Origin of the sequence: Marinobacter sp. NP-4(2019), from assembly GCF_003994855.1 — a bacterium.
In the GTDB taxonomy this organism is placed as follows: Bacteria; Pseudomonadota; Gammaproteobacteria; order Pseudomonadales; family Oleiphilaceae; genus Marinobacter.
This window is the reverse complement of sequence record NZ_CP034142.1, coordinates 1,556,449-1,671,791: the sequence shown is the minus strand read 5'-3', so window position 1 is coordinate 1,671,791 and position 115,343 is coordinate 1,556,449. Positions and strand designations below refer to the sequence as shown.

Below are 115,343 nucleotides of genomic sequence, written 5' to 3'. Positions count from 1 at the left end.
GGTTTCCCAGGGTATGGGAGTGGCCCTGGTACCACAAGCACTGGCCGAAACAATGTTCTCCAATATTGTGTTTCGACCACTGGCCAATCTGAACGTCAGGCACCAGTCCCTGTGTATCTGGCCGAGTGATACTCAAAATCCCAACTGCGACCTGTTGATCGGGTGTATCAAAGCCAATCGACCATAAGATCATACTCACCTGCATGTTGGTGAAGTCAATTTGTCCGAACATCTCAATAGTAGTCCCGCCAGATTGTTCAAATCCTGCCCATTGTTCGTTTTAAAACAGCTTCTGCCCATTCTCCACCGATGATTCAGGCGCAACCAGAACCACAGCGCCGGACTCTGCCTGAACACCTGTAACCAGGCATTCGGACCAAAAGGGCCCGATTTTCTTGGGCGGAAAGTTGGTCACGGCAAGTACCTGTTTGCCCACCAACATGTCCTTGCTATAGATGTCGGTAATCTGCGCGCTGGAATTACGTACTCCGATCTCCGGGCCAAAATCCACCTTCAGCTTGTAGGCAGGCTTTCTCGCTTCCGGAAAGTCCGCCACCTCAGTGATGGTACCGACGCGTAATTCAACTTTCTCGAACTCTTCCCAGGTAATCATGGTACTTCTCCAGTTCATTGATTGAGGGAGGGTTTCAGGGTCTCCAGCAACTGGCTACTGTATCCGCAGGCCGGGGTAGGCACTTTCGATTTGCAGAGACGCTATTCCGGTTTTCGGCGAAAATAACGGGGTGATTTACCGAAATGGCGGGCAAAGCGATCACTGAAGGATGACAAAGACGCGTAACCAACCGCATCGGCAATACGCTGTATATTGAGATCGGACTGTTCCAGTAACCGCCAGGATTCCTTCATCCGTAACTCGGTCAGATACTGGTGAGGCGTCATGCCCACCTGGTTGCGAAACAGGTCGTTCAGCTGTCGGGTGCTCAGATGCGCCAGTGCGGAGAGCTCCATGGTGGTGATTTTTCTGTGGAAATTGTCGTCCAGAAACTGCTTTGCGGCTGATACCCGGCGATCCAGGTTCAGCTTTTGCCCATGGCGCTCGTGCAGAAGCTGGATCAGTAGCAGAAGCATCTGGTGCTCGGTGTTTGTCGAGCCGCTTCCATCCTGAAGCTGGCCATGGGGTTAGTACACATCCATCATTAACGGGACCACTCTGATTGCCGTTTTTCGGGCTGGCTTTGAGGATACAACGCCTCAACCATCTGAGTCATTTGGTTAACGCCGGTTGACTGCTCATCTTTGTATTCGGCCAACCGGGGCTCCACAGGTTATGATGCGAGCCCAACCCTTCACCCGGAACCCCAAATGGCCCGCTTCAACGAAATCGGCACCGCTACCATTCCCGGCAACGGAACCCAACTGCGCCTGTTGCAACGCAACGACGAATTCTCCATCAAGATTGCCGGCACCACCGGTGAACTGATGAACAGCCGGTTGCACGGTTCGGAAGACGCCCTGGCAACGCTTGCCTGTGAGCGTATCGCCGGGCAACCGGAGCCCCGCGTGCTGATTGGCGGGCTGGGCATGGGTTTTACACTGGCGGCGGCGCTGTCAGCGCTGAACGACGACGCCCGGGTAATGGTGGCTGAACTGGTGCCCGAAGTGGAAACCTGGAACCGGGGACCATTAGGGGCGGCAGCGGGGTATCCGCTGAACGATCCCAGGGCCAGCGTTCACGTTGGTGACGTCGCAGAGTTGCTAAGGGATGGCGATGGCGACTGGGATGCCATTCTGCTGGATGTGGACAACGGCCCGGAGGGGCTGACCCGTAAGGAAAACAACTGGATTTATTCCCCCGCCGGCATCGCCGCCGCCCAGAAGTCCCTGCGCCCCGACGGTATCCTGGCCTATTGGTCCGCCGGCCCGGAGCACGCCTTTACCGAACGGCTCCGTCGCGCCGGGTTTTCGGTAGAACCAGTCACGGTGCGAGCCCTGCGCCCGGGTAAAGGCGCACGTCATGTTATCTGGCTGGCCTGGTAACCAGGCTCATCATGGTCGCCGCATTGCCAGACGGTCATTCGAAATACAGGTTTATGTGTTGTAGGTTTGTGAGTAAGGGGTAATGCTCCGGCGTGCCCTGTTAATCCACTGCGACACTCAGGAGGTATTCCAATGAAACCTTCAATGAGTCTGACCGGTGAGCATGAAGACCACAAAATAGCCGCAGTCTTTGAGGCGGAAACGGACGCCAGGGGCGTGGCGAAAGCCCTTTGGGAAAACACAAGCCTGACGGACAAACAGGTCATGGTGCTCAGCCCCAATGACCGGCATCACGGAGAGGAGCTGGAACCTGAAGACCAGGGCATCTGGCGCACGCTGGTACGGTCCCATATCGGGCTGGGCATTGCGGGCGCCGTTGCCGGGTTTTTCCTGTTTCTCGTGCTGAACGCCTCTGGCATCGGGCTTATTGCCCAGAATACGGTGGTTGCTGCTTCCGTTTTCACCGCATTCGGAGCAGTATTCGGACTGTAGCTTGCAGGTGCGGTTACGGTCCGCCCGGATCACACGCCCTATCTGATCAAGACGCAATCCGCACTACGCGAGGGCAAGTATGTGGTGGCCGTTCATGCATCCAGCCCGCAGCAACTTCAGGAGGCGAAGTCGTTTCTCCAATCCCGACACGTTAAAACGGTACGAACCCTCTGATTAGCTGCCGATAGCCCTCTATCCGTAAGTGGTCTCAAGCTGTCTCATGGGGCAGCTTCACAATTTCAACAACAGAATCGGCCATCCTCGCACAGCGAACCCCGTCAAAGGGAAATACCGAGTCAAAACCTCCTTTAATCCTCGCCTCCAGTATTCGCTTGAGATGTCGGCGTGCCCGAAATAGCCGGGTTTTGACGGTTACCGCGCTTATCCCCAGGTCTTCAGCGATAGCCGCTACGGACATTCCTTCTGCTTCGCGCAATACGAAGGTAAGCCTCAGGTGACCTGGAAGCTGCGAGACTGCGGACTCCAAAAATTCGCGGAATTGGGCGCGCCCATGTTCACTTTCGGGACTCGATACCCTGGAGCCCGGGAAGGCGACCACCGAAACACCGGGATCCAGTGGTTCATTTACCGAATCATACTCCTCGGTTGGCCGGACTTTCCGTAGTCGCATTTTTGCGGCATTTAACGCGATACGGGTAATCCAGGTCGCCAACTTTGCTTCACCCCGGAACTCATCGATTCGGGTAAACGCAATGAGATACGTCTCCTGAACAACCTCTTCCGCCTCGGAATCGTTATCAACGATGCCTCTGGCAATTCTGAAAAGCCGGGGGTTCATACGCCGGATAATTTCCCTTATGGCGTTCTCATGTCCTTTGCGCGCCAAGTCAACAAGCTGATTTTCCGGGACGTTACTGTCTACGCTGTTGGCGTCTGATTTTTCTGCGGAGATGTTCATGTTTGCCCCCGGACGTTAACCCTACCCTCGGTCAGTATATCCCTGACTGAGGGCAATATGTCTTCAGCCTTTTCTGTTACTCCTCCCGCTTTAATCGCTGTGTCATCCCACCCATCATCGCCCGGTTTTCCGACAACGATACGCCCCACCATAGCCGCGGCTTCGTGCGGCAGGCAGTAAAAATCGTAGACTCCGGGTACTACGAGCGTAAGCTCGAAGCGACCGCGAGGCAGCAAGTAGCCACTATCGAAAGGGGCGGCGCTCTTCGGTATCCGAAGCTCCCGTCCAAATAGCTGCGGATGGTAAGCCGTCACTGTGTGGGAGTTAGTGGGATCCAGGTTTATGAACCGCAGTGTTGTCCCAGGAGAGACCGCAACTCCGAGCGGGTCAAACCAGACCCGCTCTCCTCTCGCTGTACCTCGCATCGCAATCAGCACTTCGTTCCGGCTGGACGCTAACACTGGACATTTGATCGCTACCAGGGCACTGCCTGAAGCAATCAACAGATCCCGCCGGGATAAAGTCATTTAGCCAGCCTTTGCTTCGCATCTTCATCGTGGAAGAGAACCACGTGAGCATGCGGTTCATCAACACCAGGGTGTCCGGCGTTGTAATACACATCCACCGACGTAACGTTGTGTGCGCCTACGCTGAGGTCATCGTAGGCGGTGCCATTTTCCAGCGCCTCCAGAGGGGTCATGAAGATTGTCGCGGACAGCTTCCCGTCGCGGTCATACCCCAGGAATGGACCGGCAGGGAGTGTTTCAGGGTCCACAAACAACGTCCCCAAACCGGAAATGAATTCAGGCAGCGGGAGTACATTACTGACCTGCACATAAGGTTTATCCGGCGGCATTTGATCTACCGCGCTTTCATCATGCGCAAACGCAACAGATACAACAAATAAACCAATAGTGATCGCAATCGTTTTAAACATGTCAGTTCCTCTGGTCGTTATTGGGAATTAATCCCGTGGCTCTCGTTAATACAGATGCATGAGGAACAAAAAGGTTTCTGGTTCTTTTAAACAATCTGACGACCAGGGGATCAGCAGGCTGAACCGGGTCTGGCGCATGTTGCGTGAGGAAGGTGCGCAATCCGTATCGGATATTGCGGCATTCAATGGCTTTTATCATCACAGCCAGTTTTCCGCCGATTATAAGCAGCTGTTTGGCGAGTGCCCGTCTGAGACGTTGGGGTGGTGTTCGGGGGAGGTTGCTTAGAAGAGACCGCGGGCGAAGGGTATCCTCTTCACCCGCGGTCAGGGCTTTTGTCAGAAAATCAGTGAATCGCAGCTGTCATACGTCACTACTTCACTGGTGTTACTGTACGTAATCTCAGCTACATGACCGGTGCCTGTGTCATCCAGATACCTGACCTCAGCAAATGTACCGCCGTCCCCATCTAGCCTGATAATCCCGCTTTGCGGACAACTGTCTCCTGACGCGACATACACCGACTTTTCAGTGGAGATTTCAATATACCCACCAATCGCTGAACCAATGAGCTTGGACGCAAGCGAAATACTCACCCCTGAATTGTCCGCCTCAATCGTGGTCAACGCATTGGCGATGGCGAAATAGTCATTGCCAAGAATGAACTCCAGCGCGTCGGTCTGATAGGTTTCAGTCCGCACGCCGCCACTCTCAGTGATCTCCCACTCATCCAGCCCCTTGGCGACAATGTCCTCGCCACTGGCGATGACGGTCCCGGTCAAATCAAAAACCTGAAAGCCGGCATGGCCATCGCTCAAGACTTCGTTGACGTAGAAATAATCGCCGTTGAGGACAATACGACCAAATGTCGGTGTGTTCAGTTCGCAGTTGTCGAATCGCCAGCGTTCGTCGTCACTGACATCATCGCTGTTCACTGTGATGACGACTTTACCGGTGTTGTCACACTCGTAGGTCAGTTCATTGCCCGAGACATCGGGTGACCGCGAAGTAACCGCAGTATCCACTTCCTCCGCCAACAGGTAGGCGTTTTCCGCGTCGTCGTACAGTATAAGAATTGCGTTCGTATCTTCCTCGCTGGCGATGGTCACCTGTTTCTCTGCGTAACCATCAGGATCAACGGATATGGAAGCACTGGAGGGCTTTTCAGTTGGCGTTTCATCGTTGCTACTACTTCCACCGCCTCCGCCACCACAGGCGCTCAAACCCCACGCGCATACGAATGCCAGAGTTCCGGCAGCTGTTGTTCTGACCACGGCAAATACTCCCTTTTTTAGCGGCCGGCGCGAACAGGTGAACCGTGAGGTTTCACCCGACTTCCTTTCGCGTCTTCCTGATCTCGTTCGCTTACTGGTGGCTAGCCAAAGCGCCACCTGTTACGTAATCGATACACCTGTAACTGAGCGTAGTTCATACGACAAAATTTCGGCAATATTTTGCAAGATTTGACGATTATTCAGTCTGCGGTTTTCAACGCTTCCAGATCCCGTGGGGCAACGCCCAGATCCTGCCAGTTTTCCGGATGGCAGGTGAACAGCAGCACCTGATGCCGGCTGGCGGCGTCAAACAGAATGCGCTTCATCTGATCCAGACGCTGGCGATCGCTGTGCACCAGGGTATCGTCCAGAATGATCAGGGTCGGGCGACCGGCTTCCTTTAGCAGATCCGCGTAGGCCAGGCGGCTGATCAGCCCCATCTGTTCCCGGGCGCCGAAGCTCAGTTCCAGGACATCTCCGGTTTCATTGCCCTGCTGACCGGCACGGGTCAACTGGCCGGGCATCAGGTTGTCGTCCACGTCCAGGCTCGCCTTGGGGAACAGCACGCCAAGGTAGTGGTTCAGGTGTTTTTGCAGCGGCGCCTGGAGACGGCGGGTCAGAGCCTGGCGCTTTTCCTGCAAGAGCGTGAGTAGCAGATCCAGTGCCTGCGCACGGCGATGAAGCTCGGTATAGCGGCGATTTACATGTACAAACCGCGCCGCCAGCTCTTCCCTTTGCTCTTCCAGCCCTTCGGCACCCTGACTTTCCAGCTTGCTTTCAAGGCTGGTCAGCTCCAGCGCTTCCTGCTGGTGACTGCGTTCCAGCTGTTCGGCACTGGCCTTGAAGCGGGCCATGTCCTGTTGCAGCAATTCCGGGCGGGCCTCGTCAATCTGTTCCTGCCGTTTGCTGACGGATTGTTGCAAGCGCGCTTCCCGTTCCCCGGTCTCGGCAATTTGCGTCTGGAGGGATTGCTCGGCCGCCTGGCGCTCCGGGTTCTCCAGTTCGTCCTTCAACTGCCGCCATTCCAACTGGGCATTCTCCAACGCCTGGGTGGCGGCAAACAGTTGCTTGTTGTGTTCCTGCAGGTTGCCATCCGCCTCCCGCAGTTGCTGTTCGGCCAGCTCCAGTGCCGCTTCCGCACTGGTCAGGGACACCGGCTCCCCCGGACTATCCGACAGCGCCTTCTGTTCGGATTGCAGCCGTTCCAGCCGCCCGGCAAGCTCCTGCTGCTGGCTCTCCAACACATCCACCCCTTGGGGGGCGATGGATGCCAATAAGGCCTCCAGTCGCTGGATGGCTTCCTTCCGTTGCGCCTGTTGCTCCGCCAGCTTGCCCGCCTGTTCGGGGGATTCCACTTTCATGGCTTTGAGTTGGCTGTCGTAGCTTTCCTGCAGCCGCTCCAGCTGGCGCTGAACCCGGGCAAGGTCATCGCCGCCGGGGGTGATGGTCAGTTCGCCGATGCCTGGCAATGCCAGGGTGGTGGCTTCCAGTAACAGCGCGTCACCTTCTCCTTTGAGGGATTCGCCGTTCAGCGTCAGTGCCTGGCCACTCTTGAGGGCGTAATGCAACCGGGTAGCGATGGTCTGCGAGCGAACCCGCTCCTGTTCCAACAGGCGCTGGGTGTTACGCAGGGTTTCCAGAGCCTGCAGGTCCAGGGGGTTGGCCTGTTGCTGGTTGCGGGTTTCCTGAAGTTCCACTTGGTAGACACGGGCCTTCTCCAGGTTTTTACCCAAGGTTTCCAGGTGTTGCCGCAACTGCGCAATATCACTTTCAAGGCGGTTGCGTTGTTCCTGTTCCTTCGCCACCCGCACCTGTTGTCGGGCCTTGTCGTAGGCCTTCCGGGCGTGCTGCTGGGCAACGGTCACCTGCTCTTCGCGGGTGTTCAGGGTAGTCACGGTTTCCTTGCAGTGTGCCAGCACCTGCTCACGTTCGGTCAGCTTGCGGGCGGCGAGCTGTGATTGCTGCTGTTGCCGTCGCAGAAGCTTGAGATTCTGCCGGCAGTCGTCCAGCGCCTGCTGCTCCTGCTTCTGCTCCTGTTGCCACTGTTCGATCTCCCGGAAGCGGTTCTCTGCCTTCTGGTAATTCTGGCGCGCTGATTCCCAGGGGCGCTCCTGCTCGTTGCGCTGATAACGCTCGCGCAGCTCCCCCAACCGGTCAACCATGGACTGGTAGTGCACCACCCGCTCGTCCAGTTCCGTCAGTTCGGCCGCCAGTTTACCCTGCTCGTCGCCCAGACGGGCGTAGTCGCCCCGGGGCTTACCGGTGGCTGTCAGCAATTCAGCGCGCTGGGCCTGCACCTGCTGGATAACATCATCCCCGCCGCTGCTGGCCACTTCGCCCAGCAGGCTGTTCAGGGCTGATTTCAGGTGATCGCCGGCGTAGGCAACGGCATCGTGAACATTCTGCCCGCTGCCCTGCTCCACCCATAACAGGCCCGGAATGCCCCAGTGCTTATCCTGGCTGGCGCCCCGGGGGGCGAACTGGAAACCGAGCAGGCCCGCCAGTTTGTCTTCCGCTTCCTCTCCAGAGTAGCTTTCCCCGGCCACCTGCAGGTCACAGCGTTTCTTTTGCAGGAAGCGTTTCCTGAGCTGCCACTGGTCGCCCTGGCATTCGAAGTCCAGCTCCACGGACGGAGCTGCGGACGAATCTCCCCAGGGTCTGAGGTCATCCACACTGCTGGATCGGTGGCGCTCAAAGAAGGCGGCGCGAATGGCTCGCACCAGGGTGCTCTTGCCCGATTCATTGGGGCCATGAACAAGATTGAGGCCGGGCCCCAGATCAGCCAGCTCGATGGGCTGCCGGAACTGTCGCAACTGTTCTATGCGCAGGCGCTGTAGCTTCATGAATGGCCCTCCCCGCCGCTCTCGGACACCGGTTCAATACGATCCCGTAACAGGCTGGTCAGAATTGCCAGGGCGTCCCGTGAGAGGGTGGCCTGATCGTCATCGTCACTTTCCTGTTTTTCTCTGAGCTCACCAATGACTTCGCCCAGATAGCCATCCGCCTTGAGTTCGGCAATGTCGTCGTCGGTGGGTTGCAGCGCCAGTTGGCTGCGGTCGCACTGCACGCTCCGGTGCCGGGCCTCCGCTACGGAAAGGGCACGGAGAAGTTTCTGCTCCCCCGCCAGGTCGACCTCACCGGACAGCCGTATATCAACCACCGCCGGCGCCGGTAACTCCTCGAGCCTCTGCAGCAGTTCGTCCAGATCGGTGGCCACGCTGAGGTGTTCCCGCCACTGCACCCACTCGAACTGACCAATGCGATGACAGCTAACCTCCGGGTCCGCCCCTGGCCCGGCAATGTCTACCACCAGCGCCACGCCGGCCTCGTTGTTGCGGAAACGCTCCGGTTCCGGGGTACCGCTGTACCAGGTACGGGCGTTGATCTGTTTCACGCCGTGCCAGTCACCCAGGGCAAGATAATCCAGGTTTGCCTGCTCGGCCCGGTCGGCGGCAATCGGGTTGGCCGAATCGATATCGTCCGCCAGCACCCCCTGGACACTGCCGTGGGCCAGCCCGACGCGCACCAGTTCCGGGGATGTTTCCAGATGATCAAAGCTCTCGGTCAGGTCACTGTGGGTATGGCGTTGGGTAAGCGGGGCGGCAAGAATGGCCAGTCCTTGCTCTTTCAGCTCAACAACGCCCGGTTCCAGCGCCAGGTGAACATTGTCAGGCACTGCGTTCAGGCGTCGGGCACGGGTCCACACGCTTTCCGCCAGGGCGGCATCGTGGTTGCCGGGCAGCATCACCCAGGGGCCGGAGAAGCCGGACATGGCGTTGAACACTCGCCGAATGGTACGGTCCGCCACCGTCTGGGCATCGAAGACGTCCCCCGCCACCAGAACCGCATCGCATTGCTCATCGCTGGCCAGTCTGGCCACCCGTTCAATGGCGGTATACCGGGCTTCCGCCAGTGCGACCGCATCGTCATTATCAAAGCGGCTGTAGTAGCGGCCCATCTGCCAATCTGCGGTATGAAGAAAACGGGGCATGACATTCCTTTTCAATGGATCAACAAACCAGGCTGCTAACTCTACGTTCAAATGGCGGGTTAGTGAACCGTTCAGCCGCCGGCCTCGATGACTCGATTGGCCCGATTTGTGCAGACATCCAGTCATACGTTCGAATTTTGTCACAGGTCCGTCGTGACGATGGGAGGAAGTCAGCCGTGTCGCTGCTTACATCACTGATCAAAGCCAGCACCCAATTCCAGACCGCGTTGGAAAAGCGCCCTGAGGCAGCCGGTGAGAAACAGGCGGGAAAAACCTCTGGCCCGGCGGCGCCAGAGCAGCCAGCATCGCCAACCGATGATCGGTTTACCCGCTCCGCGCCGGAGAACCCGGACCTGGCCGCACTGAAATCCAGGAAGCTGTCGGTCACCGACTACAAGCAGACCGTGGGGCAGGACCTTGCCTTTGTGCGGGAGACCCTGCGGCACAAACTTGCCGAATATGGCATGCACCCGGCAACGGCCATCAACGTCACCAGGGACGACAGCGGAAATGTTCAGGTAGACGGAAAACTGCCGGAGGCAAAACGCGGGCAGATTGAACAGGATCTGAACCACAACAAGGGCTTTCGCGAAGCCTTCAACCGCCTGAGCGTCAATGAGCCTACCCTGCACTTCGTGGACAATGCGCTCAAACTGAACAAGGCCTACGGCGTCAACAACTCCCTGCTGGATACGCTGGTCAGCGATAACCAGCAGTTCAACGGCCTGCAGGACCTGGTGCACCGCTACGACACCCTGCGTAAATCCGTTGGTGCGGAGCAGGTAGAAGCTGCCGGCCAGCGCAACCACTATGCTTTCAGCTTCAATACCCGCGCCTGAGGTGGCCCCGGAATCAAGCATGGCCGATCGTCCGGCCCTGCTTTGATCAGACCTGGAACGGAGCCGGGTCCCCTTTACCGGTCCGGGTGACCTGCGGCACGTCATCGGTCATATTCACCACCGTAGTCGCCTCAAGGCCACAGAAACCACCGTCAATGATCAGATCCAGTTCATGTTCAAGGGTTTCCCGGATTTCGTAGGGATCCGTCATCGGATCGGTTTCCCCCGGCAGGATCAGGGTGCTGCTCATGATTGGCTCGCCCAGCTCGCCCAGCAATGCCTGTACGATGGGGTTATCCGGCACCCGCAGCCCGATGGTCCGACGCTTGGGATGCAGCAATCGGCGCGGCACTTCGCTGGTGGCATCCAGAATGAACGTATAGGGGCCCGGCGTGAAGGTTTTGAGCAAGCGGTACTGGGTGTTGCCTACCTTGGCATACACACCGATGTCCGACAGATCCCGGCACATCAGGGTGAAATTGTGCTTGTCATCCAGCTTGCGAATACGCTTGATGCGATCTGCCGCCTGCTTGTCCCCGAGGTGACAACCAATGGCATAGGCTGAATCCGTGGGATAGACAATCACGCCCCCACTACGAAGAATGTCCACCGCCTGCTTGATCAGCCGCTTCTGTGGCGTCTCCGGGTGAATCTGGAAAAACTGGCTCATTGATTCTCTCCTGACGTCATGGCCGGATCCTTTTTGGAGCCGCCCATACAATTCGGTGACTCCGGCGCTGACTGGCCGGAATCCACCCACTCCTGGGGAGAGTATAGATGCAGGGCCAGCGCATGAACCTCACCCGCCAGTTCATCCGCCAACACCTTATAGATCGCCTGGTGCCTTTTCACCTTCATCTGTCCATCGAAATCCGCTGACACCAGGGTCACCTTGAAGTGGGTTTCGGAGTTCGGCGGCACACTGTGCTTGTGGCTTTCGTTTTCCACCTGCAGGTGGCTTACCGCAAAAGCCCGGGACAGCTTTTCTTCGATTGCGTTCTGAATCTTCATAACCGTTGTAACTCCTTAACTTTCCATAACCCGAAGCATACTACAGTGGGCAAGAACCTTGACACACCCATGCCAAAAGGCCATCTTCCCCTCCCAATCCGAACGCACCCAACGCCATGCATCTGTACATCGCCGAAAAACCCAGTCTTGGCCGCGCCATCGCTGCCGCCCTACCCGCGCCGCACCAGAAAGGCCCGGGCTGGATTCGCTGTGGCCAGGGCGACGAGGCAGTCACTGTCAGTTGGTGCATTGGCCACCTGTTGGAACCGGCGGAGCCGGCACAGTATGACCCGCGCTGGAAGAAGTGGCGCCAGGAAGACCTGCCCCTGGTCCCCGAGCGCTGGGAAGTCACCCCCAAGGACAGCGTTCGCCAGCAGCTCAAGGTGCTGGAATCCCTGATTCGCCAGGCCGATACGATCATCCATGCCGGTGACCCCGACCGCGAAGGCCAGTTGCTGGTCGACGAGGTCATCCGTTATTTCGGCGCCACCTGCCCGGTCCAGCGCATACTGATCAACGATCTGACGCCCGCAGCCGTTGCCAAAGCCATCCAGACACCGAAAGACAACCGGGAGTATCGCCGGCTGTCGCACTCGGCCCTGGCCAGACAACGGGCCGACTGGCTGTATGGCATCAACCTGACCCGTTTCTACACCCTCAGTTACCAACAGCAGGGGCAGCAAGGTGTTTATTCGGTGGGTCGGGTACAAACGCCGGTACTCGGCCTGGTGGTGGAACGTGATAACACCATCGAGAACTTTGAACCCAAGCCCTACTACCGCATTGAAGCGACCTGTCACGGGCTGGAAGCGGACAGTGATCCGGCACCCTTCACTGCCCGCTGGCTTGCGGACGAGGCTTTTCGTGAACATCTGGACGAAGAAGACCGGTTGCTGGACAAGGCCACAGCAGAACAGATTGCCGCTGCCGTGGAAGGCCGCCCAGGCCGCATTACCGAGTCCCGCTTCCGTGACCGGAACGAAGCGCCCCCACTCCCGTTGTCACTGTCCGCCCTGCAGATTGAGGCCGGCCGGTTGTTTCGCATGGGAGCCAAGGATGTACTCGATACCGCTCAGAACCTGTATGAACGGCATCAACTGATTACCTATCCAAGGTCCGATTGCCGCTACCTCCCGGAGGGCCATTTCGGACAGCGGGAAGGCGTAGTCCGGGCTATCGGCAAGGTGTCACCGGAACTGGCCCCGGCCTGCGAGCAGGCGGACCTGTCCCGGCGCACCGCCGCCTGGAATGACAAGCAGGTCGACGCCCACCACGCCATAATCCCGACCAGCCGATCGGCCGCGAATGGCAAGCTGACGACGGCGGAAGAAAAAATCTACGGGCTGATCAGCCGGTACTACCTGATGCAGTTCAGTGCCGACGCGGTTCACCGGGAAGGCCGGCTGACCGTTACCATTGGCGAACATCGATTCCGCGCCACGGAAACCGCGGTGCTGACGCCCGGCTGGAAAACCCTGGAGATCCGGCTCCGGGAAGGCCGACAGGAACCGCAAAAGGCGCCGCTGCCACGACTGGAGAAAGGCGAGCCGGTACTGTGCGACCGCACTGACATCAAAGAACGGAAAACCCAGCCGCCCCAGCATTTCACCGACGCCACACTGCTGTCCGCGATGACCAATATCGCCCGCTTTGTCACCGGTGCGGAATTACGCAAAACCCTGCGTGAAACCGACGGCCTGGGCACCGAGGCGACGCGTGCGGCCATTATCGATACCCTGTTCAAACGCGACTACCTGTACCGTGACAGCCGCCACATAAAGGCAACGAGCAAGGGCAAGGCGCTGATTGGCGCGCTACCGGAAACGGTCAGTAAACCGGATATGACCGCGGTCTGGGAAGCCACGCTGGAAACCATCCGGCGCGGAGAAGGTGATCCGAGAAAGTTCCTGGAGACGCTAAAAGAACAGATCCGGGGCTTCGTCAATGCGCCCATGGGCACACCGGGAGAACCGGAGACCGATCAACCAGCCCCGCCCCACTGCCCCAAATGCCGCACCGCCATGCGTGAACGGGATGGCAAATTCGGCCGGTTCTGGGCCTGCACCCGCTTTCCGGACTGCAACGGCACGCGCCCGCTGGAAGACCATGCGCCTTCTGACGGTACCAGCCAGAAACCCATTCCCTGCCCCCACTGTTTCTCGCCACTGGTGAGGCGTAAAGGAAAAAAAGGCTGGTTCTGGGGCTGCAGTAATTTTCCTGCCTGCCGACAAACAGTTGACGACGACAATGGAACACCGGCCATTCGTTTACGCAATACTACATAACGATACTGAAGACCAGCCGGCCTTCTGTGATAATAAGCCGGAAATAAAAAACAGACTCAACACAATGGATAGAACAGTCTCTGGAGACGCTTGATGCGCATCGCTCTGCTTGAAGACGAACATGAACAGGCACAGCACATTCAGTCCATTCTTTCAGAGCGTGGGCACTACTGTGACAGTTTTCCATCTGGCCAGTCTTTCCTGAGCGCGGTACTGCACCGCAGCTACGATCTGCTTATTCTCGACTGGCAGATCCCTGATATGACCGGCATCGAAGTGCTTGAGAACGTACGCGCTCAACTGAACTGGCCCATTCCCGTTGTCTTCCTGACCCAACGGGACAGTGAAGCGGACATCGTTCGAGCGTTGGATGCAGGCGCCGACGACTACCTTTCCAAACCAGCCCGGGAAGCGGAACTGGTCGCGCGGATCAATGCCCTGGCCCGCCGCACCAATCCGGACAACGAGAAAGAGGTGCTTCGATACGGCCCGTTCGAGATCAATACCCAGCAGCGCACCATCATCCTGCATGGCGAGCTACTGACCCTCACCGACAAGGATTTTGATCTGACGCTGTTCCTGTTCCAGAACCAGGGGCGCCTGCTGACCCGCGAAATGTTGCTGGAGCGTGTCTGGGGCCTGGCGAGGGACATCAATACCCGTACAGTAGACACCCACATGAGCCGACTTCGCAGGCGACTGGGCCTGAACCCGGAAAATGGCTTCCGGATCAAGACCATTTATCAGCGTGGCTACCGGCTCGAGGCAATGACCGCCAACGCAACCGAAGACGCGGCGCCGGTATCGGATCAGGTCTGATATGAAGTACCGCTTCGCCCGTCTGTTGACAAGGCATACAGCTGTGTCAGCGCTGGCATTTCTGGCGCTGGCCATGCCCGCGCAGGCTGAGCTGTCCATCACTCGCGGCTCCCATGCGTCGGCTGCCCCGGGACAGGAAACCAAGGCCACGCCTGAATGGGTCTATACCCTAAGACCGGGCGAGAGCTTTGGTGAAGTGGCCAAAGCACTGCTGTCCAGGACAGTCCACGCCAATCGCCTGCTCCAGTACAATAACATCGATAACGCCGCAGCCATTGGCGAAGGCGATGCCCTGCGCATTCCTTTGCCCTGGTTACAGCGTCAACCTGACCCTGCCCGGGTTGTGACCCTATCCGGCCAGGTCCAGCATATCTCCGGCAACGACGGCAGGAAGCGTACCCTGACGGCCGACACACTGGTACGGGTGGGCGATGAAATCATCTCCGGCGCTGGCAGTGCCACCGTTGAGCTTGCCGATGGTTCACAGGTGCGCATCTCTCCGAATTCCCGACTGATCTTTAACCGCCTGACCCAGTACGGAAAGTCCGGAATGGTCGACACCCGATTGCGGCTCGATCACGGAGAGGTACACACCAAGGTCAAGCCCGTCATTGAAGGCGGTGCCCGGTTTGAAATTGAAACGCCCTCGGCAGTCGCCGCTGTACGCGGCACCGTTTTCGCCATGCAGGCGGAACCGGGCACGACCCGCCTCCAGGTGACCGAAGGGGCGGTTAATTTTGGCCCCCGGGGAAAAACCCGGGATATCCCGGCCGGTTACAGTGCCAGCGTATCCACAGCGGCCAGCGGCAGTCTCAGCATCCACCGGCTGCCACCGGCACCGGAACTGAATCCCCTGCCGCCACAAATCACCAGCCTGCCAACGGAGCTGAGCTGGCAACCCAGCGGCGCCATGGGTCACCGGCTCGACATTTTCGAAGCGGAGTCCGGTCGCTGGGTCGAAAGCCGCAAAGTCAGCGGCACCCGGTACAGTCTCAGCCAGTTGGACAACGGCAACTATGAAATCCACCTGGCCGCCCTGAACAGTCGGGGCGTGGCCGGTATGCCCGGCGTAGTCGAGGCTGAAGTGGATCTCCGGGCCCGGGCGGCAGAGCTACTGGCTCCGGAAGCAGGCGCCACCGTGAATGACGACATGCCCGAATTCCGCTGGGAACTGACGGGCAGCAACGAAGTGGCCCGCATAGAAATTGCCGAGGACGACACCTTCCGCCGTCTGGTCGCCACCAGCGAGTGGGCGCCGGACAAACAGGCACTCCCGTCCAGACCACTGACGCCGGGAACCTACTACTGGCGAGTGGTCAGCGAAGCGGGAGGCAACTCGGTAGCCACCAGTGCCCCCCGGGAATTCACCGTCAACGGCACCTTGCCGCCAGTCAGGATTATCAGCGTCAACTACGTCGACAGCCAGGTTCGTGTATTCTGGGAGAAGGTTGATACCGCATCGGATTATCGCCTTCAGCTCTCGGAAGAGCCCGGGTTTTCCAATATCATCAAGGAAGCAACGCTGTCTGAAACCACTGCAGCCTTGCGCCTGATTCCCGGAAGACGGTATTTTGTGCGCCTGAAAGCTCTTTCTGATGGCCCTCTGGCAAGTCGCTGGGGACCCGGGAGGGAACTGTATTTGGAATAATCCGACTGACTCACACATCTGACAGCAGGGCCCATGACACTGGACTGGATGCCAATAAAAACGACACCCCTGACCCTGGGCCTTCCTTTGCTTGCCATTTTGCTACTCCTGCAGGCAACCACGCTCCCCCAGCGCCTTGATTATTGGCTTTACGACACCCAGATCACCTCCACCCCTGCGCCAGTCAACGACGATGTCGTCATCGTCGCCATTGATGAAAAGAGCCTGGATCACCTTGGGCGATGGCCCTGGCCCCGGGACACCCATGCCAGACTGATAGAAAAGCTGGATGAAGCCGGAGCGGAAACCATCGTTTTCGACATCCTGTTTCCCGAACCTTCGGCCGAAGACCCGACCCTGGCAGCGGCCATGACGCAGCATGGCAGAGTAGTGCTCCCCCTATACCTGTCACCACCGTCCCATAACTACCTGATCAGCGAACAGTTACCGACCAGTTCTCTGGCAGCCGCTGCATCAGAGCTTGGCCACGCCCACGTAGAGCTTGACGAGGACGGTGTGGCAAGAGGGCTATACCTGCTTAATGGCCTTGGCGAACAATTGTGGCCCAGTCTGGCACTGGCGGCCTCAGAACGACACGGGAACATCGCCGCCCCGAGCGGCAGTGATGCCCCTCCCGCCTTCATGAACGTACGCAAACATTATCGCGCGGTGCCCATGGCAGGTGGAGCCGGAACCCTGCCGACCTACTCCTATGCAGAGGTGCTGTCAGCGCCTTCCAGCCCGGGATTATTCGAAGGCAAGACCATTTTCGTCGGGGCCACCGCCCCGGGGTTCGGCGACATCCTGCCAACCCCCTTTTCAGGCCTCAATCGCCCCATGCCCGGGGTTGAATTTCATGCCAACACCTACTCCGCCCTTGTCAGCGATGAGCTGATCAGGGCGCTCCCAGAGGAGGCATCGCTGGCTATTGCGGTACTGGCAATTGCACTGTTGTCACTGCTTTTACCGAGAATGCGGCCGGCAAGAACTCTGGGTCTGTGCCTGGCCATTGCGGTCGCGGTGATCATCGGCCACACAGCCCTGTTGTACGGTGCGGAACTGTGGCTACCGGTATCCCATGCCCTGCTGATGCCCTTACTGGCGTTCCCGCTCTCCAGCGGCCTGAGACTGGCCATGACCAACCGCTTTCTCAACCGCCAGCTGGATGACCTGGCCCGCGGCCCACAAGTCCACCTGCCGGAGCCCTCCCGGCGCCATCCCACCCAATTACTGGAACACTTCCGGGCACTGCTGCAACCGGAAGGTTGGTGGCTGTCTGAAGGGAACGAGGTGTATACCGCCTGCCGGCTGACAGCAGACGACATCCCCACACTGGAGCAGGGGCGATGGACTCACGCCAGCAATCAGAGCTGGCTCAGCCTGCGGCGTTACGGCAGGGATTACACCCTCGGTTTATTGCTGCCGAATGATATCAGCCGGGAAGCGATTCAGCGTTATTTGCGCAGGCTCTCACTGGCATCGGAGGATACCGGCCTCAGGCCCGCGCAACCCAGGGAAAATGTTTCCGCCCGGATCGAACGGGTCAGGGTTGCCACGGAACGCATGAACAATATGCAGAAGTTTATCCGACGCAGCTTTGAACGGATGCCTGACGGTATCATCGTGACCGATGAACTGGGTGTGATTCGTTTTGCCAACGGACATATTGAGGAATGGTTTCAGGAACCCATGCCCAGCCTCAGCGGACTTCCCCTGACCCGTTTGCTGGAAGGCCACGATCCCCGGGAGACCCCGCCCTGGCACGAAACCGTTTCGGAGACACTCACCCTGAATCAGAGCCGGACGGTGGATCTGCGCATCCGCGAAAAGGATTTCCTGATTCATTTTGCGCCATTCTCGCTGCCCGAAAGCCACCAGAGCGGCATCATTGCCAATATCTCCGATATCTCGGAGCTACGGGAGCAGCAACGACAGCACCGCGAAGCCATCGACTTTATTTCCCACGATGTCAGGTCACCCCTGGTGTCCCAACTGGCCCTGATCGAGCAGCTGAAGCGCAACCCCGGACAAATTGAACCGGCCCAACTGGAGCAGCTCGGTCGACTGGCGCGCCGCAGCTATCACCTGGCGGAGGAGTTTGTGCAGTTGGCCCGGGCCGAACAGCTGACCGAAACCCGGTTCTACGAATGCGAGTTCCTGGCCATCGTTGAAAATGCCCGTGACAGCGTCAGCGAACAGGCGGCGGAAAAAGGCATACAGCTGGTGTTACAGGGTACGGAAGATCTCTGGCTCAGAGGTAATGCGGAACTGCTGGAGCGAGCCGTTATCAACCTGCTGACCAATGCGGTTCAGTACAGCCCCAGAGGCTCCACAGTCAACATCCAGGTATTTCTTGCCGGCCACCAGGCGTGCCTGACCGTCAGCGATGAAGGCAGCGGTATTGCACCGGAAGAGCTGCCGCACCTGTTTGACCGGTACCGCCGGCAGAAGAGCAGTGAGCTGTCCGGAATCCACGGCACCGGCCTGGGGCTATCATTTGTGAATGTGGTGGTGGAAAAACATCGGGGTGAGATCAGTGTCTCTTCAGAGATCGGGGAAGGCTCGGCATTTACTCTCAAACTGCCGGTCACCAACCCCCTTGGCCATTCCTGAGCAAGCCCTTCAGGTTACCCCTGGATCGTCTTGCTGACGGGTTGGGAAGGCTCGCTGATCAGCCCGTCAACATCTTCCACCTGGATAGTGAAGTACCAGGTGCCATTATCCAGATTGGTGACGGTGTACTCCATGGTGTCCGCACTATCAATGCGTACCTTTTCGGTCAGGTTCTCGGGGTCCTTACCGTAACTGATGATGTAACCGGACAATTCCCCCATCGCCAGGGATTCGTCATTAACCCGAGTCATTGGCGCATTCCAGCTTAGCCCTGCGGTCCTGTCACCAGACTCTCCGACAACGTTGGATGCGGAAGCACTACCTGACTCCGGAGAACCATTTTTAACGGAACTACCTGCACTCCCTTCGGATGAGCCACCCCCACAGCCTGTAAGGATAACTCCAATAAACAACGCGGCAATCCATGCCTTTGACATTTTAATGACGCGTTTCATGTGATATTTGCACCGTTTTTTCGTCAAATTAATGGAATTGTTTAAAACGCGTGCAAGTATCAAGGGAAGGACGCCAGAATCCTAATTACGAAATGGTCAATTTTTCGTCAGGTTGCAGTAATGACATACAGGAAGATGCTGATATTTCGGGCAATTTTTTTGCCTATTCGACAAAAATCGAAACAGAGGGATCGGAAGAAAGTATTAGAAAAAGCGACAAAAAATCTGGAAAACAACAACAGAAATGTTACACCAGACATGAAAAAGCCGGCGCATTGGCCGGCTCATTTCAATGGTGGTAGCGGGGAGCGGACGCGATCATGCGTTCGCGGCGCCAACAATGCGGCACGCAGTGCCGATAGAGAGTTGGCGACTCAAAAGCCCCTGCTCAAAAGCAGTAAGGCCAGCTTCACCCTGGCCTTACTTCAATAGTGGTAGCGGGGGCTGGATTCGAACCAACGACCTTCGGGTTATGAGCCCGACGAGCTACCAGACTGCTCCACCCCGCATCAAACTGGTTGTTTATCGGGGAACCCCCGAATCAACGTGCGCGTATCTTAAGGATTCGCCCCATGCCTGTCAATCGATATTTTCAAACAGGTCACTGGGATACGTAAGACTCTCCTGCGGTGCCTGCTCATACATGCCCACCTTATCGATGGCCTCCTGCACGGGTCGGAACGAACGCCTGTGGTGAACGGTGGCGCCCAGGCGATTCAATGCCTCCAAGTGAACCGGCGTGGGATAGCCTTTGTGTCTGGCCAGCTCATAACCCGGAAACTGCTTATCCAGTTCGGCCATTTCGCGGTCACGAACCACTTTCGCAATAATGGACGCCGCGCTGATGGCCTCAACACGGGAATCGCCTTTAACAACCGGCTCCGAAGGCCAACGCCATTTCGGGCAGCGGTTTCCGTCGACCAGTACATACTCCGGCTCCACAGACAGGCCGGAGACCGCCCTTTCCATCGCCACCATGGTGGCCTGGTAGATATTCACGCGATCAATCTCATCCGCCTCGGCACGACCAATGCTCCAGGCAGCGGCCTTCTCGATAATCTCCTCGTACAGAGCTTCCCGGCGCTTTTCTGTCAGCTTTTTGGAATCAGCGAGCCCCGCTATCGGGCGCTCAGGGTCCAGGATCACCGCTGCAGTAACAACCGCTCCAATTAATGGCCCCCGCCCGACCTCATCGACACCCGCAAGGCGAGAGCCGGAGTAATGACACTGGAACGGGGGTAATGGCGATTTACTCAAGATGATCGCTCCAGCAGTTCGGAGATGGCGTCCGCCGCTCGTTCATCCGCATTCTGGCGGAGTTGCAGATGCAGCTCGGTGAATGCCTCAGTCAGGCGGGCTCGTTCATCCTCGTTCTCGAGGCGTTCCAGCACTGCGGCTCCCAGAGCCTCAGGGGTAGCATCGTCCTGAAGCAATTCCGGCACCAGTGGCTTACGAGCCAACAGATTGGGAAGGGCGACATGGGGCACTTTGACCAGGCGGGATAGTAGCTTGTAGCTGAGATTACTCAGCCGGTAACCGACCACCATCGGCTTTTTCAGCAGCATGGCTTCAAGTGTCGCCGTTCCGGATGCCAACAACACCACGTCAGAGGCCGCCATAACCTCACGGGAGCGCCCTCTCACAATGGTGACTGGCAATGCCACTTCCAGAGACTCAACGAGCCCGCGCACCTGCTTTTCACGGTCACGGTTGATGCAAGGGATCACCAGCTGAAGGTCCGGACGGGACGCCTGTATCCAATGGGCGGCCGCCAGAAACAGACTGCCGAGGCGCTCCACTTCCCCACTACGACTACCAGGCAAGATCGCCAGCACCGGCTTGTTCTCGTCCAGCCCGAAGGACTGGCGGGCACCCGCGGTGTCCGGCTCCATCGGAATACGATTGGCCAACGGGTGCCCCACAAACGCCACCGGTACATCGTGCTCTTCGTAGAATCGGGCCTCGAAGGGAAACAGGGTCAGCATCAGGTTGACGGATTTTGCGATCTTGAAGATGCGCTTCTGCCGCCACGCCCAGACCGAGGGGCTGACGTAGTGAACCGTGGGGATGCCGGCATCCCGGCAGCGGCGCTCAACACCGAGGGTAAAATCCGGGGAATCGATACCGATGACCACATCCGGGGGGTGGTCAGAAAATAGTCCATCAGGCGGTCGCGAATACTGAACAGCTCGCGAATGCGGCCAAGTACCTCCACCAGTCCCATTACCGACAGCCGCTCCATCGGCACCAGGGAATGGAAACCGGCCGTTTCCATCTCTTCGCCGCCGATACCGACAAAGCGGGCGCGAGGGTATCTGGCACGCAGGGCGTGGATCAGCCCGGCACCGAGTATGTCTCCCGATGCCTCACCTGCAACAATGCCAAATGTGACTGGTCGATCGCTAATGACCCTGGGGGTGGGATGGTCCATCACCGGTCCAGGCCCGACTATCGGATAATGCCGCGGTGTGCACCACGAAGGGAGTCAATCAACGGACGCATTTCGTCCACATCGGGGTAGGACTTCTCCAGCTCTTCCACAGCCTGCTCGGTTGTCAGGCCCTGCCGGTAAATAATCTTATAAGCCCGGCGCAAGGTCAGCAGTACTTCCTTGCTGAACCCGCGGCGGCGAAGGCCTTCAACGTTCATGCCGTGAGGCTCTGCGGATTGACCGCTGGCCATGACATAGGCCGGTATATCCTTGAGTACAATGCTGCCACCGGCCGCCATGCTGTGAGGGCCAATATGACAGAACTGGTGAACCATGGTGCCACCGCCAAGGATCGCCCAGTCTCCGACGGTGACATGCCCCGCCAGAGTCGCACAGTTGGCAAGAATCGTGTTGTCGCCAACCGTACAGTCATGAGCCACATGGACGTAGGCCATTAACAGGTTGCCGCTGCCGATCCGAGTCTCACCACGATCCTGGACCGTGCCACGATGGATCGTACAGTTTTCACGGATCACGTTGTTGTCACCGATCACCAGTGTGGTCGGCTCGCCGGCGTATTTCTTGTCCTGACATTCTTCTCCAATACTGGAGAACTGGAATATGCGGTTGTTGCGGCCAATAACCGTTGGCCCTTTTACCACCACATGGGAGAGGATTTCGGTCCCCTCTCCGATTTCCACATCGGGGCCAATGTAGCTCCACGGACCAACGGTAACGTTGCCCGCCAGTCTGGCTGATGGGTCTACAATCGCTTGAGGATGGACACCCGACCAGTCATTTGTCGCCATCAAACTTCTCTCTCAGCGGTCAATATATCGGCCACGCAGACGACTTCACCATCGACCAGTGCCCGACACTCAAATTTCCAGATTCCGCGTTTGCCAGAGATAAAGGTGGATTCCATGCATAATCTGTCTCCCGGCACCACGGGGCGCTTGAAACGCACCTTACTGGACCCAGCCAGATATTGTACCACGCCATCCGAGGGTTTCCGTTCAACGGTCACAAAACCGAGAACCCCTGAAAGTTGCGCCATGGCCTCTATTATCAGTACTCCGGGCATGATTGGCTTGTTTGGAAAATGGCCCGTAAAGAATGGTTCGTTGAAGGAAATGTTTTTATATCCCTTGATGGATTTACCCTTCTCGATTTCGGTGACCCGATCCACCAGCAAAAACGGGTATCTGTGGGGCAAATATTCCAGAATTTCTTCAATATACATCATCTTTAACGGCCTCAGCCTTCTGATTTCTTTTCCAGTTCTTTAAGCCTTCGCGCCATAGCATCCAGCTGCCGAAAGCGAACTGCGTTCTTGCGCCACTGGCGGTTCTTGTCTGCGCTGGTACCCGAAGAATACACACCCGGCTCACGGATATCGCCCGTCACCAGGGTCATCCCCGTGAGATGTACCTGATCTGCAATCTCAAGATGACCGGCAACACCGGATGCGCCACCGAATACACAGTGCCGGCCAATTCGGGTACTGCCGGCAATCCCGACCATGGCAGCCATGGCACTGTGGTCGCCGATACTTACGTTATGTGCTATCTGAATCAGGTTATCCAGTTTGACACCGTTGCCAATCACCGTGTCGTCCAGGGCACCCCGATCAATCGTGGTATTCGCGCCTACCTCTACGTCGTCACCCAGAACCACTCTGCCGATCTGGGCAATGCGATGCCAGGCGCCCTTCTCGTTGGCGAATCCGAAGCCATCAGAGCCAATCACCGCGCCACTGAGAATATGGCAACGCTGCCCCACAACGATATCGTGAGCCAAGGTGACGCGAGGACGTAATACCGTCTGACCGCCTATACGACAACGGGCGCCAATGATGGAACCGGCACCGACAACCACATGATCCCCAATCTCGACTTCCGCTTCGATCACCGCCTGGGGGCCTATGGACGCCGTTTCAGACACCCTGGCAGACGGATCCACAACCGCAGACGGGTGAACTCCAGGCTGCGGACGGGGCGCGGGATCAAACCAGTGACTGAGGCGAGCATATCCGAGATAAGGATTGTCCAGTAACAGGACATTGGTCGGAGAATCACCAGCGGCCGAGGGTGACAGGATAACGGCCGACGCATGGGTTTCTTTCAGGTATCGGCTATAGGAGGGATTGGCCAGGAACGTAATCTGCCCGGAGGTCGCGGCCTGTAACGTGGCCAAACCATGAATCATGGTATCCGGATCTCCCCGGAGTTCTGCCCCGAGTTCAGCAGCGATCTCCCCCAGCCGGAAACAACTCTCTGTCATCACTTACTCCACAAGGTAAGGTGGCCCGGCCTGCCATTGATACCGGACCGAAGCCAGGCGCGATCAGCGGTTCAGTTTATCCAGCAGTTCGTCTGTCAGGTTCATTTCCGGCTTCACGTACACCACGGCCTCGCTGGGCAGAATCAGATCAAGGTCGTGCTCTTCAAGAAGCTCCTGAACCGCGGCATCCACATCAGGGCGGGCGTTCTCGAGGAAGGACTGTTTACGGCTTGCAACCGTGGAATCAAGGCGCTGCTTCAGGAAATTGAACTCTTTTACCTTTTCCTGGAATTCCGTTGCCAGCTTGTTGCGCTCGGATTCATTCATCATCGCGCCATCTTTTTCGAGGCGCTCCTTGAGCTTCCTCGCCTCCTCCTGGGCACGGCGAACCTCCGCCTCATCGTCGGAAAAGTCCCGCTGCAGTGTCTCACTGAAGGCTTTCGCTTCGTTGGAAGAAAACAAAGCCTGGCGAAGATCAACGACGCCTATGCGGGTCTCTGCCGCTGCCGGGAAAGACACAACCACCGCCAGCATGGCGGCCATTGCTGCTAATCGGAACATGGTATTTCTCCTCTGTGTCTTTATTTTTTACATCGTCCACTGATCAGAAGGTCTGCCCCAGTGAGAACTGGAAGACCTGTGTCTCGTCACCACTCTTATCGTTCAGCGGCTTGGCCAGACTGAAGGCTAACGGACCAACAGCGGTGATCCACTGGAACCCGACACCCGCTGACAACCTCAACTCATCTGCAGCGGGGTCAAAATCCCTGTCCGGATCAAACACCTGGCCAGCGTCCACAAAGAATGCCGTACGCATGGAACGGCTATCCCCCGCAAACGGCGTCGGGAAGATCAATTCGAGACTGCCTTCTGTCAAGACACTACCACCAAACGGATCAGGGTCTGACAGGTCATTGGTGCTGTTTGTCGCCAGCGGTCCAAGGGAGTTCGCTTCGTACCCGCGAACCGAACCATAGCCACCGGCGTAGAAATGCTCATAGAACGGCATCACATCACGGCCATCGTAGCCATCACCATAACCCAGCTCTGTGCGTCCCCGAAGAATCCAGGTCTGATTTTCATTCAACGGCTGATAGAAATCGGTTTTATGGCTTAACTTGTAGAAGGTTAAATCACTTCCGGGAACCGCCACGTCGGCTGACAGTGAGTGACTGTAGCCATCGGTGGGCAATACGCCACGATTCAGGGTGCTGCGGCGCCAGGAACCAAAGAGGAAGTAATTATGGAAATCGTTTCCTTCCCCTTCAATGAAATCCCGGACTTCCTGTGAGGTGAATACCCCCTTCTTGATTTTGGACAAGGTGTAGCCAGCGCCAAAATTGAGACGGGTTATGCTGTCAGTCGGATATCCAAAGCTCAGCCGGCCACCATATTCATCCAGCAGGTAGGAAGAAATATCCTGCTCTTCAAAGTCCGTTTCCCTGGCAAACACACTGAAACCCCGGCTAACGCCATCCACCGTGTAGTAAGGATCGGAATAGGAGAAGTTTGCACTCTTGATGGAGTCACTGACATTGACCCCGAAGGACACCCGCTTGCCACTGCCAAAGAAGTTATTTTCCGACACGTTGGCGCCCAGTATCACACCGGAGGCCTGAGAAAAGCCCACCGAAGCAGACAGGCTACCTGTAGGCTGCTCGACGACGGAATAGTTTACATCCACCATGTCATCGGTACCGGGAACCGGGGTGGTCTCAACGTCCACCGTCTGGAAAAAGCCCAGCCGCTCCAGTTTTGTCTTGGAATACTCGATACGGTCGGTAGACGCCACACCGCCTTCCATCTGCGTCATTTCCTGGCGCAGAACCTCGTCGCGGGTCGATACGTTACCTTCGAAGTTAACCCGTCGGACATAAGCACGTTTGCCGGGTTCCACATAGAAAGTCACTGAGGCGGTGTTGTCAGCGGCGGGCTCAGGAACGGCATTAACGTTAGCGAAGGCGTATCCTTCACGACCCAGGCGACGGGACAAGCGCTCGGAGACGGCCGTCATGGTGGAGCGGGAGAAAATGTCGCCTTCTTCGATGTTGATGAGCTCGCGAAGCTCCTCTTCATCGACAATCAGTTCACCCCGAAGCTGCACGTCCGACACCGTATACTGGGCACCTTCATTCAGCGCAATCGCTATGAAGACCTGCTGCTTGTCCGGTGAAATCGATACCTGACTGGATTCCACGTTGAAGTCCAGATAACCACGGTCCAGGTAAAATGATCTCAGAGACTCCAGATCACCACTGAGTCGTTCCCGCGCGTATTTGTCGGCATTGGTAATGGAATTCCACAAGCTGCTGGTTCTCAGCTCGAAAAGGTCCAGCAATTCCTCATCACTGAAGTTTTCGTTGCCGATAATGTTTATGTGCTGGATGGCCGCCACATCCCCTTCATTGATCTCAAGACGGATGGCGACCCGGTTGCGGGGTAATTCTTCTGCCGTTGCCTTTACCCGGGCGTTGTAACGCCCCTGGCTGATATAAGATCGAAGGATCTCAAGCTCCAGACGCTCCAGGGTAGCCCGGCGAAACACCTGACCTTCCTCGAGCCCGGCTCCGGACAGCGCATCCATGAGCATATCCGTTTCAATATTCTTGTTGCCTTCAATTTCAATAGACGTGATAGAAGGACGCTCCCGAACGGTCAGGATCAGAACACCACCGTCCCGGCTTGCTTCAATATCCGTAAACAGCCCGGTACGGAACAGATCCTTGATCGCTCCCGCCAGTTCGGCTTCATCCACCGGCTCCCCGATGTCGACCGGGAAGGAAGAAAATACGGTGCCTGCGGATACCCGCTGCAGGCCCTCTACCTCAATATCGGAAACCGTGAATTCGTCAGCGTGCGCTGCACTCATGCCCGTGCCGGCAATTGCCAGACCTATGGCTACACCTAGAAGAGAACGTCTCATTCAGTCATTTCGCCTGTTAATGCGCGTAAGGAGCTCGCAATTCTCACAACCGCATCAGGTCGTTGTAAAGAGCAAACACCATTAATGTGAGAATCAATACCATACCAATCCGTAATCCAAGCGCCTGAACCTGCTCGGAAAGCGGCTTACGGCGGATGGCTTCGATGGTGTAATAAACGATGTGACCACCATCAAGTATTGGTATGGGAAGCAGGTTCAGCACCCCCAGACTCACGCTCAGGTAAGCCAGGAAGCGTATGAAATCTTCGAAGCCGGAGCTGACACTGGCTTCCGCGACCCGGGCAATGGTAATCGGGCCGCTGAGATTGGTGGGTGACAACAGCCCGGTGACCATCTTTTTGATCGCAACCAACGTCAGGCGGGTATCTGCCCAAGTCTCGCCGATGGCATTAGGCACCGCGGCCAAGGGACCGAACCGTACGTCCCGCAGCACCTCGTCCGGCCAGCTTACCTGAGCCACACCGGCACCTACAAAACCAATTTCCTCACCGCTGTCGGTGGTTTTCAATTCCGGCGTTACCCGAAGGTCCAGGCGCTTGCCCTCACGCTCAACGGTTACGACCAATGCAGATGCGGGGGAACTCTGGATAATGTCTACCAGCGCAAACCAGTCCTCTACAGGCTCCCCGTCCACGGCAACAACCCGGTCTCCGGATTGCAGCCCGGCCGCTTCTGCAGCACCCCCCTGGCTGATTTCATCCAGCACTGCAGGAATTGCAGGTCGCCAGGGCTGAATTCCGAACTCGCCCAGGGGATTGGGATTGTCGTCATTCAGACGCCAGCCATCAAGCGAGGTGGACAACTCTCCACGGCTGCCACTGTCGCTGACAGTCAGAACCACATCGCCATGCTCACCTGCCCGCTCAAGCAGACGCATGTTGATATCCCGCCACGAAGTCACTCTGCGGCCATCCACTTCGTGGATCTCCATTCCCTCAACCAGTCCCATGCGCTCCGCGACACTATCCGGCTTCACATCGCCAACGATGGGCGCCACAGTCGTAAAACCGACGACACTCAGCAACCAGTAAGCAGCAATGGCAAAGAGGAAATTCGCGACTGGCCCGGCAGCGGCAATGGCAATCCGTCGGGAAGGAGGCTTGGAGGTAAATTCCTGGTCACGAAGCTCCTCAGGAACCGGCCCTTCGCGCTCATCCAGCATTTTGACGTAGCCGCCGAGGGGGATGGCGGCAATCGCAAACTCTGTACCGTGACGGTCATACCAGGAAAACATCGGCTTCCCGAAACCAACGGAAAAACGCAGTACTTTGACCCCACAGCGCCTGGCCACCCAGAAATGACCATACTCATGAAGGGTCACCAGTATGCCCAATGTCAGAGCCAGTGCCAGAACGGTTTGAACTAGTTGCATAACGCTCTCAATAGTTGGCGATCATTCCAACAATCCGACGACGTAAATCAGACAGTCAGCAATCGTATCTGTTCCCGGGCAAACCTGCGGGCTTCAGCATCTTTCGCGAATATGGTTTCAAAACTGTCGGCAGATACTACCTCGGTTGCCGTCAGGGTGCGCTCTATAATAACGGGGATATCGGTAAAGCAAAGGGCACCAGCCAAAAACGCTGCAACCGCCTCCTCATTGGCGGCATTCAATACGGCTGGAGCCGTCCCGCCGGACTGGAAAGCTTCTGCCGCCAACCTCAGACAGGGAAACCGCTGCATATCCGGCCGCTCGAAATGGAAGCGGCCGATAGAGAACAGGTCCAGCGGTGCCACCCCGGCATCAATTCGCTCCGGCCAGGCCAGGCCATTGGCAATGGGTGTCCGCATATCGGGGCTACCCAATTGCGCCAGGACCGACCCATCGGCGTACTCGACCATCGAATGGATAATACTCTCGGGATGAACGTGTACCTCGATCCGCGAAGGATCGGTGTTGAACAGCCAGCAAGCTTCTATCAGCTCAAGCCCCTTGTTCATCAAGGTGGCGGAATCCACGGAGATTTTCTGTCCCATGGACCAGTTGGGATGGGCGCAGGCTTGTGCCGGAGAGACCCTTTTAAGGTCCTCTTCAGAGTGTTCCCGAAACGGGCCACCCGACGCGGTGAGCAGGATACGGGTGATACCCGCCCCTTCGGGATCCCGAATCCGATCCGCCGGCATACACTGAAAAATCGCGTTATGCTCACTGTCGATCGGAAGCAGCTCCGCGCCAGACTCGGCCACCGCATCCATGAACAACCGGCCGGACATGACCAGCGCTTCCTTGTTGGCCAACAGTACGCGCTTGCCCGACCGTACCGCAGAGAGGGTTGGGGGAAGCCCGGCGGCCCCCACGATGGCTGCCATTACCGTGTCCACTTCACTGGAACTGGCTACCTGGCAAAGCCCCGACTCGCCACTCAGTACCGTCGTCGGAAGTTCCGGAATCGCGTCCGCCAGCTGATTTGCCGCGTCAGCATCCGCCATGACGGCATAGGCGGGCTGGAATTCACGGCACAAGATCGCCATGTCCTCAACCCGGGTACTGGCAGTGAGGGCATGGACACGAAATCGCTCAGGGTGCCGGCGAATCACATCCAGTGTGCTCAGGCCGATCGATCCCGTAGCTCCAAGGATGGTTATATGGCGCATAAAACCGCTCACCAGTTACCAGCCGCCAGCCAGCCGAGTTGGGTTATGATCAGCGCAAAAACCGGGATGGCGGCCGTCAGGCTGTCAATACGGTCCATGATACCACCATGCCCCGGAAGCAACTGACTGCTGTCCTTGATACCGCGAAAACGCTTGAGCATGCTTTCCAGAAGGTCTCCCAACACAGACACCAACCCGGTCACCAGGCTCGCAATCACCAACAGCACTGTCTGATCAACGGACGCTGAGGCCAGCTGGCTGACAATGACCGCAAAGACCGCCACCGCTGCCAGGCCACCCCAGACACCCGCCCAGGACTTACCCGGGCTGACTCGTGGGGCCAGCTTGGCTTTGCCAAATGCCCTGCCTGCGAAATAGGCACCAATATCAGCAACCCAGACCACACAGAACACATAAAGGATTACGAGCAAGTTGTTGGCAACATCACCAAACTGGAAGGTCCCAGTCCGCAGGTGATTTAACCCGACCCACGCCGGAACCAGTACCAACAACCCCATGATCGCCCTCACAGGTAACGCCCCCCAATGATCGGCCCCTTTCGGGTAACTACGCACCATCAGGAAACAGACGACCCACCAGATAACAGCCAGCCAGAGTACGGCAACAGCAGGCACATCGAGTAATGCGTACAGGACGGCGGCAACCACGCCGGCATAGGCCACACGGGCTACCGGGGCGGTTACCCCGGACATGTTGGCCCACTCCCAGGCACCAATGGTGATGATGGCACCGGTAAACAGGGCAAAACCCAGCGGCGGTAAAAAGAAGATTCCGCCAATGGCAATAGGAGCAAGGATAAGCGCAGTTATGATTCTGGTTTTTAGCACAATAAAGTTCGCTGTCTTGTCGTTATTGTTCCGGTTGGCGGCTGGCAATCTGGTCGTCGGTCTGGCCAAATCGCCGCTGCCGGCCGGCATAGGCCTTCAGCGCTTCCTTCATTTCGTCCTCAAGGAAGTCGGGCCAGTAAACCGGGGAAAAGTACAGCTCAGTGTATGCCAGGTGCCAAAGCATGAAATTGCTGATGCGTTGCTCGCCCGCTGTCCGGATCATCAGGTCCGGCATGGGCAAGTCGCCTATTGAGAGATGTTGCTGAATCAGGCCATCGGTCACATCCGACGGTTCCAACTCCCCTGCCCGGACCTTCTCCGCAACCTGCCTGGTTGCCTGCGTTATGTCCCAGTGACCACCGTAATTGGCAGCTATGACCAATGTCATCAGGGTGTTATGGCGGGTGAGCTCTTCCGCCTTCTCCATGTGTTCCTGTAACGCGGGGCTGAACGCCGTCCGGTCACCAATAATCCGTAGCCGGATATTGTTGCGATGGAGTTTTTTTACCTCCCGCTCCAGAGCGAACAGGAAGAGACGCATCAGGGCCGATACTTCGTCTTTTGGCCGCCGCCAATTCTCACTGGAAAAGGCAAACAGGGTGAGGACCTCGACGCCCTCACGGGCGCAGGTCTCCACAACAGACTTGACCGCATTCACGCCCGCCTTATGGCCCGCTACCCCCTTCAACTGGCGCTCTTTCGCCCAGCGATTGTTACCATCCATGATAATGGCCACATGCCGGGGCCGACCATCAGCCGACACCGGAATCTCTGCGGATACAGTTTCCGTCATGAAGTCCCCTGCACAGCCGATGGATCGGCATCGGCTGTTCGTTTTATCCGAAAGAGATGAGGCTGATCAGACAGCCATCAAGTCCTCTTCTTTGGCTTTAAGCATCTTTTCGACGTCGGCAATGTAGCGATCCGTCAGTTTCTGGATCTCTTCCTCGCCCTTGCGCTCTTCGTCCTCGTTGATTTCCTTTTCTTTGAGCAGGTCTTTCAACATGGAGTTCGCATCACGGCGCGCATTACGGATAGAGACCCGGCCGTGTTCAGCGTCGGCTTTTGCCTGCTTGACCATTTCCTTGCGGGTTTCTTCGGTCAGCATGGGCATCGGTACGCGGATGATATCGCCGCTGGTCGCCGGATTCAGGCCCAGGTCCGAGGTCATGATTGCCTTTTCAATCGCCGGCACGAGGTTCTTTTCCCACGGTGAAACAGTCAGTGTGCGGTTGTCTTCGACATTTACACTGGCAACCTGCTTCAAAGGCGTTTCCTGGCCATAGTAGTTCACCATGACGCTGTCGAGAATGGCCGGATGGGCACGACCGGTACGGATTTTATTGAAGGCTGAGTGCAGAGCGTCGATGCTCTTCTTCATTTTCTTCTCAGCTTCGGATTTGATGTCATTGATCACTGGAGCATCCTCAATTCGTTTTTCATGTCAGTCCGTTCTCCGGCCGCTAACTGCCGACCGGATCAACCACTTTATTCGATCAGTGTACCTTCTTTTTCCCCGGTCACGATGCGAGTCAGTGCGCCGGGGCGATTCATATCAAACACCCGCAGCGGCATACCATGATCACGGGCCAGACAGATCGCTGTCAGGTCCATCACACCCAGCTTCTTGTCCAACACTTCGTCATAGGTCAGATGGTCGTATTTTTCTGCAGAGGCGTCGATATGGGGATCCGCCGAGTAGACCCCATCCACCTTGGTCGCTTTGAGAACCGCATCCGCCTCAATCTCGATACCACGAAGGCAGGCTGCGGAATCAGTGGTAAAGAAGGGGTTGCCAGTGCCAGCACAGAAGATCACCACATCGCCATCTTTCAGGTCGCGAACAGCGCGACGGCGATCATAGTGCTCAACAATACCGCTCATGGGAATGGCCGACATGACACGGGTACGAATGTTCGAGCGCTCAAGGGCATCGCGCATGGCCAGGCCGTTCATCACCGTTGCCAGCATGCCCATATGGTCGCCGGTTACCCGGTCCATACCGGCCGCGTTCAGGGCCGCGCCACGGAACAGGTTACCACCGCCGATCACCAGACCGACCTGAACACCAATACCGATGAGAGCACCAATTTCCAGTGCCATGCGATCAAGAACTTTGGGATCAATACCGAAATCGTGCTCACCCATCAGGGCCTCGCCACTGAGCTTGAGCAGAACACGCTTATATCTTGGCTGGGTTTTCGATGATGTCGGCATGATGATCCCCTTTTCGTCTGTTGGCTGCTTCTGGCGCGACAAGCTTCGCAGGCTTGTATCTGACATACTCCTCAACAAAAAGGGGTATCTCAGATACAAGCCCGCCACGAAAGCCGGGTCACCCCAACTGACGTGGCAGACTCAGGTGGCACTGCAACTCAAGGGCTGCAGCGCCAATCAGAAGGATCAGGCCTTACTGGTGCCGGCTGCAGCAGCAACCTCGGCAGCAAAGTCCACTTCTTCCTTCTCGATACCTTCACCGACTTCCAGACGAACAAAACCCACCAGCTCGCCGCCAACGGATTTGATCAGTTCACCCACAGTCTGGTCCGGGTTCTTGACGAAAGGCTGTTCAACAAGGCTGTTCTCCTTGAGGAACTTCTTGATGCGGCCGCCCATCATCTTCTCGACGATTTCAGCAGGCTTGCCTTCCATGTCCGGCTGGGCCTTGATGACTTCTTTCTCTTTCTCGAGCTCATCGGCAGGCATGTCTTCCGGCTTGCCAACCCGTGGGTTAACAGCGGCAGCGTGCATGGCGATATCACGAGCAACTTCGGAGTCACCAGCAGTCAGGGCAACAACGGAAGCGATCTTGTTGTTGCTGTGGACATAGCCACCGACAACCGGCCCTTCAACCTTAACGATGCGACGTACAGTGATGTTCTCGCCAATCTTCTGAACCAGCGCTTCACGCTTGGCTTCCAGATCGCCTTCCATCAGCTTGGCTACGTCGGTCTCACCCTTTTCGAAGGCAACTTCCAGGACGTCGTTGGCGAAGTTGATGAAGTTGTCATCACGGGCAACAAAGTCGGTCTCGGAGTTGACTTCCAGGATGAAGGCAACGGTATTGTCGTCAGAAATCTTGATCAGAGATACGCCTTCAGCGGCGGTACGGCCTGCCTTTTTGGCGGCTTTCAGGCCGGAAGACTTGCGCAGCTCTTCAATAGCAGCGTCAACACTGCCACCAGCTTCTACCAGTGCTTTCTTGCACTCCATCATGCCAAGGCCGGTACGCTCACGCAGCTCTTTGACCATTGCAGCGGTAATTGCAGCCATGTTCAATCCTCTTGTTCCGAATTCGGTGGGGAGGTGCGCCCGGGGTTGTTCACGGGCACACCCTACATCTCAAACCTGAAGGGAAAGCATTACTCAGCGGCTGGAGCAGCACCTTCAGCATCTTCGCTGACTTCAACAAACTCGTCAGCGCCAGCACCGGCAGACTGAGCTGCGTCGATGCAGGTATCGGCAACGGCCTTCACGTAAATCTGGATAGCGCGAATGGCGTCATCGTTGCCCGGGATTACGTAATCAACACCGTCAGGATCGCTGTTGGTATCAACAACACCGATAACAGGAATGCCCAGCTTGTTGGCTTCCTTGATGGCGATGCGCTCGTGGTCAACGTCGATCACGAACAGAGCGTCCGGCAGGCCGCCCATGTCCTTGATACCGCCGATGGAACGCTCGAGTTTGTCCATCTCACGGGTACGCTCAAGGGCTTCTTTCTTGGTCAGCTTGTCGAAAGTACCATCCTGACTCTGGGCTTCCAGGTCACGGTAGCGACGGATCGACTGACGGATCGTCTTGTAGTTGGTCAGCATGCCACCCAACCAGCGGTGATTTACGTAGGGCTGACCTGCGCGCTCGGCCTCTTCTTTCACGATCTTCGCTGCGGCACGCTTGGTACCAACAAACAGAACCTTGTTCTTGTTCTCTGCCAGCTGCTGAACGAACTTGAGAGCTTCGTTCATGGCAGGAACGGTCTGTTCCAGGTTGATGATATGAATCTTGTTGCGGGCGCCGAAGATGAACTTCGACATTTTCGGATTCCAGTAACGGGTCTGGTGACCGAAGTGAGCACCTGCCTTGAGCAGGTCACGCATATTTACCTGAGCCATGATATTTACCTTTTTAGCTTCGGGTTAGTCCTCCACGCGTCCGATTGACCCAACCATTCACCTTAAAACAGGAGATGGCACCCTGGGACAACGTGTCGACACGTGTGTGAATTTGCCGGATTTGTTTCCAGCGGGCGCGTTTATACCATAAATCGGCCGTGCTACGCCATTATTTTTGCCATCAACGTTCCTTGTACCCAGCTCCTCTCCCCCTTAAAATGCCGGTTTGATACACATCAACGGGAAGCCCAATGCAGGTATCCATCAAAACTCCGGAAGAAATCGAAAAGATGCGCGTCGCCGGCCGACTGGCGGCAGAGGTTCTTGAGATGATCGGGGAGTACGTCAAGCCCGGCGTTACCACCGAAGAACTGGACCGCATCTGTCACGACTATATTGTCAATGTGCAAAAAGCGATTCCGGCTCCCCTGAACTACAAGGGTTTCCCCAAGTCCATTTGCACGTCGGTCAATCACGTCATCTGTCACGGCATCCCTTCCGAGAAGAAGGTGTTGAAAGACGGAGACATCATGAACATCGATGTCACCGTTATAAAGGATGAGTATCACGGTGACACCAGCAAGATGTTTATTGTCGGCAAACCCAAGCCGGGCACGGAACGGCTGATCAAGATTACCCAGGAATGCCTCTATAAAGGTATCGAACTGGTCAAGCCGGGTACACGCCTGGGTGATATCGGCCACGTGATCCAGCAGCACGCTGAGAAGCACCGCTACTCGGTGGTTCGGGATTATTGCGGACACGGTATTGGCAAGGTCTTCCACGAAGAGCCACAAGTCATGCATTATGGCAAGCCCGGCACTGGCCTGGAGCTCCAGGAAGGCATGACCTTCACCATCGAACCGATGATCAATCAGGGCAAGTACCACACCAAACTGCTGCCGGACGGCTGGACCGTGGTCACCAAGGACCACAAGCTATCGGCCCAATGGGAACACACCCTCCTGGTGACGGCCGACGGTTGCGAAGTCCTGACAAAACGTACGGAAGAGTCTTTCTAGGTGGACCGAAGCGAGCTCGAATCCCGCATCAGCAACGACATCTCTCCCGTAGTCGCCGCCCGCGAGTTACTACGGGAGCGGTACAATGCGGATGCGGAAGCGTTCCGCCAGGGAGCGGACGTCAGAGCCCTGGTTCACTCCCGGGCCGACACGGTGGATACCACCCTGCGGCTGATCTGGAACCGCTATCCTTTCTCGACCTCCACTGACATTTCCCTGGTGGCCGTTGGCGGTTATGGTCGCGGCGAGCTCCACCCTCACTCAGATGTTGATTTGCTGATACTGACTCGCAATGGTATCCGCAAAGAGTGGCAGGAAGATCTGGGCGCCTTTATCACCCTGCTCTGGGACCTGAAGCTGGACATTGGCCACAGTGTGCGCAGCATTGAGGAAAGCAAGGCCGCAGCCCGCGAGGATATCACCATCCTCACCAACCTGCTGGAAACCCGCACTATCGCTGGCCCCGACGAGCTACGGGAAATCCTCAGCGAGCAGGTCTATGCCGATGACGTCAGCTCGGACCGTGAGTATTTCATCGCCAAACGTGAAGAGCAGCAGTTGCGTCACAATAAATACGGCGATACCGAGTACAACCTGGAACCCAACGTCAAGGGCTCACCAGGTGCCCTCCGCGATATACAGACCATCGGCTGGATCACCAAACGCCATTTTGGCCTGCAGAACATTGCCGATCTGACCCGCTTCAGCATCCTGACCGAGGAAGAACACCAGATCCTGTTTCAGGGTGAGACGTTCCTGTGGCGCCTGCGGTATGGCCTGCAACTGATTGCTGACCGCAATGAAAACCGACTGCTGTTCGACCATCAGCGCGCCCTGGCAGAGATGTTGGGCTATAAAGATGAGGGCAAGCGACTGGGCGTCGAACTTATGATGCAGTCGTACTACCGCACCGTGCTGGCCCTGGCGGAGCTGGCCGACGTTATCCTGCAGTATTATGACGAAGCGATACTTGGCGCCGGCGATGCCGATGACATACAGCCGCTGAACAAGCGCTTCCAGATTCGTAACCGCTATATTGAAGCGGTGAACAATCAGGTGTTCGCCTACGCCCCCTACTCCATCATGGAGATCTTCGTGCTGATGGCGCAGCACCCGGAAATCAAGGGCATACGGGCCACCACCATTCGCTCTTTGCGGGCGCACCGCCACCTGATTGATGATGCTTTCCGCTCCGACCTGGCGGTGACCTCCCTGTTCATGGAGTTGTTGAGAACGCCTCACGCCCTGGACCAGACTCTGTCCGCCATGAAGAAGTACAACGTGCTGGGCCGCTACCTGCCGGAATTTGGCCAGATCATCGGGCAGATGCAGCACGACCTGTTCCATATCTACACCGTGGATGCCCACACCATGAGGGTTATCCGCAACATGGCCCGACTGACCAGCCCGGAGGCGCGCACAGAGTATCCCCTGGCGTCCCGGCTGATTCACCGCCTGCCCAAGCTGGAAACCCTGTTTATCGCCGGCCTCTATCACGATATCGCAAAAGGCCGCGGCGGCGACCACTCGGAACTGGGGGCCATTGACGCGGAAGACTTTTGCGCACGCCATCACCTCAGTGAGCGTGACACCCAACTGATTTCCTGGCTGGTTGAAAATCACCTGCTGATGTCCATGACCGCCCAGCGCAAGGACATTTCCGACCCGGACATCATCCACGCCTTCGCCCAGTCCGTCCCCAGCCAGGCGCACCTGGACTACCTGTACGTACTCACGGTGTGCGATATCAGCGCCACCAACCCCAAGCTCTGGAATACCTGGCGCGCATCCCTCTTGCGCCAGCTCTATATCGAAACCAAGCGAGCACTGCGCCGGGGCTCGGAAACCCCGGTCGATCGCCAGGAGTGGGTGCGGGCAACACAGTCAGAAGCCCGGGAGATCCTCCATGCCCAGAACATGACGGACGAGCAGATCGACAGCATCTGGAGCACCCTGGACGAAGACTATTTCCTTCAGGACTCCACGGTCGATATCGCCTGGCAGACCGCGGCCATCATTCGTCACGGCGACAATCCCGACCCGCTGGTGCTGATTCGCGATACCCGCGGCGGCCCAACGGATGGCTATTCCCAGATCATCATTTACATGCGGGACCGCGTTGCCCTGTTCGCTGCGACCACCGCCGTACTGGAACAGCTCAACCTCAACATCGTCGACGCCCGGATCAGCTCCAGTGAGAGCCCATACTCCATCAGCTCCTATGTAGTACTGGATGAAAAGGGCAAACCCCTGGGCATTGATCCGGCCCGCAAGGACCGGGTACGCCAACGACTTATCGAGGAACTGGATGATCCCGAGGACTATCCCGACATCATCCATCGCCGCACACCCAGACAGCTCAAGCACTTCGCCTTTCCCACCGAGGTCACGCTGTCCAATGACACCATCAATCAGCGCACGGTGATTGAAGTCATCACCCCGGACCGCCCCGGACTGCTGGCGCGGGTGGGCCAGGTCCTGCTTGAGCATCGCGTCAGACTGACCAACGCCAAGATCGCCACCCTGGGCGAGCGCGTGGAAGACGTATTCTTCGTCACCAACGAACAAGGCGAGCAAATCAGTGATCCTGCCGTCTGTCAGGCCCTGCAGGAAGACCTTCGTACAATGCTGGACGACACTCAATGAATCCCAACCTGGACCGATTACACCCTTACCCGTTTGAAAAACTGGCCAAACTGAAGGCCGGCCTCTCCGTGCCCGAACACCTGGCACCGATTTCCCTGGGTATCGGTGAGCCCAAACACCCGTCACCGGCCTTCGTAAAGCAGGTCATCGCGGACAATCTGGACAAACTGGCCAACTACCCCACCACCCGTGGGACCGACGAATTGCGCCAGGCCATCAGTCAATGGGCGACCCGCCGTTTCGACCTGCAGCCGGGCAGCCTGTCCGCCAGTGACCACATTGTTCCGGTCAATGGCACCCGGGAAGCCATCTTCTCCCTGGTTCAGGCCGTGGTGGATGCCGGCAGGCCGGCCACCGTGGTCAGCCCGAACCCGTTTTACCAGGTCTACGAGGGCGCAGCCTTTCTCGCCGGTGCGACGCCCGTCTATCTGCCGTGCGACGCCAGTAACGGGTTCATTCCGGATTTCGACCGAGTTCCCGACGACGTCTGGCGGGACTGCCAGGTGCTGTTTCTCTGCTCACCGGGCAATCCCAGCGGCGCCGTGGTACCCCGGGAAACGCTGGTCAAAGTCATTGAACTGGCGGACCGCCATGACTTCATTGTGGCTTCGGACGAGTGCTACTCCGAACTCTACCCGGACGAATCCCGGCCGCCGGAAGGCCTGCTGCAGACCTGCGCGGCCATCGGTCGGCACGACTTTTCACGCTGCGTGGTCTTCCACAGTCTTTCCAAGCGAAGCAACCTGCCCGGCCTGCGCTCAGGCTTTGTGGCGGGTGACGCAAAGATCCTGAAAGGCTACCTGAAGTACCGCACCTATCACGGCTGCGCCATGCCCATCCACAACCAGCTGGCCAGTATTGCCGCCTGGCAGGATGAGGATCATGTGCGGGAAAACCGCGCCGCCTACCGCGCGAAATTCGAAGCCGTCGTGCCCATCCTGCGGGAGGTCATGTCCGTTGACTATCCCGACGCCGGTTTCTACCTCTGGCCAGAGACTCCGATGGATGATGAAACCTTCGCCCGAGAGCTGTCCGCCCAGCAGAATGTTCATGTGCTGCCGGGACGCTACCTCTCCCGCACCGTGGAGGGGCACAACCCGGGCGAGAACCGGGTTCGCATGGCATTGGTCGCACCACTGGAAGAGTGCGTCGAGGCCGCGAAGCGCATTGTGGAATTTGTAAAGGCAAACAAGGCATGAAGATTTACGGCATCAAGAACTGCGATACGGTCAAGAAAGCCCGCAAATGGCTGGATGAACAAGGCGTTCCCTACGATTTTCACGACTTCAGGAAAGACGGGCTCGATGGCACCCTGCTCTCACGCCTGGAACAGTCTGTCGGCTGGGAAACTTTGCTAAACCGGCGCGGGACCACCTGGCGCAAACTTCCCGAGGATGTTCGTGATACCATGGATGCCCAATCCGCCCATGACATCATGTTAGAGAACCCTTCCATCATCAAACGGCCCGTGGTCGAACACGAAGGGGCTGTCAGCGTTGGCTTCGATGCCAACGAATGGGCCACCCGTTTTTCCCAAGAATGAATCTGAGACAATAGGAGCAACCACCTGATGAGTTTTGCATTCGGTATCGGTATCGGCACCCAGAACAACCAGGGCGAATGGCTGGAAGTGTTTTATCAGCAGCCGGTGATGACACCCGATAACAGCCTGATAGAGGTGGCGGGCAATTCGCTCGGTTACAAGGGCGGAAACCAGGCACTTCAGGTCACCGGTGACGATCTGAATGCCCTGTCCGAGGCGCTGCGTCAGGTGGGGAACACCGAGCAGGCGAGCCTGGCTGAAAAAGCCTCCAAAAGCACCCGCCCGGTAGTGGTCACCATCCTGGAAACCGATGACACCGCTTCCAGCACCCCCGAGGTGTACCTGAAGCTGCACCTGATTTCCCACCGTATGGCCAAACCCCATGGTGTGAAACTGGACGGCATCTTCGGCCTGCTGCCCAACCTGGCCTGGACCAACGAAGGCGCGATCGACCTGAATGAACTGTCCGAGCGCCAGCTGAAGGCCCGCCTGGAGGATCGTATCCTGGAAGTGAAGTCCGTGGACAAATTCCCACAGATGACTGATTACGTGGTTCCCAAGGGTGTACGCATCGCCGACACCGCCCGGGTTCGCCTCGGCGCCTACGTGGGCGAAGGCACCACCGTGATGCACGAAGGTTTCATCAACTTCAACGCCGGCACCGAAGGCACCAGCATGATCGAAGGCCGCATCTCCGCCGGCGTCATGGTTGGCCAGGGCTCGGACCTGGGTGGCGGCTGTTCCACCATGGGCACCCTGTCCGGTGGTGGTAACATCATTATTTCGGTGGGCGAAAACTGCCTGATTGGCGCCAACTCCGGCATCGGCATTCCGCTGGGTGACCGCTGCAAGGTGGAAGCTGGCCTGTACATCACCGCCGGCACCAAGGTGGCACTGCTGGACGACAACAACGAGCTGGTGGAAGTGATCAAGGCCCGCGACCTGGCCAACAAGCCTGACCTGCTGTTCCGCCGCAACAGCCAGACCGGTGCCGTCGAGTGCAAGTCCCACAAAACCGCGATCGAGCTGAACGAAGAACTGCATGCAAACAACTAATTCTCCAACGCTCGATCTGGCGATCGACCTGATCCGCCGGCGATCCGTCACCCCGGATGACGCCGGCTGCCAGGAACTGATGATGTCCCGCCTGGCCGAACTTGGCTTTGAGGGCGAATCACTCCGGTTTGGCGACACCGATAACCTCTGGGCCCGCAAGGGCACAGAGGGGCCGGTGCTGGCATTCGCCGGCCATACCGATGTTGTCCCCACCGGCCCCGAGAAAAACTGGGCTCACCCACCGTTTGAGCCGGTGATACAGGATGGCTACCTGTACGGCCGTGGCGCCGCGGACATGAAAGGCAGTCTGGCTGCGTTTGTGACCGCCTGTGAACGGTTTGTGGCGAAGCACCCGAACCATCGGGGCTCCATTGCCCTGCTGATCACCAGTGATGAAGAGGGCCCGGCCAAGGACGGCACCGTCAAGGTAGTGAAAACCCTGGAAGCCAGAAACGAAAAGATCGACTGGTGCCTGATCGGTGAACCGTCCAGCACCCATGAGGTGGGAGATGTCATCAAGAACGGTCGACGCGGCTCACTGCACGGCTACCTGACCGTTCACGGTGTCCAGGGCCATGTCGCCTATCCGCATCTGGCTGAGAACCCGGTACATTCCGTTGCACCGGCACTGGATGCCCTGGCCCGGGAGTTCTGGGACAATGGCAATGACTTCTTCCCGCCCACTACCTTCCAGATCACCAAGGTGGAGGCCGGTACCGGCAGTAACATCATTCCCGGTGAATGCCTGGTGCATTTCAATTTTCGCTACTGCACGGAAAACACAGCGGAAAGCCTGGAAGAGCGCGTGGTTGCGATTCTGGACCGGTTCGGGTTCAAGTATGACCTGCAGTGGCATCTGAGCGGCCGTCCATTCCTGACGGATCGTGGGGCGCTGGTATCCGCCAGCCAAAATGCTATCCGTACAGTGACCGGTCGGGAAACGGAACTCTCCACCTCCGGTGGCACCTCCGATGGCCGCTTCATTGCGCCCACTGGCGCCCAGGTGGTTGAGTTGGGCCCGATCAACGCCACCATTCACAAGGTGGATGAGTGCGTAAAAGCGGCTGACCTGGATACCCTGTCGGAAATCTACGAACAGGTCCTGGTCGAACTGCTGGCATGAGATCAGTAATGCGGGGGCGGGGTTTCCTCGTCTTCCCGCTTGATGTTTGACGGTGACACTTCCTTCAACTGCTTGTTCAGAAGCCGTTTGGCCTCCCACAGTTCGCGAATATCCATTTCCTGCCGGGCCACCTGCTCGCTCAGGGTGTTGATAAGGTCATCCTGAAACGCCAGCCGGGTTTCAAGCTCATCCAGTCGTGTTTCCAGTTCGTTATTTGTCATTGGTTGTGACGGTTCTCCGCAAACCCTGTGATTCATGTATCTGACCGGCCACTTGCTTGGTCAGCACTCCCCGTTATCTGGTATCATGCCGCTTTTGCCCGCCAAGGCCCGTTTTTGTCGGTCACTTTGGCGGTTATCACCGGCCGGATAGGCGATTTTACCCGATATCCGGCTCTTTATCGTTAGCGTTAAAAAGTAATGGAGAAATTTCAGTCAATGCGTAATCCAGCCAAAGCGATCCTTGTTGCTCTCCTGATCGCGATTCCGTCACCGTTTATCCTCGGTTTTCTGTTGGTAAGCTTTACCCCGGAAGTGTTCCAGATTCTGTCAAAATCCGGATCCAGTGAACTGGCAACCAACACCCCGTTCATCCTTGGCAGCGCCCAGGGCATTACTGCCTACGTCATCGCTGTTGTGCTTTTTGGTGTAGCCGGCTTCCTGACCGTGGCGTTTGCCGCCAAGCAAGGCGCCAAGCGCTCCGGCTCTGCTCAGTCCCGCCCGTCCAGCCAGAACTATGACGATGACGGCGAAGACTTTGACGACACCAGCCCCGAAGGCGATGAGGAAGGCACAGTTAAGTGGTTTAACGTGAAGAAAGGTTTTGGCTTCATCGTTCGCGACAGCGGTGACGAAGTCTTCGTACACTTCCGCGCCATTCGCGGCCGTGGCCGTCGTGTACTGCGTCAGGGCCAGCTTGTCCGTTTCAACGTTGTTGAAGCTGATAAAGGCCTGCAAGCCGATAACGTGTCCATTCTGAGCGACTGATCACGCCGGATGTAAGAAAAGGGGCAGCCGTACGGCTGCCCCTTTTTCGTTGGCATCCCTCAATTCCAGACCACCAGTTGTTCGCCCCTGGCATCCAGGCGCCACCATTTCTCATCCTCAACCGGCTCGCCCTCCTTCCAGTCCCCAGGGCTGCAACGCACTTCCGTATCCATTGCCCGCCAGGCACTGCGGGCGAACGCCAGATCAGAATCCCAGGGCAACGACGCACCTTCGAGTACCAGACAGGTATAGCGCTTACCGGAAGCACCCGGATACAGGCTGATGTTGACGATTGCACCTTCGTAAAGAGCCCGCCCCTTGATGGCCCCGGCATCGACCTGTTGGTCATCCAGCTCAAGCTGGTCCAGGTGACCGGATAACCACTCCGAAGCCGCCAGAGGCTTCAGGTCACGAATGTATATTTCGAGGTCCTGCACCCGTTGTTTCTCCCCCATCATGATCACAATGGACAACATAGTGAACCGGGCCGGGACGGGCTGCAACCCAACGTTCAAGTTCCTGCTGTAAATCCTCCACCGTCAGAGTACGCAAAGTGCCGAGTGCCTCTCGCTCATGCCAGGCTACCTCGACGGCCGCCCTCTCGATTTCCAACTGCGTCAGGCTGCTTTCCAGCTCTTCCAACGGTTCGTCGCGGGCAAGCGACACCAGACATTGCCGGCGCAAGGTGTCCATCTGGCCGGCCAACACCACTGCATCAACCGGGCCACGGCTTGCGTACAGGCTAAGCCTGGCGGCAGCCCTTTCAACCCACCGGAGCATGCCTCCGGGAGATCCCACTGCCCGGCTCCTGCACCCGGCCACATAATTTATAGCCGTGCCGGACAGACGTATATTCCAATGCTTCTCAATGGCCGGCTGGTGGGCGATCAAAACGGATTTCTTCTGGGCATATCCACAATCAGGCATGTCGAAGATATCCATGGAACGACCGAGCCAGCTCTCAAGTTGCGTTACAGCTCCGGTGGATTCCTGAACAGACGGCCCCAGCAACAGCAGCGCCCCCTGCCATGACAGCACCAACTGTGCGGCAAAGCTGTCCCGGCGACCGGCCAGGATAACGGCATCCGCCGGGGATACATTATCGAGGATAAGTACTGGCCAATCCCTTTGAGCCACATGGCCAGTTGGAACGGCCGGGTGATCACTGGCCATCAGTTCCGACTCCCGCCGCAGATCCAGCTCCACATACCCGTTCTCAAGACAAGGTAGCAACGATTGCAACCAGGAGGATTTGCCTGTCCCCCGATCCCCCCGAAGCCAGATCAAGGCGTCGGGTGCAGCAGCAATCGTTACCGCAACCTCCTCCGCCAGGGACAGCCATTTCAGGTCACTGACGACAACGGGAATGTGATCAGGACTCTCACCGGCCTCAGCCTCCTCACTCCAGCCAGACAGCGGCCATTCGCCCACCAGTTCCAGAACAGAGACATACGCCTTTTCCTGAAGTCGCTCGGCATTGCCAGCCAGCGTAGAGAACAGGACGGGCCAATCCAGCCAGGGCGCATCAGAGAGTTCGCGAGCAGAGGAGAACCAGTACAGCAGCTGCGAGGAGAGGCTGCCTTCACCACCGACTTCGGTAACAATGGGTTGTTCACACTGGACGGTTCTGACCAGCTCGTCCAGATCGACGCCCCGCGCTTTCAGGAAACCGGCCACCACCGACTCCCCCTCAAGCAGTGCGAGAAGAAAATCCTCAACAGTAATTGCAAAACCACCGCGGTGGGCCACATGATCCCGCGCCCGTTGCAGGGCGGTTTGACACAAGGGGCTCAGGCATCCCTGCCAGTCTTCCATTCAGCATCTCCTTTGCTTGAGGCCGCCCATCCCGGGCAGCCGGATTCGTAAATCGGTTCAATCAAACGCGGTTATAGGTGTCCTCAAAGCGGACAATGTCGTCTTCGCCCAGATAGCTCCCGGTCTGGACTTCGATCAGCTCAAGCGGGATCACGCCGGGGTTCGTCAGCCGGTGCGTCACGCCCAGCGGAATATAGGTGGACTGGTCTTCCGTCAACAACAGGGTTTCTTCCCCCCTGTTCACCGTCGCAGTGCCTTTGACCACCACCCAGTGCTCCGCCCGGTGGTGGTGTTTCTGCAGGGAGAGAGAGGCACCGGGATTCACGGTAATCCGTTTGACCTGAAAGCGCTCCCCCATCGCGATGCCCTCATAGGTGCCCCAGGGCCGGTGGACCTTTTTATGGAAACGGTGCTCCAGCCGCCCCTGGGCCTTCACTTTGGCCACCAGTTTTTTAACGTCCTGGACGCGATTGCGATCGGCCACCAGCACCACATCATCGGTTTCCACGATAACGTGATCACTAACGCCCAGGACCGCAATCAAACGCCCCTCAGAGTGGATATAGGAGCCAGAGACATCCTCGGTAATGACATCGCCACGACACACATTACCCTGCCCGTCCTGCGGCTGGATCTCCCAGAGCGCGGACCAGGAACCCACATCCGACCATCCGGCGTTCAATGGCACGACCACGGCGTCGCGGGTCTTCTCCATTACGGCGTAATCGATGGAATCATCCGGGCAACTCTCAAAGGCGGCCTTGCCGACGCGGGTGAAATCCATATCGGCCTGCTTCTGCTCCCAGGCCTCGCGGCAGGCCTTCAGCATCTGCGGTTGGTGGGTTTCCAGTTCCCGCAGGTACTGATCCGCCCGGAACAGGAACATACCGCTGTTCCAGAAGTAATCGCCTTCGGCGAGGTAGCGCTCGGCCGTTGGCTCGTCCGGCTTCTCTACGAAGGCGGCAACCTCCTGATAACCATTTTTCTGGGCACCCGCCTTGATGTAGCCATAGCCGGTGTGCGGCGAGGCGGGGACAATGCCAAACGTAACCAGCTTACCGGAACGGGCCGCTTCGGCGCCCTTCTCCACAGCCTCACGAAATGCTGTCAGGTTTTTCAGCACGTGATCGGAAGGCATCACCAGAAGCAATTCTTCCGGATTATCCTCGGCGGCGGCCAGGGCAGCCAACGCAATCGCGGGTGCAGTGTTGCGACCAACCGGCTCCAGAATGATGCCTGCCGTACGCTCGGATGCCTGGGCCTGAAGCTGGGCAGCGACAACAAAACGGTGGTCCTCATTGGTGATGGCCATCACCCGGGCGCTGTTATCCACTGTGAGACCGCGCTCAATGGTTTCTGCCAACAGGGAGTCATCGGAGACCACCGGCAAAAACTGCTTCGGGTACGCCTCACGGGAAAGTGGCCACAGCCGGGTTCCTGAGCCACCGGAAAGAATCACTGCAAGCATGTGTCATCCTTGGTTGAACGTTTCGCGAATTCTAGCGTAAAGCCGCCTGGTTTCCCATTGCGGCCTCGTCATGCTTATCGACGTGACAAGCCTACCAAGTACCCGTGTTTTCCATGCTGGCCCAGGGCTCCCTGGGTGCCAGAGCTTCCCCTTTCTGAAGCAACTCAATAGAAATACCGTCCGGTGAGCGAACGAATGCCATATGGCCATCCCTGGGCGGCCGATTGATGGTGACACCATTGGCCTGCAGGTGTTCACACAAAGCATAGATATCGTCCACCCGATAGGCGAGGTGACCAAAGTTGCGACCACCCGAGTATTCCTCCGGGTCCCAGTTATAGGTAAGCTCGATCATCGGAGCCTTGTCTTCCCTCGCCCGTTCCTCGTCCTCCGGGGCAGCAAGAAACACCAGCGTGAAACGCCCCTTCTCACTGCTCTTTCGGTTGATTTCGACCATGCCGAGCAAGTCGCAGAAAAAGTGCAGGGTCTGCTCCAGATTGCTGACCCGAATCATCGTGTGAAGATACTGCATATTGCCTCTCCTGTTGCGTTATCCTGCCACCATGAACCAACATTCTGAAACCACAGCCCATCTTCAATACCGCGTTCCAGCCGTGCGCCATCTGGCGTGGATGTGTCATGCCCCTCAGCTTATCAGCTCTGCTATGGTATTTGCTCCGGAAAAATACCTGCCAGAGGATACAGAACTACAGTTGAAGGCCTGGGACAGCGCCCCCCGGCTTGGCCCTGCCGTGCTGACAGAGCAGCCTGCCCGGCGCCTGGGACATTACTTCGAGCGCCTGTACGAGTGCCTGATACAGGACCTGCTGGGCTGGGAAATTCTGCTGAAAAACCGGCCGGTCAGAAATAACGGTATTACCCTGGGTGAACTGGATTTCGTTGTCCGCAATTCCACCGACAATGTCGTTGAACACCACGAGATTGCCGTGAAATTCTACCTCGGTCACCTTGAGACGGGTCGGGAAACAGCTCTGTGGTATGGGCCCAACGCAAGGGATAGGCTGGACATCAAATCTCAACGGCTGATCAGCCACCAAAGCCAGATGACTGAGCGACCTGAAGCCCGAATCCTTCTCGACTCACTGGGAATTGGGACTCCGGTCCGTCCGCGGATATTCATGCCCGGCTATCTATTCTATCCGTTGCGCGAAACGCTGCCCCCTCCCGAACACATTCCGTCAGAACATCTGCGCGGTGACTGGCTCTATATCGACGATCTGGACAGGATGCCTGAAGCAGGTCTTGTAGAGAATGCCGGCAAAACAGACACGAGGACATGGGTTCCGCTGATCAAACCCCACTGGCTGGGTCCCTGGCGCCAGAAACAGGCCCCCGACTATCAGAAGACCGAGGAAGCACTGGAGGTTGTCCGTTCAGCCGGTATTCCCCGCCTGTTTGCGGTACTGGAACAATCCCCGATGGACGGCTACTGGCAGGAGACATCCCGGCTGTTTGTGGTGCCTGGGAACTGGCCGGCTACACCGAGTCAGCGCTAAAGACAGCCCCTTTAAACAGCTTCAAGTTCTACCCGGTTCCGGCCGCCGTCCTTGCTGCGATAAAGCGCACGATCAGCCCGATTGATGGCGGAGTTCAGGTCGTCGTCTCGACGGAATTCGCTGACGCCTGCGCTAATGGTAATATCAATCCGCTTCCCGTTGGGTGCCAACCAGTCTTGAGTCAGAAGCGCCTCCCGCACCCGCTCTGCGCTGACCTGCGCATTTTGTAAATTGGTATCCGGAAGTACAGCAAGAAACTCTTCCCCGCCCCAACGGGCAACCAGATCCTGGGTACGTAACTGAGCCTTGATAATACTGGCAACATCTTCAAGCACGTGGTCACCGGTTTCGTGGCCATGCTCGTCATTGATCGATTTGAAATGGTCAATATCGAGCACAATAAAAGCCACCGGATGGCGATTTCGCTGAAAACGCGCCAGCTCCCTTTCGACCAGATGGGTCATGTGGCGGCGGTTGAAGAGACCTGTTAATGAATCCGTTATCGCCATTCGCCGCAATTTCCTGTTCGCCGATGTCACCATGGTGAGGTAGAAAAAGGAAAGATAACCGAACATGACGAACACCACGCTCAGGTTAAACAGGAAAACGCCAAGCAAGGCCCCGGGCGCTATGGGCTGCAGGGGTTTCATAAACCACATCAACAGATATAGCGCGACGTAATAGCTCCACAGCCCGGCTAACGCCACGACCGCCCCGCGCAATCGCATACTGACGAACAACGCCGGAATAAACATCAGCAGATAATAGTGAAAGCCGCTCTCCCAGCCGATGAGTACAACGCCGAGCGCGGCATGAAGAATAACTTCTGCCCAGATCAGGGTAATGGCCAGGCCATTCTGTTTCCTGCCCAGCGCCCGGTACGCCACGATATACATGGTAACGCTGATTACGTTTACCCAGGCCAGGATGGGGGAACCAAGGAGATGGAAGAGAAAGAAAAAAGCGACATCAACCGTAGCCGCGATCTGACAACAGCGTTTCGCTACCTGCCAGAATTGCGGGCGACGTTCCCTGATTGGCTCCCTGATTGGCTCCCTGGTGGAAATGGACCCGGCCTGACTCATAAAAATGGCAACTTCCAGAATGGAAACCAACAGATTAACCGGAAAACCAGGATTTCGCTTACCGCAATTGTGAAAAACTGAAAATATTTGTACGCGACAGTCACTGTTCGCACGTCCGTGCTACCCTAACCGCAGAGCGCTGAACTTCTGGAAGAGATAGTAGAAACTTTGATGAGAAACAACCGAAAACATTGTCACATAAATCACGGTTGTAAAGAGTAGCACCCCTGCTACTCTTTGGATATAACGAACTGACGTGCTCTCGTTAACGGTGGTGATTCCGTATTCCGGACAGCTTTTCGAAGTCCACACCCACCACGGTACCTGGATGGAAAGATGCCTCAGCAAGGAAAGCTCGGCTGCAAGCGATTCGTAAAACAATTCTACAAGCTGCTTTTGGGTGGAGTGCTACTCTGCGCCCTGGTCCCGATCCTGAAAGCCGACGAGCCGCCTCTGGGCATCAGACTCACCAACGGGCACTGGCCCCCGTATATGGAAAAAAGCCCTCCCCACTACGGGGTAATTTCACGCATCGTGATCCTGGCCTTTGCCAAACACGACACGCCGGTGACCTACGGCTTTTTCCCATGGTCCCGGGCCCGCATGCTGGCCCAAAAAGGCCTTTGGGATGGCTCGGTAGCCTGGACCTGCCGCCCGGAAATGCTCAAGCACTTCCACTTCAGCGACCCCATCGTGGCCCACAACTATGTACTGTTCCACCGCACCGAGATGGACTTTCACTGGGACAACGTAAAAGACCTGGAACGCTACCGCGTAGGCCTGACACAAGACTACAACTACGGAGAAGAATTCGAGGAAGCCGTGGCCGCCGGCACCATCAGTGCCGATGTAACCACCTCGGACCAGGTCAACTTCCGCAAACTCGCCGCTGGCCGAATCGATCTTTTCCCCATGGAACCTGCCGTAGGCATGAGCATGCTGAAGGAACTGAACCTGAGTGACACAATCACCTTCCACACCACCCCGCTGCAATCGGACTACCTTTATCTGATCCTGTCCCGGCGTGTGCCTGAGAGTGAAGGCTATCTCAGAGAATTTAACGAAGGGTTAGAGGAACTGCGGGAATCCGGCCAGTTGGAAGAGTTGATTACTACCTCCCTGCCGGATCTCCCGGTGCGGTATTTGACCGTGGAGGATGAAGACTCGCGGTGTGGCGGCTCAACACCTGGTCGTACCGATAGGCCATAGAAACGGTAAAGCAGCCTTATACAACACTGGCGGTTTCAGGCCTCAGCTCGCGATACGTGGGCATATCCAAGCGTCCAGGATTTAAACGGGTAAATCGGTACAATGCGCTCTGTATCGCTACCGCCTGATCATGCGGTCATAGAGGGCTCACCTGAAAACTCCTCACCAACCTGGACAAAGACCTCAGTAATTGGCCTTTGCGGATCCGCCTTTTGCAGTTCCAACACCCGCTTGCTTTGGCGCTTTAGTTCCTCGCTGGGTTTGGCCCGTTGGTCTTCCGATAGCGGTTCAGACCACTCCGCCATGGCTCTGGGCAGTGTCTTCCGGCTCATGCGCTTGATCTTCCTGACCTCCCACTCCACCAGCCGGTTCGGCAGGGTCCAGAAGGTCATCAGGTGGTACAGGTACCAGCCGGTCAGGTAGAGCACTCCCCGCTTGCCGTCCCGGTATTCTTCATGAAGACGTTTGCGGGCATTGCGGAAAACATGGACACCCTCCCAGGGCGGATCGTCCGGGCCTTGCAGTTCCAGGGGGTCCTGGATTTCCTTCAGGGTATGCACCTCATACTCCATATAGGCCCGAATAGCCTCCCAGTTGCTGATAGCCTGGGGCAGGCCATAAGTCTGGAATTCCAGGGTGTATTTCTCGCCGGTTTGCGGGTGGAGAAAACCCACCCCGAAGCCGTACTGGCGCTGTACACCGTACTCGGTCACCCCCTGGGCCTCGGTGACCCAGGCCACCAGCTCCTCCCAGGGCACGAAGATGGGCTCCCGGTGACCCGTGGGCACGAAGCACACCTCGCGGCGCTGGCGGTTAAAGCGGGTGGGGATTATGGATTCCAGCTTCAGGTGATCTCGGTACGAGATACCGAGGCCCAACAACAAGAAAAAACTACACCCCCAAACCGCAATCCAGAATCCATAATCAAACATCTCCTGGAATACTTCAGCTGCAGTCTCCAGCTCTCTACCGTGAGCGATCGCAAGACCCGATAAAATAAGCGGAATACCAAACGCGCCAAAAAAAACAAAAAAAGGGCCCGCCAAGCGCCATTTGCCAACCAAACACCGGCGGTGTCCCCGCTCCAAAATCCAGGTACCCGTTATTCACCTCCCCCACCGCATGGCCATGATCCACTGGCGGCAGGCCGGTTGGCAGGGGTTTGGGGGATAAAAAGGTCAGACGGCCACTCAGAAAGGGCTCGGAACACCCGGCTCGGGGCGACTGTTCTGACAGGGCATTCTTGGGGTCCATTAAAGTCCATCCGTCACTATGAGTGGCTGGCGGAGTCGCCACCAGGTAATCTCAGCTTTCGGTGCTTCCTGCACGGGTGTCAGGGGGTACTGGGTGTCCGGAGTCACCTTCAGCATATAAACGGCACCGGTATAGGCTCCATCTGCTTGCAATGTTTCGAGCTTGACCATCAAGCCCAGATCCCGGGTGCGGATGCCGTGCTGGGTCTTCTCATGGTCCGGTGGCCTGAAGGCCAGTTGCAGGTGACCGGTATCGACCGACTGCTCCAGGCTAACCAGGATGGCACCGGTACAGGGTACCCAGGTTTCCGGTTGTCGGGAGAACATCCCCCTTCGCCCCGGCTGGATGCACCAGGCGCTATGCCAAACCCGCCGGGCTGTCCCTTCAGGCCAGGCTCATGCTCACTCAGCACTCTCTAAATTTAGAGTGCTCTTATTCATGACGGACACCACAAACGTTGAAATGAGGATGAACGGGATCGCAACAAAATAGGTCGGAAAACCAGCGTCACCAAAGAGGTTTATTAACGCCACAATAGCAACAATTGCCGCTCCGATAGTTAAGGTAAGCACCGATAGCTTTGTTCTGCGCTCTGAGCCCGGGTCGGTCTTGATCTTTACCATCGTCCGACATTGACTGCAGGGTATGGGTTCCGATCTCCCAAGCTGCTCAAGCTCAGCTTGTGCTAGCTGAACGTCGCCGTTACAGGCTGTGCAGGTTGCGTTTACACTATTTGTCATCATTTCCTCCTTGAAAAGGTTTTAGTGCTTCATCAGATGTTTAATGCCAGCGGCTGACGGTCCTCCTCGGCATACACCTCCGCAAAGACTTCATAGGGCAACCGCCCCGGGCTGGCCTGTTGCTTCTCACGAACCTTCTGACTCAGGCGCTTAAAGGCGTCGCTGGGCTTGGCCCATTCCGCTTCCGGCAACGGTTCGGACCAGCGTAGTACCGATTTCGGCGTGGCCCGACGGTTGAGGCGCTGTACCTTGCGCACCTCCCACTCGGTTAGATGATTCGGCAGGGTCCACAGGGTAAGTAGGTGGTAGCAATACCAGAAGAATGGATAGGTCGGACCCACCTCACCGTCTCTGCGGCGCCGACGCATGCGCTCCCGGGCGTTGCGGAAGGTATGCGCGCCCTCCCAGAGCGGGTCGCCGGGCTTTTGCAGGTCCTGAGGGTCCTGGATCTCCTCCAGGGCGTTGACCTCGTATTCCATATAGGCCCGCAGTGCCTCCCAGGTGCTGATGGCCAGAGGTTGGCCGCCACTCATCAGTTCCAAGCTGGTGCCCATCCCCGTGTTCGGGTCAACACCACCGAACCCGAAGCCGTACTGGCGCTGAACCCCGTACTGGGTTGCCCCCTGGGCCTGGACCACCCAGGCCTGGATCTCTTCCCAGGGCACGAACACCGGGGTGTCGGAATCCGAGGGCACCAGGCACACTTCCCGTCGCTGGCGATTGAAACGGGTGGGGACTACGCCCCGGAGTTTGAAGTAGGCTTGAGCGCGGGGGAACAGAGCAACCAGCAGGCCGAACAAAGCGAGACCCACCCCGTAGGGCATGCTGAAAATAACGGCATTCCTAGTAGTCGTAACTGCATCCATCAGCCCCTCTCCCCAAACTAATCCCCCTAGAAAGATTGTGATGGGAAAAACCACACATGTGAATATAAGCATCCCCACTGGCAAACCCAGGGTTACCTGCCAACCAAACACATTCGGAGAGAATGCCCCCAACTCCAAGTATTCATCGCGCACCTCTGAAACGATCTGACTGTGGTCAACGGGCGGTAATCCCGTCGGCAGTGGCAGAGGCGACAGGTATGTCACCGTTCCGCTGGGGAAGCTGTCAGTTCGCCCGGCCCTGGGGCTATTGGAATCAGCCTCGGATTTCATTCAACAACCTCCAGCGATGCGTAGGGCCAATCCAGTTCCCACCAGATGGCCCGCTCCTTGGGTGGTTCCTGTACCGGCAGAAGCGGGAACTTGCTGTCCGGCTTGATTCGCAGCATGTAGACACTTGCTGTGTAACGCTCATCGGGTTGCCGGGTTTCAACCTTGGCCATCAGTGCCACTTCGCTGGTGACAATACCATGCCTGGTTTTCTCATGGGGCGGCGAAGTAAAGCCAACCTGCAAATAATTCAAAGGCGCGGTTATTTGCAGGCTATCCAGCACCGGGGCCATGGACCTTACCCAGGTTTCCGGATCTTTAAAAATCCACCCTTCCTCCGGCTGCACGAGCCAGCAGGCCAAGGATATCTTATATTCAGGCGGCCCGACAATGGGGCGTTTTAGTGCGTTGGCAGGCAAGCCGTGGCAATTCAGGTAAAAGCCCTGGGGCTCTCCATCAGCTTGGCCGTCCTGGGTCAGGGTTATGGCGTTGCCGGTCCGTTCCAGCGCTTCGATGTAGTCCGTAAGAGGGAGCTTTTGGTTCCTGCTCTCGTCACTGGTCCAGGGTGTGATGGAGAGCCAGTCGTCCCGCAGGCTGCGGTTGGTATAGTTGTAGTACCAGGTAGCGCCCAATTCCACCACGGTGAACAACAGCCCGGCCAGGTTCAGGCGGGCAAACAGGGAGGCAAGCCGTGGCCCCGAGGCCGCCCAGACCGCCGCACGGGCTTCAATGGCATTGCCCCCGATTTGCATAGCGGCCTGCCGGCCCGCTGCTGCAACCTGGGCCACCGTACGGACCGACGAGGCCAATCCCACCGTATTGGTTGCCACCAACCCGCCACTGCCGACCATAGCCATAACCGCTGCGGTTTCGGCCTGCTGGTTCCCTGCCTTCACTGCTTCCAACCAGTTGTTACGATGTTTGTTAAAGCTAAGCCCAGCTCCGGCTGCCCCCAACAAATAGGCAAACCCACCCAAAGCGACATGGAGTTTCCCCATCTGGACATGGACACCTTTGAGCTCAGCCCGCTGCCATGCATTTGCTAGCTGACTGGCTCTCGCCCCTAAAGCCGAATCTCCGATCCCTTGTGCACAAGCAAACCCCGCTGAGCCAGAAGCAAATATTGCTTCCAAAACGGGAGCAAAAGACTTTCTGCCCGTTCCAAATGCATTTTTCTCCGAATAGTATGCATCCAAGGCCTTTAGAAAAGATCCTAACTGCACAAAGAAAATCGCAACCCCGATTCCATCCCCCAAGGCATTGATGTCCGGAACGGCCTCTGCGCCTTTGCGGATAGACTGCATCATCCGTCCCACTTCCCGCTGTTCCACAGCAGGCAGGATTAGCGACAAGGCCGCCTTACCACTCATTTCATCCGGTGGGGCAAGCGGTATTCTGGCTTCGGTTTCGTCAACAGGACTCAGCCCACGGGCCAGGCGCTCACCAACCACCCGCTGGTCTTCGCGTACCGCATGGAACTGGTCAACCAGTTGGCGAGCTCGTTCGGAAAGATGGCCATGGGTAGCCTTGACCCGATCATGCTCACTGGAAATGTCACCCAACTGATTGTTGAGTTGCATGATTTTATGGAGATTATCCCGGAATGCCGTCAGTTCTTCCGCAGACGACACTCTGAATTCAACCTTTCCGCTGTTGGCGGCATCCAGCATTTTCCCCTTCAGGAAGAAGGGCAAATCCCGGAATATCCTGTCCATGGATGGCAACCGCTCGGACTCTAATCCCTGGTACAACTGTTCCATGGTGCGGGCCATGCTGTTGGAGATAGCCGGCGACAGGGCGTCGCCGATGGCAGCGGCGCTGAGCCGTATATCCTCTGACATCCTGTCCAGCGCCGGCAGCCGCCCGGCTTCCGCGTTGACCAGTGAGTCGCCGTATTCCTTCGCCTTAACCACGATGTTATAGCCGGCTCCCAGGATGCTGGCGTAGGTTGTCATCGGTTCCTTGTCGGGTGACTGGTCCGCCAGCGGTAGGGTGTGGAACATGGGGCGGGTGTACTGCGGGTGCTCCTGCATCCACTGTGCAACTCGCTCCGCCGCTTCGTCTGTCCGGCACACATCCTTGATACACAACCCCTCCAGGGTAAGCGCGGCATTAACCTGGGCTTCATCCTCAAGGTCGAAATACCAGGCGGCCCGGTGATAACGGCTGTCGCAAAAGAGGGTGGCCCGGTCTTCGGTGATCAGGGCCAATTCGGTCTGCCAGCGCGCAAGCTTCGGGCGCTGGGCCGCCATGAACGCTTCCATCCTGGGCCGATCAATCAACTCGTTGACGCCCTGTTTGCCGAATCCGGCGCCGTCAAGGGCGACCCTCAGGTTTTCATTGTGTGTTTTCTTGAGGGTCTTGATGGTGTCGATGTGCTTATCGACAAACCCCTGGTCAACACCGGTTAATGCCTCACGAGTGTAGTAATCCTCGGTCGTCCAGTTCAGTCGGTCGGCGACCTCCAGGTAGTTTGTACGGCTCGCCTCTGAGCGAATTGCATCCAGCCGGGCTTTCAGTTCCGCGGGGTGATCTTGCGAGGTCGGACCTACACCACGCCCATCGCCGCTGTCTGTGTTCAACCAGTCCGTCAGCGCCTGCAGAGTGCTTGTTCTTTTGTCCTCTTCAAGCGCCTCTATATCTGTGAACATCGCCTTTGATTGATCATCTGAACGCTGGCGGATGGCACCAAGTACCGCAGTTCCGTCCACCACCGTCATCGACTCGATAACCGTGCCCAGGACATAATCCCGCTCGGTGTCCCCGGGCTGCTCACCGCTCGATGCCCATTCGTCAAGCCACCCCACCACATCATCCTGATGCTGAGCCAGGTCCAGCATCACGCCCACGTCGTCCCGCAGCACCAGGCACAGGCAATTGTCCGGGTCTTCCACGGCCTGCTGCTTGATCAACTTGCCAAATCGGGTCTTGTGGTAGTAGGGCTGGTTCTCCCAATGGTAGGGCTCGCTTTCCTGGGGGTGACCGTCTTCGGGGGCATCTGGCGTATAGTCTTCGGCAAATTCAGCCACCCATTGTTTGGCCTGTTCGGGCGTCAACAGGTGCTTGCCGCCGCTGACTGGAGAGGCACTGGCCAGGTCGATTTCCTGCATGAAGTGCGCCCGTTCCTCCTCGCTGTCAAGTATCTGGGCTTTCTTTCGTTCGGTCAGGGCCACATCAGTGAAGCAAACATACAGGGTGTGCTGCTTCGGGTACTCCAGCTTGCCGTCGTTGTGGCCCGTCAGTTCACCATTTTCATGCAGGTACTCGTGGAGCTCCCCGGCATCCGCGTCCAGTATATAAAGGTAGCCATGCCTCAGTAGACGGTAACCGAGAGGGCGGGAGGTCAGTGAGTAAGGGTACCCAGGATCTGTATCGGCGGGCGCAACTTCCACCCGGCCATACCGGATGGGCAGCAGATGCACGGTTTTCAACAATGGGCATGAAGCGGGCTCATCAATGGGGGTGCCTGGCTGTTCCCAGCACAAAAGATCGTTGCTTGTCCGGTCGTCAGTGGGGCGTTGTATCCGTGTCATTGTTCATCCTTGATCCAATGGGGGGCCGCTTCCGTCACGGCATTGCTATCGGCTTGTCGTGGCAATGTTGCGAACAGGAATTGCATCACCTCACGCAAGTTGTTGCACCCGCTGCCAAGTGCCTCTTCCAGTATTTTCCCGAGTGCCGGGTAGACATCCCTCAAATCAGGGCCACCCAACTGGTTGCGCACCGACTCATCCAGGTTGTTCCATATCTGCAGTGCGCTTTTGCGTCGATTGAAGGCTTCGAAAGCTCCCTTCAAGTCCGGCGAGGCCATCATTTTTCCGGGCTGGTCACCTGTGCCGTCTGGCTGAACAGCCGGAGGCTCGACGAGGTGCCACTGTTCGCTGATACGATCCGGAACAATCAACCGATCCACGGCCCTGGTGGGGAAACGGGGCAGGTTGCCCCCGATCACCGTTCTGGCCAACGCCGGATGGGCAATGCGCACCAGTTCATCGCAGCCCGGCGCCATTTCCACCTGCAGGTGAGACCGCATCCAGAGGGTACAGGTTGCACGGTCTGTGGCTGAAACCAGCAGATACCCCTGCTCCTGCACAGCCCCCTGTTCCAGAAACCCTTGCAGCACCGGGTCTTCCGGTCCACTGAGCCATACAAGCCAGGGGGACAGGTCCGAAACCGCCTCCCAGCGGGTTGCAACGTACAGGCACTCCGCGATAAAGGGGTGGCCACCGGCCCACTGGTATATCTGTTCACCGAGCCCGGGGATAGCGACACCGTCCAGAACAAGCCCAACGGGCTGATGGTCAGGCCAGTGAACATGGGTAAACGGCGACTCCGACACGGGCCAGCAATCCTGATTCATGAATTCAGCTCCTCACAAACCGGGCAGGTCGCATTCCCCTTCCGGAGTGCCGCAACCTGGGACTCTACATTGATTGCCGGAGCGTTTTCCCGCTGTTCGACCTCCGCCAATGCCTCCCGCTCGGGGACATGGGGCTGATCGCCTTCAATAACCTGTGGCATCTCCGCCATCACTACACCCTGGCCCGAACCACTCCCCGGCGCCCCACCGGAATTAATCTTGATTCCCGCCCCCACCAGCGTCACACCACTCGGGTCCAGTTTCAGCAGACTGCCGCCGGCGGATATGGTGAGTTCCGCGCCTGCGTCCAACACCACTTTAGCTCCTGCTTTATGGTGCACTTCGGTTCCGGCTTCGCTGAGGGTCCCTTTGGCAGACTTTTGGTGGAAAGTGCCGCCGACGCTCTGGCTGCAGTCACCGCCGACGGACTCCCGCTTCTCACCACCCACCGTGACGTGATCATTGCCCTTGATGTGGGCCTTGCGGTGGTTGTCGACGGTGAGGTGGCTGTCGTTGCGGATGACCTCGGTGCGGTTGTTCTCGGCCAGCAGGTCCAGGTCTTTCTGGGCGTGGACGTAGATCTGTTCCTTGTCGGCTTCGTCCTCGAACCGCAGTTCGTTGCTGCCCTCGCCCTTGTGGGTCTGGGTCTTCAGGGTGGTGCGGGTCTTGTGTTCCGGCAGCGCGTACGGCGGGGTGTTGGTGGCGTGGTAGGTGCGGCCGGTGATGATCGGCTGGTCCGGGTCGCCGTCCAGGAAGGAGACAATGACTTCGTGGCCGATTCTCGGGATGGCCATGAAGCCGTACTGGCCGCCGGCCCAGCCCTGGCTGACCCGCAGCCAGGCGCTGGAATGTTCATCATTCTTTGAATAGCGGTCCCAGGGGAATCTGACTTTCACCCGGCCGTGTTCGTCGCAATGGATTTCCTCGCTGTCCGGGCCGGTGACCATCGCCATCTGCGGGCCGTCCATTCTTGGGCGGTGTTTGATTTGCGAGCGCCAGGTGCGGTCGGCGGGGATGGCGTTGAACTGGTTGCTGTAACTGGTGGGCTCGGCCCCGCCCTCTTCTTCCAGCGCCTGGGGCTGTTTGCCGGTGTGGGTGATGGCGGTCAGCAGCCATTCCCGGTTCAGGGCATCGCTGTCGTGGTCGGTCAGGGTGACCTTGGCGCCGGCGGTGAAGTCGGCGCGGTTGCTCTTGCCACGGGCGGTGCTGGCGTCGTGTCTCAGGGCGTCCAGCCGGGCCTCGGTGAAGGGCTGGCCGCTGGCGTCAGCCTTGAAGCGGCCGGGGTAGTCGTAGTGCTGGTAGTCTTCCCGGTGCTGGACATCGCCAGCGGCCCTGTCGTGCATCAGCGCGTAGGCGGGGTTCTGGAAGGTGTAATCCTTCAGCGCCACGGCGCTGGCGCGGACCCGTTCCTGGTGGGCGAAACGGAACACACAGGGCGTTCGGGTGCTGCCGCCGGCCTTGCCGCTGTAGGTCACCGGGTCCAGTTTCGGGGCGTCGCCGTGGTGGTCGGCGATGATCAGGGCCGGCTGTTCCTCGCCGTCGACGGAGCCGTGGTGGTAGCGGTAGTGCCAGCCTTCCTCGGCGGCCAGTCTAGCTACAAAATCCAGGTCGCTTTCCCGATGCTGGACGCAGTATTCCCGTTCCTGCGGGTCGCGCTTGAGATCGAACACGGTATCGACGATGCCCCGCTCTTCCAGCAGGGTGCGCACGATGGCGTCGCTGGTCCGGGTCTGGAAGATGCGGCTGTTGTGCATCAGGCCCAGGCGCCACAGCGGGGGCTGGACGATGACTTCGTAGCGGGTGCGGCGGTGGCCGGTATCGCCGCGGGCGAATTCGTTGACCACGCCGGTGAAGCGCCGCAGGGGCGCGCCGTCCTGCCAGATCACCAGATCCACCGCCTGTTCCAGCACATCCATCGCTGCCACCGACGGATCGGTGCTGGCCAGTTCGAGCTTGCCGTGACACAGATCGGACAGGGCTTCGGTCAGCTCGAAGCCGACCACGGAGAAATGATCAGAGGAAAATCCGCCAATGGTGGCGGTGAACTGCAGTCCGCTTGCCTGGGGCATGTCTTCGGTCCCTGAAGAGTGTGGTGTTGGTTCCATCAATCGCTCGTCCTGAGCGTGCCCGATTATAACGATCGGGCTCAGGAATGTAACCCCGGACATCCTGAGTTGCGAGGTTGACCCCAAACCCATTCTGCTGCACTCTAATCTGGTTTCATTATGCAACCGGAGAACATCAGTGAACGACTACAAGAATCATGCAATCGTGCTCAAACAGCGTCCGCAGGGCGAAATCCAGGATGGCGACCTTGTTATGGAAGAACGCCCTGTCCGGCCACCCAACGAGGGAGAAGTAGTGGCCCAGGTCCTGTGGTTGTCACTGGATCCCTACATGCGCCCGCGCATGAACGACGCCAAGAGTTACATGGATCCCATCGCCATTGATGAGGTGATTGTCGGTGAAAGCGTCGCGAGGATCGTGGAATCCCGTTCGGACAAGTTCAAGGTGGGTGATCTGGTGACCTGCTACTCCGGCTGGCAGGAATACGTGACTTTCCCGGCCGACACACCAAAGGTTTACAAAATCAACCAGCAGGACAATGTTCCCCTGCAGACCTATCTCGGCGTGGCGGGCATGCCCGGTCGCACCGGCTACTGCGGCCTGATGTACGTCGGTAAACCCGAAGCGGGCGAAACCGTGGTGGTGTCCGCCGCGTCAGGTCCTGTTGGCACGGTGGTTGGCCAGACCGCTAAAAAAGAAGGCTGCCGCGTGGTGGGCGTGGCCGGCGGTTCGGAAAAATGCCGATTCGTGGTTGAGGAGCTGGGCTTCGATGCCTGTGTCGATTACAAGGCTGGGAATCTTGAAGAGGACCTGAAAGCGGCCTGCCCTGACGGCATCGACATCTATTTCGAGAATGTTGGCGGAGCCGTGACCCACGCGGTTGCTCCGCTACTGAACCCGGGGGCTCGCGTGCCCATCTGTGGTTACGTGTCCGCTTACAACGCCAGCGATATGACCTCTGTCGAGACGCCTTTCCACGTCCTGAAAGCGCTGGACCCGGTACCCGAGCATCGCTTCTTCCTGGTGACCGAGTGGCAGGATAGGCATCAGGAAACCACCGGCATTCTGGCGGATCGGATTGCCAACGGTGAGCTTAAGTATCGTGAGACCATTGCCGAGGGGCTGGACAATGCCGTTGAGGCGTTCAAGGGGATGCTGAAGGGGCAGAACTTCGGGAAGCAGCTGGTTCGTGTTGCGGACTGATCTGATTTAGGGGTTGTCGGATTACGCTTACGCTAATCCGACCTACGGCATAGCCCCTGCGTAGGTCGGGTTAGTCGGATTACGCTTTGCAAATCCGACCTACATTGACTTAGCCATTAACGTTTAACAACACTTTGCCAGTGTTCTTGTTGGCGGCCACGTAGGCCATGGCTTCGGCAGTCTCTTCAATGGGCCACTCACAATCAATAACCGGCTCAATCTGCCCGGAACTCAGCAAGGGCCAGACGTGACGATAGAGCGCTTGCATAACCTCCCCTTTGACCGCCACGGGGCGCGACCGCAGGGTGGATCCTATCAGACGATGACGCTTCACCAGCATCAGGCCAAGATCCACTTCGGCGGTGCGCCCCCCCATCAGGCCAATCAAAAGGATTCGGCCATCCACGTTCAACACTTTCTGGTTATCACCAATGTAACTACCGCCCACCGGGTCCAGCACCATATCGATACCACCCCATTTGCGGACCGCATCCACGAACGAGCCGTCAGTCCGGTTCCAGATACCGGTGGCTCCGAGTTTCTGGCAAACAGCCAGCTTTCCGTTATCGCCCGCGGTGGCAAACACCGGATTACCAAACGCTGTGGCCAGCTGTATAACAGCCGTACCCAGGCCACTGCCGGCTGCGTGAAGCAGGACTTTTTCTCCGGGCTGTAAACCCGCTTCCAGATAGAGATTCAACCAAGTTGTCGCAAACACCTCCGGCACCGCCGCAGCCTGCCTGAGAGACAGGCCCTCCGGAATCGGTAACACCTGGACTGCTGGCACGACAACCTTGGTGGCATACCCTCCACCGGTGAGCAACGCGCAGACTTCATCCCCCGGCATGAAGCCCGTCACACCTTCACCAACGTCGGCGATGGTGCCGCTCACTTCCAGACCCAGAATCTCCGAGGCACCCGGAGGCGGTGGATAAACACCAGCCCTCTGCATCAGATCAGCACGATTGATAGCGGTCCATGCCACATTGATGCTGACATGGTCTTCTGGCAGCTCGGAGGGAGCCTCACACTCCCCCCAGCTCAGAGTCTCACCGACAACCTTGATCGCCTTCATCATATTCGCACGCTCCGGTGGTTCGTTCTTGATTGCTTGAGCATACCGCGTCACTGCGCATGGTGACATAGATGGCATCGTGATAGCTGCGTTTCAATTCCGTAAGACGCCATTCACATGGTGGCTTCACTGCCGGTTTCTGCTCCAGCAGTGACATCAGGGTGTCAGCAGCACAACGAGCTTCCTGCCGCGGATCACCGACCAGGCTGGTATAGCGCTGGGAGGCCGGAACATACTCCGGATACGCCAGCCGGTCCGGCGCCAGCGCCAGACAGCCGGAGGCCATGGCCTCCAGCATCGACAGCCCCTGAAAATCATGCAGGGCGGTGGACACCACCACATCGGCTTCATGCAACAGCCTGTCGTATGCTTCCCGGCTTTCCATAAAGCCCCAGAGCACCAGCCGGCTGCGATGGCGGCTCCATATCTCCTCAAACACCCGGGGCTGATTGCGGAATTGCTCGCCCACCACACTGACGCGGAATTCCTGGCCCATCTCCACCAGCCGGTCGAGCAACAACAACAGCCGGTCCGGGGACTTGTCGTACTCCCAGCGGTGATTCCACAACAAATGTGGACAAGAGAAATTATGCGGGGTGGTGCGTTCCCGGAACAGGTAGTCCTCTATCGGCACGGGAATCACTCGGGACTTGTCCCGTATCTGGCGAATCACGCCATCGGGCAGGCCGTCGGGCAGCTTGTCGAGAAAATCATGGGCTTCACTCAGAAAACTGTCCCGGTTCCATTCGCTGTTGAACACCACGCCATCCGCAGCAACCGCGCTGTACAAGTTGACCATTTTAGGCTCAGCGCTGGAGTGCTGCTTGCCGGAATCCGGATAGGCAAACTGGTTCTCGTGCATGTAGAGCAAGGCCGGGGTACGGGCGAGATGGGAATGGAAGCCGCGAATGGACGCCAGATCCACCATGGATGTCACCAGCAGTAGATCCCAGTGCTCCTGAAGGGAAGGTTCCTGCAGCCAGGTCAGCGCGTTACCGCGAATCCGCCAGCGGAAAAACCGGGGCGGCAAGGCAAGCACATGCCAGTCAAATGCCGGCTGGCTGGCGACCAGTTGTTCCCGCCAGCGTTTGTGGCTGCCGGCATCGTAGGCTGAGAGCAGAAGTACTCGTGGTTTTGATGATGATTGCGGTTGCTTGAGCATGGCCGCATTCTGCCCTACTCCCGGTTTGACAACCAGACGCTCTGGTAGGGTTTCAGCGTAATGGAGCCACTCAAGTCATCCACCTGTAACCCGGAAATAAGGTCCACCCACTGGTCGGTGCCAATCAGGTTAATGTCACTGAGCGCCACCTGCTGCACTTCATCACTGATGTTGTGAATGCAGAAAATGGACTGATCCCGGCGCATGCTCTGGCGCCAGAATCCAAACAACTGCAGCCCGAGGTGGAGCGTGAACTGGGTGGCATTGGGATGAAACGCCGGTTGCCGCCGACGAATCGCGATCAGGCGCTTCAGCTCCCGGAACACCTTGCTGTGATGACTCAACGGATTGGCAAGTTCACTTTCGATCGACTCCAGCTTCCACTGCCCCCGATTGATGGAACGCAGACGGCCGGTATGCTCCGCCCGCTCGTAATCATTTTCTGTGGCCAGCAAACTGTGAATGTAAAAGGCCGGGATCCCCTCCAGCGCCAGCATTACCGTATGAGCACAGATGAATCGCTGCAATTGCCAGTGATCGGCCCCACCTTTGACCGTACCCTTGAGCGCATCGTACAGCGCGATATTGATCTCATAGGGCTGGTCACGACCGTCTTCCGTGCGGCGGTATGAGACCTTGCCCCCGAAGGACTCCATGGTATTGATCAGCCCCTGCTTCTCATCGTCCGTGAGCAGGCCATCTGTCGGCCGCAACCCGACACCGTCATGAGAGGCAATAAAATTCAGGTAGGTGGTGCCCAACTGGGCCGGCGGCATGCTCATCAGCCAGGTCTTCAGGTGGCGGCAATTTCCGGTCACCAGGGTATGGATCAGCAGCGGCGGCAGGGAAAAGTTGTAAATCGCGTGAGCTTCATTGGCGTTACCGAAGTACGTCAGGTTCTCCCGGTTAGGCACGTTGGTTTCGGTGATCACCACCGCCTGCGGACTGTGATGCTCAATCAGCAGTCTCAGGATCTTGATCAGTTCGTGGGTCTGTTGAAGGTGGATAGAAGGGGTTCCCGGCTCTTTCCAGAGGAATGCCACGGCATCGAACCGAAACAGGATCACGCCTCGTTCCAGGTATTTACGGATGATCGACACAAACTCGGTCAATACCTTGGGATTGGCAAAGTTCAGATCCACCTGATCTTCACTGAAGGTGCACCAGACGTACCGCTCGCCGTCCTCTGTCATCACCGGGTTCAACAGGGGTGAGGTCCGTGGTCGCACCACGGCACTCAGATCATCGGTCAGACTGGCCTCGAAGAAGTAATCCTTGCCCGGATCAACACGCTTGCGGAAGTTCTCGAACCAGCGGCTACGGGCCGACATGTGGTTGATCACCAGATCCGCCATCAGCTTGAAATCCCTGGCAATACGCTCGATGTCCTCCCAGGTGCCATGGGATTCGTTGACCGCCAGGTAATCCATGACGGAAAAGCCGTCATCGGAGCTGTAGGGGAAAAACGGCAGGATATGGACGACTGAAACCGTGTCCGCCAGGCAATCCATCAGAAACTCATGGAGCGTCACCAAGGGCTTTTCGTCCGCCCGCCGGATCGTGTCCGCATAGGTAATCAGAACGATGTCCGATTCGTCCCAGTTGTTCTGGTGAGCCGGCGGAGGCTCCTGATTCGGAGCGAGTCCCATGGTCTTGAGCAGTTTTTCCGCCAGAAACCCACTGTCGAGATCGGGGTAGACGACCTCCAACATCCCCGCCAGTTTGGATTTCAGTGGTTCTTTCATGGGCGGAACTCCTCATTATCCAGATCCACCGCTTCCATCAACTGCTCTTTGATATCCGGGATCGCACTGGTCACCCGGTTCCAGCTCGGAATAAACGGTGTATCCATAGGATTATCGAGGAAATAGGCCCCGGCGCGCATCACATTCTGAGCAAACAACTCGACGGCCTTTTCTTCCTTATGACGATCAAACGTCAGGCCATTGATGATGGCGTCATTCTGGTAAGTCTCGACAAAATCCAGCGCAATCCGGAAGTAGGTCGCCTTGATGGTGCGGAACTTCTCATTGGAGAAGATCTCACCGTTGGTGGCCAGCTTGCGGAACAGTGCCTTGGAAATGTCGGTGCTCATCTTGGACAGCCCACGGCTGGCATCTTCCGGCGACAGTTCCTGGTGCTTATGGTCGTAGGTGTCCGCAATGTCCACCTGGCACAATCGGTTAGTCGCGTAATTGCGCTTCATTTCCGACAGTACGCCCACCTCCAGGCCCCAGTCACTGGGAATGCGAAGGTCGTTAATGACGTCCGTCCGGAACGAGAACTCCCCGGCCAGCGGGTAACGGTAACTGTCGAGGTAATCCAGAAAATCGTTGGGGCCGCAGACTTTCTTCAACGCCCGAATCAGCGGCGTGACCAGCAGGCGACTGACGCGGCCGTTCATTTTGCTGTCCGCAACCCGGGCGTAGTAGCCTTTGCAGAACATATAGTTGAACTCGGGGTTGGCGACCGGGTAAATCAGGCGTGCCACCAATTCCCGGGAATAGGTCAGAATATCGCAGTCATGCAGGGCTACGGATTCGCTAAGCCCGGAGGCCAACACGTAACCAAAGCAGTACCAGACGTTACGCCCCTTGCCCATTTCCGTCGGCGCCAGGTTCTGCTCACGGAGCTTGAGATCAATCGCACGCAGTCGGGGGCCATCATTCCAGAGCACCTTGAAGTTCTGGGGCAGCTCGGAAAAATACTCCAGTGCATAGCGGTATTGCTCTTCCGTTGCCCTATCCAGCCCGATGACGATCTGTTCCAGATAGGGCACCTTGGCCAGTTCACTGACGATGTGCTTGAGTGCGGGTCCTTCCAGTTCCGAGAACAGCGAAGGCAACACCAATGACATGGGGCGCGCCTTGCGAAAGTTCATCAGTTCCTGTTCCAGGTCCTCCACCGGACGGCGGGTCAGATTATGAAGGGTGGTGACAATGCCGTTCTGGTAAAAATCGCCCATGGCTGTCTTCCTCTTGTTTCAGTAACCGTACTCAAAGAGGATATTGAGTACGCATTCGTTCCAGCCTTCCGGGCCGGGCTTGAGGGAGCGCATGGCATGCCGTTCGGAGGTAAGCTGCACCAGGTCTGACTGGACTCCACGTATGATGACCGGAATATTGACCGACTCCAGCATCCTCTGATCGTTGGGGCTATCCCCCAATGCGACCGTCACCAGAGGTTCCTGACCATAGTGCTCCCGATATTTACCCAGCAAGAAACGGACCCCATCGGCCTTGTCGAAGTCTCCCATCACATGAAAGAAGCGCCCGCCCTGCACCAGACGCAGGTTTGCGGCGGCCAGTTTTTCGGTAAACGTCGATAATTCCTCATCCGAACCTTCCCACAGCACAGGCTCCGTACCCTGCCGGTCTTTTGCCAGCTCGGCTGAGGTTGCCGACAGGCCGGTCAATCGCCGCAGCTCATCCACCGACATGTCTGCAAAGCCCCGAAATTGGTAGCCCTCGGAGCGCAACCCGCTCAATACGGATAGCACCTGCTCACGCGACGCCCCAAAATTCACCACCTGCTCTGCCACGGTTCCAAAACAGTTCGCCGGAATAACGACCGCTGCACCGTTTTCGACAATAAACGGGTGGTGATTGTTCAACGCGGCTCTGATCCCACGCATTTCCGATGCGGTCTTGCTGGAATTGAGAACCACCGGGATATTGGCCTGCCGCAGCCGCTCCAGGGCGGGCTCGGCCGCCTGCCAGCGATAGGTGTCATGGTCCAGGAGCGTGCCGTCCAGATCGGTGAACACCAGCAGGCGGGGCTTGGTCATGGCCTGCCTCCATCAGCTTTCCGGAATCCGGGCAGCCCCAGGCTGTGGTCTTTCGCCACGTCGATCACCACATCCGCCCGCGACGGCAATACCTCCAGGCACCGGCGAGTAATACGCTCGTAATGCATAATGAATCGGGCGACCTCATTATCGGTCATGATTCTCAGGGCCCCGGGGCTTTCGCCCTTTTTCAGTGCATCGCCCAGACGCCGGGCAAGCTTATGCTCCTGCAGCGTGCGCCACTCCAGCACACAGTCCATAGAAGGCGCCCGGAGCATGATCAGGGAATCCAGCTGGTCAAAGAACGTCCGGTAAGCGCCCCTCAGGCAATCGTCGACGTAGCGACGCCAGATCCCCTGCGGATCTTCCTCGCGCTCCAGTGCATTTACCGGAGCAACCAACTCATCCGGGTTTTCCGCCGGGGTCGCTGCGACGCACCAGCCTTCCAGCAGCACCACATCGGGCCGCCCTTCGAACTCAGGCCACAGCTCTCTGGGGGAGCGGTCATCCAGGGACTTGTCAAACACCGGCACCGGCGTGTGGTCGGTCGGACCCGCGTTCACCAGTTGATTAATCACCTTCTGGCCAAGCGCGATATCATGGGTACCGGGGACGCCCCGGGTCATCAGCAGTGGATGAACGGTTTCAGCCAGGTGCTTACGCTCTGCCCTGGTGAGGTAGATGTCATCCAGGGAGAAACTGGCCGTTCGGCAGTCAAATACGTTGTGGAGGATCTCTTTCAGGAACAGGGTAAGGGTTGATTTTCCGGTGCCCTGGGCTCCATGGATACCAACAATGACTGGCCGTTTCTTTGTCCCGACCAGCTTCTGTATATGTCGGGCGAGCGGTACGATGGTCTGTTCCACAGTCCTCACGTAGGATGGTGGTAGGGATTCCTGATTCATCAGGGGCTGCAGTTTTTCCAGAAGTCGTTGATCAGCCACGGTCCGGGATCCTGAGATATTTTATTTATATCTGCATGTTTAGCATGTTTTGTACCAGATGAGAGTGTAGGCGTCCTATGAGCAACAACCATTTTCGGGTGGAGCATCGTTATCTGGAGCTGCCGGACAGCTTTTACACCCGGGTGCAGCCCACGCCGCTGAAAGACGCCCGCATGGTGTGTTTCAACCATGATCTGGCGGAACAGATGGGGTTCCACAGCAACCAACCCGAGGACTGGACCGGCATTGGTGCCGGTACTGAATTACTGGAAGGCATGGACCCGGTGGCCATGAAGTACACCGGCCACCAGTTCGGCATGTACAACCCGGACCTGGGGGATGGCCGCGGCCTGCTCCTGTGGGAAACCATCGGGCCGGATGGACGGCGCTGGGACTGGCACCTGAAGGGGGCCGGCATGACCCCCTACTCCCGCTTTGGAGATGGCCGCGCGGTATTGCGCTCCACCATCCGTGAATACCTCTGCAGTGAAGCCATGCATGGCCTGGGCATTCCCACCACCCGTGCGCTGTTCATGGTCAGCGCAAAGGATCCTGTTCCTCGCGAATCCATCGAGACCGCTGCCGCCCTGGTCCGCGTTGCCGAAACTCACATCCGCTTCGGGCATTTCGAGTTTGCCGCACACCACGAAGGCAAAGACACCCTGAAAACCCTGATGGACCACGTCATTGCCCTGCACTTTCCCCATTTGATCAAGCTGGCAGACAGCGAACGCTACACACGATGGTTCGAGGAAGTGGTTGAACGCACGGCGCGACTGATTGCCGACTGGCAGGCCGTCGGTTTCTGCCACGGCGTCATGAACAGCGATAATATGTCGATTATCGGCGACACCTTCGATTATGGTCCCTATGCGTTCCTGGATGACTTTGACGCCGGTTACATCTGCAATCATACCGACCAGGGCGGTCGCTACGCCTACAACCGCCAGCCGGACATCGGCTTTGTGAACTGCCAGTACCTGGCCAATGCCCTGCTGCCCGTCATGAATGAAGACAGTGTCCGCCAGGGATTGAAGCGATACGAAGTCGCCTACAACGCTCGCTTCCTGCAGAACATGCGGGACAAGCTCGGACTGGTGCAGGAGGATCGGTCAGATCTGCCGCTGATCATGGACACCTTCAGCATGCTCCACGAACATCACGTGGACTACACCCGGTTCTTCCGTGGACTGTCCAACCTGACCAGCAAAGGCACTGCCCCCATACGGGACCTGTTCGTGGATCGAAGCGTGGCGGATCAATGGATTGAGCGCTACCAGAAGCGCCTGGAACTGGAAAGCCGCGCCCATGACGCCCGCGAATTTGCCATGCGCAAGGTAAACCCCAAATACGTCCTGCGAAACTACCTGGCCCAGCAGGTGATTCAGGAAGCGCAGAATGGGGACTATGAGCCGATGAAGGAATTGTTGAAGGTTCTGGAAAAGCCGTTCGATGAACAGCCGGAATTCGAGGGGTATGCGGCGCTTCCCCCGGAGTGGGGGAAGCACCTGAACATCAGCTGCTCGTCCTGATCCCGGTCGGGATCAGGAACAGGCATTCAGCGGTCAGACAGCCTTGGCGGAAATAATCTTGTCATGCCATTCCGCCGGACCGGTCTGGTGGACAGAGGACCCTGTGGAATCCACTGCCACGGTAACGGGCATGTCTTCCACCTCGAACTCGTAGATGGCCTCCATACCCAGTTCCTCGAAAGCCACCACTTCCGCCTTCTTGATGGCCTTGGAGACCAGGTAGGCAGAGCCGCCCACAGCCATCAGGTACACCGCACCAAATTCGCGAATGGCGTCGATCGCCACCTGACCGCGCTCGGCCTTGCCGATCATGCCGGTGAGGCCGGTTTTCTCCAGCATGGTGCGGGTGAACTTATCCATGCGGGTGGCCGTGGTGGGGCCAGCCGGGCCGACCACTTCTTCACGAACCGGGTCCACCGGGCCCACGTAATAGATGAAGCGGCCTTTCAGGTCCACCGGCAGCTCTTCGCCACGCTCGATCATGTCCACCATCTTCTTGTGGGCGGCGTCACGACCGGTCAGCATCTTGCCGGAGAGCAACACGGTTTCGCCCGGCTTCCAGTCTTTTACCTCTTCCGGCGTGACCGTATCCAGGTTCACGCGGCGCACGCTGTCACCCACTTCCCAGGTGATTTCCGGCCAGTCTTCCAGGCTCGGCGGAGTCTGCAGTGACGGACCGGAACCATCCAGCACAAAGTGCGCGTGGCGGGTGGCCGCGCAGTTCGGGATAATCGCCACCGGCTTGTTGGCCGCGTGGGTCGGGTAATCCTTCACTTTCACATCCAGGACCGTGGTCAGACCGCCAAGGCCCTGGGCACCGATACCCAGCTCATTCACTTTGTCGAAGAGCTCCAGACGAAGCTCTTCAGAGCGATTAGAAGCACCACGGGCCTGCAGGTCGTGAATATCGATCGGGTCCAGCAGGGATTCCTTGGCCAGCTCCATCGCCTTTTCCGCGGTACCGCCAATACCGATTCCCAGCATGCCCGGCGGACACCAGCCGGCGCCCATCTGTGGCACCATTTTCAGCACCCAGTCCACCACGGAATCGGAGGGGTTCAGCATGGCGAACTTGGATTTGGCCTCGGAACCACCGCCCTTGGCGGCCACGTGGACGTCCACGGTGTTACCCGGCACCATCTTGTAGTGGATCACCGCCGGAGTGTTGTCCTTGGTGTTGGCACGCTTGCCGTCCGGATCGGCGAGTACCGAGGCCCGCAACACGTTATCCGGATGGGTGTAAGCGCGGCGAACGCCTTCATTAATAATGTCGTCCAGCGGCATGTCGGCATCCCACTGAACGTCCATACCGATGGTCACGAACACCGTCACAATGCCCGTATCCTGACAGATCGGCCGCTTGCCCTGCGCGCACATGCGGGAGTTGATCAGGATTTGCGCCATGGCATCCTTTGCCGCCTGGGACTCTTCCCGCTGATAGGCCTCATACACAGCCTGAATAAAATCTTTCGGGTGGTAGTAGGAAATGAACTGCAGCGCGTCCGCTACGCTCTCAATCAGGTCGTCCTGGCGGATTACGGTGGTCATAGGCATCTCATCAGTTATGGTTTATCGATGACAAAATTCGGAAGCGGGAGTTTACCAGAAAATGACCAGAGCGCGGCATGCGACCGATGGAGGGGCTTTATAAAAATCCGTGAAAAAAACCATGGAAAGAAGGTACCATCCTAACGAATAAATCAAGAACGACCGCAGGAGACACCGTGACAGACCTCGTCCTCACTGAGAAAAACAACCGGGTGCTGATAGTACGCATCAACCGCCTGGACCGGAAAAATGCCCTCACCCACGCCATGTACACCGCCCTGGGCGACGCCCTTGAACAGGCCCACGCCGATGCGGAGATCCGTTGCGTGCTGTTTACCGGTAGCGAAGACTGCTTTACCGCCGGCAACGACCTGAGCGATTTCGCACAAGGCCTGCCCGGCTCCTTCGAGGAAACCCCGGTTGGCCGCTTCCTGTTCCTGCTGGCCACCGCAACCAAGCCCGTTGTCGCCGCCGTCAACGGTCCCGCAGTCGGCATTGGCACCACCATGCTGTTGCACTGCGACCTGGTATTCGCCGGCAACAACACCCGTTTCCAGATGCCCTTTGCCAACCTCGGCCTGTGCCCGGAAGGCGGCTCCAGCCTGTTGCTGCCCTCGTGGATTGGCCGCGTCCGTGCGGCGGAGTTGCTGATGCTGGGTGGCGCCTTTACCGCTGACGATGCCTATCGTCTGGGCATCATCAATCAGGTATGCGAACCGGAAGCCACGGAAGCCACCGCCCTGGAGAGCTGCTACAAGCTGGCCGCCCAGGCGCCGGCCGCTATCCGGGCCACCAAGGAACTGCTCAACCGCCCCAACCTCGGACAGCTGAAAGATACCATGCTGGCTGAAGGCAAACTGTTCGGCGAACGCCTCAGATCCGGGGAAGCCGCCGAAGCCTTCAAGGCCTTTATGGAGAAGCGAAAGCCGGACTTCTCAAAGTTCGACTAACCACCCGGGCGAACTCGACAAAAGCCTCCCTGCCAACTATTTTTCAAGCAGGCCGAACTCCATCCGTGCGGGGAGGCTCCCAAACACCAGAATCACACTTTTGGCTGATCAACTGTCGCCATACTGTCGCTATAGTCAGAGTTACAGAAAAACAGAAAAACGACACAACAACAGGAAAAGGTTCCACACCCATGTTCAAGAAAACTCTAATAAGTCTTGCCGTGGCGTCTTCCCTTGGTCTGACAGGGTGCTTTGACAGTGCCGACTCAGGGAAGAATGCGAATCCCGAATATAAGATCAATAATCCCGACTTTACAGGGAAAACCTGGCCTCTATTTAACCCCCTGACCAGTGAATTACCTGTTCCATCTGATTTACAATTTGAACAAGGTGCAGGTGCTGACGGAACCTTGAGCGGATCGGACGAAAACCCGATTACCAATGCGCTCGACTTCATGGATGGCTCTTCAACTACGGCGCAGTTTGACATCAAACTGTCTGGCTCAATTGACCCAGATTCGCTGAACTTTACCCCAGTTATTGAGGGCGAAGGAGGAGCACCCGCTCCAAACCCTCAGCAAAACGTTTTTCTACTCTCACTGGACTTTCCGGGTGGCGACTCGCTTCTCAACAGTGGCAGCCATTACACCAATCTAATTAATCAGCTGGTTGAAGACGGCGAGATATCACCCGCCCCAGATCGCACCTCCTTCCCGGGCGAAACCCCAACTTTCGATTTGGGCCTCGCATTCCTTCAGGCTCAGCAAAACCCGAGCCTCGAAACCGCAGGAGCCGTTTTTGACTTTAACAACGAGTTCCGTGCGGAAGTTGTCTCACTGGATGGCGGTACGAACAACGTATTACGTATAACACCTCTGCGACCGTTAAACCCAAAAAAGAAATATCTGGTTGTAGTTACAAATGAAGTAAAAGACAACACCGGTGATCCAATAGTAGGCTCTCCCTCATATCAAAACCTGAGCAACACTGACGAGCCAATTGGCAATGTTGCCTTAGCCCCGGTTCGCGGAGCCATTCAAGGCTGGGAAAGCCTCGCGACAGGCTACTTTAACGCACTGACCAACAACAGCCGTGAAGCCGCCGGTCTACCGCCACTGACTGCCGACAATCTCGCCCTCACCCTGACCTTTACTACCGGCGGTACTGAGGATGTACTTGAGGCAGCGACTTCTCCGGCCCAGTTCTTCTACAAGAGTGCGATTGTGACTACTCGCCAGGAAGCAATTGCAAAATACCTGGCAGAAAACGCTGACGAATTTGAAGCGTTAAGTGCTTCTGAGCAGTATGCCGCACTGGCTACGGCTGCTGAAACCGCAGTAGCGACTGTTACTGACGCTGCTCTCCGCTCAGCGGCAGACACCACAGAAACAAACTTGTCCGGTGCCGGAGCAGACTTCAGCAATCCAGAACCCCGCCCCATAACGCCAATTGAAGCCACCCGAATCCCGGCAAGCGCAGCCCTCGGCGATTCAGCTCAGCCAGGCCAGATTTTCCAGGCCGGCATTGAGCTTCCTTATTACCTGCCAGTCCCGACTGCTACGGATCCATCCAATCTTAATGCAACTTGGGAGGCATCCACGACTGTCGGCGGCATCATTGATGCAAGTGCTGGAAATGATGCAGGAACCACACCTCCTTCAGATAAGGTAACGTTCCGTTATCCGTTTGCCAGCGAGCAGGATACCGTATTTGCACCACTTCTAATCTCCGTGCCTGATGACACAGTTTGTAGCGCTGCAAAACCGTATAACGTAGTAATTTATCAGCACGGTATTTTTGGCAATCGCTCACACAGCCTTGCCTTGGGTAACCAGCTAGCAGGGGCGTGTTATGTCACCGTCGCTATGGATCTGCCTATGCACGGTATCGCACCCAAACTTGCCACGGGCGACCTTGATCCCTCACTGGCCTTAAGTGTAGACGTAGCGCAGGTTGACGGGGAGTTTGTAGATAGTCCACTGCCGATGAATGAACGACATTTTGGCTGGGGACAGACTGCAGACGGCACGCCCGCTCGCATGCAATATTCGACTGATGCTGCAACTGCAGTCGGCTCCTCTGCACAGTTCTTCCTGAACCTGGCCAATTTGCCGGCAGCCCGGGATAACAACAGGCAAGGTGTGGTTGATCTACTAAACCTCAACGCTAGTTTGGTCAACCTGAATGCATTTGACCTTGATAATGCAGATGGCGATAACGACCCTAGCAGTGGCGTTGGGGACGTGGACGTTTCAGGCACAAGCAAAGTCTACTTCGTGGGCCACTCACTTGGCGGCATATTAGGCACCTCTTTCGTAACGCTAGTAAACGGTGCAGCGCAAGAGGACACCATTGGAAACAGCAATCTCGTTCCCTTCACAGCAGCGGCCTTCGTAACACCGGGTGCTGGAATCGCCAAGCTTTTGGAGAACTCGCCGTCTATAGGATCAACGGTTCTTGCAGGTCTCGGTAAGTCTGGCCTTACTCAAGGCACCAGCAATCTGGAATTGTTCTTCAACGTATCACAAGCTTCTCTGGATACCGTTGAGCCGCACAATTTCGTAAATTCGCTCGTTGATAGCGGAAGCAAGGTCTACCTGAATGAAATCTACGGCGATGGATCTGACAGATCTACTCAAGATCAGACCATTCCTGTAGCAGCTGACGTGGCTTATGCTGGTGATTACACCGCGCCGCTTGGAATGGCTCTCCCCGCTCCACTGGCGGGTACCGAGCCACTTATAATGCAACTAGGTGCTGATACGATTATCGCCGATGGTGCGACTACCGTTGACGCTAACGCAGTACGCTTTACGGCAGGAACTCATACGACGATAATTCGACCGACTACAGATGCTGAGACTGCGGTGTTTGCCGACATGGCCACCAATATTGTGTCGTTCTTCTCTAATGACGGCGGCGCCATCGGTTTTAACAACGGCACCTTCGTCAAGCAAAATGAACCCAGTCCAGAAAACCCTTAAGCACTTACAGCTTTAGGTAATTAAAAACCCGGGGATTTCACTCCCCGGGTTTTTAATGTATCTAATTGAGAAAACAAAACCACTCATTCCATACTCTCAAACTCATCCTGAGTTAACTGACCATCACGGTCCCGATCCAGCTCCATCATCATGTCACGGGTTTCCTGACCTGACATGGGCTGTCCATCGGGGTTTCCGGCTGCAGTGCTGCCGTACACGTTCAGCTCGTCCTCGGTGAGAACGCCGTCCTGATTAGCATCAAGCTCGGCAAAGGGCGTGGATTGCATACCCTGCCCCATAGTTTCGCTTTGCTGCATTTTCTCGCTGTCACCTTCCATTGCATCTTTTTCCGTCCCGTAGGAGCCGGCGGCGTAAGCAGCTGGAATACAAAGCGCCATCGACATCAGGGTTGCAACGCTCAGGGTTTTAACGCTCATCAGACACCTCCTTGATCGTTTTTTGATCTACGGTTGACTGCGTTTTCAATTAAGAACCCGATTTCCATAAAATGCCAATGACGCTTTAGTAACCTGCGGGCAACGCTTAGCTCAGGACAGAATAGCGTCGTTATCCGCACCCAGTTTCCTACCGATGTGCTTCGAGGAACACGGCGTCTGGCTGAATTTGATGGGATACCCTATCTGCCTTTGCTCAGTGCCATCTTCACGATCCACACCAATTACCATCCCCCTTTCCCTCAATTGAGGATGCTCTGCCGCTTCGGAGATGGTCAGTACCGGCTCCACACAGGCGTCCTGGTCGGCAAAGATCTCCTGCCACTGCGCCAGTGTTTTCTCGGCAATTTTTTCCTTCAGGGCCGTTTTCATCGTCTGCTGGTGTTCCGGGTTTTGGCTCAGGGCAAAGCTCTTCATCTCAGGCAGATCCAGGGTGTCGCACAAGCGTGAGGAGAACTGCGGCTCCAGGCTGCCGACAGACAGCCAGCGGCCATCGCGGGTCTGGTAGTAATCGTAGAAACTGCCGCCGTTAAGGAGACTGCTCTCTGGCTTCTGTTCCTGCCCGCCAGCCAAGCAGGCGGCGCCGGACATGGCGTTCAGGGCGAAAGCGGCATCGGTCATACTGATATCGACAAACTGCCCCTCCCCGGTCTGCTGCCGGTGGATAACCGCCGCGAGAATCCCCATGACGGCATGGTGGGAGCCGCCGGCCACGTCGGCAATCTGGATGCCCATCGGCGGTGGACCGCTGTCCGCTCGACCACAATGGCTGGACACACCGGCCAGGGACAGGTAATTGATATCGTGGCCTGCGCGGTTTCTGTAGGGCCCCGTCTGGCCGTAACCGGTGATGGCGCAATAGATCAGCTTTGGGTTTATGGCCTTGAGGGTGTCATAACCGATGCCCAGGCGATCCATCACGCCCGGGCGGAATTGTTCGATGACGACGTCATAGTCCTTGACCAGCTCCTTGATAACCTCGGCACTGCCCTCTTTCTTGAGATCGAGACCAAGGGACCGTTTACCACGGTTCAGGTATGCGTGTGCGGTGCTGGTGCCACCATCGTGGGGCGGCATGACCCGTGTCAGCTCCATTCGGTCCGGGGCTTCTACTCGCAGCACATCCGCCCCCATGTCTGCCAGCAGCATGGTGGCGTAGGGTCCGGGCAACAGGGTGCTGAAGTCGAGTACTTTCAGGGAAGTCAGTGGGCCTGGCATGATTCTCTCCTTGTTGGTGGTTCCTTCTATGCTGACGCTTTTTTCCGATGGGGCCAACTGCGGGTTCCGTCATTCCAATTGGCCATTTCTTCCAGCTTTTGGGCGCCTGCCGGTTGCATTGTAGCCGGGGGTTTTATGATGGGCTTCGTTTTCCAAGGAATAGCGAGTGGCATGTCAAACCTGACGGTTTCCAGGCACTTTGTAGAGGCATCGCTGATCGGCGCGGAACGCGCCGGCTATGACACCCGCGATATGCTGCGGCAGGCCGGCATCTCGCCGGATCTGCTGAAAATAGAGATGGCCCGGGTCAACAGCGATCAGTTCAGTCGGCTGATGCAGGTCATCTGGAGCCGCATGGACGACGAGTTCATGGGTTTCGGACCAAGGCAGTGTCGTTCAGGCACCTTCGCCACCATGTGCGCACTGGTGATTGACTGCCCCAACCTGGAAGCGGTCTACCGGCAGGCGTATCAGTTCTCGCGGCTGTTCGAACCCATGGTGTCCATGGAACTGGAGGTGGATGACCGGGAAGCCCGGCTGGTGACCGTGATTGAGGGCGACATCAACGATCCTATGTACTTCATGCGGGAGAGCCTTCTGGTGATCTGGCATCGTCTTGGCAGTTGGCTCGTAGGTCAGCCGGTGGAGCTGCTGAAGGCTGAATTTGACTACCCCCGCCCGGCCCACGGCGACGAATACCGACACATTTTCCATTGCCCACTGGCATTTGAAGCGGAGCGTACTGCCCTCACCTTCGATAAACGTTTCCTGACCGCCCCGGTGATCCGGGATCGACCGGAAATGCACCAGTTCCTGAAAACCTCCCCGGCAGACCTACTGTCCCGACCGGATGAAAGCAACACCTTTACGGGGCGTATCCGGGCTTTAATCGGTCGCGATTTTTCCAAACCCTTACCGGATTTCGAGTGGATTGCCGCCGAACTGCACACCAGCCCGCAAACCCTGCGCCGACGGCTCAAGCAGGAAAACACGTCGTTTCAGGAGATCAAGGATCTGCTACGGCGCGACATGGCCATTTACTATCTGGGCCGTCAGGATCTACCCATTAATGACATCGCCACCAAGGTAGGTTTCACGGAACCCTCCACCTTCCATCGTGCCTTCAAGAAGTGGACAGGGGTTACCCCCGGCGCGTACCGGGAAGGGGAACGAAGCCATACCGGGGAGTGAGGCCGCCGATCAACCGGGGTTCTGGAGGGTTTTAATCAAACGTCCCAGTGTGCCGGCGATTTCCTCGGCCCGGTCCCGGTCCGCCCCGAGTTTTAACAGCCGGGAACCGTCCCTTGGGTCATACACCCAACAGGTTGCCACCGAGGGCTGGCAATCCCATTGGACCTGGGGGCTGATGCCATACACAGTAATGGATTGGGTATTTTTGGTGATGCGCCCATCTTCTTCCCTGCGAGACTCCTGCACTTCTATCTGATCGGCTCCGGCAGCAACCCTGTAACTCACGTCCGCAGGCACATCGAGTCTGACCACGCGCTGGTCGGCACGCCAGCCCGCCACCTCCAGCAAACTGTTCAGGTGAATGGTGAGGGCTTCGCGGTCAGAGTCTACGAGGTAAAGCTTGCGCAGGCTGGCCATGTCCTGTTGGCCCGCCGGCTCAATAATGGCGACCGACTCCCGCTTACTGGCCTGGTTTTGATCCTGCATTGAACGCTGTTCCTTGCGGGACTTCTCAATGGCGGTGATCCGTGTCAGCGCGTCCCGATAATGACGGCCTTCCGAGCCAGCGCGGGACACATAGGTTTCCAGGGCGGATTGAGCTTCGTTGAAGTGGGAAGACTCCTGCATGACACGGCCACGGAAGTAGTAATAATCCACGGGCTTTTCGCCCTCAAGTCCCTGTAGGCTGTTGAGGTACTCTCCCGCTTCCCCCCAGTTCTTCGCGGCAACGGCTTCCTCGGTAGCCAACATCAGGCGACGGACTTCATGCTCCGGAGCCAGTGACGTGCCCTGGGCCTGGGCTGCCGTGGTCACAAGCAACGACGCCAAAACCAGGCTGCGGGTCACGTTACGCCCCGTTCGGGATGTTCTTACCATTACCTCTACTCCTGCTGATTGTCCGCAAATTCACCGGTATGTACGGATGCCGGACCTGACGCCCTGCTATCATCGTCGTCTTCGGGATCCACCTCGGCCTGGTCCATGATGGCCCTGGGTAACTCTTTTTTAACACGAACCCCCAGTTCGACAAAGCGGTTCGCCTGGGACACAAGGTTGCCCCGCCCCCGGGTCAGGGTGTTCATGGCAGCATCATAACTGCCCTGTGCCGTATGCAGCTGAGCACCGAGTTTCTCCATCGATTCCACGAAAACCCGGAGCTTGTCATACACCGCGCCCGCGCGGTCGGCAATGCGCTGGGCGTTCTGGCTTTGCCGTTCGTACCGCCAGATGTTCTCGATGGTCCGAAGCGTAGCCAATAAGGTGGTTGGTGTAACTACAATAATCTTTCGTTCAAACGCTTCTGCGAAGAGGTTCTCGTCCTGCTGAAAAGCCGCCACAAACGCCGGCTCGATAGGCATGAACAGCAGCACGAAATCCGGCGAGTGAAGCCCGTTCAACTGGCTGTAGTCTTTCTCGCTCAAAGCCCGGATGTGCACGCGAACGGCCTCGACATGCTGTCGAAGCGCCTCGGCCTTCGCTCCCTCATCTTCTTCGTTGATCCACTGCTGATAAGCCACCAGTGAGACCTTGGAATCCACAACGAGGTTACGATTGTCCGGCAGATGCACGACTACATCCGGACGCAGCAGTTGATTATCATCATCGCGATAGCTGCCCTGGGTCTCATACTCCATACCCTTGCGCAGCCCCGAGCGTTCCAGCACCCGTTCCAGTATCAGCTCACCCCAGTTACCCTGGATTTTCTTGTCGCCCTTCAGGGCGCGGGTAAGACTAGCAGCCTCTTCGGTGATTTGTCGGTTAAGGTCCTGTAAGGATTTGATTTCGCTCCGCAATGCCTGGCGGTCCCGGGTTTCGGAGGTGTAGACGTCTTCCACGCGCTTGCGGAAGTCCTGCAACTGATCACGAAAGGGGTCGAGCAAACTGTCCAGGCTGGTACGGGTCTGCTGGCTGAAACGCTCACTCTTCTGTTCAAAAATACGATTGGCCAGGTTCTCAAATTCCTGCTTCAGGGCATCCCGGTTGCGCTCAAGCAGCGCCAGCTTCTCGTTGCTGGCGCGCCGTTCACTGGCCAGTGTCACTTCGTATTCACGTAACTCTACCCGCGCCTCTCCCAGTTCGTTCGCCAGGGCTTCCGCCCGCCGCTGATACTCGGCTTTCTCCGATTCCAGCTGGCTCATCCTGACGCGACTGCTCCGGACCACAACAAGAACCAGCAAACCAACCAACAACAAAAGAGAGGCAACGACACTGAAAACCACTGGTTGATTCCGGATGATGTCTGCAACGGCCTCGGGCACATTTTCCTCCTGTTAACTGGAACCTTTCTCGTTTCGGGACGTCTTGATGAATACCCTGAGTCGACAAACCGGGACGGCTTGGCAAAACGGGCAAAGACGTTGTCTTCACTTATGGACTCAAGCCGTAATATAAACTAAAAGAGTAGTGTGTTCTGTCGCCACGGCCGAATTACCGGTTTTTAACCGGATGGTGCTGCGGTTACGGAGCAGGGGGAAAACAGGATTTCATCATGCTGAAAGAGCTCTGGAGAAAACTGGGATCGGAATTTTCCCGATCCGGCTACGCCGGTGGCCAGGGCTGCGAGATCGATGATGCAGGCGGCAACCGTGTCCGGCTACTGCCCAATATCACCCACACCGGTGAGCTTCACCTTGAGCGGCTGACCAACCTGCTGAAGAGCCGCTATGGCAAGTCCTTCAACGATGCTGATGAATCCGGAGACAAGAACATCCGGGCACTAATTCACTTTGCTTCCCGCATTCAGGATCAGGATATCCAACGTGAATTGTTGCTGTTTTACCTGAACTGCTCCCCGGTGATTCAGGAGTACCTGCGTTCCGAAGAGGTTCTGGGCCACCAGCACTTTCTCAACAAAGCCTGAAGAATCCCGCAAAACCGTAAAAATTTCGGACCCTTAACCAACTGTAAAGCAACCGCACACATCGGTTGTTGTATACTTCTCCTGCGGGTATCTTACTGCGGATATTTGCAGGTCTTCATGGCGGGCCCAGGCTGACCAACTGACGGGCTCGCAGGTTCAGGGGTTTTAGATGTACTCAACGCGTTTTCGATGCGGGAAGCCGCTGGCTTTTCTCGCTATTCTGTTTGTATTGTCAGGCTGCTCAGCGGACCGTTACCTAATGGTGCCCAAGGAGAATCTGGACAAGCTCAACGGTTCCGTCCAGTCTCAGCGCGCCACTCTCGTTACCATGGAGGGAAACGCCACGGCCCGGCACGACAAGCTCGTGGAACTCAACCACACCTCCACCCGGAACATCCTTGAGGCCATCGAACAAAAAATCGAAAAACCCAAGTGTCCTCCAGTCACGGCACAAGCATGCCCCTCCGTTAGCAACCAGCAGGAAAAAGGCCGCGCAGACAGGTTGAAAGGCAAGCTTATTGTCGGCGAACTGGAAAAGTTCTATCTGGCGGGCCCCGGTCTCGTTTATAACGCCCGTATAGACAGTGGCGCGGAGACCTCATCCATTGATGCGCGAAACATCACCAAGTTCGAACGCGATGGCAATAACTGGGTTCGATTTGATGTCCAGGTTCCTGGCAGCGAAGAATACATCACCATGGAAAAAGAAGTGTCCCGTCGCGTCCGAATCATCCAGTCCAGCGCGGACGAAGCAGACCGGCGAGTGGTGGTTGAACTCCAGTTCGCCATCGGAGACCACCAACAAGTAGCGGAATTCACCCTGACCGACCGCCGACACCTGTCTCACAATGTCCTGATCGGCAGGAATATACTTCGTGACATGATGCTTATTGACGTTGGCAAGGAGTTTGCCACCGAACTGCCGGAATCACTCACCCAAAACAACGGGGATGACTCGTGACTTCCCGCTCCCGAGTTCCATTTTTCACCGCCATTGCTCTGCTGATTGTCGCCGGAACGGCTCTGGCGATCTGGCGCCATGTCGAGTTAGGTATACCCTGGCTCACAGGAGAACAACGCCCGGTCTGGATGGTTGAGGCCAGGATAGATTTCAACGCATCGGACGAACCGGTGCTGGCAAGCCTGAACATCCCCGAGCAATCGCCGGGCTTCCGCATTCTCTCGGAGCAGGCTGCATCCCCGGGCTATGGCTTCTCCGTCGTCGAAAAGGATGGAAGCCGGAGAGCGGAATGGTCCAAACGTAACGTGACAGGACCACAAACCCTTTACTTCAAGACCCAGTTCATTCCCGACCCAAACGCAAACCGGGACCGCCCTCGCAGGGCGCCAAAGCCGGTTTCCGTTTTCTGGGAGGAACCACAGGCAACCGCCGTACGTGAAATCCTCATGCAGGCGGAAGAACGCTCCAGTACGCCCGAAAGCATGACCCGCGAGCTGATCCGGCTGATGCAACCGGATACCCAGGCACAGAACACGACACTGCTGGTCTCCGGAACCAACCACTTGGACCTCCTGGTACGCATGCTCAACCACGCGGGCATTCCCGCGAGAACCGCCGATGGTCTCAAGCTCGAAGATGCCCGAAGGCGCCAGGGACTGACACCATTCCTGCAAATCTATAACGGTGACGAGTGGCTGACGTTTGACCCCAAATCCGGAGAACAGGGACTGCCGGAGGACACGCTTCTCTGGCGTCAGGGAGCGGCCTCCCTATTGGATGTCGTAGGTGGTGACGACTCCAGTGTCAGCTTTTCAATCCTGCGGCAAACCATCCCTGCGCTGCAGCTGGCTGCAATACAATCCGAAGAGAATGGATTTGGGTTCCTCAGCCTCTACCAGCTTCCCGTGGAAGAACAGAGCATGTTCCGAATGCTGCTCCTGCTTCCGCTCGGCGCCCTCATGGTTGCCTTCATGCGCATTGTTATCGGCATTCGCACCTCGGGCACCTTCATGCCGGTTCTGATTGCGGTGGCTTTTGTTCAGACCAATCTGCTTCCGGGCCTGATTGCCTTCACGTCGGTGGTTTCCATTGGCCTGCTGATGCGTGGCTATCTGTCCAGCCTGAATCTGCTACTGGTTTCACGAATATCCGCGTTGATCATTCTGGTGATATTCATCACCGCCGGCTTGAGTATTGTCGGCTACCAGATGGGCTTCAATACAGGCATGACCGTGACCTTCTTCCCGATGGTGATCATCGCCTGGACCATTGAACGCATGTCCATTCTCTGGGAAGAGGAAGGCGCCCATGAAGTCTTTGTACAGGGAGCAGGCAGCCTGTTTGTGGCGGTTTGCGCGTTTCTGGTGATGGATGCGCCGCTATCCCGGCACCTGACCTTCAACTTCCCGGAGCTTCATTTCGTCGTGCTCGGTCTTATTCTTCTGATGGGTCAGTACACCGGCTACAAGCTGAGTGAACTTCGTCGCTTCACCCCGATGAAGGCTTACGACTGATGGATTGGATATCCCCCCGTGCCCTGAACCGGATGGGCATGCTCAACATGAACCGGAGAAATGTGGATTACATTTCCCGGTACAATGAGCGAACATCCTACCCGTTAGTGGACAACAAACTCAAAACCAAACTGGTGGTGGCTGAATACGGGGTGAGAACCCCCAAGCTGCTGCAAGTTGTTCGTCAACAGCACGAAATCTCGCACTTCCGGGAAATGGCGGAAGACCTGACCGGCTTTGCGATAAAGCCTGCCAAGGGCTCCGGCGGCAAAGGCATCACGGTTCTCACGGGCCGTGACGGCGATGAGTTTATCAAGGCATCCGGCGACAGGGTGCCTGCCGCTTACCTTGAAAGGCACCTCTCCAACATACTCGCGGGTTTGTACTCCCTGGCCGGAACGCCTGACGTTGCTATTGTCGAGAACCTGGTGGAATCGATACCGGGGCTGGCGAAGTACTCGCACCAGGGGGTCCCGGATATTCGCATTATTATTTTTCAGGGCTACCCGGTCATGGCCATGTTGCGACTGGCAACGACCGCCTCCGACGGCAAGGCTAACCTTCACCAGGGCGCAGTCGGCGTGGGTCTGGATATCGGTACGGGGAAAAGCCTGAACTCCGTGCAGTTCAACCGGCCAATCACGCTGCACCCGGACACTGGCCTTGCCCTGGAAAACATTGATATAGCCGACTGGGAAGAGATGTTGACCATGGCGTCTCGGTGTTATGAAGCAACCGGCTTGGGCTATATGGGCGTAGATCTGGTGGTCGATATTAATGAGGGCCCGCTGCTACTGGAGCTGAACGCACGCCCGGGGCTGGCCATTCAGATGGCGAATGGTCGGGGTCTTTTACCTCGCCTGCGCGCTATTGAGGCCCTCAAGAGACATCACTTTACCCCGGAGCAGCGCGCCAGATTCGCCATGGAAACCTTTTCCAGTCAACGATAGAGCTTTAACCAGAAACTGAAGGCAAAAAAAACCGGAGCCCTTAAGCTCCGGTTTTTTATTCAGCCGCGAGTAATCACAGCTTGCCTTCGGCAATCAGCAGTTTCCGTTCATGGGTCAGGCCTTTCAGCAGCCCCCACGTCATAACCAACAGTATCGCGGTGAACGGCAGCCCCGCAGAAATCGCGCTTGCCTGAATAGCTCCAAGAGCATCCTCGCCGCCACCAAAGATCAGCGCCGCGGCAATCGCGCCTTCCATAATTACCCAGAAAACACGCTGGACAGTCGGGGCATCGGTTTTACCACCGGCGGTGATACTGTCAACCACCAGGGAACCTGAATCCGAAGAAGTCACGAAGAACACCAGCACCAGCACGATCCCGACAAAGGAGATAATGTTAGTCAGCGGCAGGTTGGCAAACATCTGGAACATGGCCAGGGACACATCGGTCAGGCCATTCTCCGCCAGTGCACCGATACCCTGCTGGATCTGCTCGAGGGCAGCACCACCGAAAGCACTCATCCAGACGACGGTGATGACGGTCGGAATAACCAGCACCGCGGTTACGAACTCACGAACCGTCCGGCCCTTGGAAACGCGAGCGATGAACATGCCTACGAACGGTGACCAGGAAATCCACCACGCCCAGTAGAATACAGTCCAGCCATGGAACCAGGCCTCGTCTTCGCGGCCAAACGGGTTGCTCAATGGAACAATATTGGCCACATAGGTCGAGGAAGTCACCCACAGGGTCTCAATGATGGTCATGGTGGGACCAGCAAAGATAATGAAGAACAGCAGGATCCCCGCCAGCGACATGTTGAAGTTACTCAGCACCTTCACCCCGCCATCAAGGCCACGCAGCACGGAAACCAGGGCAACTGCAGTAACACCGGTGATAATGGCCATCTGAACATTGATACCGGACGAGATCCCGAACAGATACTCCAGACCCGAGGCCGCCTGTTGGGCACCAAAACCCAGGGATGTTGCAAGACCAAAAATAGTCGCAAGCACGGCCAGCACATCGATAATGTGGCCCGGCCAACCCCAGACCTTGTCACGCAGCAGTGGGAAAAACGCAGAGCGGATAGTCAGCGGCATGCCCTTGTTATAGGCGAAAAATGCCAGGGAAAGAGCAACGATGGCATAGATGGCCCAGGGGTGGAGACCCCAGTGGTACATGGTGGCACCCATCGCCATCTCATGGGCTGCGGGCGTGTTCGCCTCTACATTAAAGGGCGTTTCATACCAACCGGTGTAATAGGCCGTTGGCTCCGCCACAGCCCAGAACATCAGGCCAATCCCCATACCTGCCGCAAACAGCATGGCGAACCAGGAGATGGTGGAAAAGTCAGGTTTGGCATCCATACCACCAATCCGGATCTTCCCAACCGGCATGAAGATAAGTGCCAGGCACACCACCACGAAAATGTTGGCACTGATCAGGAAGAACCAGTCAAAAGTCCCGATGATGTTCCATTTCGCACCATCAAGCATTTCTTTTGATTCGGCCGGAAACATCAGCGTCCCGACAACAAAAACCACCACCAATATCGCCGTGATCGGGAATACCGGTGCATGCAGGTCGAGGCCGAAAGGATTTACATTATCCTGGCCCGCGACGTAATCCGTCTGGTACTCGTCTTTTACAACGTCGCCCACGGTTGGAGTCTCCCGTTCAGAATGATTACTAACAATTAAGATTCAAAGCTTTACAGGAACGTAAGTCTAGTGCCTTGAATTCAAAACATCAAAGACACATCTCACAATCGCCACTCCCTGAGCATAGACCAAATTGCCAGACGCCGCTGTCGCAGGAAAATCGTCTGATAGGATTGATGGATCTGTACCGTGACCAAGTACACTGGCCAGAAGACGGCAATCGATGAATGAATAGAGAGGACGCCATGGAGAAAACCACGACCTTCCCCCTGAGATACACCGCTTTTGCTTTGAGCATTGTGGGGCTGCTGATCACCGCGCCACTGAGTATCTTTCTGGAGGGATGGTACCTGCTGCCTCTTATCTTCGGTGTGCTCACAGCTGTCGGCATACGGGACATGATGCAACGCCGCCGCACTGTCAGCAGAAACTACCCCATCCTCGCCAATTTTCGCTACTTCCTGGAGTCCATTGGGCCGGAGATCCGCCAGTACTTTATCCAATCCGACACCGAAGAACGCCCCTTCTCCAGGGAACAACGAAGCCTCGTCTACCAACGCGCCAAAAACGTACTGGACAAGCGCCCTTTCGGCTCCCAATTGAGCATGTATGAGCAAGGGTACGAATGGATGAACCATTCCCTGCTCCCGACGCAACTGGACGACAGCGATTTCCGGATTCTTATTGGTAAGCAGTGCGATAAGCCATACAGTGCCAGCGTGTTTAATATCTCAGCCATGAGTTTTGGCTCTCTCTCTGCCAATGCCATCCTCAGCCTGAACACCGGCGCCAGAATGGGCAATTTCTACCACGATACCGGAGAAGGCTCGATTTCCCGTTACCACCGTAAAGCGGGCGGGGATCTGGTGTGGGAAATCGGCTCTGGCTACTTTGGTTGCCGCCATCCGGACGGCACGTTTAACGAAGAGATGTTCGTTAAGAATGCCACCCTGGAGCAGGTCAAAATGATAGAACTCAAACTGTCTCAGGGGGCAAAGCCCGGACATGGAGGGATTCTCCCCGGCGCTAAAGTGACACCGGAAATCGCCGAAGCCAGAGGGGTGCCCGTTGGTGAAGATGTGGTGTCTCCGGCAAAACACTCGGCCTTCAGTACCCCTATAGAAATGCTGGAATTCATCGAACGAATGAGGAAGCTGTCCGGGGGTAAGCCGGTTGGCTTCAAACTCGCTATCGGCCACCCCTGGGAATGGTTTGCCATCGTCAAAGCTATGCTGGAAACCGGAAAGAAGCCGGACTTCATCGTGGTGGATGGGGGTGAAGGAGGCACCGGTGCCGCGCCGCTGGAATTCATCAACCGCCTGGGCATGCCCATGAAGGAAGCATTGCTACTGGTGCACAACACTCTGGTAGGCACTAATCTGCGCGACGACATTGCCATTGGCGCCGCGGGAAAGATCACCACCGCCTTTAACATTGCCCGCACCCTCGCTCTCGGTGCAGACTGGTGCAACGCTGCCCGGGGCTACATGTTTTCCCTGGGCTGCATCCAGGCCCAGACCTGCCATACCGGACGCTGCCCCAGCGGGGTTGCCACACAGGATCCCCGTCGCAGCAGCAAGCTCGATGTCGCGGACAAAAGCCACCGCGTCTATAACTATCACAAAAACACCCTGGACGCCCTGCAGCACCTGCTTGAAGCCTCCGGCCTGAACCATCCGTCCGAACTGGGGCCAGAGCACATCATTCAACGCACTTCGAAGACCGAGGTCCAGTCCTATATGGATATGCTGCCCTTCCTGGAGCCGGGCGCCTTACTGGAAGGTAAAACCGGCCTGAGCGTATTCGATAAGTACTGGCCCGAAGCCCGGCCGGATACCTTTGGCCCACCGGCATTCATCGTCAAGCTACGGGAAACCAAGCTCCATTAAAATCCAGCTTAAACACCAAAAGCCTGTTTATTTTTGGTTTGGGCTGGTGTAGACTTCGATCCCGCTAAGCCACTGAGATTTCTCCCAAGTTTCTCTGTGGCCAATAGCATTTCGGGGCGTAGCGCAGCTTGGTAGCGCATCTGCATGGGGTGCAGAGGGTCGCAGGTTCAAATCCTGCCGTCCCGACCAATTCCTCAAACAAAGCCCGGGCCGGAAGGTCCGGGCTTTGTTGTATCTGAAACACAGTCCGGCTTTTCAGACACCACCATCTTGTAATTCATTTCATTTCCGGCAACACTCAGAATCCTTAACAAAAACACCAACGCGTTCTACTTGCTGGCGCTCTCATGTCCATTTTTGACTATGTAGCACCTTACGATTTCTCGCCATTGACCATACTGAGCTATATGCTGGTGCTGAGCTTCTATGGTTATGGCGTCCTCCGTATGCCCGCAGGTGAGCGGCCGGGCACCGGTCGGATAATAACCTTCGTTCTGGGTGTGATGCTTTGTTACGGCGTTATGCAGACCCGTTTTGATTACTACTCCCAGTACATGTTCTTCGTCCACCGCGGCCAACACCTGATCCTTCACCATCTCGGCCCTTTCCTGATTGCATTATCCAACCCGTTACCGGTGATGCGCTTCTGGTACGACCGGATAAGTCCCGGGCTTAGAGGCGCCCTGAAACCCGTCGGTTTGGTGTATCGATGCCTCCAGCAGCCGCTGATTGCCTCCGTGCTGTTCGTGGGCCTGATCTATTTCTGGTTATGGCCGCCGATTCATTTCGACGCGATGCTGAGCCGTAACCTTTACTGGATCATGAACTGGAGCATGCTGCTTGATGGCCTGCTCTTCTGGTGGCTGATCTTTGACCCCCGCTCTCCGGCCCTCAGCGCCGTCCTGGGCTATGGTAAGCGCATGCTGATCCTGGCGCTGGTCGCGATACCTCAGATGGTCCTCGGGGCCACCATCGTCTTTTCCCGGGGCATGGTGTACGACGTCTACGAAGTGTGTGGCCGGGCATGGCCCATGGCATCGGAAACCGACCAACTGATCGGTGGGCTGCTGACCTGGATTCCGCCCGCCATGATGAGCATCCTTGGTATTCTGATCATCCTGCGACGGGCGATGCACGAAGACGGTAAATACCCAACCCGCTCCACCCCGCTCAAGGTGACGACTCCATGAATGTCCACATTCCGGCAAACCTTAATTCATGGCTTAACCTGCCCCTGCTTCTAGTCACAATTCTTATGCTGGGGGGCTGTCTGGGAGAGGAAGAGTCATGGCACGGCAAGGACATTCAGGGCCTGATGCCAGAACTGGCGTTTGAGCTGACAGACACCTCGGGCGAAACCGTCAGGGCGGGAGAGCTGGACGGACAGATACGGCTGTTGTTTTTCGGTTTCACCTCCTGCCCGGATGTCTGCCCAACGACACTCCAGAAGCTCAGCCAGGCTATAAAAGCCATGCCACCTGAACTGCAGTCCCGGACGCTGGCCCTGTTTGTCAGCGTCGACCCCAAGAGAGATACGCCGGAACGCCTGGCCAGTTACGTCGAATTTTTCGGTAAGCGGATTGTAGGTCTGACCGGTGATGAGCCAGAGCTACGTGAACTGGCCAAACGTTATCGCACCACCTTCGGTTACGACGAGCCCGACGCTGATGGCAACTACGCGGTTTCACACAGCAGCGCTGTGTATGTCTTTGACCGGGAGGGCAAAGCCCGCCTGCTGCTCAGACCGGAGCTGAGTGCAGACGAGATACGCCAGGATCTGATTGCACTGGCCAGTGAAAACTCCTGACGATTTGTAGCGGCGGCCAGAGTGCCCCTTACCTCCGGGGCAACGGGATATACTCCACTTCATCCCCGGGCACTTTATCAAAGCGGCCCTCGGTCCAGTCACTCTTGGCCTGTTCAATACGCTCCTTGCGGCTGGACACAAAGTTCCATTCGATAAACCGCTTACCCAGAGGCTCTCCACCAATCAGCGCAATACGCGATTCTTCCGCGGCCGTTACCGCTATACCCGGCTGGTTGGCGAAGATCGTCATGGACTGCGCAGGCAGCTCGGTATCCTGAGCTTTCAGGGAACCACTGGCAACGTAGACCGCCCGTTCTTCTGCCTCTGGCAGGGTCAGGGTCTGCCCTGGCTGTAGGTGGGCCTCAACGTACAGGGTGTCGGAGAACAGCCTGACCGGGGATGTCACGCCGTAGGCACTCCCCATCATGACCCTCACCGGCACATCGCCCACCGTCACCGCTGGAATGTCCTCACTCGGGTAGTGATGGAATGACGGTTCAATCTCCTCTTCATGCTCTGGCAGAGCCAGCCAGAGCTGAAGTCCGTGGAGCGTATGGTCCGTCGCTGTCACTTCCGGACGTTCACGTTCAGAATGCACCATGCCGCTCCCTGTGACCATCAGGTTAATATCACCCGGCCGGATGGGCTGGAGGCTTCCCAGGGAATCCCGGTGCAGGATCTCCCCTTCGAACAGGTACGTGACGGTCGCGATGCCAATGTGCGGATGAGGCCGCACATTGATCCCCTGCCCCGCGGGGAAATGTGCCGGTCCCATATGATCGAAGAATATCCAGGGGCCAACCATTTTCCGTTTCGCCGTGGGCAACAGGCGCCTGACGGAGAAGCCGCCAAGATCGGTTTCTCTGGGCGTCAGAATCAGCTCAACAGCACTGCAAGGGGATTCGATTGCATTACACGCCTGCTCGGCTTCCGCCAGTATATTACTCACGACCTCTCTCCTTTCATTGATTCAACGCATGGCTTTGAGGGCTTCAGCCCATTTGGCCATCTCTTCCAGCATGGCCTTGCCCGAGCTTTCGTGGTGCTCAGAGGCGTTGAAGGTTTTATTATCGTCTATCAGGTCCCACGGCATCTGCACCATGACACCCTCGACCATCGGCATCATTTTCAGGGTCGTGACCAGTTGCTTTGAGACCTGTGCCGATCTCAAACCACCAGAGACACCTCCGTAACTCACAAAGCCACAGGGTTTGTAGTTCCATTCGCTGTAGACATAATCGAGCGCATTGATAAAGGCAGGAGAAGGACAGTAATTATATTCAGGGATCACAAACGCATAGGCATCTGCCGCGGCAACACTCCGGGACCAGGCTTTCGTGTGTTCATGCTCGTACTGCTGCATACGCGGATGCCGGGGCTCATCATAGACTGGCAGGTTAAAGTCAGCCACGTCGACAAGGCTGCTCTCAAATTGCCCCTGCCCGTTGGCAAAGTCATTAAACCAGGCGGCAACCGAAGGGCCCACGCGCCCTGGACGAGTGCTGCAGATAATAGTGTGAAGCTTCAAGGCCATAATCCTGCTTCCTTTGTTTCTGTTTAAAGCGCGGCAACATTCATCAGCATAGTCGATGCCAGAGGCAGACATAAAAAAACCGAAGGCGTACCTTCGGTTTTTTGTCTGACCTGCAGCGATCACCGCAAGGGCGCATTCAACACATCAAGCACGTCTTCCAGTTCGGTTATCATTTGCCGGATCAGTTGCTTGTATTGCGAGGTATCGTCTTTTACCTCATGGCTGCTCAGCTTTTGCTTGGCGCCGCCAATGGTATACCCCTGATCGTAGAGCAGGCTCCGGATCTGGCGAATGGTAATAACGTCCGCCCGTTGGTAGTAGCGGCGATTTCCACGGCGCTTGACCGGTGATAACTGGGGAAATTCCTGTTCCCAGTAACGGAGTACGTGAGCTTTGACAGCACAAAGCTCAGCCACCTCGCCAATGGTGAAATAGCGCTTACCCGGGATAGCGGGTAGTTCGTTGTTATGACTCGGTTCCAGCATACGTTTCTACTTTCTGCTTTAATTTCTGTCCTGGACGAAACGTAACGACGCGCCGTGCACTGATTGGTATTTCCTCACCCGTTTTCGGGTTCCGTCCCGGCCGCTGCTTTTTGTCACGCAGATCGAAGTTGCCGAATCCGGATAACTTGACCTGTTCGTTATGGCTGAGTGCGCCCCTGATTTCATCGAAAAAAGCTTCAACCATTTCCTTGGCTTCGCGTTTGTTCAAGCCCAGTTCCTCGTACAAGCGCTCGGCCATTTCCGCTTTCGTCAAAGCCGCCATCTCTTAACTCCTCAGTGTTGCTCCCAACTCTTCCTTCAATGCGTCAATCACACCGTTGAAGAGTGAGTGCACCTCTTCTTCGTTGAGCGTGCGATCAGGATGCTGCCAGAAGAGGCTCAGTGCAAGGCTGCGGTTACCTTCACCCAGGCTTTCGCCTTCATAGACATCAAACGCACGCAACGCCGTCAGGCGCTCGCCGGCATGCTTTTTGGCTACACGCTCCACATCGGCAAACGCCACATCGTTTCCGATAATAATAGCCAAATCTCGCCGAACTTCAGGGAATTTTGAAATTTCTTTGAAATTAGGCACATATCCGGAAACGATCGAATTCAAGGATAGCTCAAACATCAGGATCGCGCCATTAAGTTCAAGATTTTTCTGAACTTGTGGATGCAACGTGCCAAGCCAGCCAACATGCTCTCCGTCCCGGACCAATTCCGCCGTTTGTCCCGGATGTAGCGCCGGGTGCTGACTGGCCAGAAACTGAACCTCGATCCCCAGAAGTCGGAACAGGCTCTCAAGCTCACCCTTAACATCAAAGAAATCAGCGGCCCTGCGGCCATTCGCCCAGTTTTCAGGCAGTTGAGAGCCGACCACGACGCCCGCCAGCATGGGCTGCTGGTCGATGGCATCACCATCTTTCAGGAAGCGCAGGCCGGTTTCGAACAGGCGAATACGTGGTTGTTGCCGATTCTGGTTATGGGCCACGGTTTTCAGCAATCCGCTCCACAGGCTGGTACGCATCACCGACAGGTCCGCGGAGATCGGGTTCGCCAGTTCAATACCTTCACGTTCCGGATCAATCAGTTGCTGAACCCTGGGATCCACAAAACTGTAGGTCACGGCTTCCTGATAGCCACAGGCAACAAAATAATTCTGAATAACAGACACCGGGCGAACAGCCTCTTCCTCCGGACGAAGGCCGAGGGAACCTACCGGTTCGGTGACCGGCAGGTTGTTGTAACCGTAGATTCGGCCAACTTCTTCAATCAGGTCTTCCTCAATGGAGATGTCTGGCCGGAAACTGGGCACATGCACTTGCCAACCGTCTTTCAACAGTTTGTCGATATGCAGCCCCAGCCGTGTCAGGATTTCCTCGACCTTGGTACGGTCAATGGCAAGGCCGAGCACATCGGCCAGACGCTGCTCCCGCAGGTCAATCGTGCGATCCGCCGGCAGGTGCCCGTCGCTGGCGACTTCAACAATCTCACCAGGCTCTCCGCCGACGATGTCCATCAACAGCGCCGTGCAACGCTCCATGGCTTCACGGGCTAGCTGGTAATCCACGCCCCGCTCAAAACGGTGGGAGGCATCGGTATGCAGGCCATAATGGCGCGCCTTGCCGGCAAGAGTGATAGGGTCGAAATAAGCAGCCTCAAGCACCAGATCGCGGGTCTTGGGACTAACGCCGGAATGCTCGCCCCCCATAACGCCAGCGATGGCCACAGGTTTTTCATGATCTGCAATGACCAGGGTATCGACCGTCAGTTCCACTTCCTGACCGTCCAGCAACACCAGTTTTTCACCCTGCTCCGCCATACGCACGACAATGCCTCCCTTGATCTCATCCCGATCAAAGGCGTGCATGGGCTGACCCAGCTCCAACATGACGTAATTGGTGACATCCACCGCCGCATCGATAGAACGGATACCGGAGCGCCTGAGTTTTTCCTGCATCCACAATGGGGATTCTGCCTGCAGGTTCACATTGCGCAGAACCCGCCCCAGGTAGCGAGGGCAACCAGCCGGAGCTTTCACGGCGATATCCGGCACTTCCGAGTGGACCGCTTCCACCGCTTCAATACCCGGCTCTTCAACCACCAGACTGTTAAGCACGCCCACTTCCCGGGCGATCCCTTTGATGGACAGGCAGTCCGCACGGTTGGGGGTCAGATCGACATCAATGGTCACGTCGTTAAGTTTGAGGTATTCCGCCAAATCCTGGCCAGTGGGGGCATCTTCGGGCAGCTCCATCAGTCCGTCATGGTTATCCGACAACCCCAGCTCCGACTCGGCACACAGCATGCCTTCGGAAGGCTGACCCCGCAGCTTCGCTTTCTTGATCCTGAAATCACCAGGGAGCACCGCACCCACGACGGCAAACGGAACCTTGAGCCCGTCACGCACATTGGGCGCGCCACAAACCACTTGCACCGTCTCCTGACCATTGTTGACCTGACAGACACGGAGCTTGTCGGCATCCGGGTGTGGCTCGACGGAGACCACTTCCCCGACAATAACACCGCTGAATTTCCCCGCGACCGGCTCGAAGCCGTCCACTTCCAGACCCGCCATGGTGATCTGGTCCATCAACTCCTGGGTGTTGAGTGCCGGGTTAACCCATTCGCGCAGCCACTGTTCACTGAATTTCATGGTATTTGCCTTGTCCTGATGCGGTTTGCCTGTGAGTTGGATTACCTGATGATCGTTGAGTTATCGGAACTGGCGCAGGAAGCGCAGGTCGTTCTCGAAAAACATACGCAGATCGTTGACGCCGTAGCGAAGCATGGCCAGACGCTCAACGCCCAGACCAAAGGCAAAGCCACGGTACTCTTCAGCATCAATACCGCAGTGTTCAAATACTTTCGGGTGCACCATGCCGCAGCCCATGACTTCCAGCCACTTGATGCTACCGTCGGCCTCACGCCCCCACTCAATGTCCACTTCCGCGGACGGCTCGGTGAACGGGAAGTAGGACGGCCGGAATCGGACCTCCAGATCACGCTCAAAAAACACCCTCAGGAATTCTTCAACCGTACTTTTGAGGTCGGCAAAACTGACATCCCTCTCGACCAGCAGCCCTTCCACCTGATGGAACATCGGGGTATGGGTCATGTCGGAGTCGCAGCGATAGACCCGCCCCGGGCAAATCATGCGGAACGGCGGCTTACCTGCCTCCATGGTACGAATCTGCACCGGTGAAGTATGAGTGCGGAGCAACGTACCGGGATCGAAATAAAAGGTATCGTGCATGGCACGGGCGGGGTGGTGACCGGGAATGTTGAGGGCTTCGAAGTTGTGATAGTCGTCTTCGATTTCAGGACCCTGCTCCACGGTATAGCCCGCGCGGGAAAAGAAATTCTCGATACGCTGCAGGGTACGTGTCACCGGGTGGAGCCCACCCAGGTCCTGGCCCCGGCCCGGTAGCGTAACGTCAATGGATTCGCTGGCCAGCTTTTGCTCGATCGCGGCGCGTTCAAGGTCTGAACGGCGGGCATTGATGGCCTGCTCTACCTGGCCCTTGGCCTCGTTGATCTTCTGGCCGGCAGCGGGGCGCTCTTCGGCGGACAGCTTGCCCAGCGTCTTTGCCTGCTGGGTGATCACACCCTTCTTGCCAAGGTATTCAACACGAATTTGATCAAGTGCCTGCAAGCTGTCAGCGCTTTCTACCGCAGCCAACCCGTCCTGAACCAGTTGCTCCAGGTTTTCCATTGACCCTGCTCCAAACCAGAAATGGGAGTACTAAAACAAGTATCTGTAAACAAAAATAGGGGAAGAGCGCGCCCTTCCCCTATTAGAGGACGCCACCATGAAAACATGGAAGCGTCCGGATCGATAAGTAATCGATGAAAGAGCTTAAGCGATCACAGGGACGCTTTGGCTTTCTCAACTACAGCAGCGAATGCCTGCTGCTCGTTCATGGCCAGATCGGCCAGAACCTTACGATCGATCTCAACGTTAGCCTTCTTCAGACCAGCGATCAGACGGCTGTAGGACAGGCCGTTGGCGCGGGCACCCGCGTTGATACGGGCAATCCACAGTGCGCGGAATGCGCGCTTGCGGTTACGACGGTCGCGGTACGCATACTGACCGGCCTTGATAACCGCCTGTTTGGCTACACGATAAACGCGGCTACGCGCACCGTAATAACCCTTGGCCTGACTGAGAATCTTCTTGTGACGACGACGTGCGACCACGCCACGCTTTACACGAGCCATACTTTAATCCTTCTACCTTTAAACCTTTGCAGGAATGGTTAGCGGCTGAATCAGCACGCTGTCATACGCTTGATGGAAGCCACATCAGACTTGGCAATCAGCTTGGTACCACGGAGCTGACGCTTACGCTTGGGGCTCTTCTTGGTCAAGATATGACTGGTGAAGGACTGCTTGTGCTTGAAGCCGGTGGCGGTTTTCTTGAACCGCTTGGTGGCTCCGCTTTTGGTTTTCATCTTAGGCATTTTTTAAAACTCCGCATTCTATTTTAAATACACAACAATGTGCCCCTGAACGACAAATCCCCCGCTTCGCGGGGGATCGTCACCCGATCAGGTTCACTTCTTTTTGCGGGGAGCCACGATCATGGTCATCTGCCGGCCTTCCATTTTCGGCCGCATCTCAACCGTTGCAAGCTCTTCGATGTCCGTTTCGATCCGGCTCATGAGCTTCATACCGATTTCCTGGTGTGCCATCTCACGGCCGCGGAAACGAATCGTGATCTTGCCGCGATCCCCGTTTTCAAGGAAACGTACCAGGTTGCGTAGTTTGACCTGATAATCCCCTTCTTCAGTTCCTGGACGGAACTTAAGCTCTTTGACCTGCGTCTGCTTCTGCTTCTTCTTGGCAGCCGCCTTGGCCTTCTTCTCTTCGAAGACCTTCTTGCCGTAGTCCATTATCTTACAGACGATCGGATCGGAATCCGTAACCTGTACCAGATCAAGAGTCGCCTCTTCGGCCTGCTTGAGAGCCTCTTCGATCGGAACAATTCCGACCTGATTGCCTTCGGCATCGATCAGGCGGACTTCAGTTGCGTCAATATTCTCATTGATCGGCGCTTTAGGTGTGCGCCCACCCCGATTCGCTCGCTGTTTAATAATCAGATCTCCGTTTTGGTTCTGCCCTTGCGTTGAATGTCATCAGCCAACAGCTGTTCAAACGCTTCAAGCGACATAGTTCCCAGATCTTCACCTTTGCGGGTTCTCACTGCAACGGCGTTGTTCTCGATTTCCTTGTCACCGACAACAACCAAAAAAGGAACTTTATTAATAGTGTGCTCGCGGATTTTAAAGCCGATCTTCTCGTTTCTCAAGTCAGCATTAACCCTATAGCCCAAAGAATCCCACTTTTTCGCCAGATTCTGACAATAATCACGCTGATTATCGGTGATATTGAGGACCGCTACCTGGGTTGGTGCCAGCCAGGTCGGAAATGCGCCTTCGTACTCCTCAATGAGAATACCAATGAAACGCTCGAACGACCCGAGGACCGCCCGGTGCAGCATAACAGGCGTCTTGCGCTCGGAATTATCGGCCACATACTGGGCGCCAAGGCGGCCCGGCATGGAAAAATCGACCTGAATGGTACCGCATTGCCATACCCGACCGATACAGTCTTTCAGGGAGAATTCAATTTTTGGACCATAGAACGCCCCCTCACCCGGTAACAGTTCCCAATCCACACCTTCCCGATTCAGCGCTTCTTCCAGGGCTGCTTCCGACTTATCCCAGACTTCATCGGAACCTACCCGCTTGTCGGGACGGGTCGAGAGCTTGTAAAGGATCTGGTCAAAGCCGAAATCCTTATACACCTCGTGGAGCAGGTCAATAAAGCGGGACACTTCTTCCTGGATCGCATCTTCCTCGCAGAAGATATGAGCGTCATCCTGGGTGAACCCGCGAACCCGCATCAGCCCGTGCAGCGCACCAGAGGCTTCATTGCGGTGACAGGAACCAAACTCCGCCAGTCTCAGTGGCAAATCCTTGTAGCTTTTCAGCCCCTGATTGAACACCTGGATATGGCACGGGCAGTTCATCGGCTTAATGGCATAGTCGTGCTTTTCGGACTCGGTGGTGAACATGTCATCGTGGAACTTGTCCCAGTGACCGGACTTTTCCCAGAGCGCACGGGAAACCACCTGCGGCGTCTTGATTTCCTTATAGCCGTGACGATGCAGGATATCACGCATGTACTGCTCGATCTCCTGGTACAGGGACCAACCATCCGGGTGCCAGAAAACCATGCCCGGCGCCTCTTCCTGCATATGGAACAGGTGCAGCTTCTTGCCGATTTTGCGATGGTCCCGCTTTTCCGCCTCTTCCAGGCGATGCAGATAGGCCTTCAGGTCCTTTTTGTTACCCCAGGCAGTACCGTACACCCTCTGCAACTGTTCGTTGCTGGTATCACCCCGCCAGTAGGCACCCGCCACCTTGGTAAGCTTGAACGCCTTCAGTTTGCCGGTACTCGGCACGTGAGGCCCCCGGCAAAGATCGATAAAATCGCCCTGACGGTAGAAAGACAGGTCTTCATCACCGGGGATGTCCTCGATGATGCGGACTTTGTATTCCTCGCCCATCTCATCGAACAGCCTGACCGCTTCCTCGCGGGACATCACGGATCGGGAGACCGGAATATCCTGTTTTGCCAGTTCTTCCATGCGCTTTTCGATGCGCTGGAGATCATCGTTGGTGAATGGGCGATCAAACTTGAAATCGTAGTAGAAACCGTTGTCGACCACCGGGCCAATGGTGACCTGGGCCGAGGGGTACAGTTCCTTCACTGCCATCGCAAGCAGGTGGGCAGTGGAATGACGGATAATATCAACGCCGTCCTCATCACGCTCCGTTACGATCGCGAGATCAACGTCATCTTCAATCTGGTAGCTGGTGTCCACCAGCTTGCCGTTAACACGACCGGCCAATGCGGCCTTGGCAAGACCGGCGCCGATATCGGCGGCAACGTCATGAACGGTAACGGCTTCGGCAAAACTGCGATGGCTGCCGTCCGGCAGGGTTACTACGGGCATGATTATCTCCTGTGGGTCTCAGCGGTGATCCGTACCAAAGATCACATGTTGGTGGCAATCCGCGATACAAACCACGGGCCACATTCGCAGCGGAGTTTAACAGAAAAAAACCCGGCAGGTTAATGCCGGGCATTTCAAACAGAGCAGGCATTCAGCCCGGTGCGGCCGCAGCGTCTTCCCGGCTCTTGCGCCGCAACTGGCCGAAAGCCACCAGACCGAGCAGGGCCAGTGCAGGGATAAACATGATTTCCCGGGGCGGGCGATCAAGCTCAACCTGGACGGCATCAATAGTCCAGCCGAAGTCTATTCCCGCATCCTGTGCCGGGCTTCCGAACTCGACGAAGTCAACCGACATTTTGTCACCATCCAGCCGCAATTCGAGGCCAGTTGCCGCCAACCGCTGCTCCGGCGTATCCCCGGCTGGCACCTCAAGTTTGAGGTATTTGCTAACCTCGTCACCGTCAATGGACATACCCGTTGCCTTGACCACAATAGCCTTATCAGCCGGAGTCTCTTCAACATATTCCATGATCTCGGCCCCCGGACGATCCTCTGTGGGCGGGTAGATCATGTCCCACCAGAAGCCGGGACGGAACATGGTAAAGGTTATCAGCAACAGCAGTGCTGATTCCCACTTATAGCTCTTGGTGAACCAGAAACCCTGTGTAGCCGCCGAAAATACCAACATCGCGGTGACCGCACTGAAGATTGTAATCAACAGGTCCAGCCACCCGCTCAGTCCAATCAGCAGCAACTGGGTATTGAAGATAAACATGAATGGCAAAATGGCCGTCCGGATATCGTAGGTAAAACCCTGAACCCCCGTTCGGATCGGGTCAGCTCCGGATATTGCGGCCGCCGCGTAGGCTGCCAGCCCCACGGGGGGCGTATCGTCTGCCAGTATGCCGAAATAAAACACGAACAGGTGGACGGCGATCAAGGGAACGATCAATCCATGCTGCGCTCCCAGGGTAACGATGACCGGCGCCATCAGAGTCGACACTACAATGTAGTTTGCGGTGGTCGGTAACCCCATCCCCAGAATCAGGCTGATAATCGCTGTAAAGATCAGCATCAACAGCAGGTTGCCGCCAGACAGGAACTCCACGAATTCCGTCATCACCAGACCAATCCCCGTGAGGGTAACGGTGCCAACCACAATACCGGCTGTCGCAGTGGCGACCCCGATACCAACCATATTGCGCGCGCCGGTGACCAGTGAATGCCCCAGGTCGACGATCCCGGTTTTGAAGCTGTCAAAGAACGCACCCTGCTTATGGAAGAAGGCTTTCAGGGGCCGCTGGGTCAGTACAATGAAAATCATGAACGCCGTCGCCCAGAAGGCTGACAACTGGGGCGAGAAACGTTCTACGGTCAAACACCATACCAGGACAACAACCGGCAACAGATAATACAGACCCGTTTTGACGGTAGGCCCAACCGGTGGCAAATCCCCCATCGCCTTGCTGGGGTCGTCAATCTCAAGCTCGGGAAAACGGGTAGCGTATCCAACCAGTCCGATATAGACCAGAAGAAGCAGAGGACCAAGAAGCCAGGGCGCCCCTTCACCCAGCCAGGTCTTGATCCAGCCGACCCCGTAATAGACGATCAGTGTCAGCACGATCAGGCCGATAAGCAGGACCACCCAGTTCAGCATTCGCTGGGCAAGCGTCGGACGGTCCAGCCGTTCGATACCTTTCATTTTCAACTTACAGGCTTCGAGGTGGACGATGTAGATCAGGGCAACATAGGAGATCAGCGCTGGCAGGATGGCGTGCTTGATGACTTCCAGATAGGAAATGCCGACGTATTCCACCATCAGGAACGCAGCAGCGCCCATAATCGGCGGCGTAAGCTGACCGTTGGTGGAGGCAGCCACTTCCACAGCACCTGCCTTGGTCGCAGGGAACCCGACCCGCTTCATCAATGGGATGGTAAATGTGCCAGTGGTCACAACGTTCGCAATCGAAGACCCCGAAATCACGCCGCTCAAACCGCTGGACACCACGGCGGCCTTGGCCGGACCGCCACGCATATGACCCAGTAACGCGTAAGCCACTTTTATAAAATAGTTACCGGCCCCTGCCCGCTCGAGCAGGGCGCCAAACAGAACAAACAGGAAAACGAAACTGGTGGAGACACCCAGTGCCACACCAAAAACCCCTTCGGTACCCAGCCATTGATGAGAGGCCAGTTTATTGAGGCTGACGCCCTTGTGGGCAATCACATCGGGCATATAGGGCCCGGCGATGGAATAAGTGATGAATACAGCAGCAACAATGGTCAGGGGAAGGCCGAGCGAGCGCCGGGTTGCCTCCAGCAGCAATACCAGGCCAATCAGTGCGACCCACAGATCCGTCGTTGTTGGCGCCCCGGGCCGGGTGGCCAACTCCCGATAAAAGACATACAGATAGGACGCACAAAATGCGGCTACTAACGCCAGCACCCAATCATAAAATGGAACACTATGAAGATTGCGCCCTTTGATCATGGGAAACGCAGTAAACGCCAGAAACACGGCAAAGGCCAGATGAATGGAGCGTGCTTCCGTCGAGTTGAAAATTCCGATATTGAAAATAAATGGTAGTGGCGACGCGATCCAGAGTTGGAACAATGACCACACCAGAGGAATGATGAAGAGAATAATGGCCGTTTTTCCGCTACTTACCCTGCCCCCGGTTTCTGTCTGCAGAATCTGCTCTACATTTCCGCCATTCACGCCAGTCCCGTTTGCCGGGTCGCTCGTTGCCATAAAAAGTTCCTGTTACGTGAAAGATTAATCGCTGAAGAGACAACACAGCGGGCACGTGGCCCGCCGTGTTGAGGCGCAGACAGATCAGTCGATCAGGCCAGCTTCTTTATAGTATTTCGCCGCACCCGGATGCAGGGGGGCACTAAGCGCATCGGATACCATTTCTTCCTTTTTCAGGTTGTTGAACGCCGGATGCAGGCGCTTGAAGCTGTCAAAGTTCTCGAAGACAGCCTTGACGACTGCATACACAACATCATCCGGCACATCGGTGGAAGAGACAAAAGTCGCCGCAACACCGAAGGTCGTTACGTCGTCATCACTGCCACGGTACATGCCACCAGGAATGACCGCCTTACGATAGTATGGGTGTTCGTCGATCAGCTTCTTGGTCGCGGCATTGTCCACATTGACCAATACGCTGTCACACGAAGTGGTTGCTTCCTTGATAGAACCGGATGGGTGGCCAACGGTATAGAAGAAGGCATCGATGTTGCCATCACAAAGCGCCTGGGACTGTTCGGCGGCCTTGATTTCAGCGGCCAGGGAAAACTTGTCCATGCCCCAGCCCATTTCCTTCATCAGCACTTCGGCAGTGGCCCGCTGACCAGAACCGGGGTTACTGACAGACACGCGCTTGCCTTCCAGGTCCTCAAAGGTCTTGATGCCGGAACCCTTGCTCGCAACAACGGTGAAAGGCTCAGGATGCAGCGAGAAGACCGCCCGCAGTTTTTCATTCTTGGCGCCTTCAAACTCACTGGTACCGTTATAGGCATGGTACTGCCAGTCGGACTGGGCAACCGCCAGATCCAGTTCGCCTTCACGGATGGCATTCAGGTTGTAGACAGAACCACCGGTGCTCTCTACCGAGCAACGAATACCATGTTCCTTCCGGTCCATGTTTACCAGACGACAGATCGCACCACCGGCCGGGTAGTAGACGCCTGTTACCCCACCGGTACCAATGGTGACAAACCGCTGCTCCTGGGCAGAAACTACCGAGGAAGCGGCGCCAAGGCTAACGGCGGCAGCAAGCGCGAGAACGGAGCTTTTGATTTTTAGTGTCATGGGATCTTCCTTTTTCGTCGTTATCATATGGTGCCCGCATCCACATACGGACAAACTTCCGGTTCGTTTTGAAACATAGACCACTTCGCACCATAAATAAAGGTTGCATTAGCTGCCTAACCAGTTGACCGGGAAACAAAAAAGCCCGCATTGCGGGCTTTTGGGTCAGAGGTCGAAGCGGTTTATTACTTCGACCGTGCCTTGGCAAGCATACGATCCGGCCTCAGCAGGAAACGCGCCAGTGCCGGCAGCAGCCAGATGGCCCCGACCATGTTCCACAAGAACATGAAGAACAGCAGGAAGCCCATGTCCGCCTGGAACTTGATTGGAGAGAAAATCCAGGTGACCACCCCGAGGCCCAGGGTCACGCCGGTAAAGATAACTGCCTTACCGGTTGAACGCAGAGTCTCGTAATACGCCTCCTGAAGCGTTTTGCCTTCCAACAGGAATTTCTCCAGCTTGCTATAGATATAGATGCCGTAGTCGACACCGATACCGACACCCAGCGCGATGACCGGCAGGGTCGCTACCTTGATACCGATACCGGACACCGCCATGATCGCCTCACACAGGATCGAAGTCAGGCCCAGAGGAATCACGATACACGCTACGGCACGGATCGAACGGAAGGTCAGGAAACACAGCAAACTGACGACGCCGTAAACGAAGGCCAGCATCATGTTCTTGGCACTGGAAATAACTTCGTTGGTGGCAGCCTCAACACCAGCGTTACCTGCCGCCAACAGGAAGGTATGTTCTTCGTTGCTATTCTTCTCCGCGAATTCCTCGACCCGATCTACAACCGTCTTAAGCGTTTCGGCCTTGTGGTCCTCCAGGAACACCAGCACAGGCGTCAGATCACAGTTGGTATTGATCAGCCCAGCCGGAGCCTCACGGATAGACGCGTTGATAATGGTCTGGTTGCGGGAAATCTCGTACCACTTCCAGTTACCCTCGTTGAGCGCCTTGGTCACAATCTTGGATACATCCGCCAGCGACGCGGATGACTGCACACCGGGCGTATTCTGCAGCTCCCACTGCAGGCTATCCATGGCACGCAACACATTGTACTGGGTGCACTGCTCTTCGGGCGTCTTCACCATCACCACCAGAACGTCAGCGCTGGTGGAATAGTTATCGATGATGTAGGCGTTGTCCTTGTTATAGCGGGAGTCCGCACGGAGCTCGGGAGCTCCCTGATCCAGATCCCCTACTTTCAGGCCCTGCTTGTAGTAAAGCCCGACCCCCAGACCGATGACCGCAATCAGCAGTGAAACCGGTGCGACACCAGGATGGGAGAAATAGGACATAACCCGCCACTTGCGATCCTGTTTCTCACCATGATTCTGCACATGACGGATACCGCCCTTGGTGATGCCGATGTAGGACATGATCAGCGGATGCAGGACCAGGTTGGTGATGATCACGATGGCAACACCCAGGCCAGCGGCGACTGCCAAGTCTTTGATGACGTCAATCTGGATAAAGAGCAGGGTCAGGAAACCGAATGCGTCCGAGATCAACGCCAGCATGCCCGGAATGTAGAGGGCCCGGAAAGCAAGACGTGCAGCGGTAATTGGATCGAACCCTTTGGAGGCTTCGATCGCCATAGCGTTAACCACCTGAACACCATGACTGATACCGATAGCAAACACCAGGAACGGCACCAGCACCGAATAGGGGTCCAGACCATAGCCGAGAAGCCTGAGGATGCCCAACTGCCAGAACACCGCAACGATGGACGAAAACACCGGTACCAGTGTGCCCGCGATACAACGGGAGTATCCGTACAACAGCAGCGTGGTCAGCAGAATCGTGATGCCGGCAAAGTAGGCAATGGCGCCAATGCCTTCGATCAGGTCGCCCACTTTCTTGGCAAAGCCAACAATGTGGATTTCAATGTTGGGGTTATTCGCGCCGTATTTTTCACGGATTTTTTCCTCCAACTGACGGGAGAAATTACCGTAGTCCAGAGGCTCTCCGGTCTCCGGGTTATTTTCATACAGCGGTGCGTACACGATTGTGGAACGGAAGTTGTCCGAAATCAGACGGCCAACCTCGTTGGAACGCAGAACGTTCTGACGCAATGCCTCCAGACTGTCGCGGGAGCCATCATAGCCATCAGGGATCACAGTCCCGCCCTGGAAGCCCTGTTCTGTCACTTCAACCCAACGTACGTTCGCGGTCCACAGTGACTTCAGCCCCGAACGATCGACACCGTTCAGGTAGAACACCTCATCGGTGATCTCTTTCAGGGTTTTCATGTACTCCTTGGTGAAAATATCGCCCTCTTTCACTTCCACGGCGATACGTACGAAGTTCCCAAGGTTCTCCAGGTCGTCCCGGTGATCCAGCATATTCACAATGTAGGGATGCTCCAGCGGAATCATCCGCTCGAAACTGGCATCCGGCTGGATCTTGATGGCGTTGTATCCCAGAAACAACGTCAGGAAAAAGAATGCAATCAGGATGATAGCCCGATTGTTGAAGATCAGCCGTTCAAGAAACGGTTCTGCCTTCGGTGTCGTCAGGTAATGTTCGCCCTTGTCGTGCTTCGGGTTCGACATTCAAAAGCCCCTCTATTATCTGTTCTGTTGATGCCACATCAGGGCGTTATTGAAGGTTCTTGCCACGAGCGTCGGTGAACTTAACGCCACCCTCGCCAACAATCAGAAGGTTGGTTCCCGAGATAGGAACAACCGCCATGATGCCTTCGCGGTCATCGCGGAAATATGGGCGGAAGGATTCACCACCATCAGTGCTAAGCAGAACAGCACCGCCGTTCCCAACCAGAGTGATACGCCCGTCGTCCGCGACCATGCCGCTGTTCAGGGTTGCCCCTGCGTCATTGGGGATCATTTCCCAGGATTGCCCCAGGTCCGTTGAGAGCATCTTGTTGCCACGGAGGCCAAATGCGAGCATTTCATTGGGCTCACCGGTACCAACAACGCCAAAGAGTGACCCCGAATAAGGACTCTCACGACGCTCCCAGGTATCCCCGCCATCGACCGATACGTGAATATTGCCGGCTTCACCGACGACCACGATGGCGCCACCGGTCACCTGGGTAATGCCGTTGAGGTGAAAGCTTTGCGGGTTATCAATTTGCGTGGACCAGTCGCGCCAGGTTTCGCCACCATCGGTGGTGCGCAGAATCATGCCATAGGCGCCGACGACAAAGCCGTGGTCCTCATTTTCGAACCAGACGTCCAGCAATGGATTCACAGGGCCAACTTCAAGATCGGCCTCCAGATTGCCCAACGTAAAGAACAGATCATCCAGCGCCCATTCAAGATCGCTTTTCTCTTCTTCCGGCGCCTCTTCGATCTGTTGCTCAAGCTCGGCAATCTGCTCCTGCTTGGTTTCAATTGCCAGCTTCGCTGCTTCGATACCGGTTAACTGGAGTTCCCAGGTCTCACCAGCATCGTCCGAATGCAGTACCACCCCACTGTGGCCGACTGCCCAACCATGCTGCTCGGTACCAAAATCAATGCCGGTCATGGTGACGGAAACAGGCACCTGCGCCTGTTCCCAGGACTGTCCCTCATCATCCGAGTAAATGATATGGCCCCGCTCACCCGTTGCGACGATCCTGTCGCCGGCTTTTGTCACATCGTTAAGCAGTGACTGCGGCGCCAGATCGGTTGGCCGTGATGGAGTTTCAATAATATCTGCCAGCGCAAACACCGAGGGAGCGGACAATGCCATGGATACTCCAAGACAAGCCGCACCCAGAGTTTTGCACATCAATCTTGTAGCCATTCAGATTGCCTATTTGTGTTGTTTAAACTGTGTCTCTGTATGTTATTTAAACTGTGTCTCTAACGTGCCGCATACCAGCCGTATGCCATAAACGTACCGGCAACCTTGCGGTTACCGGTACGTGGATTCGCCAACTGAAAAGGCGAAGACGATGATCTCCGGGGACGCAAGTCCTCAGCGTACACTCCGGCGACGCAACGACGCCGGAGAAAAGTAACGCCTGTTGGGGATATCGTCCGAAAAAGTCCGGGTATTCGGTTCTTCGGTATCCAGACCCAACACGTGGTAACGACGCGCCTGAAGGTCGTGATAGACGTCCAACACAGTCCACACGCCCGGAAGCTCATAATAGTTCTTGGGAAGGCCCATAGTGACACGCCAGAGCTCTCCGCGGCCGTCGTACTGATCCACCAGAACGATGTTCCAGCTGTCTTCATCAATATAGAAACGACGCTTGGCGTATATGTGGCGCTCACCCTCCTTCAGGTTGGCTTCCACGACATGAACACGGTGTAGCTCCCAGCGGGTAAGGTCCGGATTAAGGTGGGAAACACCAAGGATTTCGGAATACGGCGTGCCCTTTTCACCAATGCGGTAATTGTTGTAGGGAATGTAGATTTCCCGCATGCCTTCGTAGTTCCAGTTATATCGATCCAGGGCACCGTTGAAGATGTCAGTATCGTCGGCTGTCCGAAGGTTGTCAGCCGCGGCAATCGGGGAATCGTAGCCCAGGTTCGGAGCCCGTCGGACACGACGCTGGCCGGCGTTGTAGCCCCAACCATTGCGCGGATTGATAATCTGATTCAGGGTTTCGTGGATCAGGATCGCCCCCCCGGCAAGACGGGGCGGCGACTGGGTAAATGAGAGGTAGTAGAAGATCACGTTGTCCAGGTCTTCTTCACCGCCTTCCGGGTTGTAAAAATTAAAGAAGGCTTCCTGCTGGGATGTAACGAGGGAATAATCGCCGTCCGTCTGGACTGCCACTTCACTGGAGCGCCGGGTAACGCTGATGCCACGCCACCGGGTCAGGTGATTCCAGATCGCCTGCCAGGCCTTCTCCTCGTTATTGCCATGCAATATGGGGAAGGGATAGCCGCCATACGCGCCATCGAGACCTTCGCCCTCACCGACTATCTCCGCATTTACCGCATTTTCCCTGGTGTTCTCGGCCACCCAGTCAGGAACAGCATGACTACGTCGAGTCTTGTAAACCGGAATCCGAAACGTTGAGGGGTAGGCTTCCAGCATCGCCTTCACGCCGTCGGTAAGGTGCTCGCTGTACTGATCCATGTTGGAGGCGTTGATGGTGAATAGCACCTCGTCATCCGGAAACGGATTGATGTGGTGCTGCCCACTGCCTTCATAGCCTTCCGGCGGCGTTGTCAGGCCACCGCTCCAGGCAGGAATGGTGCCTGCCTCATTACCCGCCTTGACGGAACCAAATGGCGTCAGATCCTGCCCCAGCCGGGCGGCCTCACTGGATGAAACAGCGGCCACGGCCGGCACAGAAGCCACCGAAAGCGCAAGCATGCTGCCCAGGAAAAAATTCTTGTTATAAATCATTTGAAACCTTACTTCCGTCTGGAAGCCCTTGAGAGGGCTTTTTATTGTCGTTTCATGGTTTATCGACGATTCAACACAGATTAGACGATTGGCCAATATTGTCTATCGACCGAAAGTGCGATTTTGGTACTCGAGTCCCCCTCTCAGCCCGCCAAGCTCTTATGCACTACTTCGTATACGTCCCGTGACAGACCTTCCTTGTCACGAATCTGCTCAAGCGCGACCTTCATCTGATCACCGTGTACCGGTGCAAACTTCTTCCACCGGGTCAGCGGTGTCACCAGGCGTGCCGCAATCTGCGGATTACTGTCATCCAGCCGTGACACCTGATCCGCCAGGAAGCGATACCCGGAACCGTCCGCTGCGTGGAACGCCGCCAGGTTCTGACCGGCAAACACGCCGATAACCGCACGCACTTTGTTGGGGTTTTTCCAGTCGAACGCCTCGTGCGACATCAACTGCCGGATCTGGTCAAGGCTTCCGGTTGATGGACTTGAAGACTGCACCGAGAACCATTGCTCGACCACCTGCGGGTCACCGGAGAACTGCCGGTAAAACGTCTCCAGTGCCTGTTCACGGTCCGCCACAAAACCGGAGTTCACCAGGGCCCGCAGCGCACCCAGGCGATCGGTCATGTTATCCGCTTCCCGGAACTGACGTACGGCCAGGTCCCGGCCTTCTTCATCATCAATGTGGAGCAGCCAGGCCAGGGCTGTATTCCGCAGGCTACGACCGGCGATGGCTTCCGGGGTCAGCTCATAAGTTCCCACTACAGCATTACGCTGATAGCACGCCAACAGATCTTCCCTGAGGGAAACCGCGAGATGCGAGAGCACCCTTTCCCGTGCCCGGTGAATTGCCTGCACATCCGGGCTGTCAGCCAATTCAATCAGGTAGGCCTCCGACGGCAACTGCAGCATCTTGGCCACCAGGGCCTGATCCAGAGCGGTATCCGACAACAGATGGCGATAGGCAGCCACCAGCCGTGGTTCAATCTCGGCATCATCCGGTGCGCTTACCAGCGAAGAAATCACGTCCACCGCCAACCGCTGGCCCGCATCCCAACGGTTGAAACCGTCGGAATCGTGGCTCATCAGGAACTGCAACTGCTCCCTGGTCCACGGATATATCACACGTACAGGGGCAGAGAATTGTCGCAACAACGAAGGAACCGGTTGCTCCGGGACCTCATTGAACTCGAATATGTGGCTCGCCTCCGTCAACTCCAACACACGCTGGGTCGGGGCATCATCGTCACCATCAGCCAACTTGAGCGGAATATCGTTTCCTGCGCTATCAAGCAGGCCCAGTGCAAAGGGGATATGCTGGGGCTGCTTGTCCTGCTGCCCGGGCGTGTCAGGAATGGTCTGCTCAACAGTCAGGCGATAAATGCCCGCCTGCTCATCGTAACTGTCACGGACGTTGAGCACCGGAGTACCTGCCTGTTCGTACCATAGACGGAACTGTGAGAGATCACGGCCACTGGCGTCTTCCATGGCTTTGACAAAATCATCAGTGGTGACGGCCTGACCATCATGACGCTCGAAATAGAGATCACTGCCCTTGCGGAACAACTCGGGCCCCAGCAGGGTGTGGATCATCCGCACCACTTCCGCCCCTTTTTCATAAATCGTCAGGGTATAGAAGTTGGAAATCTCCATGTACGACGACGGGCGCACCGGGTGCGCCATGGGGCCGCCATCTTCGGCGAACTGTGACGTTCTCAGCAGGGTCACGTCTTCGATACGCTTGACCGTGGGCGAGCCCATGTCGGAGGAAAACTGCGAATCCCGGAAGACCGTAAAGCCCTCCTTCAGGCTGAGCTGGAACCAGTCGCGACAGGTGACGCGGTTGCCGGACCAGTTATGAAAATACTCATGGGCGACAATCGCTTCGATGCGCTGGAACGCCAAGTCGGTGGCAGTGTCCTGGCTGGCCAGGACGCAGGAGGAGTTGAAGATGTTCAGCCCCTTGTTCTCCATCGCCCCCATGTTGAAGTCATCCACGGCGACGATCATGAAGATATCCAGGTCATATTCCCGGCCGTAGACCTCTTCATCCCAGCGCATGGAGCGCTTGAGGGAGTCCATTGCGTGCTCGCACTTCTCCGAGTTGCGTGGCTCCACGTACATCCGCAGATTAATATCGCGGCCTGACAGGGTGGTGAAAGTATCCCGCTTTTCCACCAGATCTCCAGCCACCAGTGCAAACAGGTAACAGGGTTTCGGGAACGGGTCTTCCCAGGTAACAAAGTGCCGGCCGTCCGCCAGGTTGCCCCGCTCAATATCGTTGCCGTTGGACAGCAGGATAGGGTAAGTCGACTTGTCTGCCTCTATCCGCGTGCGGAAACGCGACATTACATCGGGTCGGTCCGGGAAGAACGTGATACAGCGGAAACCCTCCGCCTCACACTGAGTGCAAAACATTCCCGATGACTTGTACAGCCCCTCAAGACGGGTGTTGTTCTGGGGCTCAATCCAGGTGACCACCTGTAGCTCGAAGGCATCGGGCACATCCGAGACCACCAGCCTGTCACCGAGATCCTCGTACCGACCGGCCTCCAGGACGGCACCATCCAGAGCCACGGATTCCAGTTTCAGGCTGTCACCATCCAGTTCCAGAGCCCCCCGGTTGTCGCCCCACTCCGGATTCCTCCGCATGGATAACGTGCTGTGGACGCGGGCACCGTCTTCATACAGCTCGAACCTGAGATCAACGTGGTCTACCAGAAAAGCCGGTACACGGTAATCTTTCAGGTAAATAGTCTGTGGCTGGTTGGTACGCATGGGTTGTCTCCAGAAATTCGTTTCGTTCGGCACGGGTAGAAGGTGCCGCTGCAATGTGGCTCTCGGACGGACTCAGGCCTTGGGAAATAACCGGAAGCGAACATCATAACCGGTGTATTTACGAATATTGATCACCCCGGTATCGAGTATCAGGTACTGCCCCTTGATCCCCTGAAGTGTACCTTCCACCGAAGGTTCCTTGTCCAGATTATGGGTTTTGACTTTCTGCGGCCAGACCTGGACCGGATAACTGAGCCCCAGTCCCTGCTCATCCACCACCCGCAACGCATCGTCTCCGTGGGCCGCTTTCAGCTGTTCCAGATCGTCGGCGATCAATTCCAGTAGCCGCTCTCGCTCGGCAACCAGGTCTATCTCGGGCACATCACCTTTGAGCATGGCCCGCCAGTTGGTTCGGTCCGCCACGTGTTGCTTGCAGGCAACCTCGACAAATCCCGCCAGCTGTCGGGTGGCAACACGGACCATGGGGATCGCCTCAACCGCGCCCTGATCGATCCACCGCGTCGGCACCTGGGAAGCTCTGGTAATCCCGACTTTCAGGCCCGAGGAATTTGCCAGGTACACTACGTGCTCCACCATACAGTGGCTTTCCCCCCACTCAGGCTCGCGACAGGTGCCCTTATGATAATGGCATTTCTCCGGACTCATGATGCAGCTATCGCAAGCCGCAAGCTTACGGAAACACGGGTAGCAGTGGCCCTGGCCGAAACTCTTTTTGGTGACGCGGTCACAGTGAATACAACGGATCACGCCGTCATAGTCTATCTGAACCGGGTATCCGATCATGTCGTTAAGGGGAACCCGGGTGTCTCCGACCTGAATCACGTAGTCGACCGGCTGACCGGCTTCTGCCGGCATTTTTCGGAGCCGGCCACTGACATCCACCAATGCGCTCAAGACTTGACCTCGACAAACTGCGACGGGTCCACATCGGCAGAGCCGGACGCCTGCTTCACTGACGGGTCACAGGCGGTTCCGGCCTTGCTCCCACGATCCAGGTAACCGACTCGCTCGGTTTCGGGAATGTTGTGCAGGTTTTCATAGTAGATAACCGCCTCCAGACAGATCTCTCGCTGCTCTGGCGTCAGTTGGCGGCCATCCGGCCATTTACCCAGTTCGATGGAGCGGCGCAGATTCTGGTAAACCGTTGGATCCAGCCGCTCAATCAGCTCTTCGTATGTCATGTTCTTCTCCTGCAAACGCTTCGGCTAAAAATAATTGCAACGGGTTGACAGACGCAAATGATAATGATTATTATTACCTCACCAAATGACGAAGGTCGTATTCATTTGGTCTCTCTCATCAGGAGCTATAAGCTCTTTTAACGCCCCGCCTTTTGGCGGGGCTTTTTTATGTTCTTGTCACTCTCACGGGCAGAATCACCGCCAAGGCGATCCCGGCAATAAAACCGCCAAGGTGCGCCTCATTTGCCATACGTCCCAACCCCAGCACTTCCGGTAACGGTGTAAAACCAATGACCATCCATACTACTGCGAAGGTCACAAGTGCCGGTGGAAAATGAAACCTGGGTACTCGCCGCTGGCTTAGCCAGCAATACCCGAGAATGCCGTAAACCACACCAGACAGGCCGCCAAACAGAGGACCGGACACGAAATACTGAAGTCCGTTGGACACCAGACTGGTAAAAACAAACAGACTTACCAGCCTCGCCTTGCCGTCAAACCACTCGATCTGGCTGCCCAGGAACCAGAGCATGACCGAGTTGAAAATAATATGGGTCCAGCTGAAATGCAGAAAATCGGGTGAGATAAGTCGCCAGACCTGACCGCTGGCCAACGTTTCCCGCAAGGCATACACCCTTGATGACAGGGTATTCCAGTCAAACTGCTGGGGGTCAACCATCATCAACAGCGTGGACAGCTGGTTGCGTCCCATCCCGGTGACCCAGGCCATCAATAACGCGAAGACAATAATACCCAGCACCAGCGGCGCATGGCTTGGGGAGGGCTGCCATCGCCCGCCACGGTACACCGACGACTGGCTTGTGGCATTCACGGCATTCCGTACCTCCGGCTCAGACAGAAAACGCTCCAGCGCCTTCAGTACTGGCTCGGCATGATCCGGGTTTTCCAGCCACAGCACCTGAAACTCACCCTCTTCGGTAATCCGGTGCTCTACCCCCTGCTCACGTAACCAGCGACTGAACCCCGCCAGGTTGACACTGGTATCAATCTGTTTGACCCGATACACGAACTACCTCGCCACGCTGTCTTCGCTGGTCGGGTAGTCCGGCTGTTCCGGCCGGTCCACATCCACCCAGACGAATTTGTCTTTTGACAGGGTACGTTCGCCATCCATGCGATAGGCCACCAACTTGCCGTACTTAACGGCACTGTAATCGATACAGGCCACATTAGACTTCAGTGGCGCGGGACTGCCGTCCATCCAGTAATGGCCCACAAATACCGGAGGCTCACTCAGCGGGTAGGAAATCAATTGGCGACGCTCGTCATCAGATAGCTCCATGCACGCCACTTCCGGTGGCAGCGGATCCGGCTGGAAGACGACATCGGCATAGGTCTGTGGATTATCAGCCCAGAACTTAGTGCGGAAGAACTCACGCACGTAGCCATCCTTGCCGGTAATCTTCACGCCCTCCGGCAACCGCAGGTCGGTTCCCCGCAACAGGGTATCCATCACCTGGCCGGCAAAGGACTCAATTGCAGACGAAGCGTGGAGAAAGTCCTCATCGATGCAGGCACCGCCCTGGGCGTGCTTGAACTTTTCGATCAACTCACCGTCCCAGCACGCGTGCACCACCCGAAACCCCTCTTCCTCTATAAACAAGGGAATGGTGTAAAACCATTCGAGGAACTCGTTCCACTCATGGGGATAGGGTTCAAACTGCTCCAGGGTTTCCCGGATCAGGCGATCGTGGCGGGCGTTGTGTTCCCGCAACCATTGCTTGCCGCTTCCCGGCCGGGCACGGGTGCAATAACCCAGGGCATTGTACTCATGGTTTCCCATTACGATACGGGCAGAACCGTGATCCACCATATCCCGCACCAGATGCAATGCCTCACGAATTCGCGGGCCCCGGTCAATAATGTCACCAATGAAAATAGCCTGACGGCGCGGGTGCTCGTAGATACCGTTCACTTTTCGGTAGCCCATCTGCTCCAACAGATGGATTAACGTGTAGGCGCACCCATGAATATCGCCGATGATATCGTAACCACGGTTCTCGGTTTTTATCTGTCCTGACATGCTCAACTCGCTGCAATCTCACTGGCCCAGCCCAGCTTACCGCGGCATGTGGCGTAAAAATTGTGATCCGTAGGGTGAATAAGACGGATCTTGAACGGCTTCTTGGTAATGCGGATGATGTCGCCGGGCGCGCAGGCGATGTTCATCTGCCCATCAAAACTGATCTGGGGATAGGTTTCGTTGGTTTCACCGATAACCAGTTTTATTTCGCTCTTGCCGTCCACCACGATTGGCCGGCTACTCAGGGTATGGGGGAACATGGGTACAAGCACAATGGCGTCCAGCTTGGGATGCATGATGGGCCCACCAGCGGATAACGAATACGCGGTCGACCCCGTCGGAGTAGCCACGATAAGACCATCCGAACGCTGGCTATATACGAAATGTCCGTCAATAAAGAGGTCAAAGCCGATCATCCGGGTGGACTTACCGGGATGCAGTACCACGTCATTCAGCGCCGTCCCGAACCCCAGCGGCTGGCCGTTACGCTCTACATTACCGTCCAGCAGGAAGCGGGTTTCTTCAATGTACTCACCCTGGAGCACCTTACCCAATCGCTCTTCAAGGTCTGACGGAGAGATATCGGTCAGGAATCCCAGGCGACCACGATTGACCCCGAGCAACGGAATCTTGGATTTGGCCAGTTCCCGCGCGGCGCCGAGAAGACTGCCATCACCGCCAACCACAATCACCAGGTCGCAGATCTCACCCAGGAGCTTCTTGCTGGCCACTTGCAGGCCATGGCCGGGGAGCATGCTGGCCGTGTCTTCCTCGATAATGACGTGGTAATGGTTATTGACCAGGTACTGCTTGAGCTGGCGCAGGGATTCCACCACCTTGACGCTGCCCATACGGCCAATGACGCCGATATTCCTGAATTGATCCATGTAACTTCCTGTGGTGTCGGGAATGAAGCCGGGCCAGAATCAGAGCGAGACCCGGTGACGTTCAGGGGACAGTTTAACGAAAGTCACACCGATACTGAAAAAAGAGTCGATCCAGGATGAAGATTCCCTCAGGCCGTCGCCGGCTCGCGGTGTTTCTCGCAACGATCGTCCGTCCCTGCCCGAAAGTCCGCCGGCTGGCTCACCCGCATAACAGGTTCCGCACAGCGCTTGCCATCGTCACCCTGATGTAAACACACCGGGTTCTCGTAATGTTCAAGCCACTCCCGATACGCAGGCTCGTTGAGACCGCAGCGCTCCGCCGCGTAGGACACCGGGTTATTGAAATAAGTTTCAATATCGTCATAGGGAAGGGTAATGTGGCCGACACCGGCATGGTATGCCACCAGGAATACGGATTGACGTTTCAGGTGTTCCATCACGGAATTTTCCGTGGGTTCCCGGTGCCGCAGTTCGTGGTTTTCATGTTCAAGGGCCACCAGTTTTTCATCCCGCAGCTCAAGCTCGCGCTGCTTACGCTCCAGTTGCTCCCGCAGCAACACCATTTCGGCATCGGAATGGGCGCCCTTACGGACATCCTGCTCCTCGCCCCGGGCCACCTGCTCCTGCATGGTAAGGTACTGCTCGTTTCGCTCCGCCAAACGCGTCTTGAGTTGCTCGTTACTCAGGCGCTGGCGCTCATATTTCTGCTCGAGCGCCGACATTTCGCTGCGCAAGGCCTGCATTTCCAGGCGATGTTCGCGCTGAATATCAGACAGCGAATCGCGGTGAACGCTCTGCAGGGTCTTGATGCGAAGACGCTGCTCACGGATCAATTGAGCCAGCCTGGCGCGATCATCGGCACCTGACGGCGTATCCGAAGACTTCGATTCCGCCGACAGCACCGGAATGTCTTCTTCCCGGGATGGTTCGATTTTGCGGAACTTGAGGCTATTCGCTTCCACAGCTTTGCGGATGGATTGGAAATGGTTGCTGCCCGGCGTCA

Annotated in this window: 103 protein-coding genes, 2 tRNA genes and 1 pseudogene (2 of these 106 only partly in view); 33 read left to right on the top strand and 73 right to left on the bottom strand. The window is 56.8% G+C overall.

Features of this window, described 5'->3' with window-relative positions:
* Window positions 1–187: the 3' portion of a LysR family transcriptional regulator gene (locus EHN06_RS07635; RefSeq protein ID WP_127331661.1), read on the top strand. It extends 701 nt beyond the left edge of the window; 187 of the gene's 888 nt are visible here — the last part of the coding sequence; its start codon lies beyond the left edge, outside the window; the stop codon is at window positions 185–187.
* A gap of 93 nt (window positions 188–280) precedes the next feature.
* Here EHN06_RS07635 and EHN06_RS07630 read toward each other — a convergent pair whose 3' ends face one another.
* Complete coding sequence (locus tag EHN06_RS07630; protein WP_127331659.1) at window positions 281–613, bottom strand: tRNA-binding protein; 333 nt, start codon at window positions 611–613, stop codon at window positions 281–283.
* Window positions 614–714: 101 nt separating this feature from the next.
* On the bottom strand, window positions 715–1,089 hold the full coding sequence (locus EHN06_RS07625; protein ID WP_127331657.1) for a helix-turn-helix domain-containing protein: 375 nt from the start codon (window positions 1,087–1,089) through the stop codon (window positions 715–717).
* 234 nt (window positions 1,090–1,323) lie between these two features.
* Between EHN06_RS07625 and EHN06_RS07620 the strand changes: the two genes are divergently transcribed.
* Window positions 1,324–1,998, top strand: a complete 675-nt coding sequence (locus EHN06_RS07620) for a spermidine synthase (protein WP_127331655.1) — start codon at window positions 1,324–1,326, stop codon at window positions 1,996–1,998.
* Between the two features lie 132 nt (window positions 1,999–2,130).
* Complete coding sequence (locus EHN06_RS07615; RefSeq protein ID WP_228257434.1) at window positions 2,131–2,490, top strand: hypothetical protein; 360 nt, start codon at window positions 2,131–2,133, stop codon at window positions 2,488–2,490.
* A gap of 208 nt (window positions 2,491–2,698) precedes the next feature.
* On the opposite strand, the gene EHN06_RS07610 is transcribed toward EHN06_RS07615, so the two are convergent.
* From EHN06_RS07610 to EHN06_RS07600, 3 genes are all read right to left on the bottom strand, one after another.
* Window positions 2,699–3,409, bottom strand: a complete 711-nt coding sequence (locus EHN06_RS07610) for an RNA polymerase sigma factor (protein ID WP_127331653.1) — start codon at window positions 3,407–3,409, stop codon at window positions 2,699–2,701.
* The gene (locus EHN06_RS21755) at window positions 3,406–3,834 is read right to left on the bottom strand and encodes a plastocyanin/azurin family copper-binding protein (RefSeq protein ID WP_416332551.1); all 429 of its coding nucleotides are present in this window, start codon (window positions 3,832–3,834) and stop codon (window positions 3,406–3,408) included. Before EHN06_RS21755 ends, EHN06_RS07610 begins: the two co-directional genes overlap by 4 nt.
* 98 nt (window positions 3,835–3,932) lie before the next feature.
* On the bottom strand, window positions 3,933–4,346 hold the full coding sequence (locus EHN06_RS07600) for a hypothetical protein (protein WP_127331649.1): 414 nt from the start codon (window positions 4,344–4,346) through the stop codon (window positions 3,933–3,935).
* 58 nt (window positions 4,347–4,404) lie between these two features.
* Between EHN06_RS07600 and EHN06_RS07595 the strand changes: the two genes are divergently transcribed.
* Window positions 4,405–4,632 carry a helix-turn-helix domain-containing protein gene (locus tag EHN06_RS07595; protein ID WP_127331647.1) on the top strand — a complete coding sequence of 76 codons (228 nt, stop codon included), beginning with the start codon at window positions 4,405–4,407 and terminating at the stop codon, window positions 4,630–4,632.
* A gap of 50 nt (window positions 4,633–4,682) precedes the next feature.
* Here EHN06_RS07595 and EHN06_RS07590 read toward each other — a convergent pair whose 3' ends face one another.
* From EHN06_RS07590 to EHN06_RS07580, 3 genes are all read right to left on the bottom strand, one after another.
* Window positions 4,683–5,618, bottom strand: a complete 936-nt coding sequence (locus EHN06_RS07590; RefSeq protein ID WP_127331645.1) for a hypothetical protein — start codon at window positions 5,616–5,618, stop codon at window positions 4,683–4,685.
* 200 nt (window positions 5,619–5,818) lie between these two features.
* Complete coding sequence (locus tag EHN06_RS07585) at window positions 5,819–8,461, bottom strand: AAA family ATPase (protein ID WP_127331643.1); 2,643 nt, start codon at window positions 8,459–8,461, stop codon at window positions 5,819–5,821.
* Window positions 8,458–9,609 carry a metallophosphoesterase family protein gene (locus EHN06_RS07580; RefSeq protein ID WP_127331641.1) on the bottom strand — a complete coding sequence of 384 codons (1,152 nt, stop codon included), beginning with the start codon at window positions 9,607–9,609 and terminating at the stop codon, window positions 8,458–8,460. The genes EHN06_RS07585 and EHN06_RS07580 overlap by 4 nt, the downstream gene beginning before the upstream one ends.
* A gap of 176 nt (window positions 9,610–9,785) precedes the next feature.
* Here EHN06_RS07580 and EHN06_RS07575 point away from each other — a divergent pair, with 176 nt between their 5' ends.
* Entirely contained in the window at window positions 9,786–10,448 is a 663-nt protein-coding gene (locus EHN06_RS07575; RefSeq protein ID WP_127331639.1) for a hypothetical protein, read from the top strand.
* A gap of 46 nt (window positions 10,449–10,494) precedes the next feature.
* On the opposite strand, the gene EHN06_RS07570 is transcribed toward EHN06_RS07575, so the two are convergent.
* Both EHN06_RS07570 and EHN06_RS07565 read right to left on the bottom strand, forming a co-directional pair.
* Window positions 10,495–11,118: an L-threonylcarbamoyladenylate synthase gene (locus tag EHN06_RS07570; RefSeq protein WP_127331637.1), complete on the bottom strand. Its 624-nt coding sequence runs from the start codon at window positions 11,116–11,118 to the stop codon at window positions 10,495–10,497.
* Entirely contained in the window at window positions 11,115–11,459 is a 345-nt protein-coding gene (locus EHN06_RS07565; protein ID WP_127331635.1) for a BolA family protein, read from the bottom strand. Before EHN06_RS07565 ends, EHN06_RS07570 begins: the two co-directional genes overlap by 4 nt.
* Window positions 11,460–11,575: 116 nt before the next feature.
* Here EHN06_RS07565 and EHN06_RS07560 point away from each other — a divergent pair, with 116 nt between their 5' ends.
* The 4 genes from EHN06_RS07560 to EHN06_RS07545 all read left to right on the top strand — a co-directional run bounded on the left by EHN06_RS07560 (window position 11,576) and on the right by EHN06_RS07545 (window position 18,824).
* Window positions 11,576–13,744, top strand: a complete 2,169-nt coding sequence (locus tag EHN06_RS07560) for a DNA topoisomerase 3 (RefSeq protein ID WP_127331633.1) — start codon at window positions 11,576–11,578, stop codon at window positions 13,742–13,744.
* Between the two features lie 93 nt (window positions 13,745–13,837).
* Complete coding sequence (locus tag EHN06_RS07555) at window positions 13,838–14,563, top strand: response regulator transcription factor (RefSeq protein ID WP_127331631.1); 726 nt, start codon at window positions 13,838–13,840, stop codon at window positions 14,561–14,563.
* A gap of 1 nt (window position 14,564) precedes the next feature.
* Window positions 14,565–16,211 carry a FecR domain-containing protein gene (locus EHN06_RS07550; RefSeq protein WP_127331629.1) on the top strand — a complete coding sequence of 549 codons (1,647 nt, stop codon included), beginning with the start codon at window positions 14,565–14,567 and terminating at the stop codon, window positions 16,209–16,211.
* A 33-nt stretch (window positions 16,212–16,244) separates the two neighbouring features.
* A complete protein-coding gene (locus EHN06_RS07545; protein WP_127331627.1) occupies window positions 16,245–18,824 on the top strand; it encodes a CHASE2 domain-containing protein in 2,580 nt (859 codons plus the stop codon).
* Between the two features lie 14 nt (window positions 18,825–18,838).
* Here the strand turns inward: EHN06_RS07545 and EHN06_RS07540 are convergent, their stop codons facing one another.
* Window positions 18,839–19,075, bottom strand: a complete 237-nt coding sequence (locus EHN06_RS07540) for a fibronectin type III domain-containing protein (protein ID WP_228257433.1) — start codon at window positions 19,073–19,075, stop codon at window positions 18,839–18,841.
* 324 nt (window positions 19,076–19,399) lie between these two features.
* On the opposite strand from EHN06_RS07540, the gene EHN06_RS07535 reads away from it, so the two are divergent.
* Entirely contained in the window at window positions 19,400–19,711 is a 312-nt protein-coding gene (locus tag EHN06_RS07535) for a hypothetical protein (protein WP_127331625.1), read from the top strand.
* Here EHN06_RS07535 and EHN06_RS07530 read toward each other — a convergent pair.
* The 16 genes and pseudogenes from EHN06_RS07530 to rpsB form a co-directional block, all read right to left on the bottom strand.
* Window positions 19,712–19,788, bottom strand: a tRNA-Met gene (locus tag EHN06_RS07530).
* Window positions 19,789–19,858: 70 nt separating this feature from the next.
* On the bottom strand, window positions 19,859–20,536 hold the full coding sequence (gene rnhB / locus EHN06_RS07525) for a ribonuclease HII (RefSeq protein ID WP_127331623.1): 678 nt from the start codon (window positions 20,534–20,536) through the stop codon (window positions 19,859–19,861).
* Window positions 20,533–21,710: pseudogene (gene lpxB / locus EHN06_RS07520) on the bottom strand (lipid-A-disaccharide synthase). Before lpxB ends, rnhB begins: the two are co-directional and overlap by 4 nt.
* Before the next feature lie 17 nt (window positions 21,711–21,727).
* Complete coding sequence (lpxA, locus tag EHN06_RS07515) at window positions 21,728–22,519, bottom strand: acyl-ACP--UDP-N-acetylglucosamine O-acyltransferase (RefSeq protein WP_127331621.1); 792 nt, start codon at window positions 22,517–22,519, stop codon at window positions 21,728–21,730.
* A complete protein-coding gene (gene fabZ, locus EHN06_RS07510) occupies window positions 22,519–22,956 on the bottom strand; it encodes a 3-hydroxyacyl-ACP dehydratase FabZ (RefSeq protein ID WP_127331619.1) in 438 nt (145 codons plus the stop codon). The genes lpxA and fabZ overlap by 1 nt, the downstream gene beginning before the upstream one ends.
* Before the next feature lie 11 nt (window positions 22,957–22,967).
* A complete protein-coding gene (gene lpxD / locus EHN06_RS07505; protein WP_127331617.1) occupies window positions 22,968–23,993 on the bottom strand; it encodes a UDP-3-O-(3-hydroxymyristoyl)glucosamine N-acyltransferase in 1,026 nt (341 codons plus the stop codon).
* Window positions 23,994–24,056: 63 nt separating this feature from the next.
* Window positions 24,057–24,554: an OmpH family outer membrane protein gene (locus EHN06_RS07500; RefSeq protein ID WP_127331615.1), complete on the bottom strand. Its 498-nt coding sequence runs from the start codon at window positions 24,552–24,554 to the stop codon at window positions 24,057–24,059.
* Window positions 24,555–24,597: 43 nt separating this feature from the next.
* Window positions 24,598–26,916: an outer membrane protein assembly factor BamA gene (gene bamA, locus EHN06_RS07495; RefSeq protein ID WP_127331613.1), complete on the bottom strand. Its 2,319-nt coding sequence runs from the start codon at window positions 26,914–26,916 to the stop codon at window positions 24,598–24,600.
* Between the two features lie 43 nt (window positions 26,917–26,959).
* Window positions 26,960–28,309 carry an RIP metalloprotease RseP gene (gene rseP, locus EHN06_RS07490; protein WP_127331611.1) on the bottom strand — a complete coding sequence of 450 codons (1,350 nt, stop codon included), beginning with the start codon at window positions 28,307–28,309 and terminating at the stop codon, window positions 26,960–26,962.
* A 47-nt stretch (window positions 28,310–28,356) separates the two neighbouring features.
* The gene (gene ispC / locus EHN06_RS07485; protein WP_127331609.1) at window positions 28,357–29,532 is read right to left on the bottom strand and encodes a 1-deoxy-D-xylulose-5-phosphate reductoisomerase; all 1,176 of its coding nucleotides are present in this window, start codon (window positions 29,530–29,532) and stop codon (window positions 28,357–28,359) included.
* 8 nt (window positions 29,533–29,540) lie between these two features.
* Window positions 29,541–30,380, bottom strand: coding sequence for a phosphatidate cytidylyltransferase (locus EHN06_RS07480; RefSeq protein WP_127334381.1), 840 nt, complete (start codon window positions 30,378–30,380; stop codon window positions 29,541–29,543).
* Window positions 30,381–30,402: 22 nt separating this feature from the next.
* On the bottom strand, window positions 30,403–31,173 hold the full coding sequence (uppS, locus tag EHN06_RS07475; RefSeq protein ID WP_127331607.1) for a polyprenyl diphosphate synthase: 771 nt from the start codon (window positions 31,171–31,173) through the stop codon (window positions 30,403–30,405).
* A 66-nt stretch (window positions 31,174–31,239) separates the two neighbouring features.
* Window positions 31,240–31,797 (bottom strand): ribosome recycling factor, encoded by a 558-nt coding sequence (frr, locus tag EHN06_RS07470; RefSeq protein WP_127331605.1) that lies wholly within the window; start codon window positions 31,795–31,797, stop codon window positions 31,240–31,242.
* 71 nt (window positions 31,798–31,868) lie between these two features.
* Window positions 31,869–32,597: a UMP kinase gene (gene pyrH, locus EHN06_RS07465; RefSeq protein WP_127331603.1), complete on the bottom strand. Its 729-nt coding sequence runs from the start codon at window positions 32,595–32,597 to the stop codon at window positions 31,869–31,871.
* A gap of 186 nt (window positions 32,598–32,783) precedes the next feature.
* Window positions 32,784–33,653, bottom strand: coding sequence for a translation elongation factor Ts (gene tsf, locus EHN06_RS07460; protein ID WP_127331601.1), 870 nt, complete (start codon window positions 33,651–33,653; stop codon window positions 32,784–32,786).
* Window positions 33,654–33,742: 89 nt separating this feature from the next.
* Window positions 33,743–34,495 (bottom strand): 30S ribosomal protein S2, encoded by a 753-nt coding sequence (gene rpsB / locus EHN06_RS07455; RefSeq protein WP_127331599.1) that lies wholly within the window; start codon window positions 34,493–34,495, stop codon window positions 33,743–33,745.
* A gap of 251 nt (window positions 34,496–34,746) precedes the next feature.
* Between rpsB and map the strand changes: the two genes are divergently transcribed.
* Genes map through dapE form a run of 6 tightly spaced genes read left to right on the top strand, consistent with a single transcriptional unit; the run spans window position 34,747 to window position 41,885 of the window.
* Entirely contained in the window at window positions 34,747–35,517 is a 771-nt protein-coding gene (gene map, locus EHN06_RS07450) for a type I methionyl aminopeptidase (RefSeq protein ID WP_127331597.1), read from the top strand.
* On the top strand, window positions 35,518–38,163 hold the full coding sequence (locus EHN06_RS07445; protein ID WP_127331595.1) for a [protein-PII] uridylyltransferase: 2,646 nt from the start codon (window positions 35,518–35,520) through the stop codon (window positions 38,161–38,163).
* Window positions 38,160–39,362, top strand: a complete 1,203-nt coding sequence (dapC, locus tag EHN06_RS07440) for a succinyldiaminopimelate transaminase (protein WP_127331593.1) — start codon at window positions 38,160–38,162, stop codon at window positions 39,360–39,362. Before EHN06_RS07445 ends, dapC begins: the two co-directional genes overlap by 4 nt.
* Window positions 39,359–39,706, top strand: a complete 348-nt coding sequence (locus EHN06_RS07435) for an ArsC family reductase (protein WP_127331591.1) — start codon at window positions 39,359–39,361, stop codon at window positions 39,704–39,706. Before dapC ends, EHN06_RS07435 begins: the two co-directional genes overlap by 4 nt.
* A 27-nt stretch (window positions 39,707–39,733) precedes the next feature.
* A complete protein-coding gene (gene dapD, locus EHN06_RS07430; protein WP_127331589.1) occupies window positions 39,734–40,762 on the top strand; it encodes a 2,3,4,5-tetrahydropyridine-2,6-dicarboxylate N-succinyltransferase in 1,029 nt (342 codons plus the stop codon).
* Entirely contained in the window at window positions 40,749–41,885 is a 1,137-nt protein-coding gene (gene dapE, locus EHN06_RS07425) for a succinyl-diaminopimelate desuccinylase (RefSeq protein WP_127331587.1), read from the top strand. Before dapD ends, dapE begins: the two co-directional genes overlap by 14 nt.
* Window positions 41,886–41,887: 2 nt before the next feature.
* On the opposite strand, the gene EHN06_RS07420 is transcribed toward dapE, so the two are convergent.
* On the bottom strand, window positions 41,888–42,106 hold the full coding sequence (locus EHN06_RS07420; RefSeq protein ID WP_127331585.1) for a SlyX family protein: 219 nt from the start codon (window positions 42,104–42,106) through the stop codon (window positions 41,888–41,890).
* A 216-nt stretch (window positions 42,107–42,322) separates the two neighbouring features.
* On the opposite strand from EHN06_RS07420, the gene EHN06_RS21680 reads away from it, so the two are divergent.
* The gene (locus EHN06_RS21680; RefSeq protein WP_127331583.1) at window positions 42,323–42,871 is read left to right on the top strand and encodes a cold-shock protein; all 549 of its coding nucleotides are present in this window, start codon (window positions 42,323–42,325) and stop codon (window positions 42,869–42,871) included.
* A gap of 59 nt (window positions 42,872–42,930) precedes the next feature.
* Here EHN06_RS21680 and EHN06_RS07410 read toward each other — a convergent pair whose 3' ends face one another.
* The 4 genes from EHN06_RS07410 to EHN06_RS07395 form a co-directional block, all read right to left on the bottom strand.
* A complete protein-coding gene (locus tag EHN06_RS07410; RefSeq protein WP_127331581.1) occupies window positions 42,931–43,308 on the bottom strand; it encodes a hypothetical protein in 378 nt (125 codons plus the stop codon).
* On the bottom strand, window positions 43,280–44,686 hold the full coding sequence (locus EHN06_RS07405) for a hypothetical protein (RefSeq protein WP_127331579.1): 1,407 nt from the start codon (window positions 44,684–44,686) through the stop codon (window positions 43,280–43,282). The genes EHN06_RS07410 and EHN06_RS07405 overlap by 29 nt, the downstream gene beginning before the upstream one ends.
* Window positions 44,687–44,747: 61 nt before the next feature.
* Window positions 44,748–46,154: a mannose-1-phosphate guanylyltransferase/mannose-6-phosphate isomerase gene (locus tag EHN06_RS07400; protein WP_127331577.1), complete on the bottom strand. Its 1,407-nt coding sequence runs from the start codon at window positions 46,152–46,154 to the stop codon at window positions 44,748–44,750.
* Between the two features lie 91 nt (window positions 46,155–46,245).
* Window positions 46,246–46,686, bottom strand: a complete 441-nt coding sequence (locus EHN06_RS07395) for a VOC family protein (RefSeq protein WP_127331575.1) — start codon at window positions 46,684–46,686, stop codon at window positions 46,246–46,248.
* A gap of 133 nt (window positions 46,687–46,819) precedes the next feature.
* Here EHN06_RS07395 and EHN06_RS07390 point away from each other — a divergent pair, with 133 nt between their 5' ends.
* Entirely contained in the window at window positions 46,820–47,671 is an 852-nt protein-coding gene (locus tag EHN06_RS07390) for a DUF1853 family protein (protein WP_265936918.1), read from the top strand.
* 11 nt (window positions 47,672–47,682) lie between these two features.
* On the opposite strand, the gene EHN06_RS07385 is transcribed toward EHN06_RS07390, so the two are convergent.
* Window positions 47,683–48,567, bottom strand: coding sequence for a GGDEF domain-containing protein (locus EHN06_RS07385; protein WP_228257432.1), 885 nt, complete (start codon window positions 48,565–48,567; stop codon window positions 47,683–47,685).
* A 48-nt stretch (window positions 48,568–48,615) separates the two neighbouring features.
* On the opposite strand from EHN06_RS07385, the gene EHN06_RS21405 reads away from it, so the two are divergent.
* Window positions 48,616–48,837: a hypothetical protein gene (locus EHN06_RS21405; RefSeq protein WP_228257431.1), complete on the top strand. Its 222-nt coding sequence runs from the start codon at window positions 48,616–48,618 to the stop codon at window positions 48,835–48,837.
* Between the two features lie 255 nt (window positions 48,838–49,092).
* The gene (locus EHN06_RS07380; protein ID WP_127331569.1) at window positions 49,093–49,965 is read left to right on the top strand and encodes a substrate-binding periplasmic protein; all 873 of its coding nucleotides are present in this window, start codon (window positions 49,093–49,095) and stop codon (window positions 49,963–49,965) included.
* A 128-nt stretch (window positions 49,966–50,093) separates the two neighbouring features.
* Here the strand turns inward: EHN06_RS07380 and EHN06_RS21400 are convergent, their stop codons facing one another.
* The 6 genes from EHN06_RS21400 to EHN06_RS07350 form a co-directional block, all read right to left on the bottom strand.
* Window positions 50,094–50,753 carry a hypothetical protein gene (locus tag EHN06_RS21400; protein ID WP_228257430.1) on the bottom strand — a complete coding sequence of 220 codons (660 nt, stop codon included), beginning with the start codon at window positions 50,751–50,753 and terminating at the stop codon, window positions 50,094–50,096.
* Between the two features lie 465 nt (window positions 50,754–51,218).
* Complete coding sequence (locus EHN06_RS07370; protein ID WP_127331567.1) at window positions 51,219–51,545, bottom strand: hypothetical protein; 327 nt, start codon at window positions 51,543–51,545, stop codon at window positions 51,219–51,221.
* Between the two features lie 446 nt (window positions 51,546–51,991).
* A complete protein-coding gene (locus EHN06_RS07365; RefSeq protein ID WP_228257429.1) occupies window positions 51,992–52,825 on the bottom strand; it encodes a hypothetical protein in 834 nt (277 codons plus the stop codon).
* Between the two features lie 287 nt (window positions 52,826–53,112).
* Window positions 53,113–56,646 (bottom strand): toxin VasX, encoded by a 3,534-nt coding sequence (locus tag EHN06_RS07360; RefSeq protein WP_127331563.1) that lies wholly within the window; start codon window positions 56,644–56,646, stop codon window positions 53,113–53,115.
* The gene (locus EHN06_RS07355) at window positions 56,643–57,473 is read right to left on the bottom strand and encodes a DUF4123 domain-containing protein (RefSeq protein ID WP_127331561.1); all 831 of its coding nucleotides are present in this window, start codon (window positions 57,471–57,473) and stop codon (window positions 56,643–56,645) included. The genes EHN06_RS07360 and EHN06_RS07355 overlap by 4 nt, the downstream gene beginning before the upstream one ends.
* A complete protein-coding gene (locus tag EHN06_RS07350; RefSeq protein ID WP_127334380.1) occupies window positions 57,470–59,542 on the bottom strand; it encodes a type VI secretion system Vgr family protein in 2,073 nt (690 codons plus the stop codon). The genes EHN06_RS07355 and EHN06_RS07350 overlap by 4 nt, the downstream gene beginning before the upstream one ends.
* Window positions 59,543–59,717: 175 nt before the next feature.
* Here EHN06_RS07350 and EHN06_RS07345 point away from each other — a divergent pair, with 175 nt between their 5' ends.
* Entirely contained in the window at window positions 59,718–60,743 is a 1,026-nt protein-coding gene (locus EHN06_RS07345; RefSeq protein ID WP_127331559.1) for an NADP-dependent oxidoreductase, read from the top strand.
* A gap of 109 nt (window positions 60,744–60,852) precedes the next feature.
* Here the strand turns inward: EHN06_RS07345 and EHN06_RS07340 are convergent, their stop codons facing one another.
* From EHN06_RS07340 to EHN06_RS07315, 6 genes are read right to left on the bottom strand one after another with little or no spacing between them, the layout of a single operon-like run.
* Entirely contained in the window at window positions 60,853–61,818 is a 966-nt protein-coding gene (locus EHN06_RS07340) for an NAD(P)H-quinone oxidoreductase (protein ID WP_228257469.1), read from the bottom strand.
* Window positions 61,793–62,980 carry a tRNA-queuosine alpha-mannosyltransferase domain-containing protein gene (locus EHN06_RS07335; protein WP_127331555.1) on the bottom strand — a complete coding sequence of 396 codons (1,188 nt, stop codon included), beginning with the start codon at window positions 62,978–62,980 and terminating at the stop codon, window positions 61,793–61,795. Before EHN06_RS07335 ends, EHN06_RS07340 begins: the two co-directional genes overlap by 26 nt.
* 14 nt (window positions 62,981–62,994) lie before the next feature.
* Complete coding sequence (locus EHN06_RS07330) at window positions 62,995–64,725, bottom strand: sugar phosphorylase (RefSeq protein WP_127331553.1); 1,731 nt, start codon at window positions 64,723–64,725, stop codon at window positions 62,995–62,997.
* Window positions 64,722–65,945, bottom strand: a complete 1,224-nt coding sequence (locus tag EHN06_RS07325) for a glycosyl transferase (RefSeq protein WP_127331551.1) — start codon at window positions 65,943–65,945, stop codon at window positions 64,722–64,724. The genes EHN06_RS07330 and EHN06_RS07325 overlap by 4 nt, the downstream gene beginning before the upstream one ends.
* Window positions 65,946–65,963: 18 nt before the next feature.
* Complete coding sequence (locus EHN06_RS07320) at window positions 65,964–66,767, bottom strand: HAD-IIB family hydrolase (RefSeq protein ID WP_127331549.1); 804 nt, start codon at window positions 66,765–66,767, stop codon at window positions 65,964–65,966.
* A complete protein-coding gene (locus EHN06_RS07315; RefSeq protein ID WP_228257428.1) occupies window positions 66,764–67,711 on the bottom strand; it encodes a hypothetical protein in 948 nt (315 codons plus the stop codon). Before EHN06_RS07315 ends, EHN06_RS07320 begins: the two co-directional genes overlap by 4 nt.
* A gap of 77 nt (window positions 67,712–67,788) precedes the next feature.
* Here EHN06_RS07315 and EHN06_RS07310 point away from each other — a divergent pair, with 77 nt between their 5' ends.
* Window positions 67,789–69,243: a protein adenylyltransferase SelO gene (locus EHN06_RS07310; protein ID WP_127331547.1), complete on the top strand. Its 1,455-nt coding sequence runs from the start codon at window positions 67,789–67,791 to the stop codon at window positions 69,241–69,243.
* A 33-nt stretch (window positions 69,244–69,276) separates the two neighbouring features.
* Here the strand turns inward: EHN06_RS07310 and EHN06_RS07305 are convergent, their stop codons facing one another.
* On the bottom strand, window positions 69,277–70,791 hold the full coding sequence (locus tag EHN06_RS07305; RefSeq protein WP_127331545.1) for a fumarate hydratase: 1,515 nt from the start codon (window positions 70,789–70,791) through the stop codon (window positions 69,277–69,279).
* Window positions 70,792–70,967: 176 nt separating this feature from the next.
* Between EHN06_RS07305 and EHN06_RS07300 the strand changes: the two genes are divergently transcribed.
* Both EHN06_RS07300 and EHN06_RS07295 read left to right on the top strand, forming a co-directional pair.
* Window positions 70,968–71,741, top strand: a complete 774-nt coding sequence (locus EHN06_RS07300; RefSeq protein ID WP_127331543.1) for an enoyl-CoA hydratase — start codon at window positions 70,968–70,970, stop codon at window positions 71,739–71,741.
* Between the two features lie 191 nt (window positions 71,742–71,932).
* Window positions 71,933–74,725, top strand: a complete 2,793-nt coding sequence (locus EHN06_RS07295; RefSeq protein WP_127331541.1) for a hypothetical protein — start codon at window positions 71,933–71,935, stop codon at window positions 74,723–74,725.
* An 83-nt stretch (window positions 74,726–74,808) separates the two neighbouring features.
* Here the strand turns inward: EHN06_RS07295 and EHN06_RS07290 are convergent, their stop codons facing one another.
* Entirely contained in the window at window positions 74,809–75,162 is a 354-nt protein-coding gene (locus tag EHN06_RS07290) for an EF-hand domain-containing protein (RefSeq protein WP_127331539.1), read from the bottom strand.
* Window positions 75,163–75,273: 111 nt separating this feature from the next.
* A complete protein-coding gene (locus EHN06_RS07285; RefSeq protein ID WP_127331537.1) occupies window positions 75,274–76,398 on the bottom strand; it encodes a CaiB/BaiF CoA transferase family protein in 1,125 nt (374 codons plus the stop codon).
* Window positions 76,399–76,569: 171 nt separating this feature from the next.
* On the opposite strand from EHN06_RS07285, the gene EHN06_RS07280 reads away from it, so the two are divergent.
* A complete protein-coding gene (locus EHN06_RS07280) occupies window positions 76,570–77,589 on the top strand; it encodes an AraC family transcriptional regulator (RefSeq protein WP_127331535.1) in 1,020 nt (339 codons plus the stop codon).
* 9 nt (window positions 77,590–77,598) lie between these two features.
* Here EHN06_RS07280 and EHN06_RS07275 read toward each other — a convergent pair whose 3' ends face one another.
* Complete coding sequence (locus tag EHN06_RS07275; protein ID WP_127331533.1) at window positions 77,599–78,465, bottom strand: hypothetical protein; 867 nt, start codon at window positions 78,463–78,465, stop codon at window positions 77,599–77,601.
* 5 nt (window positions 78,466–78,470) lie between these two features.
* Complete coding sequence (locus EHN06_RS07270) at window positions 78,471–79,847, bottom strand: DNA recombination protein RmuC (protein ID WP_127331531.1); 1,377 nt, start codon at window positions 79,845–79,847, stop codon at window positions 78,471–78,473.
* A 230-nt stretch (window positions 79,848–80,077) separates the two neighbouring features.
* Between EHN06_RS07270 and EHN06_RS07265 the strand changes: the two genes are divergently transcribed.
* From EHN06_RS07265 to EHN06_RS07250, 4 genes are all read left to right on the top strand, one after another.
* Window positions 80,078–80,449 carry a hypothetical protein gene (locus tag EHN06_RS07265; RefSeq protein ID WP_127331529.1) on the top strand — a complete coding sequence of 124 codons (372 nt, stop codon included), beginning with the start codon at window positions 80,078–80,080 and terminating at the stop codon, window positions 80,447–80,449.
* Window positions 80,450–80,618: 169 nt separating this feature from the next.
* Window positions 80,619–81,410, top strand: a complete 792-nt coding sequence (locus tag EHN06_RS07260) for an ATP-dependent zinc protease (protein ID WP_228257427.1) — start codon at window positions 80,619–80,621, stop codon at window positions 81,408–81,410.
* Window positions 81,407–82,924, top strand: a complete 1,518-nt coding sequence (locus tag EHN06_RS07255) for an inactive transglutaminase family protein (protein WP_127331527.1) — start codon at window positions 81,407–81,409, stop codon at window positions 82,922–82,924. The genes EHN06_RS07260 and EHN06_RS07255 overlap by 4 nt, the downstream gene beginning before the upstream one ends.
* On the top strand, window positions 82,924–83,874 hold the full coding sequence (locus tag EHN06_RS07250; RefSeq protein WP_127331525.1) for an alpha-L-glutamate ligase-like protein: 951 nt from the start codon (window positions 82,924–82,926) through the stop codon (window positions 83,872–83,874). Before EHN06_RS07255 ends, EHN06_RS07250 begins: the two co-directional genes overlap by 1 nt.
* 73 nt (window positions 83,875–83,947) lie before the next feature.
* Here the strand turns inward: EHN06_RS07250 and EHN06_RS07245 are convergent, their stop codons facing one another.
* Entirely contained in the window at window positions 83,948–85,537 is a 1,590-nt protein-coding gene (locus tag EHN06_RS07245; RefSeq protein WP_127331523.1) for a BCCT family transporter, read from the bottom strand.
* 245 nt (window positions 85,538–85,782) lie between these two features.
* Between EHN06_RS07245 and EHN06_RS07240 the strand changes: the two genes are divergently transcribed.
* The 4 genes from EHN06_RS07240 to EHN06_RS07225 all read left to right on the top strand — a co-directional run bounded on the left by EHN06_RS07240 (window position 85,783) and on the right by EHN06_RS07225 (window position 89,233).
* Window positions 85,783–87,426 (top strand): FMN-binding glutamate synthase family protein, encoded by a 1,644-nt coding sequence (locus EHN06_RS07240; protein ID WP_127334377.1) that lies wholly within the window; start codon window positions 85,783–85,785, stop codon window positions 87,424–87,426.
* Between the two features lie 112 nt (window positions 87,427–87,538).
* Window positions 87,539–87,615: transfer RNA gene (locus EHN06_RS07235), tRNA-Pro, on the top strand.
* A 158-nt stretch (window positions 87,616–87,773) separates the two neighbouring features.
* The gene (locus tag EHN06_RS07230; protein ID WP_127331521.1) at window positions 87,774–88,616 is read left to right on the top strand and encodes a cytochrome c oxidase assembly protein; all 843 of its coding nucleotides are present in this window, start codon (window positions 87,774–87,776) and stop codon (window positions 88,614–88,616) included.
* Window positions 88,613–89,233: an SCO family protein gene (locus EHN06_RS07225; protein ID WP_206075739.1), complete on the top strand. Its 621-nt coding sequence runs from the start codon at window positions 88,613–88,615 to the stop codon at window positions 89,231–89,233. Before EHN06_RS07230 ends, EHN06_RS07225 begins: the two co-directional genes overlap by 4 nt.
* Before the next feature lie 28 nt (window positions 89,234–89,261).
* On the opposite strand, the gene EHN06_RS07220 is transcribed toward EHN06_RS07225, so the two are convergent.
* The 22 genes from EHN06_RS07220 to EHN06_RS07115 form a co-directional block, all read right to left on the bottom strand.
* Window positions 89,262–90,182, bottom strand: a complete 921-nt coding sequence (locus EHN06_RS07220; RefSeq protein WP_127331519.1) for a pirin family protein — start codon at window positions 90,180–90,182, stop codon at window positions 89,262–89,264.
* A 21-nt stretch (window positions 90,183–90,203) separates the two neighbouring features.
* Window positions 90,204–90,767, bottom strand: coding sequence for an NADPH-dependent FMN reductase (locus EHN06_RS07215; RefSeq protein WP_127331517.1), 564 nt, complete (start codon window positions 90,765–90,767; stop codon window positions 90,204–90,206).
* A 119-nt stretch (window positions 90,768–90,886) separates the two neighbouring features.
* Entirely contained in the window at window positions 90,887–91,252 is a 366-nt protein-coding gene (locus tag EHN06_RS07210) for a MerR family transcriptional regulator (protein WP_127331515.1), read from the bottom strand.
* The gene (ihfA, locus tag EHN06_RS07205; RefSeq protein WP_127331513.1) at window positions 91,233–91,535 is read right to left on the bottom strand and encodes an integration host factor subunit alpha; all 303 of its coding nucleotides are present in this window, start codon (window positions 91,533–91,535) and stop codon (window positions 91,233–91,235) included. Before ihfA ends, EHN06_RS07210 begins: the two co-directional genes overlap by 20 nt.
* 3 nt (window positions 91,536–91,538) lie before the next feature.
* Window positions 91,539–93,911: a phenylalanine--tRNA ligase subunit beta gene (gene pheT / locus EHN06_RS07200; protein WP_127331511.1), complete on the bottom strand. Its 2,373-nt coding sequence runs from the start codon at window positions 93,909–93,911 to the stop codon at window positions 91,539–91,541.
* Between the two features lie 60 nt (window positions 93,912–93,971).
* On the bottom strand, window positions 93,972–94,970 hold the full coding sequence (pheS, locus tag EHN06_RS07195; protein WP_127331509.1) for a phenylalanine--tRNA ligase subunit alpha: 999 nt from the start codon (window positions 94,968–94,970) through the stop codon (window positions 93,972–93,974).
* 152 nt (window positions 94,971–95,122) lie between these two features.
* Window positions 95,123–95,476, bottom strand: coding sequence for a 50S ribosomal protein L20 (gene rplT / locus EHN06_RS07190; RefSeq protein ID WP_012138471.1), 354 nt, complete (start codon window positions 95,474–95,476; stop codon window positions 95,123–95,125).
* A gap of 50 nt (window positions 95,477–95,526) precedes the next feature.
* The gene (gene rpmI / locus EHN06_RS07185; protein ID WP_007151842.1) at window positions 95,527–95,718 is read right to left on the bottom strand and encodes a 50S ribosomal protein L35; all 192 of its coding nucleotides are present in this window, start codon (window positions 95,716–95,718) and stop codon (window positions 95,527–95,529) included.
* A gap of 93 nt (window positions 95,719–95,811) precedes the next feature.
* Window positions 95,812–96,357, bottom strand: a complete 546-nt coding sequence (gene infC, locus EHN06_RS07180; RefSeq protein WP_164735649.1) for a translation initiation factor IF-3 — start codon at window positions 96,355–96,357, stop codon at window positions 95,812–95,814.
* Entirely contained in the window at window positions 96,354–98,279 is a 1,926-nt protein-coding gene (gene thrS, locus EHN06_RS07175; RefSeq protein WP_127331505.1) for a threonine--tRNA ligase, read from the bottom strand. Before thrS ends, infC begins: the two co-directional genes overlap by 4 nt.
* Window positions 98,280–98,430: 151 nt before the next feature.
* A complete protein-coding gene (locus EHN06_RS07170; protein ID WP_127331503.1) occupies window positions 98,431–101,031 on the bottom strand; it encodes a TRAP transporter permease in 2,601 nt (866 codons plus the stop codon).
* A gap of 84 nt (window positions 101,032–101,115) precedes the next feature.
* Window positions 101,116–102,096, bottom strand: coding sequence for a TAXI family TRAP transporter solute-binding subunit (locus EHN06_RS07165; RefSeq protein WP_127331501.1), 981 nt, complete (start codon window positions 102,094–102,096; stop codon window positions 101,116–101,118).
* Window positions 102,097–102,281: 185 nt separating this feature from the next.
* Window positions 102,282–104,663, bottom strand: a complete 2,382-nt coding sequence (locus EHN06_RS07160; RefSeq protein ID WP_127331499.1) for an efflux RND transporter permease subunit — start codon at window positions 104,661–104,663, stop codon at window positions 102,282–102,284.
* Between the two features lie 46 nt (window positions 104,664–104,709).
* Window positions 104,710–105,804 carry a WD40/YVTN/BNR-like repeat-containing protein gene (locus EHN06_RS07155; RefSeq protein WP_228257426.1) on the bottom strand — a complete coding sequence of 365 codons (1,095 nt, stop codon included), beginning with the start codon at window positions 105,802–105,804 and terminating at the stop codon, window positions 104,710–104,712.
* A gap of 228 nt (window positions 105,805–106,032) precedes the next feature.
* Window positions 106,033–107,421 (bottom strand): DUF1329 domain-containing protein, encoded by a 1,389-nt coding sequence (locus EHN06_RS07150; RefSeq protein ID WP_127331497.1) that lies wholly within the window; start codon window positions 107,419–107,421, stop codon window positions 106,033–106,035.
* Between the two features lie 143 nt (window positions 107,422–107,564).
* The gene (gene pepN / locus EHN06_RS07145; protein WP_127331495.1) at window positions 107,565–110,207 is read right to left on the bottom strand and encodes an aminopeptidase N; all 2,643 of its coding nucleotides are present in this window, start codon (window positions 110,205–110,207) and stop codon (window positions 107,565–107,567) included.
* Between the two features lie 72 nt (window positions 110,208–110,279).
* On the bottom strand, window positions 110,280–111,122 hold the full coding sequence (locus EHN06_RS07140; protein WP_127331493.1) for a DUF2797 domain-containing protein: 843 nt from the start codon (window positions 111,120–111,122) through the stop codon (window positions 110,280–110,282).
* Complete coding sequence (locus tag EHN06_RS07135; RefSeq protein WP_127331491.1) at window positions 111,119–111,409, bottom strand: YeaC family protein; 291 nt, start codon at window positions 111,407–111,409, stop codon at window positions 111,119–111,121. The genes EHN06_RS07140 and EHN06_RS07135 overlap by 4 nt, the downstream gene beginning before the upstream one ends.
* 166 nt (window positions 111,410–111,575) lie before the next feature.
* The gene (locus EHN06_RS07130; protein ID WP_127331489.1) at window positions 111,576–112,436 is read right to left on the bottom strand and encodes a rhomboid family intramembrane serine protease; all 861 of its coding nucleotides are present in this window, start codon (window positions 112,434–112,436) and stop codon (window positions 111,576–111,578) included.
* Between the two features lie 3 nt (window positions 112,437–112,439).
* Window positions 112,440–113,453: a metallophosphoesterase gene (locus tag EHN06_RS07125; RefSeq protein WP_127331487.1), complete on the bottom strand. Its 1,014-nt coding sequence runs from the start codon at window positions 113,451–113,453 to the stop codon at window positions 112,440–112,442.
* Window positions 113,454–113,455: 2 nt separating this feature from the next.
* Window positions 113,456–114,340, bottom strand: a complete 885-nt coding sequence (locus EHN06_RS07120; protein ID WP_127331485.1) for an NAD(+) kinase — start codon at window positions 114,338–114,340, stop codon at window positions 113,456–113,458.
* A 128-nt stretch (window positions 114,341–114,468) separates the two neighbouring features.
* Window positions 114,469–115,343, bottom strand: the 3' portion of a protein-coding gene (locus EHN06_RS07115; RefSeq protein WP_127331483.1) for a DNA repair protein. 376 nt of this gene lie beyond the right edge of the window; 875 of the gene's 1,251 nt are visible here — the last part of the coding sequence; the start codon falls outside the window, past its right edge; it ends in the stop codon at window positions 114,469–114,471.

Bases quoted from the DNA above. Each gene is read 5' to 3' on its own strand.
- EHN06_RS07585 (WP_127331643.1), bottom strand. From the start codon at position 8,461: ATGAAGCTACAGCGCCTGCGCATAGAACAGTTGCGACAGTTCCGGCAG.
- EHN06_RS07260 (WP_228257427.1), top strand. From the start codon at position 80,619: ATGTACTCAACGCGTTTTCGATGCGGGAAGCCGCTGGCTTTTCTCGCT.
- EHN06_RS07625 (WP_127331657.1), bottom strand. From the start codon at position 1,089: ATGCTTCTGCTACTGATCCAGCTTCTGCACGAGCGCCATGGGCAAAAG.
- EHN06_RS07250 (WP_127331525.1), top strand. From the start codon at position 82,924: ATGGATTGGATATCCCCCCGTGCCCTGAACCGGATGGGCATGCTCAAC.
- EHN06_RS07615 (WP_228257434.1), top strand. From the start codon at position 2,131: ATGAAACCTTCAATGAGTCTGACCGGTGAGCATGAAGACCACAAAATA.
- EHN06_RS07500 (WP_127331615.1), bottom strand. From the start codon at position 24,554: ATGTTCCGATTAGCAGCAATGGCCGCCATGCTGGCGGTGGTTGTGTCT.
- EHN06_RS07420 (WP_127331585.1), bottom strand. From the start codon at position 42,106: ATGACAAATAACGAACTGGAAACACGACTGGATGAGCTTGAAACCCGG.
- EHN06_RS07535 (WP_127331625.1), top strand. From the start codon at position 19,400: ATGACATACAGGAAGATGCTGATATTTCGGGCAATTTTTTTGCCTATT.
- ihfA (WP_127331513.1), bottom strand. From the start codon at position 91,535: ATGGCGGCTTTGACGAAAGCGGAAATGGCCGAGCGCTTGTACGAGGAA.
- EHN06_RS07330 (WP_127331553.1), bottom strand. From the start codon at position 64,725: ATGAAAGAACCACTGAAATCCAAACTGGCGGGGATGTTGGAGGTCGTC.
- EHN06_RS07355 (WP_127331561.1), bottom strand. From the start codon at position 57,473: ATGAATCAGGATTGCTGGCCCGTGTCGGAGTCGCCGTTTACCCATGTT.
- EHN06_RS07295 (WP_127331541.1), top strand. From the start codon at position 71,933: ATGTTCAAGAAAACTCTAATAAGTCTTGCCGTGGCGTCTTCCCTTGGT.
- EHN06_RS07310 (WP_127331547.1), top strand. From the start codon at position 67,789: ATGAGCAACAACCATTTTCGGGTGGAGCATCGTTATCTGGAGCTGCCG.
- fabZ (WP_127331619.1), bottom strand. From the start codon at position 22,956: ATGATGTATATTGAAGAAATTCTGGAATATTTGCCCCACAGATACCCG.
- EHN06_RS07165 (WP_127331501.1), bottom strand. From the start codon at position 102,096: ATGACACTAAAAATCAAAAGCTCCGTTCTCGCGCTTGCTGCCGCCGTT.
- EHN06_RS07435 (WP_127331591.1), top strand. From the start codon at position 39,359: ATGAAGATTTACGGCATCAAGAACTGCGATACGGTCAAGAAAGCCCGC.
- EHN06_RS07610 (WP_127331653.1), bottom strand. From the start codon at position 3,409: ATGAACATCTCCGCAGAAAAATCAGACGCCAACAGCGTAGACAGTAAC.
- EHN06_RS07335 (WP_127331555.1), bottom strand. From the start codon at position 62,980: ATGCTCAAGCAACCGCAATCATCATCAAAACCACGAGTACTTCTGCTC.
- tsf (WP_127331601.1), bottom strand. From the start codon at position 33,653: ATGGCTGCAATTACCGCTGCAATGGTCAAAGAGCTGCGTGAGCGTACC.
- EHN06_RS07305 (WP_127331545.1), bottom strand. From the start codon at position 70,791: ATGACCACCGTAATCCGCCAGGACGACCTGATTGAGAGCGTAGCGGAC.
- EHN06_RS07540 (WP_228257433.1), bottom strand. From the start codon at position 19,075: ATGACTCGGGTTAATGACGAATCCCTGGCGATGGGGGAATTGTCCGGT.
- EHN06_RS07160 (WP_127331499.1), bottom strand. From the start codon at position 104,663: ATGTCGAACCCGAAGCACGACAAGGGCGAACATTACCTGACGACACCG.
- EHN06_RS07340 (WP_228257469.1), bottom strand. From the start codon at position 61,818: ATGAAGGCGATCAAGGTTGTCGGTGAGACTCTGAGCTGGGGGGAGTGT.
- EHN06_RS07320 (WP_127331549.1), bottom strand. From the start codon at position 66,767: ATGACCAAGCCCCGCCTGCTGGTGTTCACCGATCTGGACGGCACGCTC.
- EHN06_RS07215 (WP_127331517.1), bottom strand. From the start codon at position 90,767: ATGGCCTTGAAGCTTCACACTATTATCTGCAGCACTCGTCCAGGGCGC.
- lpxA (WP_127331621.1), bottom strand. From the start codon at position 22,519: ATGGCGACAAATGACTGGTCGGGTGTCCATCCTCAAGCGATTGTAGAC.
- EHN06_RS07555 (WP_127331631.1), top strand. From the start codon at position 13,838: ATGCGCATCGCTCTGCTTGAAGACGAACATGAACAGGCACAGCACATT.
- EHN06_RS07225 (WP_206075739.1), top strand. From the start codon at position 88,613: ATGAATGTCCACATTCCGGCAAACCTTAATTCATGGCTTAACCTGCCC.
- EHN06_RS07125 (WP_127331487.1), bottom strand. From the start codon at position 113,453: ATGTCAGGACAGATAAAAACCGAGAACCGTGGTTACGATATCATCGGC.
- EHN06_RS07365 (WP_228257429.1), bottom strand. From the start codon at position 52,825: ATGGATGCAGTTACGACTACTAGGAATGCCGTTATTTTCAGCATGCCC.
- EHN06_RS07550 (WP_127331629.1), top strand. From the start codon at position 14,565: ATGAAGTACCGCTTCGCCCGTCTGTTGACAAGGCATACAGCTGTGTCA.
- rseP (WP_127331611.1), bottom strand. From the start codon at position 28,309: ATGCAACTAGTTCAAACCGTTCTGGCACTGGCTCTGACATTGGGCATA.
- dapC (WP_127331593.1), top strand. From the start codon at position 38,160: ATGAATCCCAACCTGGACCGATTACACCCTTACCCGTTTGAAAAACTG.
- EHN06_RS07385 (WP_228257432.1), bottom strand. From the start codon at position 48,567: ATGTATATCGTGGCGTACCGGGCGCTGGGCAGGAAACAGAATGGCCTG.
- EHN06_RS07370 (WP_127331567.1), bottom strand. From the start codon at position 51,545: ATGTTCTCCCGACAACCGGAAACCTGGGTACCCTGTACCGGTGCCATC.
- map (WP_127331597.1), top strand. From the start codon at position 34,747: ATGCAGGTATCCATCAAAACTCCGGAAGAAATCGAAAAGATGCGCGTC.
- EHN06_RS07135 (WP_127331491.1), bottom strand. From the start codon at position 111,409: ATGACATACGAAGAGCTGATTGAGCGGCTGGATCCAACGGTTTACCAG.
- EHN06_RS21405 (WP_228257431.1), top strand. From the start codon at position 48,616: ATGGAAGAGAAAGAAAAAAGCGACATCAACCGTAGCCGCGATCTGACA.
- EHN06_RS07545 (WP_127331627.1), top strand. From the start codon at position 16,245: ATGACACTGGACTGGATGCCAATAAAAACGACACCCCTGACCCTGGGC.
- EHN06_RS07380 (WP_127331569.1), top strand. From the start codon at position 49,093: ATGCCTCAGCAAGGAAAGCTCGGCTGCAAGCGATTCGTAAAACAATTC.
- EHN06_RS07350 (WP_127334380.1), bottom strand. From the start codon at position 59,542: ATGCCCCAGGCAAGCGGACTGCAGTTCACCGCCACCATTGGCGGATTT.
- EHN06_RS07620 (WP_127331655.1), top strand. From the start codon at position 1,324: ATGGCCCGCTTCAACGAAATCGGCACCGCTACCATTCCCGGCAACGGA.
- EHN06_RS07405 (WP_127331579.1), bottom strand. From the start codon at position 44,686: ATGGAAGACTGGCAGGGATGCCTGAGCCCCTTGTGTCAAACCGCCCTG.
- EHN06_RS07600 (WP_127331649.1), bottom strand. From the start codon at position 4,346: ATGTTTAAAACGATTGCGATCACTATTGGTTTATTTGTTGTATCTGTT.
- dapD (WP_127331589.1), top strand. From the start codon at position 39,734: ATGAGTTTTGCATTCGGTATCGGTATCGGCACCCAGAACAACCAGGGC.
- EHN06_RS07560 (WP_127331633.1), top strand. From the start codon at position 11,576: ATGCATCTGTACATCGCCGAAAAACCCAGTCTTGGCCGCGCCATCGCT.
- dapE (WP_127331587.1), top strand. From the start codon at position 40,749: ATGCAAACAACTAATTCTCCAACGCTCGATCTGGCGATCGACCTGATC.
- EHN06_RS07285 (WP_127331537.1), bottom strand. From the start codon at position 76,398: ATGCCAGGCCCACTGACTTCCCTGAAAGTACTCGACTTCAGCACCCTG.
- bamA (WP_127331613.1), bottom strand. From the start codon at position 26,916: ATGAGACGTTCTCTTCTAGGTGTAGCCATAGGTCTGGCAATTGCCGGC.
- EHN06_RS07275 (WP_127331533.1), bottom strand. From the start codon at position 78,465: ATGGTAAGAACATCCCGAACGGGGCGTAACGTGACCCGCAGCCTGGTT.
- rplT (WP_012138471.1), bottom strand. From the start codon at position 95,476: ATGGCTCGTGTAAAGCGTGGCGTGGTCGCACGTCGTCGTCACAAGAAG.
- EHN06_RS07155 (WP_228257426.1), bottom strand. From the start codon at position 105,804: ATGGCATTGTCCGCTCCCTCGGTGTTTGCGCTGGCAGATATTATTGAA.
- EHN06_RS07325 (WP_127331551.1), bottom strand. From the start codon at position 65,945: ATGGGCGATTTTTACCAGAACGGCATTGTCACCACCCTTCATAATCTG.
- pheT (WP_127331511.1), bottom strand. From the start codon at position 93,911: ATGAAATTCAGTGAACAGTGGCTGCGCGAATGGGTTAACCCGGCACTC.
- EHN06_RS07570 (WP_127331637.1), bottom strand. From the start codon at position 11,118: ATGAGCCAGTTTTTCCAGATTCACCCGGAGACGCCACAGAAGCGGCTG.
- uppS (WP_127331607.1), bottom strand. From the start codon at position 31,173: ATGACGGAAACTGTATCCGCAGAGATTCCGGTGTCGGCTGATGGTCGG.
- lpxD (WP_127331617.1), bottom strand. From the start codon at position 23,993: ATGACAGAGAGTTGTTTCCGGCTGGGGGAGATCGCTGCTGAACTCGGG.
- EHN06_RS07240 (WP_127334377.1), top strand. From the start codon at position 85,783: ATGGAGAAAACCACGACCTTCCCCCTGAGATACACCGCTTTTGCTTTG.
- EHN06_RS07595 (WP_127331647.1), top strand. From the start codon at position 4,405: ATGAGGAACAAAAAGGTTTCTGGTTCTTTTAAACAATCTGACGACCAG.
- pepN (WP_127331495.1), bottom strand. From the start codon at position 110,207: ATGCGTACCAACCAGCCACAGACTATTTACCTGAAAGATTACCGTGTA.
- EHN06_RS07210 (WP_127331515.1), bottom strand. From the start codon at position 91,252: ATGCTGGAACCGAGTCATAACAACGAACTACCCGCTATCCCGGGTAAG.
- EHN06_RS07170 (WP_127331503.1), bottom strand. From the start codon at position 101,031: ATGGCAACGAGCGACCCGGCAAACGGGACTGGCGTGAATGGCGGAAAT.
- pheS (WP_127331509.1), bottom strand. From the start codon at position 94,970: ATGGAAAACCTGGAGCAACTGGTTCAGGACGGGTTGGCTGCGGTAGAA.
- ispC (WP_127331609.1), bottom strand. From the start codon at position 29,532: ATGCGCCATATAACCATCCTTGGAGCTACGGGATCGATCGGCCTGAGC.
- pyrH (WP_127331603.1), bottom strand. From the start codon at position 32,597: ATGCCGACATCATCGAAAACCCAGCCAAGATATAAGCGTGTTCTGCTC.
- EHN06_RS07290 (WP_127331539.1), bottom strand. From the start codon at position 75,162: ATGAGCGTTAAAACCCTGAGCGTTGCAACCCTGATGTCGATGGCGCTT.
- EHN06_RS07230 (WP_127331521.1), top strand. From the start codon at position 87,774: ATGTCCATTTTTGACTATGTAGCACCTTACGATTTCTCGCCATTGACC.
- EHN06_RS07265 (WP_127331529.1), top strand. From the start codon at position 80,078: ATGCTGAAAGAGCTCTGGAGAAAACTGGGATCGGAATTTTCCCGATCC.
- EHN06_RS07120 (WP_127331485.1), bottom strand. From the start codon at position 114,340: ATGGATCAATTCAGGAATATCGGCGTCATTGGCCGTATGGGCAGCGTC.
- EHN06_RS21755 (WP_416332551.1), bottom strand. From the start codon at position 3,834: ATGCGAGGTACAGCGAGAGGAGAGCGGGTCTGGTTTGACCCGCTCGGA.
- rpsB (WP_127331599.1), bottom strand. From the start codon at position 34,495: ATGGCTCAGGTAAATATGCGTGACCTGCTCAAGGCAGGTGCTCACTTC.
- EHN06_RS07395 (WP_127331575.1), bottom strand. From the start codon at position 46,686: ATGCAGTATCTTCACACGATGATTCGGGTCAGCAATCTGGAGCAGACC.
- EHN06_RS07580 (WP_127331641.1), bottom strand. From the start codon at position 9,609: ATGCCCCGTTTTCTTCATACCGCAGATTGGCAGATGGGCCGCTACTAC.
- EHN06_RS21680 (WP_127331583.1), top strand. From the start codon at position 42,323: ATGCGTAATCCAGCCAAAGCGATCCTTGTTGCTCTCCTGATCGCGATT.
- EHN06_RS07390 (WP_265936918.1), top strand. From the start codon at position 46,820: ATGGTATTTGCTCCGGAAAAATACCTGCCAGAGGATACAGAACTACAG.
- EHN06_RS07630 (WP_127331659.1), bottom strand. From the start codon at position 613: ATGATTACCTGGGAAGAGTTCGAGAAAGTTGAATTACGCGTCGGTACC.
- rpmI (WP_007151842.1), bottom strand. From the start codon at position 95,718: ATGCCTAAGATGAAAACCAAAAGCGGAGCCACCAAGCGGTTCAAGAAA.
- EHN06_RS07280 (WP_127331535.1), top strand. From the start codon at position 76,570: ATGTCAAACCTGACGGTTTCCAGGCACTTTGTAGAGGCATCGCTGATC.
- thrS (WP_127331505.1), bottom strand. From the start codon at position 98,279: ATGCCCGTAGTAACCCTGCCGGACGGCAGCCATCGCAGTTTTGCCGAA.
- EHN06_RS07565 (WP_127331635.1), bottom strand. From the start codon at position 11,459: ATGAAGATTCAGAACGCAATCGAAGAAAAGCTGTCCCGGGCTTTTGCG.
- EHN06_RS07150 (WP_127331497.1), bottom strand. From the start codon at position 107,421: ATGATTTATAACAAGAATTTTTTCCTGGGCAGCATGCTTGCGCTTTCG.
- EHN06_RS07360 (WP_127331563.1), bottom strand. From the start codon at position 56,646: ATGACACGGATACAACGCCCCACTGACGACCGGACAAGCAACGATCTT.
- EHN06_RS07400 (WP_127331577.1), bottom strand. From the start codon at position 46,154: ATGCTTGCAGTGATTCTTTCCGGTGGCTCAGGAACCCGGCTGTGGCCA.